At 64.4% G+C, this 113,256-nt stretch carries 106 protein-coding genes and 2 pseudogenes (2 of these 108 cut by a window edge); 65 read left to right on the forward strand and 43 right to left on the reverse strand.

Features of this window, described 5'->3' with window-relative positions:
* A protein-coding gene (gene desA, locus ACX1DW_RS17075; protein WP_161612317.1) for a delta-9 fatty acid desaturase DesA crosses the window boundary here: on the reverse strand, positions 1-969 show its 5' portion. It extends 222 nt beyond the left edge of the window; 969 of the gene's 1,191 nt are visible here — the first part of the coding sequence; its start codon is at positions 967-969; its stop codon lies beyond the left edge, outside the window.
* Between the two features lie 309 nt (positions 970-1,278).
* On the opposite strand from desA, the gene ACX1DW_RS17080 reads away from it, so the two are divergent.
* From ACX1DW_RS17080 to ACX1DW_RS17105, 6 genes and pseudogenes are all read left to right on the forward strand, one after another.
* Complete coding sequence (locus ACX1DW_RS17080; RefSeq protein ID WP_458991971.1) at positions 1,279-4,227, forward strand: PAS domain-containing sensor histidine kinase; 2,949 nt, start codon at positions 1,279-1,281, stop codon at positions 4,225-4,227.
* A gap of 44 nt (positions 4,228-4,271) precedes the next feature.
* Positions 4,272-4,658: a response regulator gene (locus tag ACX1DW_RS17085; protein ID WP_110778587.1), complete on the forward strand. Its 387-nt coding sequence runs from the start codon at positions 4,272-4,274 to the stop codon at positions 4,656-4,658.
* 74 nt (positions 4,659-4,732) lie between these two features.
* Positions 4,733-7,144, forward strand: coding sequence for a PAS domain S-box protein (locus ACX1DW_RS17090; RefSeq protein ID WP_458991972.1), 2,412 nt, complete (start codon positions 4,733-4,735; stop codon positions 7,142-7,144).
* Positions 7,144-7,530 (forward strand): response regulator, encoded by a 387-nt coding sequence (locus ACX1DW_RS17095; protein ID WP_152480596.1) that lies wholly within the window; start codon positions 7,144-7,146, stop codon positions 7,528-7,530. Before ACX1DW_RS17090 ends, ACX1DW_RS17095 begins: the two co-directional genes overlap by 1 nt.
* On the forward strand, positions 7,523-9,160 hold the full coding sequence (locus ACX1DW_RS17100) for a diguanylate cyclase (protein WP_208217140.1): 1,638 nt from the start codon (positions 7,523-7,525) through the stop codon (positions 9,158-9,160). Before ACX1DW_RS17095 ends, ACX1DW_RS17100 begins: the two co-directional genes overlap by 8 nt.
* Positions 9,161-9,269: 109 nt before the next feature.
* Positions 9,270-10,416, forward strand: a pseudogene (locus ACX1DW_RS17105) (glycosyltransferase family 2 protein); the annotation flags it as partial.
* 100 nt (positions 10,417-10,516) lie between these two features.
* On the opposite strand, the gene ACX1DW_RS17110 reads toward ACX1DW_RS17105, so the two are convergent.
* Positions 10,517-12,010, reverse strand: a complete 1,494-nt coding sequence (locus ACX1DW_RS17110) for an aldehyde dehydrogenase (RefSeq protein WP_458991973.1) — start codon at positions 12,008-12,010, stop codon at positions 10,517-10,519.
* Positions 12,011-12,201: 191 nt separating this feature from the next.
* Here ACX1DW_RS17110 and aptA point away from each other — a divergent pair, with 191 nt between their 5' ends.
* Positions 12,202-13,527, forward strand: coding sequence for an omega-aminotransferase AptA (aptA, locus tag ACX1DW_RS17115; protein WP_458991974.1), 1,326 nt, complete (start codon positions 12,202-12,204; stop codon positions 13,525-13,527).
* Positions 13,528-13,660: 133 nt separating this feature from the next.
* Here the strand turns inward: aptA and znuA are convergent, their stop codons facing one another.
* Positions 13,661-14,659: a zinc ABC transporter substrate-binding protein ZnuA gene (gene znuA, locus ACX1DW_RS17120; protein ID WP_458991975.1), complete on the reverse strand. Its 999-nt coding sequence runs from the start codon at positions 14,657-14,659 to the stop codon at positions 13,661-13,663.
* A gap of 64 nt (positions 14,660-14,723) precedes the next feature.
* Here znuA and zur point away from each other — a divergent pair, with 64 nt between their 5' ends.
* From zur to ACX1DW_RS17140, 4 genes are read left to right on the forward strand one after another with little or no spacing between them, the layout of a single operon-like run.
* Positions 14,724-15,209, forward strand: a complete 486-nt coding sequence (zur, locus tag ACX1DW_RS17125) for a zinc uptake transcriptional repressor Zur (protein WP_013981214.1) — start codon at positions 14,724-14,726, stop codon at positions 15,207-15,209.
* Positions 15,206-15,976 (forward strand): zinc ABC transporter ATP-binding protein ZnuC, encoded by a 771-nt coding sequence (gene znuC / locus ACX1DW_RS17130; protein WP_458991976.1) that lies wholly within the window; start codon positions 15,206-15,208, stop codon positions 15,974-15,976. The genes zur and znuC overlap by 4 nt, the downstream gene beginning before the upstream one ends.
* A gap of 12 nt (positions 15,977-15,988) precedes the next feature.
* A complete protein-coding gene (gene znuB / locus ACX1DW_RS17135; RefSeq protein ID WP_156245659.1) occupies positions 15,989-16,774 on the forward strand; it encodes a zinc ABC transporter permease subunit ZnuB in 786 nt (261 codons plus the stop codon).
* A complete protein-coding gene (locus tag ACX1DW_RS17140) occupies positions 16,771-17,268 on the forward strand; it encodes a YgjP-like metallopeptidase domain-containing protein (RefSeq protein WP_458991977.1) in 498 nt (165 codons plus the stop codon). The genes znuB and ACX1DW_RS17140 overlap by 4 nt, the downstream gene beginning before the upstream one ends.
* A 241-nt stretch (positions 17,269-17,509) precedes the next feature.
* Here ACX1DW_RS17140 and katE read toward each other — a convergent pair whose 3' ends face one another.
* Positions 17,510-19,645: a catalase HPII gene (katE, locus tag ACX1DW_RS17145; RefSeq protein ID WP_458991978.1), complete on the reverse strand. Its 2,136-nt coding sequence runs from the start codon at positions 19,643-19,645 to the stop codon at positions 17,510-17,512.
* 264 nt (positions 19,646-19,909) lie between these two features.
* On the opposite strand from katE, the gene ACX1DW_RS17150 reads away from it, so the two are divergent.
* From ACX1DW_RS17150 to ACX1DW_RS17160, 3 genes are read left to right on the forward strand one after another with little or no spacing between them, the layout of a single operon-like run.
* Entirely contained in the window at positions 19,910-20,917 is a 1,008-nt protein-coding gene (locus ACX1DW_RS17150; RefSeq protein WP_458991979.1) for a methionine ABC transporter ATP-binding protein, read from the forward strand.
* Entirely contained in the window at positions 20,917-21,582 is a 666-nt protein-coding gene (locus tag ACX1DW_RS17155; RefSeq protein ID WP_458991980.1) for a methionine ABC transporter permease, read from the forward strand. Before ACX1DW_RS17150 ends, ACX1DW_RS17155 begins: the two co-directional genes overlap by 1 nt.
* Positions 21,583-21,632: 50 nt before the next feature.
* Positions 21,633-22,406: a MetQ/NlpA family ABC transporter substrate-binding protein gene (locus tag ACX1DW_RS17160; protein WP_110778603.1), complete on the forward strand. Its 774-nt coding sequence runs from the start codon at positions 21,633-21,635 to the stop codon at positions 22,404-22,406.
* 110 nt (positions 22,407-22,516) lie between these two features.
* On the opposite strand, the gene ACX1DW_RS17165 is transcribed toward ACX1DW_RS17160, so the two are convergent.
* From ACX1DW_RS17165 to ACX1DW_RS17175, 3 genes and pseudogenes are all read right to left on the reverse strand, one after another.
* Complete coding sequence (locus ACX1DW_RS17165) at positions 22,517-23,122, reverse strand: eCIS core domain-containing protein (protein ID WP_458991981.1); 606 nt, start codon at positions 23,120-23,122, stop codon at positions 22,517-22,519.
* Between the two features lie 83 nt (positions 23,123-23,205).
* Positions 23,206-25,275 carry a maltose alpha-D-glucosyltransferase gene (gene treS, locus ACX1DW_RS17170; protein WP_063540285.1) on the reverse strand — a complete coding sequence of 690 codons (2,070 nt, stop codon included), beginning with the start codon at positions 25,273-25,275 and terminating at the stop codon, positions 23,206-23,208.
* Positions 25,276-25,332: 57 nt separating this feature from the next.
* Positions 25,333-25,494 (reverse strand): annotated as a pseudogene (locus ACX1DW_RS17175) (PepSY domain-containing protein); the annotation flags it as partial.
* Between ACX1DW_RS17175 and ACX1DW_RS17180 the strand changes: the two are divergent.
* Positions 25,469-25,618, forward strand: coding sequence for a hypothetical protein (locus ACX1DW_RS17180; RefSeq protein WP_458993442.1), 150 nt, complete (start codon positions 25,469-25,471; stop codon positions 25,616-25,618). The pseudogene ACX1DW_RS17175 and the gene ACX1DW_RS17180 overlap by 26 nt on opposite strands.
* Positions 25,619-25,680: 62 nt before the next feature.
* Here ACX1DW_RS17180 and pbpG read toward each other — a convergent pair whose 3' ends face one another.
* Positions 25,681-26,619, reverse strand: a complete 939-nt coding sequence (gene pbpG, locus ACX1DW_RS17185; RefSeq protein WP_110778605.1) for a D-alanyl-D-alanine endopeptidase — start codon at positions 26,617-26,619, stop codon at positions 25,681-25,683.
* A 261-nt stretch (positions 26,620-26,880) separates the two neighbouring features.
* Between pbpG and ACX1DW_RS17190 the strand changes: the two genes are divergently transcribed.
* Both ACX1DW_RS17190 and ACX1DW_RS17195 read left to right on the forward strand, forming a co-directional pair.
* The gene (locus tag ACX1DW_RS17190; protein ID WP_102839134.1) at positions 26,881-27,186 is read left to right on the forward strand and encodes an ElaB/YgaM/YqjD family protein; all 306 of its coding nucleotides are present in this window, start codon (positions 26,881-26,883) and stop codon (positions 27,184-27,186) included.
* Between the two features lie 13 nt (positions 27,187-27,199).
* Positions 27,200-27,811, forward strand: a complete 612-nt coding sequence (locus ACX1DW_RS17195) for an NAD(P)-dependent oxidoreductase (RefSeq protein ID WP_110778607.1) — start codon at positions 27,200-27,202, stop codon at positions 27,809-27,811.
* A gap of 78 nt (positions 27,812-27,889) precedes the next feature.
* Here the strand turns inward: ACX1DW_RS17195 and aroE are convergent, their stop codons facing one another.
* Both aroE and hemF read right to left on the reverse strand, forming a co-directional pair.
* The gene (gene aroE / locus ACX1DW_RS17200; protein WP_326429255.1) at positions 27,890-28,702 is read right to left on the reverse strand and encodes a shikimate dehydrogenase; all 813 of its coding nucleotides are present in this window, start codon (positions 28,700-28,702) and stop codon (positions 27,890-27,892) included.
* A gap of 42 nt (positions 28,703-28,744) precedes the next feature.
* Positions 28,745-29,662 carry an oxygen-dependent coproporphyrinogen oxidase gene (hemF, locus tag ACX1DW_RS17205; RefSeq protein ID WP_436784970.1) on the reverse strand — a complete coding sequence of 306 codons (918 nt, stop codon included), beginning with the start codon at positions 29,660-29,662 and terminating at the stop codon, positions 28,745-28,747.
* A 152-nt stretch (positions 29,663-29,814) separates the two neighbouring features.
* Here hemF and ACX1DW_RS17210 point away from each other — a divergent pair, with 152 nt between their 5' ends.
* Positions 29,815-30,792: an NADPH:quinone reductase gene (locus tag ACX1DW_RS17210; RefSeq protein ID WP_200596943.1), complete on the forward strand. Its 978-nt coding sequence runs from the start codon at positions 29,815-29,817 to the stop codon at positions 30,790-30,792.
* Between the two features lie 67 nt (positions 30,793-30,859).
* On the opposite strand, the gene ACX1DW_RS17215 is transcribed toward ACX1DW_RS17210, so the two are convergent.
* From ACX1DW_RS17215 to ACX1DW_RS17225, 3 genes are all read right to left on the reverse strand, one after another.
* The gene (locus ACX1DW_RS17215; protein WP_444815536.1) at positions 30,860-31,417 is read right to left on the reverse strand and encodes an L-threonylcarbamoyladenylate synthase; all 558 of its coding nucleotides are present in this window, start codon (positions 31,415-31,417) and stop codon (positions 30,860-30,862) included.
* A gap of 150 nt (positions 31,418-31,567) precedes the next feature.
* Positions 31,568-32,662, reverse strand: coding sequence for a DNA-processing protein DprA (gene dprA, locus ACX1DW_RS17220; protein WP_063540277.1), 1,095 nt, complete (start codon positions 32,660-32,662; stop codon positions 31,568-31,570).
* 85 nt (positions 32,663-32,747) lie between these two features.
* The gene (locus tag ACX1DW_RS17225) at positions 32,748-33,773 is read right to left on the reverse strand and encodes a LysM peptidoglycan-binding domain-containing protein (RefSeq protein ID WP_063540276.1); all 1,026 of its coding nucleotides are present in this window, start codon (positions 33,771-33,773) and stop codon (positions 32,748-32,750) included.
* A 148-nt stretch (positions 33,774-33,921) separates the two neighbouring features.
* Here ACX1DW_RS17225 and def point away from each other — a divergent pair, with 148 nt between their 5' ends.
* The 9 genes from def (at position 33,922) to ACX1DW_RS17270 (ending at position 42,122) form a co-directional block, all read left to right on the forward strand.
* Positions 33,922-34,428: a peptide deformylase gene (gene def / locus ACX1DW_RS17230; RefSeq protein ID WP_045632452.1), complete on the forward strand. Its 507-nt coding sequence runs from the start codon at positions 33,922-33,924 to the stop codon at positions 34,426-34,428.
* A 52-nt stretch (positions 34,429-34,480) separates the two neighbouring features.
* The gene (fmt, locus tag ACX1DW_RS17235; protein ID WP_458991982.1) at positions 34,481-35,425 is read left to right on the forward strand and encodes a methionyl-tRNA formyltransferase; all 945 of its coding nucleotides are present in this window, start codon (positions 34,481-34,483) and stop codon (positions 35,423-35,425) included.
* Positions 35,422-36,744 carry a 16S rRNA (cytosine(967)-C(5))-methyltransferase RsmB gene (gene rsmB / locus ACX1DW_RS17240; RefSeq protein WP_458991983.1) on the forward strand — a complete coding sequence of 441 codons (1,323 nt, stop codon included), beginning with the start codon at positions 35,422-35,424 and terminating at the stop codon, positions 36,742-36,744. Before fmt ends, rsmB begins: the two co-directional genes overlap by 4 nt.
* Positions 36,745-36,819: 75 nt before the next feature.
* Positions 36,820-38,193, forward strand: coding sequence for a Trk system potassium transporter TrkA (gene trkA, locus ACX1DW_RS17245; RefSeq protein ID WP_063540273.1), 1,374 nt, complete (start codon positions 36,820-36,822; stop codon positions 38,191-38,193).
* Between the two features lie 337 nt (positions 38,194-38,530).
* Positions 38,531-39,388: an ectoine/hydroxyectoine ABC transporter substrate-binding protein EhuB gene (gene ehuB / locus ACX1DW_RS17250; RefSeq protein WP_063540272.1), complete on the forward strand. Its 858-nt coding sequence runs from the start codon at positions 38,531-38,533 to the stop codon at positions 39,386-39,388.
* 121 nt (positions 39,389-39,509) lie between these two features.
* Positions 39,510-40,169: an ectoine/hydroxyectoine ABC transporter permease subunit EhuC gene (gene ehuC / locus ACX1DW_RS17255; protein WP_102839123.1), complete on the forward strand. Its 660-nt coding sequence runs from the start codon at positions 39,510-39,512 to the stop codon at positions 40,167-40,169.
* Positions 40,166-40,825, forward strand: coding sequence for an ectoine/hydroxyectoine ABC transporter permease subunit EhuD (gene ehuD, locus ACX1DW_RS17260; RefSeq protein ID WP_253751293.1), 660 nt, complete (start codon positions 40,166-40,168; stop codon positions 40,823-40,825). Before ehuC ends, ehuD begins: the two co-directional genes overlap by 4 nt.
* Complete coding sequence (gene ehuA / locus ACX1DW_RS17265) at positions 40,822-41,658, forward strand: ectoine/hydroxyectoine ABC transporter ATP-binding protein EhuA (protein WP_102929737.1); 837 nt, start codon at positions 40,822-40,824, stop codon at positions 41,656-41,658. The genes ehuD and ehuA overlap by 4 nt, the downstream gene beginning before the upstream one ends.
* A gap of 146 nt (positions 41,659-41,804) precedes the next feature.
* Positions 41,805-42,122 carry a tetratricopeptide repeat protein gene (locus tag ACX1DW_RS17270; protein WP_063540268.1) on the forward strand — a complete coding sequence of 106 codons (318 nt, stop codon included), beginning with the start codon at positions 41,805-41,807 and terminating at the stop codon, positions 42,120-42,122.
* 7 nt (positions 42,123-42,129) lie between these two features.
* Here the strand turns inward: ACX1DW_RS17270 and ACX1DW_RS17275 are convergent, their stop codons facing one another.
* From ACX1DW_RS17275 to ACX1DW_RS17285, 3 genes are all read right to left on the reverse strand, one after another.
* Positions 42,130-42,396, reverse strand: a complete 267-nt coding sequence (locus tag ACX1DW_RS17275; RefSeq protein ID WP_063540267.1) for a PilZ domain-containing protein — start codon at positions 42,394-42,396, stop codon at positions 42,130-42,132.
* 33 nt (positions 42,397-42,429) lie between these two features.
* On the reverse strand, positions 42,430-43,317 hold the full coding sequence (locus tag ACX1DW_RS17280; protein ID WP_285360463.1) for a lysophospholipid acyltransferase: 888 nt from the start codon (positions 43,315-43,317) through the stop codon (positions 42,430-42,432).
* Between the two features lie 108 nt (positions 43,318-43,425).
* The gene (locus tag ACX1DW_RS17285) at positions 43,426-43,983 is read right to left on the reverse strand and encodes a DNA-3-methyladenine glycosylase I (RefSeq protein WP_270054358.1); all 558 of its coding nucleotides are present in this window, start codon (positions 43,981-43,983) and stop codon (positions 43,426-43,428) included.
* A 108-nt stretch (positions 43,984-44,091) separates the two neighbouring features.
* Here ACX1DW_RS17285 and glyQ point away from each other — a divergent pair, with 108 nt between their 5' ends.
* Genes glyQ through ACX1DW_RS17310 form a run of 5 tightly spaced genes read left to right on the forward strand, consistent with a single transcriptional unit; the run spans position 44,092 to position 49,801 of the window.
* Complete coding sequence (gene glyQ / locus ACX1DW_RS17290; protein WP_003284253.1) at positions 44,092-45,039, forward strand: glycine--tRNA ligase subunit alpha; 948 nt, start codon at positions 44,092-44,094, stop codon at positions 45,037-45,039.
* Positions 45,036-47,090, forward strand: a complete 2,055-nt coding sequence (glyS, locus tag ACX1DW_RS17295) for a glycine--tRNA ligase subunit beta (RefSeq protein WP_458991984.1) — start codon at positions 45,036-45,038, stop codon at positions 47,088-47,090. Before glyQ ends, glyS begins: the two co-directional genes overlap by 4 nt.
* A gap of 4 nt (positions 47,091-47,094) precedes the next feature.
* A complete protein-coding gene (gmhB, locus tag ACX1DW_RS17300) occupies positions 47,095-47,637 on the forward strand; it encodes a D-glycero-beta-D-manno-heptose 1,7-bisphosphate 7-phosphatase (RefSeq protein ID WP_208218557.1) in 543 nt (180 codons plus the stop codon).
* Positions 47,634-48,383, forward strand: coding sequence for a lysophospholipid acyltransferase family protein (locus tag ACX1DW_RS17305; protein WP_208217117.1), 750 nt, complete (start codon positions 47,634-47,636; stop codon positions 48,381-48,383). Before gmhB ends, ACX1DW_RS17305 begins: the two co-directional genes overlap by 4 nt.
* A 47-nt stretch (positions 48,384-48,430) precedes the next feature.
* Positions 48,431-49,801 carry a diguanylate cyclase gene (locus ACX1DW_RS17310; protein ID WP_458991985.1) on the forward strand — a complete coding sequence of 457 codons (1,371 nt, stop codon included), beginning with the start codon at positions 48,431-48,433 and terminating at the stop codon, positions 49,799-49,801.
* 68 nt (positions 49,802-49,869) lie between these two features.
* Here ACX1DW_RS17310 and ahpF read toward each other — a convergent pair whose 3' ends face one another.
* The 5 genes from ahpF to dnaA all read right to left on the reverse strand — a co-directional run bounded on the left by ahpF (position 49,870) and on the right by dnaA (position 57,770).
* Complete coding sequence (gene ahpF / locus ACX1DW_RS17315; protein ID WP_458991986.1) at positions 49,870-51,432, reverse strand: alkyl hydroperoxide reductase subunit F; 1,563 nt, start codon at positions 51,430-51,432, stop codon at positions 49,870-49,872.
* 207 nt (positions 51,433-51,639) lie between these two features.
* The gene (gene gyrB, locus ACX1DW_RS17320) at positions 51,640-54,054 is read right to left on the reverse strand and encodes a DNA topoisomerase (ATP-hydrolyzing) subunit B (protein WP_208217114.1); all 2,415 of its coding nucleotides are present in this window, start codon (positions 54,052-54,054) and stop codon (positions 51,640-51,642) included.
* The gene (gene recF / locus ACX1DW_RS17325) at positions 54,051-55,163 is read right to left on the reverse strand and encodes a DNA replication/repair protein RecF (protein WP_458991987.1); all 1,113 of its coding nucleotides are present in this window, start codon (positions 55,161-55,163) and stop codon (positions 54,051-54,053) included. Before recF ends, gyrB begins: the two co-directional genes overlap by 4 nt.
* A gap of 9 nt (positions 55,164-55,172) precedes the next feature.
* Positions 55,173-56,276 (reverse strand): DNA polymerase III subunit beta, encoded by a 1,104-nt coding sequence (gene dnaN / locus ACX1DW_RS17330; protein WP_063540258.1) that lies wholly within the window; start codon positions 56,274-56,276, stop codon positions 55,173-55,175.
* A 33-nt stretch (positions 56,277-56,309) separates the two neighbouring features.
* Positions 56,310-57,770, reverse strand: a complete 1,461-nt coding sequence (dnaA, locus tag ACX1DW_RS17335; RefSeq protein WP_133455174.1) for a chromosomal replication initiator protein DnaA — start codon at positions 57,768-57,770, stop codon at positions 56,310-56,312.
* A 506-nt stretch (positions 57,771-58,276) separates the two neighbouring features.
* On the opposite strand from dnaA, the gene rpmH reads away from it, so the two are divergent.
* The 22 genes from rpmH to ACX1DW_RS17445 all read left to right on the forward strand — a co-directional run bounded on the left by rpmH (position 58,277) and on the right by ACX1DW_RS17445 (position 80,843).
* A complete protein-coding gene (gene rpmH / locus ACX1DW_RS17340) occupies positions 58,277-58,411 on the forward strand; it encodes a 50S ribosomal protein L34 (protein WP_003290924.1) in 135 nt (44 codons plus the stop codon).
* A 14-nt stretch (positions 58,412-58,425) separates the two neighbouring features.
* Positions 58,426-58,821: a ribonuclease P protein component gene (gene rnpA / locus ACX1DW_RS17345; protein WP_063540256.1), complete on the forward strand. Its 396-nt coding sequence runs from the start codon at positions 58,426-58,428 to the stop codon at positions 58,819-58,821.
* Positions 58,814-59,059: a membrane protein insertion efficiency factor YidD gene (gene yidD / locus ACX1DW_RS17350; protein WP_063540255.1), complete on the forward strand. Its 246-nt coding sequence runs from the start codon at positions 58,814-58,816 to the stop codon at positions 59,057-59,059. Before rnpA ends, yidD begins: the two co-directional genes overlap by 8 nt.
* A 2-nt stretch (positions 59,060-59,061) precedes the next feature.
* Complete coding sequence (gene yidC / locus ACX1DW_RS17355; protein ID WP_125867548.1) at positions 59,062-60,732, forward strand: membrane protein insertase YidC; 1,671 nt, start codon at positions 59,062-59,064, stop codon at positions 60,730-60,732.
* A gap of 72 nt (positions 60,733-60,804) precedes the next feature.
* Positions 60,805-62,172 (forward strand): tRNA uridine-5-carboxymethylaminomethyl(34) synthesis GTPase MnmE, encoded by a 1,368-nt coding sequence (mnmE, locus tag ACX1DW_RS17360; protein WP_458991988.1) that lies wholly within the window; start codon positions 60,805-60,807, stop codon positions 62,170-62,172.
* Between the two features lie 500 nt (positions 62,173-62,672).
* Positions 62,673-64,565 carry a tRNA uridine-5-carboxymethylaminomethyl(34) synthesis enzyme MnmG gene (mnmG, locus tag ACX1DW_RS17365; protein WP_458991989.1) on the forward strand — a complete coding sequence of 631 codons (1,893 nt, stop codon included), beginning with the start codon at positions 62,673-62,675 and terminating at the stop codon, positions 64,563-64,565.
* Positions 64,565-65,212 (forward strand): 16S rRNA (guanine(527)-N(7))-methyltransferase RsmG, encoded by a 648-nt coding sequence (gene rsmG, locus ACX1DW_RS17370; protein ID WP_208217110.1) that lies wholly within the window; start codon positions 64,565-64,567, stop codon positions 65,210-65,212. The genes mnmG and rsmG overlap by 1 nt, the downstream gene beginning before the upstream one ends.
* An 18-nt stretch (positions 65,213-65,230) precedes the next feature.
* A complete protein-coding gene (locus tag ACX1DW_RS17375) occupies positions 65,231-66,019 on the forward strand; it encodes a ParA family protein (protein ID WP_003303699.1) in 789 nt (262 codons plus the stop codon).
* A gap of 9 nt (positions 66,020-66,028) precedes the next feature.
* Positions 66,029-66,901 carry a ParB/RepB/Spo0J family partition protein gene (locus ACX1DW_RS17380; protein ID WP_458991990.1) on the forward strand — a complete coding sequence of 291 codons (873 nt, stop codon included), beginning with the start codon at positions 66,029-66,031 and terminating at the stop codon, positions 66,899-66,901.
* Positions 66,902-67,034: 133 nt separating this feature from the next.
* Positions 67,035-67,433, forward strand: coding sequence for a F0F1 ATP synthase subunit I (locus tag ACX1DW_RS17385; protein ID WP_073865897.1), 399 nt, complete (start codon positions 67,035-67,037; stop codon positions 67,431-67,433).
* A gap of 14 nt (positions 67,434-67,447) precedes the next feature.
* Positions 67,448-68,320: a F0F1 ATP synthase subunit A gene (gene atpB / locus ACX1DW_RS17390; protein ID WP_063540249.1), complete on the forward strand. Its 873-nt coding sequence runs from the start codon at positions 67,448-67,450 to the stop codon at positions 68,318-68,320.
* Between the two features lie 70 nt (positions 68,321-68,390).
* On the forward strand, positions 68,391-68,618 hold the full coding sequence (gene atpE, locus ACX1DW_RS17395) for a F0F1 ATP synthase subunit C (protein ID WP_003290909.1): 228 nt from the start codon (positions 68,391-68,393) through the stop codon (positions 68,616-68,618).
* A gap of 92 nt (positions 68,619-68,710) precedes the next feature.
* Positions 68,711-69,181, forward strand: coding sequence for a F0F1 ATP synthase subunit B (locus ACX1DW_RS17400; protein WP_102839105.1), 471 nt, complete (start codon positions 68,711-68,713; stop codon positions 69,179-69,181).
* A 12-nt stretch (positions 69,182-69,193) separates the two neighbouring features.
* A complete protein-coding gene (locus ACX1DW_RS17405; protein ID WP_011915194.1) occupies positions 69,194-69,730 on the forward strand; it encodes a F0F1 ATP synthase subunit delta in 537 nt (178 codons plus the stop codon).
* Positions 69,731-69,745: 15 nt separating this feature from the next.
* On the forward strand, positions 69,746-71,290 hold the full coding sequence (atpA, locus tag ACX1DW_RS17410; RefSeq protein ID WP_019405952.1) for a F0F1 ATP synthase subunit alpha: 1,545 nt from the start codon (positions 69,746-69,748) through the stop codon (positions 71,288-71,290).
* 50 nt (positions 71,291-71,340) lie between these two features.
* A complete protein-coding gene (gene atpG / locus ACX1DW_RS17415) occupies positions 71,341-72,207 on the forward strand; it encodes a F0F1 ATP synthase subunit gamma (RefSeq protein ID WP_253752427.1) in 867 nt (288 codons plus the stop codon).
* 30 nt (positions 72,208-72,237) lie between these two features.
* The gene (atpD, locus tag ACX1DW_RS17420; RefSeq protein WP_003284839.1) at positions 72,238-73,614 is read left to right on the forward strand and encodes a F0F1 ATP synthase subunit beta; all 1,377 of its coding nucleotides are present in this window, start codon (positions 72,238-72,240) and stop codon (positions 73,612-73,614) included.
* 74 nt (positions 73,615-73,688) lie between these two features.
* Positions 73,689-74,117 (forward strand): F0F1 ATP synthase subunit epsilon, encoded by a 429-nt coding sequence (locus tag ACX1DW_RS17425; protein ID WP_003303687.1) that lies wholly within the window; start codon positions 73,689-73,691, stop codon positions 74,115-74,117.
* 145 nt (positions 74,118-74,262) lie between these two features.
* A complete protein-coding gene (glmU, locus tag ACX1DW_RS17430) occupies positions 74,263-75,627 on the forward strand; it encodes a bifunctional UDP-N-acetylglucosamine diphosphorylase/glucosamine-1-phosphate N-acetyltransferase GlmU (RefSeq protein ID WP_125867540.1) in 1,365 nt (454 codons plus the stop codon).
* A gap of 117 nt (positions 75,628-75,744) precedes the next feature.
* Positions 75,745-76,527 carry a DeoR/GlpR family DNA-binding transcription regulator gene (locus tag ACX1DW_RS17435; protein ID WP_458991991.1) on the forward strand — a complete coding sequence of 261 codons (783 nt, stop codon included), beginning with the start codon at positions 75,745-75,747 and terminating at the stop codon, positions 76,525-76,527.
* Positions 76,528-76,529: 2 nt separating this feature from the next.
* A complete protein-coding gene (gene glmS / locus ACX1DW_RS17440; RefSeq protein WP_458991992.1) occupies positions 76,530-78,380 on the forward strand; it encodes a glutamine--fructose-6-phosphate transaminase (isomerizing) in 1,851 nt (616 codons plus the stop codon).
* A 501-nt stretch (positions 78,381-78,881) separates the two neighbouring features.
* A complete protein-coding gene (locus ACX1DW_RS17445) occupies positions 78,882-80,843 on the forward strand; it encodes a methyl-accepting chemotaxis protein (protein WP_208217107.1) in 1,962 nt (653 codons plus the stop codon).
* Between the two features lie 48 nt (positions 80,844-80,891).
* Here ACX1DW_RS17445 and ACX1DW_RS17450 read toward each other — a convergent pair whose 3' ends face one another.
* From ACX1DW_RS17450 to ACX1DW_RS17465, 4 genes are all read right to left on the reverse strand, one after another.
* The gene (locus ACX1DW_RS17450) at positions 80,892-81,446 is read right to left on the reverse strand and encodes a biliverdin-producing heme oxygenase (RefSeq protein ID WP_133455180.1); all 555 of its coding nucleotides are present in this window, start codon (positions 81,444-81,446) and stop codon (positions 80,892-80,894) included.
* Positions 81,439-83,844: a response regulator gene (locus tag ACX1DW_RS17455; protein WP_458991993.1), complete on the reverse strand. Its 2,406-nt coding sequence runs from the start codon at positions 83,842-83,844 to the stop codon at positions 81,439-81,441. The genes ACX1DW_RS17450 and ACX1DW_RS17455 overlap by 8 nt, the downstream gene beginning before the upstream one ends.
* Positions 83,845-83,910: 66 nt before the next feature.
* Positions 83,911-84,384 (reverse strand): response regulator, encoded by a 474-nt coding sequence (locus ACX1DW_RS17460; protein WP_023446463.1) that lies wholly within the window; start codon positions 84,382-84,384, stop codon positions 83,911-83,913.
* Complete coding sequence (locus ACX1DW_RS17465) at positions 84,384-86,654, reverse strand: ATP-binding protein (RefSeq protein WP_458991994.1); 2,271 nt, start codon at positions 86,652-86,654, stop codon at positions 84,384-84,386. The genes ACX1DW_RS17460 and ACX1DW_RS17465 overlap by 1 nt, the downstream gene beginning before the upstream one ends.
* A gap of 227 nt (positions 86,655-86,881) precedes the next feature.
* On the opposite strand from ACX1DW_RS17465, the gene ACX1DW_RS17470 reads away from it, so the two are divergent.
* Entirely contained in the window at positions 86,882-87,289 is a 408-nt protein-coding gene (locus ACX1DW_RS17470; RefSeq protein WP_200597015.1) for an SMI1/KNR4 family protein, read from the forward strand.
* 82 nt (positions 87,290-87,371) lie between these two features.
* Positions 87,372-87,746 carry a DUF3301 domain-containing protein gene (locus ACX1DW_RS17475; RefSeq protein WP_102839668.1) on the forward strand — a complete coding sequence of 125 codons (375 nt, stop codon included), beginning with the start codon at positions 87,372-87,374 and terminating at the stop codon, positions 87,744-87,746.
* 4 nt (positions 87,747-87,750) lie between these two features.
* Here the strand turns inward: ACX1DW_RS17475 and ACX1DW_RS17480 are convergent, their stop codons facing one another.
* Positions 87,751-88,737 carry a CobW family GTP-binding protein gene (locus ACX1DW_RS17480; RefSeq protein WP_458991995.1) on the reverse strand — a complete coding sequence of 329 codons (987 nt, stop codon included), beginning with the start codon at positions 88,735-88,737 and terminating at the stop codon, positions 87,751-87,753.
* 70 nt (positions 88,738-88,807) lie between these two features.
* Between ACX1DW_RS17480 and ACX1DW_RS17485 the strand changes: the two genes are divergently transcribed.
* Positions 88,808-89,170 (forward strand): NADH:ubiquinone oxidoreductase, encoded by a 363-nt coding sequence (locus ACX1DW_RS17485; RefSeq protein ID WP_313477921.1) that lies wholly within the window; start codon positions 88,808-88,810, stop codon positions 89,168-89,170.
* A gap of 60 nt (positions 89,171-89,230) precedes the next feature.
* Here the strand turns inward: ACX1DW_RS17485 and ACX1DW_RS17490 are convergent, their stop codons facing one another.
* Positions 89,231-89,758, reverse strand: a complete 528-nt coding sequence (locus tag ACX1DW_RS17490; RefSeq protein WP_208217103.1) for a DUF3617 domain-containing protein — start codon at positions 89,756-89,758, stop codon at positions 89,231-89,233.
* 166 nt (positions 89,759-89,924) lie between these two features.
* Here ACX1DW_RS17490 and ACX1DW_RS17495 point away from each other — a divergent pair, with 166 nt between their 5' ends.
* The 4 genes from ACX1DW_RS17495 to ACX1DW_RS17510 all read left to right on the forward strand — a co-directional run bounded on the left by ACX1DW_RS17495 (position 89,925) and on the right by ACX1DW_RS17510 (position 95,241).
* Complete coding sequence (locus tag ACX1DW_RS17495) at positions 89,925-90,440, forward strand: sigma-70 family RNA polymerase sigma factor (RefSeq protein WP_102839093.1); 516 nt, start codon at positions 89,925-89,927, stop codon at positions 90,438-90,440.
* The gene (locus tag ACX1DW_RS17500) at positions 90,440-91,402 is read left to right on the forward strand and encodes a FecR domain-containing protein (RefSeq protein ID WP_458991996.1); all 963 of its coding nucleotides are present in this window, start codon (positions 90,440-90,442) and stop codon (positions 91,400-91,402) included. Before ACX1DW_RS17495 ends, ACX1DW_RS17500 begins: the two co-directional genes overlap by 1 nt.
* Before the next feature lie 100 nt (positions 91,403-91,502).
* Positions 91,503-93,989, forward strand: coding sequence for a TonB-dependent siderophore receptor (locus ACX1DW_RS17505; RefSeq protein ID WP_458991997.1), 2,487 nt, complete (start codon positions 91,503-91,505; stop codon positions 93,987-93,989).
* 70 nt (positions 93,990-94,059) lie between these two features.
* Complete coding sequence (locus tag ACX1DW_RS17510) at positions 94,060-95,241, forward strand: PepSY-associated TM helix domain-containing protein (protein WP_458991998.1); 1,182 nt, start codon at positions 94,060-94,062, stop codon at positions 95,239-95,241.
* 98 nt (positions 95,242-95,339) lie between these two features.
* Here the strand turns inward: ACX1DW_RS17510 and ACX1DW_RS17515 are convergent, their stop codons facing one another.
* Genes ACX1DW_RS17515 through ACX1DW_RS17535 form a run of 5 tightly spaced genes read right to left on the reverse strand, consistent with a single transcriptional unit; the run spans position 95,340 to position 99,312 of the window.
* The gene (locus tag ACX1DW_RS17515; RefSeq protein ID WP_458991999.1) at positions 95,340-95,975 is read right to left on the reverse strand and encodes an SCO family protein; all 636 of its coding nucleotides are present in this window, start codon (positions 95,973-95,975) and stop codon (positions 95,340-95,342) included.
* Between the two features lie 21 nt (positions 95,976-95,996).
* Positions 95,997-96,896 (reverse strand): heme o synthase, encoded by a 900-nt coding sequence (gene cyoE / locus ACX1DW_RS17520; RefSeq protein WP_011915172.1) that lies wholly within the window; start codon positions 96,894-96,896, stop codon positions 95,997-95,999.
* Between the two features lie 16 nt (positions 96,897-96,912).
* Positions 96,913-97,968 (reverse strand): COX15/CtaA family protein, encoded by a 1,056-nt coding sequence (locus tag ACX1DW_RS17525; protein WP_407042503.1) that lies wholly within the window; start codon positions 97,966-97,968, stop codon positions 96,913-96,915.
* Positions 97,969-98,021: 53 nt separating this feature from the next.
* Positions 98,022-98,600 carry a hypothetical protein gene (locus ACX1DW_RS17530; RefSeq protein ID WP_020308372.1) on the reverse strand — a complete coding sequence of 193 codons (579 nt, stop codon included), beginning with the start codon at positions 98,598-98,600 and terminating at the stop codon, positions 98,022-98,024.
* Positions 98,575-99,312: an SURF1 family protein gene (locus tag ACX1DW_RS17535; RefSeq protein WP_133455191.1), complete on the reverse strand. Its 738-nt coding sequence runs from the start codon at positions 99,310-99,312 to the stop codon at positions 98,575-98,577. The genes ACX1DW_RS17530 and ACX1DW_RS17535 overlap by 26 nt, the downstream gene beginning before the upstream one ends.
* A 70-nt stretch (positions 99,313-99,382) precedes the next feature.
* Here ACX1DW_RS17535 and ACX1DW_RS17540 point away from each other — a divergent pair, with 70 nt between their 5' ends.
* Positions 99,383-99,586, forward strand: a complete 204-nt coding sequence (locus ACX1DW_RS17540; RefSeq protein ID WP_003303658.1) for a twin transmembrane helix small protein — start codon at positions 99,383-99,385, stop codon at positions 99,584-99,586.
* Between the two features lie 7 nt (positions 99,587-99,593).
* On the opposite strand, the gene ACX1DW_RS17545 is transcribed toward ACX1DW_RS17540, so the two are convergent.
* The 6 genes from ACX1DW_RS17545 to ACX1DW_RS17570 form a co-directional block, all read right to left on the reverse strand.
* Positions 99,594-100,490, reverse strand: a complete 897-nt coding sequence (locus ACX1DW_RS17545) for a cytochrome c oxidase subunit 3 (RefSeq protein ID WP_133455193.1) — start codon at positions 100,488-100,490, stop codon at positions 99,594-99,596.
* Positions 100,487-101,062, reverse strand: a complete 576-nt coding sequence (locus tag ACX1DW_RS17550) for a cytochrome c oxidase assembly protein (protein ID WP_125871061.1) — start codon at positions 101,060-101,062, stop codon at positions 100,487-100,489. Before ACX1DW_RS17550 ends, ACX1DW_RS17545 begins: the two co-directional genes overlap by 4 nt.
* A gap of 88 nt (positions 101,063-101,150) precedes the next feature.
* Positions 101,151-102,788: a cytochrome c oxidase subunit I gene (gene ctaD, locus ACX1DW_RS17555; protein ID WP_253752585.1), complete on the reverse strand. Its 1,638-nt coding sequence runs from the start codon at positions 102,786-102,788 to the stop codon at positions 101,151-101,153.
* A 12-nt stretch (positions 102,789-102,800) separates the two neighbouring features.
* Complete coding sequence (gene coxB, locus ACX1DW_RS17560; RefSeq protein ID WP_017244940.1) at positions 102,801-103,934, reverse strand: cytochrome c oxidase subunit II; 1,134 nt, start codon at positions 103,932-103,934, stop codon at positions 102,801-102,803.
* A gap of 232 nt (positions 103,935-104,166) precedes the next feature.
* Entirely contained in the window at positions 104,167-104,397 is a 231-nt protein-coding gene (locus ACX1DW_RS17565; protein ID WP_458993415.1) for a hypothetical protein, read from the reverse strand.
* A gap of 408 nt (positions 104,398-104,805) precedes the next feature.
* On the reverse strand, positions 104,806-105,870 hold the full coding sequence (locus tag ACX1DW_RS17570; RefSeq protein ID WP_151321053.1) for a PA0069 family radical SAM protein: 1,065 nt from the start codon (positions 105,868-105,870) through the stop codon (positions 104,806-104,808).
* A gap of 297 nt (positions 105,871-106,167) precedes the next feature.
* Here ACX1DW_RS17570 and ACX1DW_RS17575 point away from each other — a divergent pair, with 297 nt between their 5' ends.
* A complete protein-coding gene (locus ACX1DW_RS17575; RefSeq protein ID WP_063540218.1) occupies positions 106,168-107,238 on the forward strand; it encodes an acyltransferase family protein in 1,071 nt (356 codons plus the stop codon).
* Positions 107,239-107,374: 136 nt separating this feature from the next.
* Here ACX1DW_RS17575 and ACX1DW_RS17580 read toward each other — a convergent pair whose 3' ends face one another.
* From ACX1DW_RS17580 to prlC, 3 genes are read right to left on the reverse strand one after another with little or no spacing between them, the layout of a single operon-like run.
* The gene (locus ACX1DW_RS17580) at positions 107,375-108,142 is read right to left on the reverse strand and encodes a DUF1835 domain-containing protein (RefSeq protein WP_458992000.1); all 768 of its coding nucleotides are present in this window, start codon (positions 108,140-108,142) and stop codon (positions 107,375-107,377) included.
* Positions 108,143-108,145: 3 nt separating this feature from the next.
* Positions 108,146-108,424 (reverse strand): YheV family putative zinc ribbon protein, encoded by a 279-nt coding sequence (locus tag ACX1DW_RS17585; protein WP_458992001.1) that lies wholly within the window; start codon positions 108,422-108,424, stop codon positions 108,146-108,148.
* Positions 108,421-110,472, reverse strand: coding sequence for an oligopeptidase A (gene prlC, locus ACX1DW_RS17590; protein WP_458992002.1), 2,052 nt, complete (start codon positions 110,470-110,472; stop codon positions 108,421-108,423). The genes ACX1DW_RS17585 and prlC overlap by 4 nt, the downstream gene beginning before the upstream one ends.
* A gap of 225 nt (positions 110,473-110,697) precedes the next feature.
* On the opposite strand from prlC, the gene ACX1DW_RS17595 reads away from it, so the two are divergent.
* Complete coding sequence (locus ACX1DW_RS17595; protein ID WP_013984495.1) at positions 110,698-111,234, forward strand: gamma carbonic anhydrase family protein; 537 nt, start codon at positions 110,698-110,700, stop codon at positions 111,232-111,234.
* A gap of 6 nt (positions 111,235-111,240) precedes the next feature.
* Here the strand turns inward: ACX1DW_RS17595 and ACX1DW_RS17600 are convergent, their stop codons facing one another.
* Together ACX1DW_RS17600 and ACX1DW_RS17605 are read right to left on the reverse strand one after the other, a co-directional pair.
* The gene (locus tag ACX1DW_RS17600) at positions 111,241-111,666 is read right to left on the reverse strand and encodes a VOC family protein (protein ID WP_458992003.1); all 426 of its coding nucleotides are present in this window, start codon (positions 111,664-111,666) and stop codon (positions 111,241-111,243) included.
* Positions 111,667-111,774: 108 nt separating this feature from the next.
* Entirely contained in the window at positions 111,775-112,308 is a 534-nt protein-coding gene (locus tag ACX1DW_RS17605) for an REP-associated tyrosine transposase (RefSeq protein ID WP_458992004.1), read from the reverse strand.
* 283 nt (positions 112,309-112,591) lie between these two features.
* On the opposite strand from ACX1DW_RS17605, the gene ACX1DW_RS17610 reads away from it, so the two are divergent.
* Positions 112,592-113,256: the 5' portion of a zinc-dependent alcohol dehydrogenase family protein gene (locus ACX1DW_RS17610; RefSeq protein ID WP_458992005.1), read on the forward strand. 319 nt of this gene lie beyond the right edge of the window; only the first 665 of its 984 coding nucleotides appear in the window; its start codon is at positions 112,592-112,594; its stop codon lies beyond the right edge, outside the window.

A 113,256-nucleotide genomic window follows, 5' to 3' on the forward strand; every position in this document is an offset into this window, starting at 1 on the left:
ATGTGCCTGCTGCTCCTGCTGCAGCAGGCTCGGTTCGCGCGCCAGCAGGCGTTTGGCGCGGCGCAGCCGGTGGCGCAGCGAGGCGTCGGCGCGGGACAGCTCCTGACGAACCAGCGGCACGATCACCAGCCGGCGATACTGCGCCATGATCTGGAAGCGGTTGTTGAGGATCGCCATGGCGCTGTCCATGTCCAGATGCCGCTTGCCCTCGACGCGATGGGCGATGGGTGCGGTACGGTTGACCTTGGCCAGACCAAGCATGCTGAACAGACGGATCCAGGCCCAGCCCATGTCGAACTCCCACTTGCGCACCGAGAGCTTGGCCGAGTTCGGGTAGGTGTGGTGGTTGTTGTGCAGTTCTTCGCCACCGATGAGGATGCCCCAGGGCACGAGGTTGGTCGCCGCGTCACGGCATTCGAAGTTGCGATAACCGACCGCGTGACCGAGACCGTTGACCACGCCGGCGGCCCAGAACGGGATCCAGATCATCTGCACGGCCCACACGGTGAGGCCGAGCGCGCCGAACAGCGCCAGGTCGATCAGCAGCATCAGCACGATGCCGGTATTGGGAAAGCGCGAATAGAGGTTGCGCTCGATCCAGTCGTCCGGACAGTTCTTGCCGTAGATGCGCAGGGTCTCCTCGTTCTTCGCCTCGGCCATGTACAGCTCGGCGCCCTTGCGCACGACGGTCAGCAGCCCCTTGTGCACCGGGCTGTGGGGGTCGTCCGGGGTTTCGCATTTGGCGTGGTGCTTGCGGTGGATAGCGGTCCACTCGCGGGTGTTCATCGCCGTGGTCAGCCACAGCCAGAAACGGAAGAAGTGCTTGAGCGCCGGGTGCAACTCCAGCGAGCGGTGGGCCGAATAGCGATGCAGGTAGACCGTGACGCTGACGATGGTGACGTGAGTCAGCAGCAGCGTGGTCGCGATGAGTTGCCAGACCGAAAGGTCGAGTAAACCGGTGTGCCACATGGTAACGGGGTGCCTCATGGATAACGGTGCGCCGACGAGACCTTCGTCCGCGTACACCTTGTCAGCAGCCTAACACCCCGCCAATGCGAGTCCAGAGGCGACCTGACCGACCATCCGAAACCTGATGTCTTTTTGATCACATTCCATTTCAATCGCTACGCCTGTGCGTCGATCACGTCGGTGACCGGAAGGCCGAGCTATCGGCCCTGATGGCATAGAGCTATCATTGGTTTTTTTGCCTGGAAAGTTGCGGCTCATGCAAACGTCGTACGTCGCGCGCAGCACCACACGCGATCAGCTCGCTCAGCCATGACGAACACCGGTGTATCCCCCCGCTGGATCTTCGCGCTGGGCAGTCTGCTGCTGGTCCTGCTGTTCGGTGGCCTGGCGTTGAACGACTACCGTGCACGCGATGCCGCCTGGTTGCTCGAAGTCGACACGCATGGCGAACTGCAGAGCCTCGCACTGCAGAGCGCACAGCTGAACCAGCGACGCCAGGCCGACATGGTCGCCACCGCGCTGGCAGGCAATGCCGAGGTACTGCGCCAGGTGCGCCTGATCGACAGCGCCCTGCGCAACGGTCTGGCTCTCGATGACGCCCGTGTCGAACGGCTGCGTCAGCGGCTGCGATCGGCGCTGGCGCCGGCCTGGAGTTCGATGCAGCGGCATCAGGCCATGCAGCTGCAGGTGTTCTGGGGCGAGGCCGGGGTCACCCTGCTGCGCATGCAGCGGCCCGAGCACTTCGCCGATCCGCGCGCGGCGCAGCGGCCGATGCTGCAACGGGCCTTGCGCGACGGCATCGTCCAGACCGGGCTGGAGGTCGACGCACTCGGCGCCAGCACCCGCGCAATCATCCCCCTGCGCGCCCTGGATGGGCCGAACAGCTCGGTGATCGGCGCGCTGGAAGTCGGCTACAGCGTCTTGCCGGAACTGCCGGCGCTGAGCGACCAGCTGGCGGCGGGACTGGCGCTGGTGGTCAATCGACAGGTTCTGCAGAACGCCGGCGCGGATGTGCCCAGCGGGGTCCAGCTGGGCAAGGGCAGCGACTGGCTGCTGATCGAACACTCGGCCACGCAGATCCTGCCCTGGGCGCAACAGGGCCTGCTGCCCGAGCCGGAAAGCGGCATGGCCTTGCGCCTGCTCAAGGCCGACGGGCGCACCTTCATGCTCAACCAGATCCCGCTGCAGAGCGAGCCCCAGGGGCAGCCGCTGGCGGCGAGCCTGGTCTGGCGCGACATCAGCGCCATGCAGGAGGAGCACCTGCAGGCCGAGCAACGCCTGCTGATCAAATGGAGCCTCGCCTGGGCCATCGCCGAGGTGCTGCTGCTGATGCTGGCCGTGCTGTTGCAGCGGCGCTTCAGTGCGCAGCGGCAGCACCAGTTCGTGCAGCAGCAACAGGCGCGGCGGCGGCAGCGGCTGCTGGTGCGCGCGCAGAAGATCGCCAGTCTGCTACCGGGCCTGGTGTTTCAGCTCAAGCGCTTCGCCAGCGGTCGCTACGCCTTTCTCTATGTCAGCGAGGGCGCGCGCGAACTCTACGGCATCGACCCGCAGCGGCTGTTCGAGGACCCGTCACGAGCGCTGGCCCATGTTCATCCACAGGATCTGCCGCGTCTGAAGGCTGCCCTGCTGCGCCTGGCGATACGCTCGGGCACCGGCTCGGTCGAGTTCCGCATTCAGCATCCGCAGCGCGGCCTGATCTGGGCCGAAGGCCGCGCGACGGCCGAACGCCTGCCGGACGGCACCGTCCTGTGGCACGGCTTCGTCACCGAAATCACCGAGCTGATGGAGGCCACCCGCGCGCTGCAGAAGAGCGAAAGCCGCTTTCGCGCCATGGTCGGCAACCTGCCCGGGGTGGTCTACCGCTGCCGCAACGATGGCCGCCGCCGCATGAGCTACCTCAGCGAGGGCATCGAGCGCCTGACCGGTTATCCGGCCAGCGATTTCGTCGGCGATCGCGTGCGCAGCTACGCCAGCCTGATTCATCCGGACGATCTGCCGCTGGCGCAACAGCACGCCGAGCAGGACACCTTCGAGGGCGTCTACCGGCTGCTCAATGCCGAAGGCCGGACCGTCTACGTCCGCGAGAAGGCCCGCGTCCTGCGCGAGCGAGACGACCCGCTCGGGTGGTGCGACGGCTTCATCTGGGACGTGACCGATCAGGCCCTGGCCCGCGAAGAGATGCAGCAGCGCGAACGCTACCTGAGCATGCTGATCGACAACGTGATCGACGCCATCATCATCATCGATGCGCGCGGCATCATCGAGACCTTCAACCACGCCGCCGAGCAGATCTTCGGCTACAGCAGTGCCGAAGTGATCGGTCGCAACCTGTCGATGCTCATGCCCGAACCGGACCGCTCCGCTCATGACGGCTATCTGGAGCATTACGCCCGCCGCGGCACCTCGCGCGCACTGGAACAGAACCGCGAGCTCACCGCCCTGCGCCGCACCGGTGAGACCTTCACCATCGAGCTGCGCGTCTCGCAGATCAGCCACCACGGCGAATGCAAATTCATCGGCCTGGTCCGCGACATCACCGAACGCAAACGCATCGAGCGGATGAAGAGCGAGCTGGTGTCGATCGTCAGCCACGAACTGCGCACACCGCTGACCTCCATTTCCGGCGCGCTCGGCCTGATCGTCGGCGGCGCACTGGGTGAGACAGCGCCGAACATGCGCCAGATGCTCAGCATCGCCCATCAGAACAGCCTGCGCCTGGGCCGCCTGGTGGACGACCTGCTGGACATGGACAAACTGGTCGCCGGCAAAATGACCCTTGACCTGCGCGCCCTCGCAGTGCCCGCGCAGCTGCAGCAGGCGATCGCCGCCAACCAGGGCTACGCCGCCAAGCACGACGTCACGCTGGTTCTGCAGCAGGCGCCCGACGTACAACTGGTGGCAGACGACGACCGGTTGCAGCAGGTACTGGCCAACCTCATCTCCAATGCGGTCAAATTCTCGCCGCCGGGCGGCAGCGTCTCGCTCGGCAGCGAGTGCCGCGGCGCCTGGGTGCGAATCTGGGTGCGCGACCAGGGCCCGGGCATCGCCCCCGAATTCCACACGCGGATCTTCCAGAAATTCTCCCAGGCCGATTCCTCCGACAGCCGCCAGAAGGACGGTACCGGCCTTGGCCTGGCCATCAGCAAGGAGCTGATCGAACACATGCATGGCCGGATCGGCTTCGATTCCGAGCCGGGCGAAGGCGCCTGTTTCTGGTGCGAACTGCCGATCGCAACGGCGGTGCAAGATCAACCCTGATGCTTCCGTGAGCGCGGACGCGTACGCAATCTTCTGGAGGCACAATGGCCGAGCTCAGGCGCATCCTGCACATCGAAGACGATCCGTCGATCCAGGCGGTGACCAAACTGGCGCTGGAAGCCATCGGCGGCTACGAGGTGCTGTCCTGCTCCTCCGGTGCCCAGGCGCTGGAGGAAGTCGAAGCCTTCGCCCCCGACTTCATCCTGCTCGACGTGATGATGCCCGGCATGGACGGCCCGCAGACGCTGCTCAGGCTGCGCGAGCGAATCGATCTGGAGCGGATTCCGGTAACATTCATGACCGCCAAGGTGCAGCCGAGCGAGATCGAACACCTGCGCAAGCTCGGCGCCCGCGATGTGATCGTCAAGCCCTTCGACCCGATGCTGCTGGCCGAGCAGATTCGCAGCATCTGGCTTACTGGCCGATACTAGTCGGACTGCCCAAACCGGCGTCGTGACCTGTTGTCCGACCTGGTGTCACTCACCGAATCCGCAAGGCCCCGACGATGGAGTCACCGCAAGCAAGCCCGGCGCCGACGCCATCCACCACGCAGCCGCGGGAACTGTCGCGCCTGGCGGCGCTGCTGCGCTACGAGATCCTCGATACCCCCGAGGACAGCGCATTCGACGATTTCACCCAGCTGGCCGCGCAGCTGTGCGACGCGCCCATCGCGCTGATCTCGCTGGTCGACGACCGCCGCCAGTGGTTCAAGAGTCGCGTCGGCCTGGACGTCAGTGAAACCCCGCGAGAGATCTCGTTCTGCACCCACACCATCCTCGGCGAGGAGATCTTCGAGGTCGAGGATGCATTGCAGGATCCGCGCTTCCGCGACAATCCGCTGGTGGTCGACGGCCCGCAGATCCGCTTCTATGCCGGCACGCCGCTGACATCGCCGGACGGCTACAACCTCGGCACGCTGTGTGTCATCGATCGCCAGCCGCGGCGACTCAATCCCGAGCAGCGGGCCATTCTCGAGCGGCTCGGGCGCCAGGTGATCCGCCTCTTCGAGCAGCACCTGCTGGCCCACCGCCACGCCGAACAGGCAGCGCTGCAGCAGGCCATACTCGACAGTGCATCGAGCGCGGTGCTGGTCACTCGCAGCGACGGTGTGGTGACCAGCGTCAATCCGACTGCCGAGCGCCTGCTCGGTTACAGCGAGCAGGCGCTGCGTGGCCACCCGCTGACCGCGGCGCTGTTCCGCCCCGAGGACCTGCAACGCCGGGCGGCACTGCTGACCAGCGAGCTGCAGCTGCCGATCGAGCCTGGTTTCGGCGTGCTCACCGCGCCGCTGCACCGCGGTCGCCGCGAGATGTCGCAGTGGCGCCTGCGCCACCGCAATGGCAACACGGTGCCGGTGCTGCTGGGTGTCACCGCGATCCACGATGAGCAGGAGCAGCTGCGCGGCTATCTGGTCAACGCCTACGACCTCGCCTATCAGGAACAGCTGCAGCTACGTCTGCAGCAGATCGCCGCGCAGGTTCCGGGCATGCTCTTCCAGTTCCACTGGCGGGCCGACGGGCCATCCTGCTTCCCCTATGTCAGTGAAGGCGTCGAGCAGGTCTACGGGCTCAGCCCGGCGCAGCTGGCCAGCAGCTTCGCGCCGATCGTGGCACGGGTCCACGGCGGCGACCGCAGCGCCCTGCTCACCAGCATTCGCCGGGCGGCCAGCGAGCTGGCGGCCTGGCACAGCGAGCACCGTGTCGAGCACCCTCGCAAGGGGCTGCTCTGGGTCGAGGCGCGGGCCACCCCGCTGCGCCAGGTGGACGGCTCGGTGCTCTGGCACGGCTTCGTCAGTGACATCACCGCACGCAAGGCCGAGCAGCTGGAACTCGACAAGCAGCAGGAGATGAACCGGCGCCTGCTCGAGGCGCTGAGCGAGGCCGTGATCGCCTGCGACGCCGAGGGCAACCTCACCCTTTTCAACGAGAAGGCCAAGCAGTGGCACGGCGCCGATGCCGAGCCGGGCTCGCCGGACGAATGGGCGACACGCTACCAGTTGTACCGTGCCGACGGCGTCACGCGGCTGCAGCCCGACGAAATTCCGCTGCGCCGCGCGCTGGGTGGCGAGCACGTCGTCGACCACGAGATGGTGCTGCTGAGCGGCGACACACCGCGGCATGTGCTGTCCAACGCCGATCCGTTGTACACCTCCGATGGCCGGCCGCTGGGCGCGGTCGCCGTGCTGCACGACATCACCGAACGCAAACGCATCGAGCAGTTGCAGCGCGAATTCATTTCCACCGTCAGCCACGAGCTACGCACGCCGCTGACCTCGATCAGCGGTGCGCTGGCGTTGATCTGCTCGAATGTCATGGGCGAGGTGCCCGAGCAGATGCGCGAGCTGCTCCACATCGCCCAGCAGAACAGCTTGCGCCTAAGCGCGCTGATCGACGATCTGCTGGACATGGACAAGCTGCACGCCGGCAAGATGCGCTTCGAGCTGCTCGAACAGCCCTTGCGGCCGCAACTCGAAATGGCCCTGCAGAGCAACCGCAGCTATGCCGAACGCCATGGCGTGCAGTTGCAACTCGGCGAGTGCCCGCAGGTCCAGGTTCGGGTCGATGCCATGCGTCTGCAGCAGGTGCTGAGCAACCTGCTGTCCAACGCCGCCAAGTTCTCGCCGCCCGGCGAACACGTCGAGCTGTCGGCCCGGCTCCGTGACGGGCAGGTACGCGTCAGCGTCCGAGACCGGGGCCCGGGAATTTCCACCGATTTCCGCGAACGGGTATTTCAGAAATTCGCCCAGGCCGATTCCTCCGACAGCCGCCAGCAGGGTGGTACCGGGCTCGGGCTGGCCATCAGCAAGGAGCTGATGGAGCGCATGGGTGGCCGCATCGGTTTCGAATCCGAGTTCGGCCATGGCGCCTGCTTCTGGTTCGAACTGCCGATTGCTGACCAGGCCAAGGAGAGTCCGTGATGAAACAGCTCAAGCGCATCCTGCATGTCGAAGATGTCCCTTCGATTCAGGTGGTTACCCGCATCGCCCTGGAAAAGCTCGGCGGCTTCGAAGTGCTCAGTTGTCAGTCCGGCCAGGCCGCCCTCGAGCAGGTGCGGGACTTCGCACCGGACCTGATCCTGCTCGACGTGATGCTGCCCAACATGGACGGAATCGAGCTGGTGCGCCAGCTCGGCCAGCTGCTGGATCTGCAGCAGACGCCGGTGGTATTCCTCACCGGCCATCTGCAGCCCGAACGATCGCAGGAGTTGCGCCAGCTCGGCGTGCGCCAGGTCCTGAGCAAGCCGTTCGACCCGCTGCAACTGGCCGCTCAGTTGCAGCAGATCTGGGAGGCCGAGCATGGATGACCGGGCGCGCCAGGCGCTGCAGCAACAGCTCGCCCAGCTTGAGCAGCAGTTCGCCGAGCGACTGCAGGCCGACCTCGCCGATCTTGCCGCACAGGCGCAGGAGCTGCAGGCCAATCGCGCCACTGGCCAGCGGCGACAGGTGATGCTCGGCATCCGCGAGCGCCTGCACCGCCTGGCAGGCGCGGCGGGCACCTTTGGTTTCGCCAAGCTCGGCGAGCGCGCCAGACAGCTGGAGCAGCGCGCCGATCGCTGGCTGGAGTCAGCCAAGCCCGGCAGCCGCGCCGCGGACGCCTTCGCGCGCGCGCTGCTGCAGCTGAGCAACGAGACGCCCGGGCAGGAGCGCGAAGGCGCTGCAGAGCTGCCAGAGCACCACGAAGAGCCGGCCCCCGGCTGCCGCATCTACCTGCTCAAGCCCGACCCGGTCGCCGCCGACAACATGGCGCGGACGCTGCGCAACTTCGGCTATCTGGTCAGTCTGTCGGAGGATTTCGCAGCGTTGCAGGAGGCTGTGGCCAACGAACTGCCGGATGCGCTGATCGTCGCCGTGAAACACGACAGCGAACTCGAGGCGCTCGCAGCCCTGCAGCAGAGTCTGGAGAATCCGCTGCCGCTGCTGGTCATCCACGACCGCGCCGATTTCGCCAGTCAGCTGGCGGCGGTGCGCGCCGGGGCCCAGGGCTTCTTCACCCGCCCGCTGGACATCACCCAGTTGGAAAACAGCCTGGAGCGCTGCCTCGATCGGCAACAGGGCGAGCCCTTTCGGGTACTGATCGTCGACGACGACGCCGATCTGGCCGCGCGCTACAGCCTGGTGCTGCGCAACGCGCAGATGCAGGTCAAGACCCTCACCGAGCCGACCCGGGTGCTGGAGACCATGCACAGCTTCAATCCCGAGGTGCTGCTGCTGGACATCAACATGCCGGACTGCTCGGGGCCGGAGCTGGCGCAGATGATCCGCCTGCACGATGAATGGCTGCGGGTGACGATCATCTATCTGTCAGCCGAAACCGACTCCCACCGGCAAATGGCAGCGCTGCTCCAGGCCGGCGACGATTTCATCACCAAACCGGTCAGCGATACCGCGCTGGTGGCGGCGGTGTATTCACACGCCCAGCGCGCACGCTCGCTGAGCACCGCACTGGCACGCGACAGCCTGACCGGCCTGCTCAAGCACGCCGACATCAAAGAGCAGCTGGCGCTGGAGGTTCAACGGGCGACACGCAGCGGCAAGCCGGCCAGCGTGGTGATGCTCGATCTGGACCACTTCAAGCAGGTCAATGACAACTATGGCCACGCCGCCGGTGACAATGTGATTCGCGCTCTGGCCAACCTGCTGCGCCAGCGCCTGCGGCGCATCGACAGCCTGGGCCGCTACGGTGGCGAGGAGTTCGTCGCGGTATTGCCCGAATGTTCGGCACAGCAGGCGGGGCGAATCTTCGACGAGATACGCGAACGCTTCGCCGCCTTGAGCTTCAATGCCGGCGACAGCCATGAGTTCGGCGTCACCTTCAGCGCCGGTATCTGCGAAACCGACGGTCATGGCTCAGGCGCACTGCTCGAGCGTGCCGACCAGGCGCTCTACGCCGCCAAGCACAACGGCCGCAACCAGGTTCGGATCGCCGGCAACTGAACCGCGGCCACCGCACCGCGAACCGCTCGCAATAGCACGGGTCTCATGTCAGAGCGCTCATCCCTGCACCCGCGTCCAGGCAGGTGATGACCAGGCGCGTCTGTCGTTATTCGAGATCGTGGTGATCAACGACGGTTCGAAGGACCGCACCCTGGCCGTGCTCATCGAGGAATTCGACCTGGTGCCGCACCCCGAGCCGCTGCGCCAGGCCGTGGCCCACCAACCGGTGCAGGCCATCTATCGTTCGCGGCGCTACGCCAATCTGCGGGTGGTGGACAAGGCCAACGGCGGCAAGGCCGATGCGCTGAATGCCGGTATCAACGCGGCACGCCATGGACTGTTCTGCGGCGTCGACGCCGACTCCATCCTGCAGCGCGACAGCCTGCTGCGGGTGGTCCAGCCGTTCCTCGAAGACGAGCGCACCATTGCCGCCGGGGGCACGGTGCGCATCGCCAACGGTTCGCAGGTGCGCGGCGGTTTTCTCATCCGCGCCGGGCTGCCGCGCAACTGGCTGGCGCGCTTTCAGATCGTCGAGTACCTGCGCGCCTTTCTGTTCGGCCGTCTCGGCTGGTCGCCGCTCCGCCGTGCTGATCATCTCTGGCGCCTTTGGCCTGTTCGACCGCGAACGGGTGATGGCGGTCGGCGGCTATCGCACCGATACCGTTGGCGAGGACATGGAGCTGGTGGTGCGGCTGCACCGTTATCACCGCGAGAAGCGCATTCCCTACCGCATCCGCTACCTGCCGGACCCGATCTGCTGGACCGAATGCCCGGAAGACCTCGGCACCCTCGGCCGCCAGCGCAGCCGTTGGCAACGCGGCCTGGCGGAAAGCCTGAGCCGGCATGCACGGCTGGCCTTCAGCCTGCGTGGCGGCACGCCGGGCTGGCTGGCCTGGCCGTTCATGGCGCTGTTCGAATGGATCGGCCCGCTGATCGAACTGGTCGGCTACGGCTTCATGCTCGCCGGCTTCGCCTTCGGCGCAGTGTCCTACGCGGCGCTGGCGGCCTTCCTGCTGGTAGCGATCGGCATGGGCATCCTGCTGTCGGTCAACGGCCTGCTGCTGGAAACCATGTCCTTCCGCGTCTACAGCCGTCGGCGCGACATGCTGCAGCTGTTTCTGATGGCCGTGCTGGAGAACTTCGGCTACCGCCAGCTGAATACCGTCTGGCGCTGCCGCGGGCTCTGGCAATGGTTCTCGCGTCGCAAGCACCACTGGGGTGCAATGCGCCGCAGTGGGCAGTGGGGGCAAAGCTAGCTGAACGCTCACAAACCGTAGGGTGGATCACGCTTCATCGATCCACCCTGGCTGTGCGGCAAGGTGGATGTAAAAGGCGACATCCACCCTACGGATGCCGTCAGAGCTGAATCCAGGTCGCCTTCAGCTCGGTGTACTTGTCGAAGGCGTGCAGCGACTTGTCGCGGCCGTTGCCGGACTGCTTGAAGCCGCCGAACGGCGCGGTCATGTCGCCGCCATCGTACTGGTTGACCCACACGCTGCCGGCGCGCAGCGCCCGGGCGGTGCGGTGCGCCTTGGACAGGTCGGCGGTCCACACCGCCGCGGCCAGGCCATAGGGCGTGTCGTTGGCGATCACGATCGCTTCCTCGGCGCTGTCGAAGGTGATCACCGACAGCACCGGACCGAAAATTTCCTCCTGCGCGATCTTCATCGCATTGTCGACACCATCGAAGATGGTCGGCTCGACATACAGTCCGCCAGTCTCCTCAAGCGTGCGCTGGCCGCCGATCAGCACCTGCGCACCCGCCCCACGCCCGGCTTCGATATAGCCGAGTACGGTGTTCAGCTGCTGGGTATCCACCAGCGCGCCGACGTTGGTCGCCGGATCAAGCGGATTGCCCGGTTTCCAGCCCTTGAGGGCCTCGACCACCATGGGCAGGAAGCGCTCCCTGATCGAACGCTCCACCAGCAGCCGCGAGCCGGCGGTGCAGACCTCGCCCTGGTTGAAGGCGATGGCGCCGGCCGCGGCTTGCGCTGCTGCTTCGAGATCGGGCGCGTCGGCAAAGACGATGTTCGGGCTCTTGCCTCCGGCCTCCAGCCAGACGCGCTTCATGTTCGATTCGCCGGCATAGATCATCAGCTGCTTGGCGACCCGCGTGGAACCGGTGAACACCAGGGTATCAACGTCCATGTGCAGCGCCAGCGCCTTGCCGACGGTGTGGCCGTAGCCCGGCAGGACGTTGAGCACGCCGACCGGAATGCCGGCGTCGATCGCCAGCTGGGCAATGCGGATGGCGGTCAGCGGCGACTTCTCGGACGGCTTGAGCACCACCGAATTGCCGGTGGCCAGCGCCGGGCCGAGCTTCCAGCAGGCCATCATCAGCGGGAAATTCCACGGCACGATGGCCGCCACCACGCCGACCGGCTCGCGGGTGACCAGGCCGAGCTGGTCGTGGGGCGTGGCCGCCACTTCGTCGTAGATCTTGTCGATCGCCTCGCCGCTCCAGCGCAGCGCCCGCGCGGCGCCGGGGATGTCCACCGCCAGCGAGTCGCCGATAGGTTTGCCCATGTCGAGGGTCTCTAGCAGCGCCAGCTCCTCGCGGTGGGCTTCCAGCAGATCGGCAAAGCGGATCAGCACCGCCTTGCGCTTGGCCGGTGCCAGGCGCGACCAGCTGCCGGCATCGAATGCGGCACGGGCACTGGCCACCGCGCGCTCGGCGTCGGCCTGGTCGCAGCTGGCGACCTGCGCCAGCACCCGCCCGTCCACCGGACTGATGCAGTCGAACTGGCCGCCGTCCGCCGCGGCGCAATACTCACCCTGGATAAAGGCGCGACCTTCGATGTGCAGGTCGCGGGCACGCTGTTGCCAGTCGGCGAGGGTCAGGGTGGGCATGGTGCATCCTCTCTAGTCAGGTCTTCGGGCTGTGGAAAAGGCACCCTAAACCAGCGGCGCGGACCCTATCAATATTTTTTACGAACGGCCGGTCTATCGCCTTGTTTTGTTCGTTTTATTAAACATAGACTCGATGAAAACCCTGCGGCTCGCCGTCGCAGCATAGCCGCTCGCCACCCGGAGCCAGCCCCATGTCACAGGATTTCCATCCCAACGCCTCGCCCGATCACTTCTGGATGCCCTTCACCGCCAATCGCCAGTTCAAGGCCACGCCGCGCCTGCTGGAGAGTGCCGAAGGCATGTACTACACGGCGAGCGACGGCCGCCAGGTGCTCGACGGCACCGCCGGGCTCTGGTGCTGCAATGCCGGCCATGGGCGCCGCGAAATCAGCGAGGCGGTGAGCAAGCAGATCGCCAAGATGGATTTCGCCCCGACCTTCCAGATGGGCCATCCGCTACCTTTCGAGCTGGCCGAGAAGCTCGCCGCCATCAGCCCCGAAGGCCTGAACCGGGTGTTCTTCACCAACTCTGGATCCGAATCGGCGGATACCGCGCTGAAGATCGCCCTGGCCTATCAGCGCGCCATCGGTCAGGGCTCGCGCACGCGGCTGATTGGCCGCGAGCTGGCCTATCACGGCGTCGGCTTCGGTGGCATGTCGGTCGGCGGCATGGCCAACAACCGTCGCGCCTTCGGCCCGATGCTGCCGGGTGTCGATCACCTGCCGCACACCCTCGATCTGCAGCGCAATGCCTTCAGCCGCGGCCTGCCGGAGCACGGCGTGGAGCGCGCCGATGAACTGGAACGGCTGGTGACGCTGCATGGTGCGGAGAACATCGCCGCGGTGATCGTCGAGCCGATGTCCGGCTCGGCCGGGGTGATCCTGCCACCGGTGGGCTATCTGCAACGGCTGCGCGAGATCACCGCCAGGCACGGCATCCTGTTGATCTTCGATGAGGTCATCACCGGCTTCGGCCGCGTCGGCGAGGCCTTCGCCGCGCAGCGCTGGGGCGTCACGCCGGACATCCTGACCTGCGCCAAGGGTCTGACCAACGGCGCGATTCCCATGGGCGCGGTGCTGGTCGCCGACCATCTGTTCGATGCGTTCATGAAAGGGCCGGAAAGCGTCATCGAGTTCTTCCACGGCTACACCTACTCAGGGCATCCGGTGGCCTGCGCGGCGGCACTGGCGACCCAGCAGATCTATCAGCAGGAGAAGCTGTTTCAGAAGGCCATCGACCTGGAGCCCTACTGGCAGGAGGCACTGTTCAGCCTGCGCGACCTGCCCAACGTGATCGACATCCGCACCGTCGGACTGGTGGCCGGCATCCAGTTCGCCGCCTATGCCGATGGCGTCGGCAAGCGCGGTTACGAAGTGTTCCGCGAGTGTTTCGAGAAGGGCCTGCTGGTACGCGCCAGCGGCGACACCATTGCGCTGTCGCCGGCGTTGATCGTCGAGAAGGCCGAGATCGACCAGATGATGGAGTTGCTCGCCGACGGTATACGTAAGGCCGGCTGAGGCTTATCCGGCCTGACGAGCCATTCTCGCCGTATTTGCAGGGAAAACCGGTGGGCTGAAGCCCACCCTACAGGGGGCCGGTGGACGTTCGGTAGGGTGGGCTTCAGCCCACCAATGCCATTGCGGCGCGGTCTCAGAGCGATTCCAGGCAGTCGGCCAGGGTGTCACCGAGACCTTCCAGCAGCTTCTCGTAACCCTGCGCATCCGTCGCCAGGCCGACGCCCAGCACGTCCAGTTCCGCCATCTTCACCGGCAAGCCGGCGGTCAGCGTCTCGACCAGGCGCGGACGCGCCGGCGGTTCGCTGAACACGCAGCTCGGCCCGGCCTGCTGCAGCCGCTCGCGCATCGCCGCCACATGCCGCGCGCCGGGTTGCGACTCGCCACCGGCACTGAACACGCCGGCATGGCGCAGACCGTAGGCCGCTTCGAAGTAGTCATAGGCCTCGTGGAAAACGAAGAACGGCTTGTTCTGCACCTTGCTGAAGCGCTGCTTGAGACGGGCGTCGAGCGCCTCGATGCGCTGGGCGAAGGCCGCCGAGTTGGCCTGGTAGCGCTGTGCGTTGGCCGGGTCGGCGGCGGCCAGGTCAGCGGCCATGCGCTCTGCGATGATCAGGGCATTGGCCGGGAGCAGCCACAGGTGCGCATCGAGCGTGCCTGGGCGATGGTCGTGGTCGTGCTCGTCGGCATGGGCGGTCTCGCCATGTGCGGCCGCTTCATTCCCGTGAGCACCATGGTCATGGCCGTCGTGATCGTCGTGATCGTGATGTTCAGTCTCGTCGTGCGCGTGCGCATCACCAAACCGACGCAGGGTCAGCTTTGGCAGGTCCTGCACCGCCACGGTCGTGCCTTCGCGAGCGCTCAGTGCGCGCGGCAGGAAGCTCTCCAGATCTGGACCGATCCAGTAGAACAGCTGCGCATCGCGGATACGCCGTACATCGGACGGTCGCAGCGAGTAATGATGCGCCGAAGCGCTGGCCGGCAGCAGAACGTCAGGCTCACCGACGCCATCCTGAACCGCCGAGGCGATCAGCTGCAGCGGCTTGATACTGGTCAGCACACGAACTTCGGCGTGGGCGGACGCGGCGCCAGCAACCAGCGCCGCGAGCAAGGGAAGGGAAAAAAGACGATTCACGGGCGTCACTCGTACGGGAGGAATTGGTACATAATAACGTCTCTACCCCAACACGTCGCCGCTCATGTCCAAGACCCCGCTGGCCTGTACGCCCCACGACCATGACCATTGCGTCAGCCATGCGCTGGCCGAAGCCGACAGCCTCTGCGCACGCCAGGGCGTGCGCCTGACCGCGCTGCGCAAGCGCGTGCTGGAGCTGGTCTGGCAGAGCCACAAGCCGCTCGGCGCCTACGACATTCTTGCGGTGCTGAGCGAGCAGGACGGCCGACGCGCCGCGCCGCCCACCGTGTACCGCGCGCTGGATTTCCTCTTGGAGAACGGCCTGGTGCACCGCATCGCCTCACTCAACGCCTTCATCGGCTGCAACCACCCGGAGCATCCGCATCAGGGCCAGTTCCTCATCTGCCGTCTCTGCCACACCGCCATCGAGCTGGAGCGCCCGGCCATCGCCGAGGCCATCGACAGCGCCGCCGGCAGCGTTGGCTTCTCCGTTGAAGGCCAGACCGTGGAAGTCGTCGGGCTCTGCTCGAACTGCCGGAACGCCGCATGAGCGAGGTACTGCTGCGGCTGGATGACATCCATGTGCGCTTCGCCAACCAGAACGTGCTGGAAGGCGCGCAACTGCAGGTGCATCGCGGCGAGATCGTCACCCTGATCGGCCCCAACGGGGCCGGCAAGACCACCCTGGTGCGCGCCGTGCTCGGCCTGCTCAAGCCCGACCATGGCCAGGTCTGGCGCAAGCCGCGGCTGCGCGTCGGCTACATGCCGCAGAAGCTGCACGTCGACCCCACCCTGCCCTTGTCGGTGCTGCGCTTTCTGCGCCTGGTCCCCGGCGTCGACCGCGCCCGCGCCCTCGCAGCGCTGGGTGAAGTCGGTGCCGAGCATGTGATCGACAGCCCGCTGCAGAAGATTTCCGGCGGCGAGATGCAGCGCGTGCTGCTCGCCCGCGCGCTGCTGCGCGAGCCGGAGTTGCTGGTACTCGACGAGCCGGTGCAGGGCGTCGACGTCGCCGGCCAAGCCGAGCTGTACCGGTTGATCGGTGTGTTGCGCGACCGCTACGGCTGCGGTGTGCTGATGGTCTCCCACGACCTGCACCTGGTGATGAGCGCCACCGATCAGGTGGTCTGCCTCAACCGCCACGTCTGCTGCTCGGGGCACCCGGAGCAGGTCAGCAGCGACCCGGCCTTCGTCGAGCTGTTCGGTCAGGACGCGCGCAGCCTGGCGATCTACCACCACCAGCACGACCATAGCCACGACCTGCACGGCAGCGTGGTGACCGGCAAACCCCACGTCCACGGCCCGAACTGCAAGCACTAGACAGAGCATCAGATGCCCGATTTCCTTCTCAACGCCCTGCTCGCCGGCCTGGCCCTGGCGCTGGTCGCCGGCCCGCTCGGCTCGTTCGTCGTCTGGCGGCGCATGGCCTATTTCGGCGACACGCTGTCCCACGCCGCGCTGTTCGGCGTCGCCCTCGGGCTGATGCTGGACGTCAACCTGACGCTGGCGGTGGCCGTCGGCTGCGTGCTGCTCGCCCTGCTGCTGGTGACCCTGCAACAGCGCCAGCCGCTGGCCTCCGACACCCTGCTCGGCATCCTCGCGCACAGCACGCTGTCGCTCGGCCTGGTGTCGCTGAGCTTCATGGATGACGTGCGCATCGACCTGATGGGCTATCTGTTCGGCGATCTGCTCGCCGTCGGGCCGAGCGATCTGGCCTGGATCATCGGCGGCAGCGCCCTGGTGCTGCTGATGCTGATTCCGCTGTGGCGGCCGCTGCTGGCGATCACCGTGCACGAGGAGCTGGCCAAGGTCGAAGGCCTGCCCGTGGCCGGCATCCGCCTGGCGCTGATGCTGCTGATCGCCGTGGTGATCGCCGTGGCGATGAAGATCGTCGGCGTGCTGCTGATCACCTCGCTGCTTATCATTCCCGCCGCCGCGGCACAGCGCCATGCGCGCACGCCGGAGCAGATGGCGCTGGGCGCGAGCATCCTGGGAATCGTTGCCGTGTGCCTGGGACTGACGCTGTCCTGGTACGAAGACACCCCGGCTGGGCCGTCCATCGTGGTCAGCGCCGCCGCGCTTTTCCTGCTCAGCTTCGCCTGGCCGAAACGCGCATGACCGATCTGAAGTACCTGCGCGGCTACCCCGAGCCGCTGCTGGCTCAGGTGTGCCAGCTGATCGCCGAGGACCGTCTGGGCGACTATCTGCAGCGGCGCTATCCCGGCCGGCATCAGGTGCAGAGCGACAAGGCGCTGTACGGCTACGTGCAGACGCTCAAGCACGAGTACCTGAAAAGCACGCCGCCGATCGACAAGGTGCTCTATGACAATCGCCTCGACCTGACCCATCGCGCGCTGGGCCTGCATACCGCGGTGTCACGGGTGCAGGGCGGCAAGCTCAAGGCAAAGAAGGAAATCCGCGTCGCCGCACTGTTTCGCGAGGCGGCGCCGGAATTTCTGCAGATGATCGTGGTGCACGAGCTCGCTCACCTGCGCGAGAGCGAGCACAACCGTGCGTTCTACAAGCTCTGCGAACACATGCTGCCCGGCTACGGGCAGATCGAGTTCGACCTGCGGCTGTTCCTGCATTGGCGGGAGCTGCAGAGCGGCTGACGAGGCGCCCGGCGTGGATGCTGCGGCCAATCCACCCTGCGTATGACCCGGATTGGTCGTATGCGGAGCACAGACGGGCCGGCGATCTGACCGAAAACCGCGCCACGGTGGGCTGAAGCCCACCCTACAGGTGCAGCCCTCGACCGTAGGGTGGGCTTCAGCCCACCACCCCCGCTGCCACGCCAGGCAACGTACCCGGCACCGCGTGGATGGCTTCAGCCATCCACCCTACGCTGACCCGTTACGCCGGGATCGTTGCCGCTACGGCCTCGCGGGCCCAGACCCGATGCTGGCCGAGCGCCTGGGCGAAGTTGCCGAATACCGCATCGACGTCATCGCCTTCCAGCAACCCGGCATCCGGAGTGAGGTTCAGCGTCGCCAGCATCTGTCGCGCGTCGCCGAGCAGTACCATCGGCTTGAGGTGCTTGTAGGCCTCCAGCAGGTAATGCTTGGCCTCGCCGGACTTGGCCATGGCGGCCGCCGCATCGGCACCACCGGGGACGAACACCGCGTCGAACATCACCGAGGGCATGCCATCCATCGCGGCATCGACCGCCAGCATCTGGCCGTCCGCGGTTTTCACCGGGGCCGGCGACGGGCCGATGACCTTGGCTAGCGCGCCCTGCTCGGCCAGCTTGGCCTTGAATGTATCGATCGCCGCACCATCGACGCCGTTGGCCACCAGGATCGCCACCTTGCGCGACTTGATATTGCCCGGTACGTGATTCATCAGGCTCAGCGCCGGCGAACTCTGCGGGGTTGGCGTCTTCGGCGTCACGGTCGGCGCGCTCGGGACCGGCAGGCCGAGGTTCTCGGCAACGCGGCGGGCCAGCTCCAGGTCGATGTTGGCGAGGATCTCGTTGACCTGGCGCTCGCGGATGAACACCCGCTCCACCTTGCCCAGCTCGAAGGTGTAGGCGCCGATGATGTGCTCCTTCTCCGGCTCGCTCATGCTGTTCCAGAACAGCGTGGCCTGGGAGAAGTGGTCGCCGAAGGATTCGCTGCGGTTGCGGATCTTGTGCCCCTCGACCCGCTCGGGATAGCTCTCGAAGCCGCCGCCCTGGGCCGCCGGCGGGGTTTCCTTGGGCCAGCCGCTGTCGATCGAGTTGGGCTCGTAGTTGGCGCGGCCCTTGTTGATCGTCTGGCGATGGAAGGCGTCACGCTGGTTGTTGTGGAACGGGCACAGCGGGCGGTTGATCGGGATCTCGTGGAAGTTCGGCCCACCGAGACGCAGCAGCTGGGTGTCGGTGTAGGAGAACAGCCGGCCCTGCAGCAGCGGGTCGTTGGTGAAGTCGATGCCCGGTACGATGTGGCCGATATGGAAGGCGGCCTGCTCGGTCTCGGCGAAGAAGTTGTCCGGGTTGCGGTTGAGGGTCATCTTGCCGAGCTTCTGCACCGGCACCAGCTCCTCGGGGATGATCTTGGTCGGGTCGAGCAGGTCGAAGTCGAACTTGTGCTCGTCGGCCTCCTCGACCACCTGCACACCCAGCTCCCACTCGAAGTAGTCGCCCATCTCGATGGACTCCCACATGTCGCGGCGGTTGAAGTCCGGGTCCTTGCCAGCGATCTTCAGCGTCTCGTCCCAGACCAGCGAGAAGGCGCCGGCCACCGGCTTCCAGTGGAATTTGACGAAGCGGCTAACGCCCTCGGCATTGATCAGGCGGAAGGTGTGCACGCCGAAGCCTTCCATCGCCCGATAGCTGCGCGGCAGGGCGCGGTCGGACATGGTCCAGAGCACCATGTGTGCGGACTCAGGCGTCAGCGAGACGAAATCCCAGAAGGTATCGTGGGCCGATTGCGCCTGCGGTATCTCGTTGTGCGGCTCGGGTTTCACCGCGTGGACGAAGTCCGGAAACTTTATGGCGTCCTGGATGAAGAACACCGGCATGTTGTTGCCGACCAGGTCGAAGTTGCCCTCATCGGTGTAGAACTTGGTGGCGAAGCCGCGCACGTCGCGCACGGTGTCCGCCGAGCCGCGCGAGCCCTGCACGGTGGAGAAGCGCACAAACACCGGCGTCTCCTTGCCTTCGGCGGCGAGGAACGAGGCCTTGGTCAGCCAGCTGTGGTCGGCGTAGCTGACGAACACACCGTGCGCCGCGGCACCGCGGGCATGCACGATGCGCTCGGGAATGCGCTCATGGTCGAAGTGGGTGATCTTCTCGCGCATGATGAAATCTTCGAGCAGCGAGGGCCCGCGATCGCCGGCCTTGAGGGTGTTCTGGTTGTCGGCGATCTTCACGCCCTGATTGGTGCGCAGCGCCTCGCCAGTGGCGTCGCTGCGAAACGCTTCCAGCTGATCGAGCTTGGCGTTGTGATTGGCGCGGTCGACGGTGTCGGTACCGGCCAGCTCGCTCTGTTGCGGGGTCTTGTCGGTCATGGTGGGCCTCCGTTTGCGGTGAGCGGTACCGCGAACGATCGGCCCGGAACGCGGGGCAGACACATGATCGATTCACGGCGTACCGGTTAGTGACCCCATAGATCGCCGCAAGGTTGCCGCCTGCGACGATTTGCTTTGCCTATCAGCGCCATGGATTTGCTCAATCGCAGCGGCGCAGGCGAGCGACGTCGCCGGCAAACGGGTAGAATGCCGGGCTTTCGCCGATCATCCCGGCAACAAACGTCGCACCCACAAGGTTCGCCCGTGATCGAATTCCATCAAGTCCATAAAACCTATCGGACCGCCGGCCGCGATATTCCCGCGCTGCAACCGACGCAGCTGGAAATCGCCTCCGGTGAAGTGTTCGGTCTGATCGGCCATTCCGGCGCCGGCAAGAGCACGCTGCTGCGCCTGATCAATCGCCTCGAGGAGCCCTCCGGCGGACGCATCCTGGTCAACGGCGAGGACGTCACCGCGCTGGATGCCGACGGCCTGCGGCGCTTCCGCCAGCGCGTCGGGATGATCTTTCAGCACTTCAACCTGCTGATGTCCAAGACGGTGGCCGACAACGTCGCCATGCCGCTGCGCCTGGCCGGCATCCGCTCGCGCAGCGAGATCGACGCCCGCGTCGCCAGCCTGCTCGAACGCGTCGGGCTCAAGGACCATGCACGCAAGTACCCGGCACAGCTCTCCGGCGGCCAGAAGCAGCGCGTCGGCATCGCCCGCGCGCTGGCCACCGAGCCGAGCATCCTGCTCTGCGACGAGGCCACCAGCGCCCTCGATCCACAGACCACCGCCTCGGTGCTGCAACTGCTGGCCGAGATTAACCGCGAGCTGAAGCTGACCATCGTGCTGATCACCCACGAGATGGACGTGATCCGCCGCGTCTGCGACCGCGTCGCGGTGATGGATGCCGGTGCCATCGTCGAACAGGGGCCGGTCACTGAGGTGTTCCTGCACCCGAAGCATCCGACCACCCAGCGCTTCGTCCTGGAAGACGAGGCGATGGACGAAGGCGAGTTGCACGATGATTTCGCCCATGTGCCGGGCCGCATCCTGCGCCTGACCTTCCAGGGCGACGCCACCTACAAGCCGCTGCTAGGCACCGTCGCCCGTGAAACCGGGGTCGACTACAGCATCCTGTCCGGGCGCATCGACCGCATCAAGGACACCCCCTACGGCCAGCTCACCCTGGCGTTGATCGGCGGTGACATGAGCGCGGCGATGAGCCACCTGCAGGCCGCCGACGTGCACGTGGAGGTCTTGCGCTGATGGATGCTCTGTTCACCAACGTAGATTGGTACGAAATCTGGCTGGCCACGCTGGACACCCTGCTGATGCTCGGCGGCTCGCTGCTGTTTACCATTCTGCTCGGCCTGCCGCTGGGCGTGCTGCTGTTTCTCAGTGGTCCGCGCCAGCTGTTCGAGAACAGCCCGCTGTATGCCGCGCTGTCGTTCGTGGTCAACGTGCTGCGCTCGCTGCCGTTCATCATCCTGCTGATCGTGATGATTCCCTTCACTGTTCTGATCACCGGCACCTCGCTGGGCGTGGCCGGAGCCATCCCGCCGCTGGTGGTAGGTGCCGCGCCGTTCTTCGCCCGCCTGGTGGAAACCGCACTGCGCGAAGTGGACCGCGGCATCATCGAGGCGACCCAGGCCATGGGCGCGACGACGCGGCAGATCATCTTCAGTGCATTGCTGCCGGAAGCGCGTCCGGGCATCATCGCCGCCATTACCGTCACGGCCATCACCCTGGTGTCCTACACCGCAATGGCCGGTGTGGTGGGTGCCGGCGGCCTCGGCGACCTGGCCATCCGCTTCGGCTACCAGCGTTTCCAGACCGACGTGATGGTGGTCACCGTGATCCTGCTGCTGGTACTGGTGCAGGTGCTGCAAAGCGTCGGCGACAGACTGGTCACCCACTTTTCGCGTAAATGAACCCAGGGCGAGCGAAACCACGCACGCCGCTCCATCCAAGGAACCGAACGATGAAGAAACTGATTGCCGCCCTGGCCACCGTCGCCGCATTTTCCGCCCAGGCCGCCGAGACCCTGACCGTCGCCGCTACCGCCGTGCCGCACGCCGAGCTGCTGGAATTCGTCAAGCCGCAGCTGGCCGAGCAGGGCGTCGAACTGAACGTGAAGGTCTTCACCGACTACGTGCAGCCAAACATCCAGGTCGCCGAGAAGCGTCTGGACGCCAACTTCTTCCAGCACCAGCCGTATCTGGATGAGTTCAACAAGGGCAAGGGCACCAATCTGGTCAGCGTCGCTGGTGTGCACATCGAGCCCTTCGGCGCCTACTCGAGCAAGGTCAAGTCGCTGGACGAGCTGGCCAACGGCGCCACCGTGGTCATCCCCAACGACGCCACCAACGGCGGCCGCGCCCTGCTGCTGCTGGCCAAGGCCGGCGTGATCACGCTGAAGGACGGCGCGGGCATCACCGCCACGCCGAAGGACATCGCCGAGAACCCGAAGAACATCAAGATCCGCGAACTGGAAGCCGCGACCCTGCCGCGCGTGCTGACCCAGGTCGACCTGGCGCTGATCAACACCAACTACGCGCTGGAAGCCAAGCTGAACCCGACCCAGGACGCCCTGGTCATCGAAGGCAGCGATTCGCCCTACGTGAACATCCTGGTCGCCCGTCCGGACAACAAGGACAGCGACGCCATGCAGAAACTGGCTGCCGCGCTGCATAGCGAGCAAGTGCGCCAGTTCATCGAGGAAAAGTACAAGGGCGCCGTGGTCCCGGCGTTCTGAGCTGACCGCACAACCTGCGTCAGAAACCCCGCCTCGGCGGGGTTTTTCGTTTTCGCCGGCGTCATTGGTGGGCTTCAGCCGGCAGCAGGCAGCAGCACCGATCAGCTCGCTCAGCGCCGCGTCTGCGCCTCGCGCAAGGCCTCTTCCACCTCACGCTCCAGCGCATAGGCCGGGCGCTCCACGGCACGGAAATCCTGCGTATAGCGCCGGGCGAACTCGGCGACGCCCCAGTCCAGATATTGCTCGACGTGCTTGAGCTCATGGGCCCAGAGCGCGACGTTGTCCCGGGCATCTTCCTCGTGGCGGAAGACGATGACGTCGATCAGGGTCACGGCATTGACGTCCGGGTTGCGCAGCAGGGTGTTGCCGGCATTCAGCACTACCTCGTCGCCGACGCGAAAATGCGCACTCTCCAGCACGGCAAGATCGAAATACGGCTCGAGCTGCGAGCGGATGTGCAGCGGTATCGGCTCGACACCACCGGCCACCAGGCGGTCGCGCGACTGCTGAATCCAGCTCTGCAGACCCAGCGTGGCCATGCGCTGCACCCGGTCGTAGACGGCCTGAGGATCGCTGGCGGCGGCGGGCATGCAGAGGCAGGCGCCGCTCAGGCAGATCGGCTGCTGCCCGGGCGGGCAAGCGGTTTGGGCCCATACGGGCAGGGCAAGCAGCGCCAGCGGCAGCAGTGCAAGGCGCAAAAGCGAAGTGAACGACACGGGATGGTCTCGACGGCGAGGGCGATGCGCGCCCCAGGGGCTGCGCACTATAGCCGTGCGCCCGGAGCACGCGAAGAGGGCGCTCAGATCACCGGCGGCGCGGCGCTGACCACACGCAGGGCGAGGCCCTCGTACGGATCGAGATTGATCTGCAGCTCGCAATCGTCGCTGAGGTCGCCCTCCACGCTCTCATGGATGATGTCCACCACCGCGCCGGGCGCCACGCCGGGCAGGCAGATGGTCTCGCTGATCGGCTCGGCGCCGAAGTTCAGCGCGGTGAGCTGTACGCCCCTGCCGGCAGGCAGCTCGTGAACCATCACCAGGAGCCCTGGCGCCTGCACATCGGGAATCAGGATCTGCTTGCTGGCGGCGATGTCGTAGGCCTGGCGCACGCTGAGGATGCGCTTGAGCTGGCAGGCGAAGGACCCCGGGCGCTGCAGCTGCTCGGCCAGGCTGCCGTACAGCGAACGGGCCTTGGGCAGGCCTTCGGCGGAGACCGACGCCTCAGGCGCCAGATCGGCGAGGTCATAGCCGCCGCGATTGATCCAGCGGGTATCGCCGTCGCCCATCAGGTGCTCGACCTGCTCGGGCGCCAGCGGCAGGGCGCCGACCAGATCCCAGCCGGAAAGGGCGAACACGCCGGGCTGCATGGCATTGAACATCACCAGCAGAATGTGCAGACGCTGGATCTGCTCCACCTCGGCCGGGCCGATGGCATCCAGATCGCGAATGTTCAGCGCTGCGGCGATCACGCTGGCGGTGGTGCAGGAAACCCCGTTGGTGACGAACTTGAGGTTGTACGGCGCGTGCTCGCCGGTCAGCCGTTCATACATTTCCTCGCGGATATGTTCGCGCAGGTGGCCGCCGGGCAGGGTCTGGCCCTTGTAGTGGTAATGGTCGTAGGCGTGCAGCGTCCAGAAGTGGACCAGCTCCAGCGTCAGTTCGTCATGGTTCTGCAGCGCATGGATCAGCGACGCCGGGTCGATGCCGAAGGCGTGCACCTCGCGCAGCATCATGCGCAGGAATTCGGTATCGCCGGTGAGCAACGCATGGTGATAGGCCGGGCGGGTGATGAAGTCGTAGGACAGATCGGCCCCGCCGTGGGACATGGCGGCGATGTCGTCGATGGTCAGGTTCAGCTCCTGGAAGCTGAAGCCGCCGGCCTTGCGGATCGCCCCGGCGAGCAGCTGGTTGCCGGTGACGGACAGCGGATGGCCCTCCGACCAGGCAGTGCCCTCGGCGCGCCGTTCCACGCCGAGGAAACCATTGGCGTCCAGGCGCAGCACCCGCGCGCCGGCGACGTCGATCGCGTGCAGCGCATCGCCAATGATCAGCTGCTGCGCGGCAAAGGTCGGGTCGAGCCAGTTCAGCGACGGCTGGCCCTCCTTGAAATAGTGCAGGTAGACCCAGCGGCGCACCTTGCCGTCGACCCCGGTGACCTCGCCGGTGACGCTCCAGTCGGTGTCCTTGATGCCCGGTTCGAAGAAGATCACCCGCTGCAGCTGGCCGACGATGTAATGCTTTTCCTTGAGCCGGTCGACCACTGGCGGCAGCAGGTTGACCGAATCACGCCCGGCCGGCACCTCGGGCAGCAGCTCCCAGTCCTCCTCGCGGATCTCCACCATGTGGTACAGCCCGGGGTAGTCGCCATAGGCCATTTCTGCGAGGCGGAAGTCGGCACCCTTGCCGGTGTGCGCCGGCACGATGTCGTCGATGACGATGGCGTTGTGCGCCGCGGCCACCCGGCTGAGCTGCAGCATCTGCTCCTCGGTCCCCAGGCTCGGGTCGATATCGAAGCTGATGCGGTCGAAGTTGCCGTCGATGGTCGGGGTGAACTCGCGTCCGCGCAGGCCGCCAGAACGCTTCATCGGCCCGTTGTGGATGCCCTGCACGCCGAGTTCGGACAGCGCACTCCAGAGGCGATCGTCACCGAGGGCCTCGAGTACCGTGCCGCCTTCCGGCGTGATGATGGCCGCCGGATAGGCGGTGAACCACACCGAGGCGATGGCGCTGGCATCGCGCGGGCGGGCCTGGGCATAAGGCCGCTGCCAGAGACGCGCCTGACCGGCGTAATGGCGCGACCGCTCGCGCGCCGCATGCAGCATGGACTGGTCCACCAGCCACTGGATATAGCTATCGTCTGGGGTGCTCATTCGACGTCGGTTCCCACTCTGCTAAGGGAAATGTAGTCGTTTGAGTCAGCTGTACCGTCATCGTTGCATAGGATCATCTGTCGGGGTTGTTCGGGACGGCCGGGCATCCCGCGCGACCCGAGACCTAACGCGCCGTGGCCGAGCACGCAGGCGCCGCCAGCCCAGCAGCACGCCGCTGAAGGCAACTACCAGCATGCCGGCGCTGAACGCCAGCAGCAGGGCAGACCAGGCGGGGAACGACGGCGTCGTCATCGGCGACCTGATCAGGCGCGGGTGCGATGGCGTTCATGACAGGAACGACGCTCAGCAAAAAGAGTTGCGCAAACCCAAGAATGCTCGCTGATCGTCAGGTCTGACGGTCAGGTTCGCTGCGAGACGCCATTGCCAAGCAGCGAACGGCAGACCTCAGCGGGCGTCGAGCAGCGCCTGCGCCGCATCGGCGGGCTGGCCGGCCAGTTGGCGCTGCGCCTGCTTCTGCTGCTTGTAGGCCAGCGCCGCCGCAGGTACCGGCGTCACGGTGCCGGTTTCCAGCCACTTCTTCAGCCGGTTGGCGTCGGCCATGTGGGTGTACTTGCCGAACGCGTCGAGCACCACGAAGGCCACCGGGCGCTGCTTCATGGTCGTGCTCATCACCAGGCAATGGCCGGCAGCATTGGTGAAGCCGGTCTTGCTCAGCTGGATGTCCCAGTTGTTCTTGCGCACCAGGGCGTTGGTGTTGCGAAAGCCCAGGGTGTAATTGGGCTTACGGAAAGCCACGGTCTTCTCGCCGGTGGTGCTGAACTGCTGGATCAGCGGGTACTGGCGGCTGGCGCGAATCAGCTTGACCAGGTCGTTGGCACTGGAGACGTTGCGCTCGGAAAGGCCGGTGGGCTCGACATAGTGAGTGCGGCTCATGCCCAGCGCCCGCGCCTTGGCATTCATCGCCTGGATGAAGGCCGAGTAGCCGCCCGGGTAATGGTGGGCGAGGCTGGCGGCGGCGCGGTTCTCGGAAGACATCAGGGTCAGCAGCAGCATTTCGCGGCGGCTGATCTCGCTGCCGATGCGCACGCGAGAGAACACGCCCTGCATTTCCTTGGCCTCACGTATGGTCACCGGCAACGCCTGGTCCAGTGGCAGCTTGGCATCGAGCACGACCATGGCGGTCATCAGCTTGGTCACCGAGGCGATCGGCACAACCATGTCCGGATTGCTGGAATAGAGCACTTCGTTGGTCTTCAGATCGACCAGCAGGGCGCTGCCGGAGGCGAGTTCCTGCATGGCCGGCTTGGCGGCCTGGACATGGGCGAGCGGCAACGTGGCCAGGCAGGTGAACAACAGGCTGGCCAACGTACGACGAAATTTCACGATTGGTTTCCCCGCGATGAAGGGGCACGGGACGCGGAATGCGCCGCAGTAGACGACCCCTGTGGACAATGTGACGCAGTATAGGGAATCGCCTGGCGACTCGCCTGCAGCCGATGAACGGTTCGTCGGAAGCAGCACCGGCGTAACGGCCGAACCGAGACACCCTGCCGCGCCATTCGGGCTGCCGGGCCAAGGCCCCGGGCCGCACCTCTGCGGATTTTCGAGGTCAAACCCTCACACTTACCGAGGGGAGGTCCCGCCATGTTCAGCCACAAGCCCACCACCCGCGAAGAAGTCCAACGCGAGATCGACAGCCTGATGCGTGCGCTCGACGAGCTCAAGCACGATGCCAGCCGCGACTCCCGTCATCGCCTCAACACCCTGCGCTCGCGCGCCGAGTCGCTCTGGCACGACCAGCACTGGGACGAGCACTATGCCGACCTGTCCCGGCGCACCCGTGAAGCCAGCCGCGCCGCGCGCGACTGTGCCAAGGAGCATCCGCTGGGCACTCTGGCCCTGGCCGCTGGCGCCTTCGCCCTGATCGGCTACCTAGTCAGCCGCCGCTGACCGGCCACGCGCCATGCTCAACGCCGAAACGCCACGGCTCAAGTTCGCCGTCTACGGTGCGCATGACGATCTCGGCAGCGCGCTGCTGGTCGAGCTGCTCAGCCGCCAGCACGAGGCCGTGGCGCTATTGGACGATCTCAACTCCTTATCCGCCCGGCCGGGTCTGCGGACCAAGCCGGGCGACCTGTTCGATCCACTGAGCGTCAGCGAAAGCGTGGCAGGAATGGATGCGGTGATCTGCCTGTATCACACGCCGCGCCTGCCCAGCACCGATGCCGTCACCGGCGAGTCGCCGCGGCGCGATTTCTACCAGGCGGTGGAGGCATTGCTGCTCGGGCTGCAGCGGGTCGGCGTCGAGCGGCTGCTGCTGATCGCCGACTTTCCGGCCATCGAGCGGCAACCGGAAGTCGAGGCCGCCCTGCAGCGACTCGCCGCCCACCCCCTCGACTGGACCCTGGTGGATGCGCCACCGGCCGGCAACCAGCTGACCGTCGAGGCACTAGCCGAGGCCGCTGGCAAGGGCGAGGCCAATCCCTACCGCGACTTGCAACGCATCGCCGCCGGCATCGTCGACGAGCTGGAACGTCCGCAGCACCTGCACCAGCGCATCCATTTCCGCAGCTAGCAGCCGTTCTGTCAGTTGCTCATGGTTCAGGATTGAGCAGCGCAACGGTCAGCGAGACGTGACCGCGCCAAAAGTCCTTCAGCCCAACTGCCGCCGTAGTTCGGCCAGTACCGGCGCGGTATTCGGGCGCACGCCACGCCAGAGCTCGAAGGCTTCCGCCGCCTGCTCCACCAGCATGCCCAACCCGTCGCGGGTGGTCGCGCCCAGCGCCGCGGCCCAGCGGCAGAACGGCGTCGGCTCGGCGCTGTACATCATGTCGTAACAGAAGGTCTGGCCGGTATTGATCAGGCTGTCGGCCAGCGGCGGCAGCTCGCCGCCAAGGCTGGCCGACGTGCCGTTGACGATCAAATCGACCGGTTCGGCAAGCTCGGTAAAGCCGCGGGCGGACAACGGCCCGAGTTCGGCGAACTCCTGCACCAGCTGCTCGGCCTTGCTCGTCGTGCGATTGGCAATGATCAATTCAGCCGGCCGATGCGCCAGCAGCGGTGCCAGTACGCCGCGCACCGCGCCACCAGCGCCGAGCAGCAGGATGCGCTGCCCGCTCAGGACCAGGCCGGCATTGAGCAGGTCGGCGACCAGCCCGGCGCCATCGGTGTTGTCTCCGAGCAGGCGCCCATCCTCCAGCTTCTTCAGGGTGTTCACCGCACCGGCGCGGCGGGCGCGCTCGGTCAGCTCATCGGCCATGCGATAGGCCTGCTCCTTGAACGGTACGGTCACGTTAGCGCCCAAACCGTCGCGAAAGAACGCCCGAGCGTACGCCGGGAAGTCATCCAGCGGCGCTAGCAGCGGCTCATAGCTCAGCGCCTGGCCGGTCTGCGCGGCGAACAGCGTGTGAATCTGCGGTGACTTGCTGTGGCCGATGGGGTTGCCGAAGACGCCGTAGCGGTCCATGGGTGAATCCTTGCTGTGTGGGGTGCAGGTAGCAGTCGAAGGTCAGGGCTGCTCGGCCAGCCAGTCGCGGTCCTGGAGGAAATACTCGGTCAGCCGCGCTTCCGGCGAACCCGGCTCGGGGTGCTTGTCGTAGCCCCAGGCCACCTGCGGCGGCAATGACATCAGGATGGATTCGGTGCGCCCGCCGGACTGCAGGCCGAACAGCGTGCCGCGGTCGTAGACCAGGTTGTATTCGACGTAGCGGCCGCGGCGCAGCAGCTGGAACTGTCGCTCGCGCTCGCCGAACGGCGTGGCCTTGCGCCGCTGGACGATGGGCAGGTAGGCGTCGAGATAGGCATCACCGACCGCGCGCATGAAGGCGAAGCTGGTGTCGAAATCCCACTGGTTCAGGTCGTCGAAGAACAACCCGCCGACGCCGCGCGGCTCATGGCGGTGCTTGATGTGGAAATAGCGATCGCACCATTCCTTGTAGCGCGGATAGACATCCGCACCGAAGGGCGCGCAGGCGTCCCGCGCGACCCGGTGCCAGTGCACGCAGTCTTCCTCGGCGCCGTAGTAGGGCGTCAGGTCGAAGCCGCCGCCGAACCACCAGACAGGCTCCTCGCCTTCCTTCTCGGCGATGAAGAAGCGCACGTTGGCATGCGAGGTCGGCACGTAGGGGTTGTGCGGATGGATCACCAGCGACACGCCGAGCGCCTCGAAGCTGCGCCCGGCCAACTCCGGGCGATGGGCACTGGCCGAAGGCGGCAGGCTATCGCCGTGCACATGGGAGAAGTTCACTCCGCCTTTCTCGATCAGCGCGCCATTCTCGATCACCCGCGTCCGGCCACCACCGCCGCCAGGCCGCGTCCAGGCATCCTCGACGAAGCGCGCACCACCGTCTTCGGCCTCCAGTGCGGCACAGATTCGGTCCTGCAGATCGAGCAGATAGGCTTTGACGGCTTCGGTCCTGTCGTTCACTAAATCACCTTGCGAATGACCGCACGCAGCCAGCGGCGCATGGCTGAGCGGTGCTTGAAACGGGGTCGGCCGGCAAGCATAGCATCAGCCCGATTGACGAACGCAGCCCCGGCGGGTTGGATAGGCGCTCTTTCAACGTCCAGGAGCCAGACATGTCCCAGCGCATCCAATTCAGCCAGCACGGCGGTCCCGAAGTTCTGGAACAGGTCGATGTGCCTCTCGGCGCGCCGGCTGCGGGCGAGGTACGGGTGCGCAATCACGCCATCGGCCTGAACTTCATCGACACCTATTTCCGCAGCGGCCTGTACCAGCCGCCGAGCCTGCCGTCCGGCCTGGGCACCGAGGGTGCCGGCGTGGTCGACGCGGTGGGCGAGGGCGTGCAGCACCTGCAGCCCGGCGACCGGGTCGCCTATGCCACCGGCCCGCTGGGTGCCTATGGCGAGTACCACACACTGCCGGCTCGGCACTTGGTCAAACTGCCGGACGCAATCAGCTACGAGCAGGCGGCCGCGGTCATGCTCAAGGGCCTGACCTGCCAGTATCTGCTGCGCCAGATTCACCCGCTGCAGGCCGGCGAGACCGTGCTGTTCCATGCCGCCGCCGGCGGTGTCGGATCGATCGCCTGTCAGTGGGCTCGCGCACTGGGCGCACAGTTGATCGGCGTGGTCGGCTCGGCGGAAAAGGCCGAGCGGGCCAAGGCCCTGGGCGCCTGGGCCACCATCGACCGCAGCCGCGAGGACGTGGTGCAGCGCGTGCTGGAGCTGACCGAAGGCAGGAAGTGCCCGGTGGTCTACGACTCGGTGGGCAAGGACAGCTGGGAAATCTCGCTGGACTGCGTCGCCCCGCGCGGCCTGCTGGTCAGCTTCGGCAACGCCTCCGGGGCCGTCACCGGGGTGAACCTGGGTGTGCTGGCGCAGAAGGGCTCGCTGTTCGTCACCCGGCCGATCCTGGCCGGCTACGCCGACACCCCGGAACGCCTGCAGGCCATGGCCGATGAACTGTTCGAGATGATCGGCGGCGGCAAGATCCAAGTCGAGATCGGCCAGCGCTATCCGCTCAGCGAAGCGGCCGAAGCCCAGCGCAAACTGGCGGCGGGGGAAACCACCGGCTCGACCATTCTGCTGCCCTGACGCCGCGCCGGCTGCCCTTACCGGCTGCCCTTATAGGGGCAGCCGCTCAGCGGGTTTCAGCGCCGGTTCAGGCCGGACGAATCACCTCGCCCGTGCGCAGATCGCGAATGACGCTGGGGTTGCGCCGTCCACCCAGCGGGCCGGTGAACACGGCATCGAGCTGACGCGGGAAATATTGCTCCACCCGCAGCCGCGAACGCGCCGCGGGCCGACCGGCCGGATTGGCCGAGGTCGACACCAGCGGCCCGGTCAGCGCGCAGAGGCGCTTGACCAGCGGATGATCGGTAACGCGAAGGGCGACGCTGTCATGCCGCCCGGTGATCCACTCGGGCAAGCGGCCACGATGCGGTACCAACCAGGTATTCGGCCCCGGCCAGGTTCCGGCCAGGCGATCGAGCCAACGCTCGGGTAGATCGTCCAGCAAGAAATCGAACTGCTCGACGGTATCGGCGATCAGGATCAGGCCTTTCTCCACCGGCCGCTCCTTGAGCGCCAGCAAGCGCAGCACGGCGTCTTCGTCCCAGGGATCACAACCCACACCCCAGACCGCTTCGGTCGGGTAGGCGATCACCCCGCCGGCCCGCACCACCCGCGCCACCTGCTGCACACGCCAATCGCCAATCATGCCGACCTCTGCCTGGATGAAAAGCCGGCAGTGTACCCAACGCGCCTTGTACCGAGCAGGGGGCGCCTGAACTGTTTCGCAACAAGCTGCAACCGGCAGGCGGCACCTGAACCAGCAAACGGATCAGGCCGCACCCATCGCTACGAAGGGTTAGTGCACAAGCACTGACCAGAGGCCGTTGTCGCAAGCGACCCGGCCTTCCACCTCGAGTTCGGTCAGCTGCGCCAGCAACTGGCCCAGCGGCTGATCGAGCGCCATGGCCAGTGCTTCGCTGCTACGCGGCGCGGCCAGTAGCTCGCGTAACAGCGGGTTGTCCGGTGTCGGCGCTGGGTCTGCGCCGGCAGGCAACTCGACGCGCTGCCAGCCACGCAGGGCTTCGAGCACATCGTCGACCGACTCTACCAGCGCGGCACCCTGGCGGATCAGCTGATGGCAACCACGGGCGCCGGGATGATGGATCGAACCGGGAATCGCATAGACTTCACGGCCCTGCTCGGCAGCGAGTCGCGCGGTGATCAGCGAACCACTGGACGGACTCGCCTCGACCACCAGCACACCCAGCGAAAGGCCACTGATGATGCGATTGCGCCGCGGAAAGTTGCTTGCCTGCGGTGGGCAGTCCAGCGGCAACTCGGACACCAGCGCACCACCTCCGTCGAGGATCTGCTGGGCAAGGCCGACGTGACGCTGCGGATACAACCGTTCGAGGCCGGTACCGAGCACCGCGACGGTCTTGCCGCCCGCTTCCAGCGCGCCCTGGTGCGCGGCGCCGTCGATGCCCAGCGCCAGACCGCTGGTGATGACGAAGCCACCTGCAGCCAGACTGCGTGCGAACGCCCGCGCATTGTCCAGTCCGTGGCGCGAGGCGCGACGACTACCCACCATCGCCAGCTGTGGCCGATCGAGCAATGCCGCATCGCCGGCGATGAACAGCAGGGGTGGCGCATCCGGCAATTCAGCCAGCAGGGCAGGGTAGTTGGGATCGTCCCAACAGAGCAGATGCCGGTCCGGCTGCTCCAGCCAGGCGAGGGCGGCACTGGCGCGCTCGCGAATCTCACTGCTGCGGCGCGGTTCGGCGCAGCTGGCCGGCAGGCCCAGCGAGCGCCAGGCGCTGGCCGGTGCGCTGAGTGCCGAAGCGGCATCGGGAAAGGCGCTCAGCAACTTGCGCAAACGACGCGGTCCCAGCTCGGGCAGCAGATGCAGACGCAGCCGAGCTTCCAGCTCGGCAGGGGATATGGCAGGCATGGTGAACACTCCTTGTCTCGTTGCACCGCATCCGTGCGGTGTTGGCACAGCATGAAAAAGCCCCGCTTTCGCGGGGCTCTCTTGTTCAGGGGTTACGAACCTTGTCGCTCACCGCCAGCGAGCGCGTGGCCTGCAATATCAGGCCGTAGCTGAGCTTGTCGTAGGTGCGGAACACCATCAGCAGACCGGAACGCTCGTCCGGAATCTTCACGTTTTCGCCGGTCACGCGATCGCGCACGGTTTCGCCGGTCTTGTACACCGCCAGCACGTTGCCGTCCTGCAGACCGTCGCGAGCACCCTTGTTCAGCGTGACCACGTCGAACTGGCCGATCTGGGTGACGCCACGCGGCACGTCGAGAATCACACCTTCGACCTGGGTGGACGGGGCGCTCGGCATGAAGGTGGAGTTGACCGCACGCTCCTCGCCGGGGAACAGGCGATCACCGATGCGCGCTTCCTGGGTGGTACGGGTCAGCTGCATGGTGGCGATGTCGCCTTCGATCTCGAGGATCTCGACGGAGCCGACATCGTCGGCGTTGATGCCGAGGAACTCGCCGGTTTCCGGATCGAGGTAGGTCTTGCCCTGGCGGAAGATGCCGTAGGCCGGCATGTTCGCCTCGAATGCGCCGCGGCCGTAGATGCGATCACCGGCACCGCTGATCACCCGCTCGGCATTGCCGGCGACGATGTACGGCGCGCCCTGGAACTGCTCGGCAGTGTCGACGATGCGGTTGCTCAGCAGGAAGCTGTTGATCGCCTCCAGTGGGATGGTCGGGATGGCTTCGGCCATTGGCGTGGTGCGCACGGTGGGCGACAGTTTGATGGTGCCGCGCGAGGCGCCGCGGTCCAGAACCAGTCGCGGCTGGCCGTCAACGTAGACCAGGCTCAGGGTGTCGCCGGGATAGATCAGATGAGGGTTGGCGATCTGCGGGTTGGCATGCCACAGCTCCGGCCATTTCCACGGCTCGCGCAGGAAGCGGCCGGAGATGTCCCAGAGTGTGTCGCCCTTCACCACGGTATAGCGCTCCGGATGATTGTCCTTGAGCTGCACCGCGGCCTGCGCGAGCCCGCCGACGGCCACCAGGAGCAGGGCGAGTAGTGATTTCCTCATGTGGTGAATCCCTTTATTATGTGCCTTCACGTAAAGCGCCCTAGCGCCGCGGAACCCTTGTGGATCGCGGCATTAAGCCGTTTTCCATGCTGCTCGGCATCTTAGCAGCGGCTTTTGACTTTATTCCATAAGTGCATCACAAACGCATATGGCCATTCTGAACATCCTTGAATTTCCCGATCCGCGGCTGCGCACCATCGCCAAACCGGTGGATGTGGTCGATGACGAGATCCGTCAGCTGATCGATGACATGTTCGAGACCATGTACGAGGCTCCGGGCATCGGCCTGGCCGCGACGCAGGTCAATGTGCACAAGCGCGTGGTGGTGATGGACCTGTCCGAAGACCGGTCCGAGCCGCGGGTTTTCATCAATCCCGAATTCGAATCGCTGACCGACGAGATGGACCAGTATCAGGAAGGCTGTCTGTCGGTCCCGGGCTTCTACGAGAACGTCGATCGTCCGCAGAAGGTGCGCATCAAGGCACTGGATCGCGACGGCAAGCCCTACGAGCTGGTCGCCGAAGGCCTGCTTGCGGTGTGCATCCAGCACGAATGCGATCACCTCAACGGCAAACTGTTCGTCGACTACCTGTCCAGCCTCAAGCGCGACCGGATCAAGAAGAAGCTGGAAAAGATCCACCGCCAGCAGGCTTGATTCCCGAACCTCGAAGGCTTGCTACGGCAAGCCTTTTTCTTAGCGAGCCCCCATGACCCAGCCCTTGCGCATCGTTTTCGCCGGCACCCCGGAATTCGCCGCCCAGCACCTGCAGGCCCTGCTCGATGCGGGCAAGTCGATCGTTGCCGTCTACACCCAGCCGGATCGCCCCGCCGGTCGCGGCCAGAAGCTGATGCCCAGCCCGGTCAAGCAGCTCGCGGTGCAGCACGACATTCCTGTATTCCAGCCGCAGACCCTGCGTGACCCGGCTGCGCAGGCACAGCTGGCAACCCTGCAGGCGGACCTGATGGTGGTGGTCGCCTACGGCCTGATCCTGCCACAGGCGGTGCTCGACCTGCCGCGCCTGGGCTGCATCAACAGCCATGCCTCGCTGTTGCCGCGCTGGCGTGGTGCCGCGCCGATCCAGCGCGCCATCGAGGCCGGTGACAGCGAATCCGGCGTCACCGTGATGCAGATGGAAGCGGGCCTGGACACCGGTCCGATGCTGCTCAAGGTCAGCACGCCGATCGGTGACGACGACACCGGCGGCACGCTGCACGACCGTCTCGCCGCGATCGGTTCGCAGGCCGTGGTGCAGGCCGTCGACGCACTGGCTGCCGGCACGCTGCTGCCCGACGTACAGGACGACAGTCTGGCTACCTATGCGCACAAGCTGAGCAAGGACGAGGCGCGCATCGACTGGACGCGCCCGGCCGTCGAGCTGGAGCGGCTGATCCGCGCCTTTCATCCCTGGCCGATCTGCCACAGCACGCTGGCCGGCGAAACGCTGAAGTTTCACGCGGCGCAGCTCGGCGAAGGCCGCGGCGAGCCCGGCTGTATCCTCGAAGCGAGCAAGGAAGGACTGACGGTTGCCTGCGGCAGCGGCGCCCTGCGCCTGACCCGCCTGCAGCTGCCTGGCGGCAAACCGCTAGGCTTCGCCGACCTGTACAACAGTCGCCGCGAGCAGTTCGCCCCCGGCCTGGTGCTCGGTCAATGAACCCGCGTCTGGCCGCCGCCCGTGCGCTGAGCGTCGTGCTCTCGGGCAAGGCCTCGCTGGGCAGCAGCCTGCCGGAGGTCTTGGGCAAGGTCGACGCCCGCGATCGCGGCCTGACCCAAGAACTGGCCTTTGGTACCGCGCGCTGGCAGCCGCGCCTGGCGGGGCTGGCCAACAAACTGTTGCAGAAGCCGTTCAAGGCCGCCGACCGTGATGTCGAAGCATTGCTGCTGGTCGGCCTCTATCAGCTGCTGCATACCCGTATTCCGGCCCATGCCGCCATCGGCGAAACCGTCGGCTGCGTAGACAAGCTGAAGAAGCCCTGGGCCAAGGGCCTGCTCAATGCAGTGCTGCGCCGCGCCCAACGCGAAGGTGAAGCACTGCTGGCCGAACTGGAACACGATCCGGTGATTCGCGTCGCCCATCCGCGCTGGTTGCAGAAGGCGCTCAAGGCGCACTGGCCCGAGCACTGGGAAGCCATCTGCGCGGCCAATAACGCGCACCCGCCGATGATGCTGCGGGTCAATCGCCGGCAGGTCAGCCGGGACGCCTATCTGGCTGAATTGCAGGCCGCTGGAATCGAGGCCCATTCGTGCGAGTTCAGTGAGGACGGCATCCGTCTGGCCGCGCCGTGCGATGTACACCAACTGCCGGGCTTCGCCGAAGGACGGGTCAGCGTGCAGGACGAGGCCGCCCAGCTGGCCGCCGGGCTGCTCGATCTGGCGCCCGGCCAGCGCGTGCTGGACGCCTGCTGCGCGCCGGGCGGCAAGACCTGCCACCTGCTTGAGCGCGAGCCGCAGTTGGCCGGACTGATCGCTCTGGATCTCGAGCCCAAGCGTCTGGCACGGGTGCAGGAGAATCTCGCGCGCCTGCAGCTCGATGCCGAGCTGGTCGCCGCCGATGCCCGCGCTACCGCGCAGTGGTGGGATGGCAAGCCATTCCAGCGCATCCTGCTCGATGCGCCGTGCTCGGCCACCGGCGTGATCCGCCGACATCCGGATATCAAGCTGACCCGCCAGGCCGAGGACATCGCCCCGCTGGCCGCCCTGCAGGGCGAGATGCTCGATGCGCTGTGGCCGACGTTGGAGGTCGGCGGCGTGCTGCTCTACGCCACCTGCTCGGTGCTGCCGACCGAGAACCGCGAGGTGATCGGCGCCTTCCTCGAGCGCACACCGGGCGCGCGCGAGCTGGATCTGCCGGCCGGCTTTGGCCTGACGCAGCAGCACGGCCGCCAGTTGCTGCCGCAGCAGGACGGCCACGACGGCTTCTACTATGCCAAGCTGATCAAGATCGCGGCGCAGCCACGTGGTGTCAGTGGCTGAATCGAAACCCCAGCGCAATGCGCGCGGACCAAACATGGAAGCGGCGGCAAGCGTCCGCCTCTCAGGAGTGATCGCGTGAAGATCATCATTCTCGGCGCCGGCCAGGTCGGCGGTACCCTCGCCGAGCACCTCGCCAGCGAAGCCAACGACATCACCGTGGTGGACACCGACGGCGATCGCCTGCGCGATCTAGGCGACCGCCTGGACATCCGTACCATCCAGGGCCGCGGCTCTTTTCCCACGGTGCTGCGCCAGGCCGGTGCCGACGACGCCGACATGCTGGTGGCGGTGACCAACAGCGACGAAACCAACATGGTCGCCTGTCAGGTCGCCTACACCCTGTTCCATACGCCGACCAAGATCGCCCGGGTGCGCGAGGCGGCCTATCTGGTGCGCTCGGGCCTGTTCAACAACGAAGCGATCCCGGTCGACGTGCTGATCAGCCCCGAACAGGTGGTCACCAACTACATCAAGCGGCTGATCGAACACCCCGGCTCGCTGCAGGTGATCGACTTCGCTGAAGGCAAGGCGCAACTGGTTGCCGTGCGGGCGTACTACGGCGGACCACTGGTCGGCCAGGAGCTGCGCCAGCTGCGTCGCCACATGCCCAATGTCGATACCCGTGTGGCCGCGATCTTCCGTCGCAACCACGCGATCCTGCCGCAGGGCGACACGGTGATCGAGGCCGATGACGAGGTGTTCTTCATCGCCGCCCGCGGCCACATCCGCGCGGTCATGAGCGAGATGCGCCGGCTCGACGAGAACTACAAGCGCATCGTCATCGCTGGCGGCGGGCACATCGGCGAACGCCTGGCCGAGGCCATCGAGAGCCGCTACCAGGTCAAAATCATCGAGATGAACCCGGCGCGCTGCCGCTACCTCTCCGACACCCTGGACAGCACCATCATCCTGCAGGGCAGCGCCTCGGACCGCGACCTGCTGGTGGAAGAGAACATCAACGAAGCGGATGTGTTTCTCGCCCTGACCAACGACGACGAGGCCAACATCATGTCCTCGCTACTGGCCAAGCGCCTCGGCGCGCGCAAGGTCATGTGCATCATCAACAACCCGGCCTATGTCGACCTGGTGCAGGGCGGCGAGATCGACATCGCCATCAGCCCGCAGCTCGCCACCATCGGCACCCTGCTGACCCACGTGCGCCGTGGCGATATCGTCAGCGCCCACTCGCTGCGCCGCGGCGCGGCCGAAGCCATCGAGGTGATCGCCCATGGCGACTCGCGTTCGAGCAAGGTCGTCGGCCGTCCCATCAGCAAGATCGCCCTGCCACCAGGCGCCACCATTGGCGCGGTGATCCGTGATGAGCAGGTGCTGATCGCTCACGACAACACGGTGATCGAGTCGGGCGACCACGTCATCCTGTTCCTGGTCGACAAGAAGCACATCCGCGACGTCGAGCGCCTGTTCCAGGCTGGCCTGACGTTCTTCTGACCTCCCTTCCCCCGAACGAGCGGCCCGCCTCCTGGCGGGCCGTTTTGTTTTCTCAATCGACAACGCTTGCGGGCTAAACTCGGCTCGGCAACAGCTTTCCATTCAATCGAGCCAATTCGAACCAGATAGGCTCAGATTTCCATTTTATGTCCAGCTTTTGTACCCTCCGGACTGGTTGCCAGATGCTTCGCTCGATTGATGCAGACTATCGACGCGCAAATACCTGCGGCACCTTGGCGCTTCGCAGGCGTCCTTAACTACGGTCCATGCAGTTACCACTCCTAGACAGATAACGATCCGATTCCTCGGGTCTCTACAAGGAACAGGAGAAACTCCCATGAGGAACAGCACCATCACGACACACTCCCGCCGGCTGCTGATCAGCTGTGCCGCCCTGGCCAGCATCGGTCTCGCCGGCCTCACCCAGGCCGATACCCTGGAAAAGATCAAGGACAGCAGCAGCGTACGCATCGGCTACGCCAACGAGACGCCGTTCGCCTATACCGCGCTGGATGGCAGCGTCACCGGCGAATCGCCGGAAATCGTGCGCAAGGTCTTCGAGCGCATGGAGATCGACACCATCAAGCCGGTACTGACCGAGTGGGGCTCGCTGATTCCCGGTTTGCGTGCCGGTCGCTTCGACCTCATCGCCGCCGGCATGTACATCACCCCCGAACGCTGCAAGCAGGTGCTGTTCACCGACCCGCACTACCGCCTGCTCGACACCCTGCTGGTGGCCGAGGGCAACCCGAAGAATCTGCGCAGCTACGAGGACATCGCCGGCAATCCCGAGGTGAAGATCGCCATCATGTCCGGCACGGTGAACCTGGGCTACGCGCGCAAGGCCGGCATCAAGGATTCGCAGATCCTCCAGGTGCCCGATACCACCTCGCAGCTGCAGGCGGTGCGCAGCGGCCGCGCCGACGCCGCCATCGGCACCCAGCTGACCATGCGCGGGCTTGCGCAGAAGGCCGGTGACGATGTCGAAGCCATCGATGACTTCCAGGACGATCCGTCGCGGGCCGGCTATGGCGCACTGGCATTCCGTCCGCAGGACGAAGCGCTAAGGGATGCGGTCAACGCCGAGTTGAAGAAATGGCTGGGCAGCGACGAGCACCTCGAGACCATCGAGCCGTTCGGTTTCGATCGCTCCAATCTGACCGACAAGACCGCCGCCGAGCTCTGCGGCGCCTGAAGCCCGTCGGGGCGGCTGGTTGGCGCGGCTGACCCGCTGTCCCGCCTGTGAACGCTGACCAAGGCTTCGTAGCACGCTGCGCAGCCTCGGTCAGCGCTCCGGAAAACCGGATAGCGCCATCATGATCGAACTGCTTCCTCTGCTCTGGCAGGGTGCCTGGGTCACCGTGAAGGTGACGTTCTTTGGCTCCCTGCTGGCCATTGCCTGTGCGCTGATTGCCGCGCTGGCCCGACTCTCGCCACTGGCGCCATTGCGCTGGCTGGCCATCACCTACATCGAGGTCTTCCGCGGCTCTTCGCTGCTGGTGCAGCTGTTCTGGCTGTACTTCGTGCTGCCGATGCCACCGTTCAATGTCGAAATGAGCGCCTTCGCCGTGGCCGTGGTCGGCCTGGGCCTGAACATCGGCGCCTATGGCGCCGAGGTGCTGCGCGGTGCAATACGCTCGGTACACCAGGGCCAGCATGAGGCCTGTCAGGCGCTGAACATGACGCCGCTGACGCGCATGCGCCGAATCATCCTGCCGCAGGCACTGCTCGCGGCGATTCCGCCCGGCACCAACCTGCTGATCGAATTGCTGAAAAACACCTCGCTGGTATCGCTGATCACCCTGTCGGATCTGGCCTTCCGTGCCCGTCAGCTGGATCAGGCGACGCTGATGACGCTGGAGATATTCGGCCTGGCGCTGGTCATCTATTTCATCCTGGCACAGGCGATCAACTTCGGCATGCGCCAGCTGGAACGTCGGCTGGCCCGCGGACGGATGCGTGGAGGCCTGTCATGAACTTCTTCGACTGGCAGTTCGCCCGCGAGATCCTGCCGCGTCTGCTGGACGCCTCGCTGACCACCATCGGCATTGCCCTGGCCGGTTTCGCCATTGCCGTGGTGCTCGGCCTGTTTCTCGCCATCGCCCGCCGCAGCCGCCAACGCTGGCTGTCCTGGCCGATCACCGGGCTGATCGAGTTCATTCGCAGCACCCCGCTGCTGATCCAGGTGTATTTCCTGTTCTACGTCTTCCCCAACTATGGCCTCAATCTCAGCGCCATGCAGGCGGGGATCATCGGCATCGCGCTGCATTACGCCTGCTACACCGCCGAGGTCTACCGCGCCGGTCTGGATGCGGTGCCACGCGCGCAGTGGGAAGCCGTCACCGCGCTGAACATGAAGCCCTGGACCGCCTACCGCGATGTGATCCTGCCGCAGGCGCTGCGCCCGGTGCTGCCGGCGCTGGGCAACTACCTGATCTCGATCCTCAAGGACACGCCGGTGCTTTCGGCGATCACCGTGGTCGAAATCATGCAGCGGGCCAAGAACATCGGTTCCGAAAGTTTCCGCTACCTGGAGCCGATCACCATGGTCGGCGTGTTCTTCCTCATTCTCAGCCTCGGCCTCGCCTGGTGCGTGCGCCGCCTGGAAAACCGCATGGAGCTGGCCCGATGAATACGCCAATGCCTGCCACAGAACAACCGAACACCGCTCACGAACCAGCCGAGGCAGCGCAACCGATGGTGCGCTTCGCCGGCGTGAGCAAGCACTACGGCGAGCTGACCGTGCTCGACGGGCTCGATCTGGAGATTCGCGAGGGTGAGAAGGTCGCGATCATCGGCCCCAGCGGCTCGGGCAAGTCGACGCTGCTGCGGGTGCTGATGACCCTGGAAGGGATCGACGACGGGCTGATCGAGGTGGACGGCGAGCCCCTGACCCACATGCCCGATGGCCATGGTCGTCTGGTGCCGGCCAATGCCCGCCATCTGCGCCGGGTGCGCGGCAAGGTCGGCATGGTGTTCCAGAGCTTCAACCTGTTTCCGCACATGAACGCGCTGCAGAACGTCATGGAGGCACCGGTGCAGGTGCTCGGGCTGAGCAAGGCCGAAGCCCGCGAAAGGGCAGAGGAGTTGCTGGCGATGGTCGGCCTGGAGGACAAGCTGGAGCACTTCCCGGCGCAGCTCTCCGGCGGACAGCAACAGCGCGTGGCCATCGCCCGCGCACTGGCGATGCGGCCGAAAGTGATGCTCTTCGACGAGGTGACTTCGGCGCTCGACCCAGAGCTTTGCGGCGAGGTGCTGAATGTGATCCGCCGCCTCGGCGACGCGCATAACCTGACCATGCTCATGGTCACCCACCAGATGGGGTTCGCCCGTGAGTTCGCCGATCGGGTGTGCTTCTTCCACCAGGGCCGGATCCACGAGCAGGGCAGCCCGGACGAGCTGTTCAACAACCCGCGCGAGGAACGCACCCGGGAATTCCTCAGTGCGGTCAACGAAGCGCACTGAGGTGTCGCACTGCTGTCACGCTCGGCGTGCAATATCCGGCGCGACAACTAAGACCATTGGCCTATGCCGCTGCTCTTGCCCGGTCAACGCTTTGCACTACAGTGAGATGATTCCTTCCGGCGCCGCGCGCCAATCAAGGTCTGAACATGCTCGAATCGCTGGAAAAAATGCTCTCCCAAGGCATGGACAATCCGATGCTGCGCTTCGGTCTAGGCAAAGGCTATCTAGATGCCGGGCAACCAGGCAGGGCGGCCGAACATCTGCGCCGCTGCGTCGAACTCGATCCGAAGTACTCAGCCGCCTGGAAGCTATTGGGCAAGGCCCTGCAGGCCGACGGCGACAAGCCCGGCGCCCATCAGGCTTGGGAACGTGGCATCGCCGCGGCGAACGCCCAGGGTGACAAGCAGGCGGAAAAGGAAATGACCGTATTCCTGCGCCGTCTCGACCGGCTGACGCCCGACTGACGCGCGCTCAGTCTTCGCGCAGAAACCGCAGGCCGACTCCTTCGGCATCCACCCGCATCACCACCATCCGCAGCTCTGGCGCCGGAATCGGCAGGTCCTGCACCTGGCCGGTGACCTCGTCGCCGGGATGCAGCACCACCAGCTCCGGATGTCGGACATAGACACCGCCATCAGATAGATCACGGGTCTGCGCAAAGACCTCGCCAAAGGCTGGATGCGTGATGCGGATGCGGCACTTCATGTTGGTACGCGGATGCTGTCTCTGGTTTTGCATGCGCTCGTCCCTGTCGTTGTTGTTTGAGCCTGATCAGTACCAGCGCTTCTCGCCGGCGGGGCGTTTCTTGAAGCGCTTCATGGTCCACATGTACTGGCTGGGATAGGCGCGCACGTACTTCTCGATCATTGCGCTCATCGCCGCTACGCCAGTTTCCGCATCTTCGCTGTACATCCCTTCGGGCGCGGCCTCGAGGACGACCTTGTAGCCGGAACCATCCTCCAGACGCAACGCATGAAGGAACACCCCAACCGCCTTGCCGCCGGCGAGCATGCCGGGCACGAACTTGCTGGTCAGCGCCTGGGTGGCGAAGAAGGGCACGAAGATACCACTGCCTTCGCTCGGCTCGGGGTCGGCCGGAATGCCCACCGCACCTCCACGGCGGACTTCCTTGATGACGCTGAGAATGCCCTCGCGGGTCGACGGCGCGACCCGGTTGCCCAGCTGCACGCGCTGCTGTTGCAGCAACTCGTCCACTGCCTTCAGCTTCGGCGGGCGGTAGAAGATGATCGGTTTGCATTGCGCGCAATAGAAGTGGTTCAGCACTTCCCAGTTGCCCAGGTGGCTGGTAATGCCGACCACGCCCTTGCCCGAGGCCAGCGCCGCCTGCAGCACCTCGAGACCCTCGACCTCACGAACCAGTCTCAGGGTCTTCTCCGCCGGCCAGATCCAGGCGCAGGCGCTTTCGGTGAAGGTCATGCCGGTTTCACGCAGGGTGCGGCCGAGCAGGGCGTCGAGTTCCGCCGGGCCGAGCTCGGGGAAGCACTTGTGCAGGTTGATGCGCGCCACCTCGCGCGAGCGGTTCGGCAGCTTCCACATCAGCCAGCCGATCGCCGAGCCCAGGCCCTGGACCATGCGCCAGGGCAGTCGAGCGAAGAGTCGCAGGGAGCCGACGACCAAGGCACCTTTGAGCTTTTCCACACCGCACTCCGAAATTTTCAGGTCGCCTAGTCTACCTGCAACCGTCGCCGGCTTTCAGGCGCAGCGGCGGCAACGACGCACATCCTGGCAGCTCAGGCGTGCAGTGTTTCAAACGTCGCCGGCCAGCTCGGCATGGCGCTCGCAATCGGTCAGGTGGTCCATGACCATGCCGCAGGCCTGCATGTAGGCGTAGCAGATGGTCGGGCCGACGAAGCTGAAGCCGGCCTTCTTCAAGGCGCGGCTCATCGCCTCGGCCTCGGGCGAGACCGCCGGCACCTGATCGATGCGCTCGAAGCGATTGATCTTCGGCTCGCCGCCAACGAAGGACCAGACGAAACCCACCGGGTCCTCCAGCTGCAACCAGGCACGCGCGTTGCTGCGCGCCGCCTCGAGCTTGCGCCGGTTGCGGATGATGCCAGGGTCCAGCATGCGCTCATCGATCTCGGCATCGCTCATGCGCGCCAGCCGCTCGGCATCGAAACCGAACAGCACCTGCCGGTAGCGCTCGCGCTTGCGCAGCACGGTGATCCAGGACAGCCCGGCCTGGAAGGCTTCAAGCAGCAGAAATTCGAACAACACCTGCGGATCGCGGGCCGGTACGCCCCATTCGCGATCGTGGTAGTCGATGTACAGCGGGTCCGTGCCGCACCAGGCGCAACGTGGCATGTGGTCTCCTTGTGCAGACCACGTCTGGCTGGCCGAAACCATCGCAAGCGCAGCCATGCGGGGGGTATACTCCGAGGCTTTCTGTCGAAGCCCAGCACAGGTGAAATTTTGAGCCAGACTACGCCTGCCGTGCGCACCTTCCAAGACCTGATCCTCGCCCTGCAAAGCTACTGGGCCGAGCAGGGTTGCGTGGTCCTGCAGCCCTATGACATGGAAATGGGCGCCGGTACTTTCCACACCGCCACCTTCCTGCGCGCCATCGGTCCCGAGACCTGGAACGCCGCCTACGTCCAGCCTTCGCGGCGCCCGGCCGACGGCCGCTACGGCGAAAACCCCAACCGCCTGCAGCACTACTACCAGTTCCAGGTGGTGTTGAAGCCCAACCCGGACAACATCCAGGACCTGTACCTGGAGTCGCTGCGTCGCATCGGCGTCGACACCTCGGTGCACGACGTGCGTTTCGTCGAGGACAACTGGGAATCGCCGACCCTCGGCGCCTGGGGTCTGGGCTGGGAGGTGTGGCTCAACGGCATGGAAGTCACCCAGTTCACCTACTTCCAGCAGGTCGGCGGCGTCGAGTGCTACCCGGTTACCGGTGAGATCACCTACGGTCTCGAGCGCCTGGCCATGTACCTGCAGGGCGTCGACTCGGTCTACGACCTGATCTGGGCCGACGGCCCGTTCGGCACCGTGACCTATGGCGACGTGTTCCACCAGAACGAGGTGGAGCAGTCGACCTACAACTTCGAACACGCCAACGTGCCGAAGCTGTTCGAACTCTTCGATTTCTACGAGAGCGAAGCCAACCGGCTGATGGCCGCCGAGCTGCCGCTGCCGGCCTACGAGATGGTGGTCAAGGCCTCGCACACCTTCAACCTGCTCGATGCCCGTCGCGCCATTTCAGTCACCGCGCGCCAGCAGTACATCCTGCGCGTGCGCAGCCTGGCGCGTTCGATCGCCCAGAGCTACCTGCTGGCCCGGGCCAAACTCGGCTTCCCCATGGCCACCCCCGAACTGCGTGACGAAGTGCTGGCCAAGCTGGAGGCTGCAGAATGAGTGCACTGGATTTCCTCGTCGAACTGGGTACCGAAGAACTGCCACCGAAGGCACTAGCCAAGCTGGCCGAAGCCTTCTGCGCCGGTATCGAGAAGGGCCTGAAGGACGCCGGCCTGAACTTCGCCAAAGCGCAGGCCTACGCCGCGCCGCGCCGTCTGGCGGTGCTGGTCGAGCAGCTGGCGACCCAGCAGCCGGATCGCAGCATCAACCTCGACGGCCCACCGCTGCAGGCCGCCTTCGACGCCGAAGGTGAGCCGACCCAGGCTGCTCTGGGTTTCGCCCGCAAGTGTGGCGTGGATCTGGCCGAGATCGATCGCAGCGGGCCGAAGCTCAAGTTCAGCCGCACCATCGAGGGCCAGCCCGCCAGCCAGTTGCTGCCGGGCATCGTCGAGGCCTCGCTGAACGATCTGCCGATTCCCAAACGCATGCGCTGGGCTGCACGCAAGGAAGAGTTCGTTCGCCCGACCCAGTGGTTGGTGATGCTGTTCGGTGAGCAGGTGATCGATTGCGAGATCCTCGCCCAGCGCGCCGGTCGCGAATCCCGCGGCCACCGCTTCCATAGCCCAGGTCAGGTGCACATTTCCAAGCCGTCCAGCTATCTGGAAGACCTGCGTGGCGCCCATGTGATCGCCGACTTCGCCGAGCGTCGTGAACTGATTGCCAAGCGCGTCGAGCAGCTGGCTGCCGAGCAGAACGGCACGGCCATCGTGCCGCCGGCGCTGCTCGATGAAGTGACCGCGCTGGTCGAGTGGCCGGTGCCGCTGGTCTGCTCATTCGAGGAGCGCTTCCTCGAAGTGCCGCAGGAAGCGCTGATCACCACCATGCAGGACAATCAGAAGTACTTCTGCCTGCTGGATGCCAACGGCAAGCTGCTGCCGCGCTTCATCACCGTGGCCAACATCGAATCGAAGGATCCGGCGCAGATCGTCGCCGGCAACGAGAAGGTCGTGCGTCCGCGCCTGACAGACGCCGAGTTCTTCTTCAAGCAGGACAAGAAGCAGAAGCTCGACAGCTTCAACGATCGCCTGAAAAACGTGGTGTTCCAGGCCCAGCTCGGCACCGTCTATGACAAGGCCGAGCGCGTCTCGCGCCTGGCCGGGCTGATCGCCGAACGTACCGGTGGCGACAAGCAGCGTGCCGCGCGCGCCGGACTGCTCTGCAAGTGCGACCTGGCCACCGAAATGGTCGGCGAGTTCCCGGAGATGCAGGGCATCGCCGGTTACTACTACGCACTCAACGACGGCGAGCCGGAAGACGTGGCGCTGGCATTGAACGAGCAGTACATGCCGCGCGGCGCGGGTGGCGAACTGCCGAGCACACTCACTGGTGCGGCCGTGGCCGTGGCAGACAAGCTCGACACCCTGGTCGGGATCTTCGGTATCGGCATGCTACCGACCGGCTCCAAGGACCCCTACGCCCTGCGCCGTGCCGCCCTCGGCGTGCTGCGCATCCTCATCGAGAAGCAACTGGACCTGGATTTGGTCGAAGCGGTGAACTTCGCCATCGGCCAGTTCGGTACGCAGATCAAGTCCGCCGGGCTGGCCGATCAGGTGCTGGAGTTCATCTTCGACCGCCTGCGCGCGCGCTACGAGGACGAAGGTGTCGACGTTGCTGCCTACCTCTCGGTGCGTGCCGTGCAGCCCGGTTCGGCGCTGGACTTCGATCAGCGCGTGCAGGCGGTGCAGGCCTTCCGCACATTGCCGGAAGCCGAGGCGCTGGCCGCGGCGAACAAGCGCGTCTCCAACCTGCTTGCCAAGTTCGAGGCCAAGCTGCCGGAAGCGGTAGAGCCACGCTGGTTCGACAACGCCACCGAGTTCTCGCTGTACTCGGCAATCCAGCAGGCCGAACAGGCCGTGCAGCCGCTGGCGGCCGCACGCCAGTACCGTGAGGCTCTGGAGCGTCTGGCGCACCTGCGTGGTCCGGTGGATGCCTTCTTCGAGGCGGTGCTGGTGAACGCCGAAGACGCTTCGGTACGCGCCAACCGTTACGCCTTGCTGGCCCGGCTGAGAGGATTGTTCCTTGGCGTTGCCGATATTTCCGCACTTGGCTAAGCCCGTGAAGCTGATCGTGCTGGACCGCGACGGAGTGATCAACGAGGACTCCGACGAGTACGTCAAGTCGGTGGACGAGTGGATTCCCATCCCGGGCTCGCTGCAGGCGATCGCTCGGCTGTGCAAGGCCGGCTGGACGGTGGCGGTGGCCACCAACCAGTCCGGCGTCGCGCGCGGCAAGTTCGACCTGAGCACCCTCGGCGACATGCATTTCAAGATGCAGCAGCTGGTGATGGAGCAGGGCGGGCGCATCGACCTGATCGTGCATTGCCCGCACGGTCCGGATGACGCTTGCGATTGCCGCAAGCCCAAGCCTGGGATGTTCCGCACCATCGCCGAGCATTTCGGCCTGACGGACCTGAAGGGCGTGCCGGTAGTGGGCGACAGCCATCGCGACCTGCACGCTGGCATGCTGCTCGGCGGCGTGCCTTATCTGGTCAGGACCGGCAAAGGCCTGCGCACGCTGGAAGGCACCTTGCCGCCCGGTACACAGGTCTTCGATGACCTCGCCGCCGTAGTTGATCATCTACTCGAGAGTTCTCGATGAGCCTCCTGTTCCCCCTTCGCATTGCGCTGTTCTATTTCCTGCTGGCCTTCACCGCGTTCGCCTGGTGCCTGGTCAGCCTGGTGTTCGCGCCCTTCATGGCGTTTCGTGCCCGCTATCGCTTCGTGGTGCAGAACTGGTGCCGCTGCGCCGTCTGGCTCGGCAAGACCCTGGTCGGCCTGCGCTACGAGGTGCATGGTGCGGAGAACGTGCCGACTCGCCCCTGCGTGATCCTGGCCAAGCATCAGAGCACCTGGGAGACCTTCTTTCTCTCGGCGTACTTCGAGCCGCTGACCCAGGTACTCAAGCGCGAGTTGCTGCGCGTGCCGTTCTTCGGCTGGGCGATCATGCTGCTCAAGCCCATCGCCATCGACCGTGACAACCCGAAAGCGGCGCTGCGCCAGGTCGCCAAGCAGGGCCACGAACGTCTGGAGCAGGGCGCCTGGGTGCTGATCTTCCCGGAGGGCACCCGCACGCCGGTCGGCCAACCAGCGAAGTTTTCCCGTAGCGGTGCAGCACTGGCGGTCAACGCCGGGCTACCGGTGCTGCCGATCGCCCACAATGCCGGCATGTTCTGGCCCAAGGCTGGTTGGGGTAAGCGCCCCGGCACCATCCAGGTGGTCATCGGCCCACCGATGCTGGCCGAAAGCGAAGGCCCGCGCGCGGTGGCCGAACTCAACCAGCGCGCCGAAGACTGGGTCAACGCGCAGGTCAGTCAGCTCGAAGCACAGGGTCGCCCGACCCCCTGATCAACACCGGGGCCGGCAGGGACGCCCGCCCATCCTAGCGAGTCCCTATGCAGCAAATACCCAACCATCAGCTGGTCGCCGAATGGCTGCGCCTGCTGGACAGCTATCCCGCCGAAGCTGCCGCCGCGTTGCAGGCGGTGTCGGCCGAGAAGAGTCAGGAACTGGCCGAGCACTTCTATTCGCAGATGCTCGCCGATCCCCATTCGGCCAGTTTTCTCAGCCATGAACAGGTCAAGACCCGTCTCGGCCAGTCCATGCAGAAATGGATCGTCACGGTCTGTTCTTCGACGGCCCACAGCGACCTCGACGCGGTAGTCGACCTGCAGCGCAAGGTCGGCGATATCCACGCGCGCATCGAGATACCGGTCAGCCTGGTGCTGCGCGGTTCCAGGCTGCTCAAGGGGCGCCTGCGCCAGCTGCTGGAACAGCGTGAACTCGACGAGCCGGTCAGGCGCAAGGCCGCGCGCATGGGCGCCGATCTGATCGATCTGGCGGTTGAGATCATCTGCTTCGCCTATTCACAGTCCCACGACCGCAATTCGCGGGCGGAAGAGGCCTATCGGCTGTTTTCGGTTTCGCAGAACATTGGCGTCGAGAAGGAGCGGCAGCGCGCCGCACTGCTGGATTGGGAGAACCAGCTGATGTTCGACCTGGCCATCGGCAACCTGACCGGCACGCTGCCGCAGCTGGCCGGCTCCGAGTTCGGCCTGTGGTTCCGCCACAAGGCTTCACATGCCTTCCAGGGCTCGCCGGAGAGCGCGAGCATCCTCGAGTACATCACGCAGATCGATGAAGAGCTCAAGGTCATCGCCACGCTGGACGATGCCGCCGGACGCTTGGGCAAGCTGCATCAGATCCGCGAGCAGACGCGCTCGATCAAGTTCCTGCTCGACAGCCTGTTCGAGCAGGCCAACGACCTGGAGGCCGGCCGTGACGTGCTGACGCGGCTGCTCAACCGCAAGTTCCTGCCGGTGGTGATGGCCAAGGAAGTGCTCTACGCGCGCCAGTCGAACAACACCTTCGGTGTGCTGGCGATCGACGTCGATCACTTCAAGCGCATCAACGACACGCACGGCCACGATGCCGGCGACCAGATCCTGCAGCAGGTTGGCGCGCTGCTGGCGAGCAACACCCGCGGCGGCGACTATGCGTTCCGCCTGGGCGGCGAGGAATTCCTGCTGGTGCTGGTGGACATCGATGCCAACAAGGCACTGGCGGTGGCGGAGAAGCTGCGCGAGCGAATCGCCCGTGAGCACTTCCGTCTGTCCAGCGGCGACGTGCTGCACGTGACGGTCAGCATCGGCATGGCCGTCCATGATGGTCATCCGGACTATGAACGCCTGCTGCAACAGGCCGATCAGGCGCTTTATCAGGCCAAGCATGGCGGGCGCGATCGCTGCGTGCTGCACGCCGGCTGAAAGCAGACCCCCGTAAAAACAAAAGGGGAACAACCTCGCGGTTGCTCCCCTTCTTTTTCGCGCTTCGATCAAGCCGGCGCGGAGGCACGGATCAGGTGGTCAAAGGCGCTCAGCGAAGCCTTGGCGCCTTCACCGACGGCGATCACGATCTGCTTGTACGGCACCGTAGTCACGTCACCGGCAGCGAACACGCCGGGGATGCTGGTCTGGCCCTTGGCATCGACGATGATTTCGCCGAAGCGCGACAGCTCCAGGGTGCCTTTGAGCCACTCGCTGTTGGGCAGCAGGCCGATCTGCACGAAGATGCCTTCCAGCTCGACCTCGTGCACCTCGTCATTGTTGCGGTCCTTGTAGACCAGGCCGGTGACCTTCTGGCCGTCGCCCTTGACCTCGGTGGTCTGCGCCATCTTCAGCACGCGGACGTTGGGCAGGCTGTTGAGCTTGCGCTGCAGCACGGCGTCGGCACGCAGGTCTTCGCCGAATTCCAGCAGGGTCACGTGGGCGACGATGCCGGCCAGGTCGATGGCCGCTTCCACACCGGAGTTGCCGCCGCCGATCACCGCCACGCGCTTGCCCTTGAACAGCGGGCCATCGCAGTGCGGGCAGTAGGCGACGCCACGGCCGCGGTATTCCTGCTCGCCCGGCACGTTCATTTCGCGCCAGCGCGCGCCAGTGGCGAGGATCAGGGTCTTGGCCTTGAGCTCGCCGCCATTCTCGAACTGCACACGATGCAGGCCGTCGTCGCCGGCCGGGATCAGCTGGCTGGCGCGCTGCAGGTTCATGATGTCGACCTCGTACTCGCGCACGTGCTCTTCCAGCGCGCGGGCCAGTTTCGGGCCTTCGGTTTCCTTCACCGAGATGAAGTTCTCGATGGCCATGGTGTCGAGCACCTGACCGCCGAAGCGCTCGGCTGCGACACCGGTACGGATGCCCTTGCGCGCGGCGTAGATGGCCGCTGCGGCGCCAGCCGGACCGCCGCCGACCACCAGCACGTCGAAGGCGTCCTTGGCCTTGAGCTTCTCGGCATCACGGGCACTGGAGCCGGTGTCGAGCTTGGCGAGGATCTCTTCCTCGCTCATGCGTCCTTGGGTGAACAGCTCGCCATTGAGGTAGATGCTCGGCACCGACATGATCTGGCGCGCTTCGACCTCGTCCTGGAACAGTGCGCCGTCGATGGCCACGTGCTTGACGTTCGGGTTGACCACGGCCATCAGGTTCAACGCCTGGACCACGTCCGGGCAGTTCTGGCAGGACAGCGAAAAGTAGGTTTCGAAGCGGTAGTCGCCGTCGAGCGCCTTGATCTGTTCGATCACCTCCGGTGCTGTCTTCGATGGGTGACCGCCGACCTGCAGCAGGGCCAGCACCAGCGAGGTGAACTCGTGGCCCATGGGGATGCCGGCGAAACGCAGGCTGATGTTGCCGCCGATGCGGTTGAGCGAGAACGACGGCTTGCGCGCATCGTCGCCGTCGGTCTTCAAGGTGATCTTGTCGCTGAGGCCGGCGATGTCCTGCAGCAGGCTCAGCAGCTCCCGGGATTTCTCGCCGTCATCGAGGGACGCGACGATCTCGAAGGGCTGGGTGACCTTCTCCAGGTAGGCTTTCAACTGGGTCTTGAGATTGGAATCCAACATTGGCGACATACCCCGTCAAAGTGTATTAGCCCTTAGGGCTCTTAAGATGAATGACTCGAATGAGGCAAACTCTACTCCGCAGTAGGGGTATTCCGAAATTGATTAAAACAGTCGCGTCGATTTGATCTGTCTATGCTGAAACGAAAACCCCGGTCGGGGCCGGGGTTTTCTTTGCATCACTTTGAATCTACAAGTGCCGCCGCCGCATCAGAAGTCCAGATTCGAGACCGCCAGTGCGTTGGTTTCGATGAACTCCCGGCGGGGTTCCACTGCATCGCCCATCAGCGTGTTGAAGATCTGGTCCGCCGCGATGGCGTCCTCGATCGTCACCTTGAGCATGCGCCGCACGTTCGGGTCCATGGTGGTTTCCCACAGTTGGTCCGGGTTCATCTCGCCGAGACCCTTGTAGCGCTGAACGCTGTGTCGACGGGTACCCTCGTTCATCAGCCAGTCCAGCGCTTCCTTGAAGCTGGCGACCGGCTTCTTGCGCTCGCCACGCTGCACGTAGGCACCTTCTTCCAGCAGACTGTTGAGCTTCTCCCCCAGCGCGGTCACCGTGCGGTAATCGTTGCTGCCGAAGAAATCACGGTTGAAGGTGATGTAGCTGGCCAGGCCGTGGGAGCTGATCTCCACCTCCGGGAGCCACAGGTGGCGTTCCTTGTCCTCGCGCAGGCTGAGGTTGTAGACCAGCCCCGAGCGCTCGCCACCCTTGAGCCGCGCGCTGTACTGCTCGAGCCAGGCCTGCATCGCGGAGTGGTCAGCCAGCTGCTCGAGCGTAACCCGAGGCAGATAGATGAAGTGCTCGGTCAGCTCCAGCGGGTACAGCCGCGACAGGCGCTGCAGGGTCTTCATTACCGTACGGTAGTCGTTGACCAGCCTTTCCAGCGCTTCGCCGGCCAGGCCTGGCGCATCATCGTTGACGTGCAGGCTGGCATCTTCCAGGGCCGATTGAGTGAGGTACTCCTCCATCGCCTCGTCGTCCTTGATGTACTGCTCCTGCTTGCCGCGCTTGACCTTGTACAGAGGCGGCTGCGCGATATACACGTAGCCACGCTCGATCAGCTCGGGCAACTGGCGGAAGAAGAAGGTCAAGAGCAGGGTGCGGATGTGCGAACCGTCAACGTCAGCATCGGTCATGATGATGATGTTGTGGTAGCGCAGCTTGTCGATGTTGTATTCCTCGCGGCCGATGCCGCAACCCAGCGCGGTGATCAGCGTGCCGACTTCCTGGGACGAGAGCATCTTGTCGAAGCGCGCTTTCTCGACGTTGAGGATCTTGCCCTTGAGCGGGAGGATCGCCTGGGTCTTGCGGTTGCGGCCCTGCTTGGCCGAGCCACCCGCGGAGTCACCCTCCACGATGTACAGTTCGGACAGCGCAGGATCCTTCTCCTGACAGTCGGCAAGCTTGCCCGGCAGGCCGGCAATATCCAGCGCACCCTTGCGGCGGGTCATTTCCCGCGCCTTGCGCGCCGCCTCACGGGCACGCGCGGCGTCGATCATCTTGCCAACCACAGCCTTGGCTTCGTTGGGATGTTCCAGCAGGAAGTCGGCGAAGTACTTGCCCATTTCCTGTTCCACCGCCGTCTTCACCTCAGAAGAAACCAGCTTGTCCTTGGTTTGCGAGCTGAACTTCGGATCCGGCACCTTGACCGAAATGATTGCGGTCAGGCCTTCACGCGCATCGTCACCGGTGGTGGAGATCTTGTGCTTCTTCGCCAGACCTTCCTGCTCGATGTAGTTGTTCAGGTTGCGCGTCAGCGCGGAACGGAAGCCGGCCAGGTGGGTACCGCCGTCACGCTGGGGAATGTTGTTGGTAAAGCAGAGGATGTTCTCGTTGAAGCTGTCGTTCCACTGCAGCGCGACTTCGACGCCGACGCCATCGTCACGCTGAACGTTGAAGTGGAAGACCTGGTTCACCGCGGTCTTGTTGGTGTTCAGGTAGGCGACGAAGGCGCTGAGGCCGCCCTCGTACTTGAACAGTTCTTCCTTGGCCGTGCGCTCGTCACGCAGGACGATACCCACGCCGGAGTTGAGGAAAGACAGCTCGCGCAGACGCTTGGCCAGAATGTCCCAGCTGAAATGGATGTTCTGGAAGGTCTCGGCGGAGGGCTTGAAATGGATCTGCGTGCCCGACGTATCGGTTTCGCCCACCGCCGCGAGCGGAGCTTGCGGGACGCCATGGCGATAGAGCTGTTCCCACACCTTGCCTTCGCGGCGGATGGTCAGCAGTAGCTCCTCGGACAATGCGTTCACCACCGAGACACCCACGCCGTGCAGACCACCGGATACCTTGTAGGAGTTGTCATCGAACTTACCGCCAGCGTGCAGCACGGTCATGATGACCTCGGCTGCCGATACACCTTCTTCGTGAATATCCACCGGAATGCCGCGCCCGTTGTCGCGCACGGTAATGGATTCGTCGGTATGGATGGTGATGGAAATATCGCTGCAGTAGCCGGCCAGCGCTTCATCGATCGAGTTATCGACGACCTCGAAGACCATGTGGTGCAGGCCGGTGCCGTCATCGGTGTCGCCGATATACATGCCAGGGCGCTTACGCACGGCATCAAGACCTTTCAGTACCTTGATGCTCGAAGAGTCGTACGTGTGGTTCTCACTCATGCCTTCACTCCCGAGGGGCCGTGGAGCTGGGTTATTTGCCCATGTTCCACGTGAAACATTGAGACTGGTGTTTGTTCACCCCAGCCTTCTTGCAAAACGGTTGAATCGACGCAGGTAATAAACACCTGACAGTTCAGCTGTTCGAGCAACCTGCACAACGCCAATCGGTGCTGCGCATCCAGCTCAGAGGGCAGGTCGTCGACCAGATAAATGCATTGCCCGCGCTTGGCCTCGCTGACGAGATGACCTTGGGCAATGCGCAACGCACACACCACCAGCTTCTGTTGCCCACGCGACAGCACTTCAGCCGCGTTATGAGCACCAACCTTGAGTCGCAGATCCGCACGCTGTGGACCGGACTGCGTATGGCCCATCGCGCGATCGCGCTCCAGTGACGATGCAAGCACATCGACCAATGGCCGATCCTTGTCCCAACCGCGGTAATAGCTCAGCGTCAGGCCATCCAGGTCCAGCAACGCCTTGAGCGTCGTCTCGAAGACCGGTTTAAGCGTTTGGATGTAAGCGCGGCGGTAACCGTCGATCTCGTCGCTGGCCAAGCTCAGTTCCCGGCTCCACGCGGCGTCCGAAGCGCCGTCCAGTGTACCATGCCGGAGCCATGAGTTCCGTTGCCGCAGGGCCTGCTGCAGCCGCTGCCAGGCACTCATGAAACGATGTTCCACGTGGAACACACCCCAGTCTAGGAACTGCCTGCGCAGCTTGGGGGCCCCCTCCAGCAAGCGGAAACTGTCCGGGTTGATCAGCTGCAGCGGCAGGGTGTCAGCCAGCTCGGCGGCAGAGCGAACGCTCTGCCCATCGATACGAATCCTGACTTCGCCGCTGCGATCTCTGGAAACCCCCAGGGCTCGACTGTGCTGGTCCGGAAGCTCGACCTGGCCGAACACCGTGCAGGCCGGTTGCTCATAGGTGATCACCGGATTCAGTCGAATACTGCGAAAGGAACGTGCGAGCCCGAGCAGGTGGATGGCTTCCAGCAGGCTCGTCTTGCCGCTGCCGTTGTCGCCGAAGAGGATGTTGATGCGCGGGGAAGGGGTCAGCGTCACCGGGTGCAGATTGCGAACCCCGGTGACGGAGAGACGGCTGAGGGACATTAAGCGGGGTTACAGACGCATCGGCATCACGACGTAAGCGGAATCGTCGTTGTCGAACTCCTGCACCAGAGCGCTGCTGTTGGCGTCGGAGAGAATCAGACGCACCTGCTCGGTGGTCATCACGCCCAGGACATCGAGCAGGTAGCTGACGTTGAAACCGATCTCCAGCGATCCTCCGTTGTAATCGACTGCAACTTCCTCTTCGGCTTCCTCCTGCTCCGGGTTGTTGGCCTGGATCTTCAACAGGCCGCTTTCTAGCTGCAGGCGAATGCCGCGGTACTTCTCGTTGGAGAGGATCGCCGTGCGGCTGAACGCCTCGCGCAGCAGCTGGCGATCACCGACCACCAGCTTGTCACCGCCCCGCGGCAGCACACGCTCGTAGTCCGGGAATTTTCCGTCCACCAGCTTGGAGGTGAAGGTGAACTCGCCAGTAGTCGCGCGAATGTGATGCTGACCCAGTACGATGCTGACTTCGGCATCCTGATCGTTGAGCAGGCGCGCCAGTTCCAAGATGCCCTTGCGCGGGACGATCACCTGATGGCGATCCGGCTGTTCGATGCCGGCCTGCATCGAGCACATGGCCAGGCGATGGCCATCGGTGGCCACGGCACGCAGCATGCCGCTGGACACTTCGATCAGCATGCCGTTGAGGTAATAGCGCACATCCTGCTGGGCCATGGCGAACGCGCTGCGCTCGATGAGCTTGCGCAGCTTGCCCTGCTCGACGGTAAACGACAGTGAGCCAGGACCTTCTTCCACGGTGGGGAAATCGTTGGCCGGCAGGGTCGACAGCGTGAAGCGGCTGCGCCCCGACTTGATGACGACCTTCTGGTCATCCAGGCGAATACTGATCAGCGCATCGCTCGGCAGGCTCTTGCAGATATCCATCAGCTTGCGTGCCGGCACGGTGATCTCGCCAGGCTCGGCGGCATCTTCGAGCGCGACGCGCCCCACCAGTTCAACCTCGAGATCGGTACCGGTCAGCGACAACTGCTGCCCCTGTACGACGAGAAGAACGTTGGACAGCACCGGCAAGGTCTGACGGCGTTCGACGACGCCAGCAACCAGCTGCAGGGGTTTCAACAGGGCTTCGCGCTGAATGGAAAAATGCATGGTCTGGTCCCTTGCCTATAGATTAGGTCGCACTCAGGTTGTCAAAGTTCGCAGCAGATTTTTGTAATCTTCACGTATATCCGCGTCTGTTTCCCGCAATTCGGCGATCTTACGACAGGCATGCAGAACCGTGGTGTGATCTCGACCGCCGAACGCATCGCCGATCTCCGGCAGGCTGTGATTGGTCAATTCCTTGGACAAAGCCATGGCCACTTGCCGCGGACGCGCGACCGAACGGGAACGCCGCTTGGACAGCAGATCGGAAATCTTGATCTTGTAGTACTCGGCCACGGTGCGCTGGATATTGTCGACGCTGACCAGTTTATCCTGCAACGCCAGCAGGTCTTTCAGCGATTCGCGTATCAGCTCGATGGTGATGTCGCGCCCCATGAAGTGGGCATGGGCGATCACCCGCTTCAGCGCTCCCTCAAGTTCGCGGACGTTGGAGCGAATGCGCTGGGCAATGAAAAACGCCGCATCGTGGGGCAGATCCACCTTGGCCTGATCCGCCTTCTTCATCAGGATCGCCACACGGGTCTCCAGTTCGGGCGGCTCGACCGCTACGGTCAAACCCCAACCGAAACGCGACTTCAGACGCTCTTCGAGCCCATCGATCTCCTTCGGATAGCGGTCGCTGGTGAGAATGACCTGCTGGCCGCCTTCAAGCAGCGCATTGAAGGTATGGAAGAATTCTTCCTGGGAGCGCTCTTTCTTGGCGAAGAACTGAATGTCATCGATCAGCAGCGCATCCACTGAACGGTAGAAGCGCTTGAACTCGTTGATCGCGTTGAGCTGTAGGGCCTTGACCATGTCGGCGACGAAACGCTCCGAATGCAGGTACACCACCTTGGCGTTCGGATTCTTCTTCAGCAGATGGTTGCCCACCGCATGCATCAGGTGGGTCTTGCCCAAACCCACGCCACCATAAAGGAAGAGCGGGTTGTAACCATGCTTCGGATTGTCCGCCACCTGCCAGGCGGCAGCCCGTGCCAGCTGGTTGGACTTGCCTTCGACGAAATTCTCGAAGGTAAAGGTGCGGTTCAGATAACTGGTGTGCTTGAGGCCACCTTCGACCTGCACGGTCCGCTCGGTACGCGGCGGCTCCGGCTCTGGGGGCTCGGCAACCACCGGTTCGAACCGGGCCGCTTGCGGTTGCGCCACCGCTGCGGGCGTGACCGGCGTGGTTGCTGCTGGTTGCGGCTGGGCGCGCGCTGCTGCGGCCGCGGAGGGCAGGGCGGCGGACGAGGTGCGCTTGCTACCTATAAGAAGGGAGAGTGCCGGCGCCAGCCCGGTCGACCGTTCGGAAAGCAGCTCCAGCAGTCGCGACAGGTACTTTTCATTGACCCAGTCGAGCACGAAGCGATTTGGGGCATAGACGCGTAGTTCATCGCCGTCGCCCTCCACCTGCAGGGGACGAATCCATGTGTTGAATTGCTGAGCAGGCAGTTCATCGCGCAAAAGCTCAACACACTGCTGCCAAAGTTCCACCGACACGGAAGCTCCTATCGACTCTGTCGAGGTAAGACGGCGGCCATTGTAGCTGTGCACCGGTTGGTTATCCACAAGAACCCGCCCCGTGCCACTGCGATTCCGGCTTACCAGGCAGAATGAAAAGCCATCCTGCAAGCCTGTTGATAACCCCGCATAAGGGCGGTGTTAAACCCTGTGGGAAAGCGATTAGTTCTGTCCGCTGTGGATATATCTGGGTTTCATCCCCAGGCTGCACAGAGGCTTCCCACCCCCGCCGCACCGCTTTTCCACCTGCTTTTCAATCGCTTCAGCCCTTGCTGCGTATAGCCTGCAGAAAGGTATCCACAGATCGTAGTGGGTACATACATAAGCATTACATCTTAAGAGCTTATATTTCTTTTCTTTCTTATCTATTTTCTGGCTCGGCGGAACTGGTTGGAAATTGACCTGGCTGGACAGCTTCTCTACAATCGCCGGTCTCTTAAAAGGGGGCCATTCCGGCCCGCAATGGATCACCAGGTAACCGCACCATGAAACGCACTTTCCAACCCAGCACCATCAAGCGCGCTCGTACCCATGGCTTCCGTGCCCGCATGGCCACCAAGAATGGTCGTCAAGTTCTGTCCCGCCGTCGCGCCAAAGGCCGTAAGCGTCTGACCGTCTGATATCGGAACAGGTAGTGAGTCGGGGCTTCGGCCGGGAAAAGCGTCTGCTGACTCCCCGCCAATTCAAGGCAGTCTTCGACTCCCCTTCCGGTAAGGTGCCTGGCAGGAACGTCCTGCTGCTGGCACGCGAGAACGATCTGCAATACCCCCGCCTCGGGTTGGTGATCGGCAAGAAAAGCGTCAAGCTTTCGGTGGAACGTAACCGCATCAAGCGGCAGATACGGGAAACCTTTCGTCACCACCAACTGGAATTGGCGGGCTGGGACATCGTGATCATCGCCCGCAAGGGATTGGCTGATCTGGACAATCCCGAACTGGCGAAGCAGTTCGCCAAGCTCTGGAAGCGACTGTCACGCAACCCAGCCAAGGCCGCCGTCGAACCTGGAGCCGCCAACAGCACCCATGCGTAAATTGGCCATTGCTTCGATCAAGGTCTACCAGTACGCCATCAGTCCGATGATGGCCAGTCACTGTCGTTTCTATCCAAGCTGCTCCTGCTATGCACTAGAGGCCATCGAAACCCATGGTCTGTTGCGTGGCGGCTGGCTGAGCCTGCGCAGGTTGGGGCGTTGCCACCCGTGGAACCCTGGTGGCTACGATCCTGTGCCTCCTCACAACACTTCCAATTCATCTCCGATGGCCGAGTAACCATGGATATCAAACGCTCGATACTGCTCGTAGCTCTGGCAGTCGTTGCCTACCTGATGGTTCTTCAGTGGAACCAGGATTACGGTCAGGCAGCTTTGCCGACCGAAACCGCGCAAAGCCAGCCAGCCGCTCCGGCACTGCCGGACAGCCCGAGTGCGACGACCGAAGGCAATGCTGATGACGTCCCGGCCGTGGCCGGTCAGCAGCAAGCCAGTGCCCTGCCAGCCAGCGCACCGAGTAGTCAACTGATCCGGGTGCGCACCGACGTATTGGATCTGGCCATCGATCCGCGTGGCGGGGACATCGTCGAGCTGCATCTGCCGCAGTATCCTCGCCGTCAGGATCGGCCCGATGTGCCGTTCCAGCTGTTCGAGCGCAGCGGCGAGCGTACCTATGAAGCGCAGAGCGGCCTGATTGGCGATGGTCCGGACAAGGCCAGCGGCCGTCCGCAGTACAGCAGCGAGAAAACCGAGTATCGACTGGCCGAAGGGCAGGATGAGCTGGTTGTCGACCTGAACTACAGCGCCGATGGGGTCAACTACACCAAGCGCTTTACTCTGGAGCGAGGCAACTACGCGCTGAAGGTCAACTATCTGATCGACAACCAGAGTGAAAAGCCCTGGACCGGCTATCTGTTCGGCCAGCTCAAGCGCGACAACAGCGGCGACCCATCCTCGAGCACCGCCACCGGCACCGCCACTTATCTGGGTGCCGCGCTGTGGACCAAGGACGAGCCCTATCGCAAGGTCTCCATGGGCGACATGGATGAAAGCAACCTGCGTGAAAGCGTGCAGGGCGGCTGGATCGCCTGGCTGCAGCACTACTTCGTCACCGCCTGGATCCCGCAGGCGGACGACACCAACCAGGTGCAGACCCGCAAGGACAGCCAGGGCAACTACATCATCGGTTTCACCGGCCCGGCGGTCACCGTGCCGGCCGGTGCTCAGGGTGAGACCGGCGCCACGCTGTATGCCGGCCCGAAGAGCCAGGACAAACTGGAAGAGCTCTCTCCGGGTCTGCGTCTGACGGTCGACTACGGCATTCTCTGGTTCATCGCCCAGCCGATCTTCTGGCTGCTGGAGAACATCCACGCGCTGCTCGGCAACTGGGGCTGGTCGATCATCGTGCTGACCATCGTCATCAAGCTCGCCTTCTTCCCGCTCTCTGCCGCTAGTTACCGGTCGATGGCCCGCATGCGCGCTGTCTCGCCGAAGATGCAGGCGCTGAAGGAACAGCATGGCGACGATCGCCAGAAGATGTCCCAAGCGATGATGGAGCTGTACAAGAAAGAGAAGATCAATCCGCTGGGTGGCTGCCTGCCGATCCTGGTGCAAATGCCGGTGTTCCTGGCGCTGTACTGGGTCCTGCTGGAAAGCGTCGAGATGCGCCAAGCGCCCTGGATGTTCTGGATCACCGACCTGTCGATCAAGGATCCGTTCTTCATCCTGCCGATCATCATGGGCGTGACCATGTTCATTCAGCAGCAGCTCAACCCGACTCCGCCGGACCCCATGCAGGCTCGGGTGATGAAGCTGTTGCCGATCATCTTCACCTTCTTCTTCCTCTGGTTCCCTGCCGGTCTCGTGCTGTACTGGGTCGTCAACAACGTCCTGTCCATCGCTCAGCAGTGGTACATTACCCGCAAGATCGAGGCCGCGGCGAAGCCCGCCTGACACCTCAGATGCCCATGCACAACGCCCCTTGATTGGGGCGTTCTGCTATCTGCGATCCAGAAAGGAGGCCGCATGAATCCAGTTCGCGACACCATAGCTGCCGTCGCTACCGCTCCAGGGCGCGGAGGGGTCGGTATCGTCCGGGTCTCAGGGCCACGGGCCAAGGCCATCGCCATTACCCTGACCGGTCGTGAGCCAACACCACGGCATGCGCACTACGGTGCATTTCACGCAGACGATGGCGAGGTGATCGACGAGGGCTTATTGCTGTTCTTTCCAGGCCCGCATTCGTTCACCGGAGAAGACGTACTCGAACTACAGGGGCATGGTGGCCCGGTTGTCCTGGACATGCTCCTGCAGCGCTGCGTCGAACTCGGCGTGCGTCTGGCTCGACCAGGCGAGTTCAGTGAGCGCGCCTTTCTCAACGACAAGCTGGATCTGGCCCAGGCCGAGGCAATCGCCGATCTCATCGAAGCTAGCTCGGCACAGGCAGCGCGCAACGCGGTGCGTTCGCTGCAGGGCGAATTCTCTCGCCGCGTGCACCAACTGACCGAGAAGTTGATTCAGCTACGTATCTATGTAGAAGCGGCGATCGATTTTCCTGAGGAAGAGATTGACTTCCTCGCCGATGGGCATGTCCTGGCGCAGCTGAATGCCGTGAAAGCAGAGTTATCCACAGTGCTGCGGGAGGCCGGCCAGGGTGCATTGCTGCGGGACGGGATGACGGTAGTGATCGCGGGACGCCCGAACGCCGGTAAATCCAGCCTGCTCAATGCACTGGCGGGCCGCGAGGCTGCGATTGTGACCGATATTGCCGGCACCACCCGCGACGTGCTGCGCGAACACATCCTCATCGATGGCATGCCGTTGCATGTCGTCGACACGGCCGGTCTGCGCGACACCGACGATCAGGTCGAGCGCATTGGCGTGCAACGGGCGCTCAACGCCATCGGCGAAGCGGACAGAGTGCTGCTGATGGTCGATGCCAGTGCACCTGAAGCGCTGGATCCTATGGCCCTCTGGCCGGAGTTTCTCGAGTTCAGCCCGGCACCGAACCGGGTGACGCTGATCCGAAACAAAGCCGATCTGAGCGGTGAGCCGATCGCGATTCGCTTTGACGACAGCGGACAGGCAACACTGAGCCTGTCCGCCCGGTCAGGTGAAGGTATCGAGCTGCTCCGCGAACACCTCAAGCAGTGCATGGGCTACGAGCAGACTTCTGAAAGCAGCTTCAGCGCTCGACGCCGCCATCTCGACGCACTGCGTCTGGCCGACCAGTATCTGCAGCATGGACATGCCCAGCTGACACTGGCCGGCGCGGGCGAGTTGCTGGCCGAGGATCTGCGCCTGGCACAACAGGCGCTCGGCGAGATCACCGGAGCGTTCAGCTCGGACGACCTGCTCGGGCGAATCTTCTCCAGCTTCTGCATCGGCAAATGACTCAGAACGGGCGTTGATCGCGCCCGCTTCACTTCCTCTCCCTTCACCCACAACGCGCAACGTCGCGCTGAAGAAACCCAGCGCAGGCATTCGGCTGCCCGTTGTGCCGTCAATGAGCCCTGTGGAAAAGGCCGCCTGAACGCAGTAGAAAAGTCATCTTAAAAACGGGTGAAAAATCCATATGTGCATAACTAGGCCTTTAATCCACAGGATGCGCGCCGCGTTCACACGGCTAACACCCAGCCGAAGCACAGGCTTATCCTTTCCTAGAGAGCTAGAGCGACGGGGTCTTCAGAGGGTTATCCACAGAACGGTAGTTCACCATACATAAACATAGAAATAAGCTTCTTATCTATTTCTTCTCTATTTCTATGTTTACCCACTGACGTACCCCGTCGAATGGTTGGTCATTTTTTGCTCAGAGCCCTTCTTTAGCTCCGGCTAAATCCCTATACTTCGCGGTTTCCCAAACTCCCATCTAGACAGGCACGAGGTGCGTGGTGGACTTCCCTTCCCGTTTTGACGTGATCGTTATCGGCGGCGGCCATGCCGGCACCGAAGCTGCGCTGGCAGCGGCACGCATGGGCGTGAAGACCCTGCTGCTCAGCCACAACGTGGAAACCCTCGGCCAGATGAGCTGCAACCCTGCCATCGGTGGCATCGGCAAGAGTCATCTGGTCAAGGAAATCGACGCTCTGGGCGGCGCCATGGCAACCGCCACCGACAAGGGCGGCATCCAGTTCCGTGTGCTCAACAGCCGCAAGGGACCTGCCGTGCGTGCCACCCGTGCACAAGCCGACCGGGTGCTTTACAAGGCTGCAGTTCGCGAAGCCTTGGAAAACCAGCCCAACCTGTGGATATTTCAGCAAGCGGCCGATGACCTGATCGTCGAGCAGAACGAGGTCCGTGGCGTCGTCACGCAGATGGGGCTGCGTTTCCTCGCCACGTCAGTGGTGCTGACCACCGGAACCTTTCTTGGCGGACTTATCCACATAGGTCTGCAGAATTATTCAGGCGGACGTGCAGGCGATCCGCCTTCGATCGCCTTGGCCAAGCGCCTGCGCGAACTGCCGCTGCGCGTCGGTCGGCTGAAGACCGGCACGCCGCCACGCATCGACGGCCGTTCGGTGGACTTTTCGCAGATGACCGAGCAACCTGGCGACACGCCGCTGCCGGTGATGTCCTTTCTCGGCAGCCGGGAGCAGCATCCGCCGCAGGTCAGCTGCTGGATCACCCACACCAACGCGCGTACTCACGAGATCATCGCCGCCAACCTCGATCGCTCGCCGATGTATTCCGGTGTGATCGAAGGCGTGGGACCGCGCTACTGCCCTTCGATCGAAGACAAGATTCATCGTTTTGCCGACAAGGACAGTCATCAGGTCTTCCTCGAGCCGGAAGGCCTGACGACTCACGAGCTTTATCCCAACGGCATCTCCACCTCGCTGCCGTTCGACGTGCAGTTGCAGATCGTGCAGAGCATCCGCGGCATGGAGAATGCGCACATCGTGCGGCCGGGCTACGCCATCGAATACGACTATTTCGATCCGCGTGATCTCAAGTACAGCTTGGAGACCAAGGTCATTGGCGGGCTGTTCTTTGCCGGTCAGATCAATGGCACCACCGGTTACGAAGAAGCCGGCGCCCAGGGGCTGCTCGCCGGAGCCAACGCCGCCTTGCGCGCGCAGGGCAAGGACAGCTGGTGCCCGCGACGCGATGAGGCCTACCTCGGCGTGCTGGTCGATGACCTGATCACCCTCGGCACGCAGGAGCCGTATCGCATGTTCACCTCGCGCGCCGAGTACCGGCTGATTCTGCGCGAGGACAATGCCGACCTGCGCCTGACCGAGAAGGGCCGCGAGCTCGGGCTGGTGGACGACGCCCGCTGGGCGGCGTTCTGCGCCAAGCGCGAAGGTATCGAGCGCGAGGAACAGCGCCTGAAGAACAGCTGGGTGCGCCCCGGCACGCCGCAGGGCGATGCCATCGCCGAACGCTTCGGCAGCCCGCTGGCCCGCGAGTACAACCTGCTCAATCTGCTTGCGCGTCCCGAAATCGATTATCAGAGCCTGATCGAACTGACCGGTGACGGTGCGCAGGATCCTCAGGTCGCCGAGCAGGTCGAGATCAAGACCAAATACGCCGGCTACATCGAACGCCAGCAGGACGAGATCGAACGGCTGCGTGCCAGCGAGAACATCGCCCTGCCGGCTGATCTCGACTACACCACGATTCCGGGCTTGTCGAAGGAGATCCAGCACAAGCTCGGGCAGGCTCGGCCCGAAACGCTTGGCCAGGCATCGCGCATCCCGGGCGTCACCCCGGCGGCCGTCTCGCTGTTGATGATCCATCTGAAGAAACGCAACGCCGGCCAGCAGCTGGAGCAGAGCGCTTGATGAATCTGGTCAGTGAGTCGCATGCCACCGAGCTTGTTCGTGGTGCCGAGGAACTTGGGATCGAACTCAGCGAGTGGCAACAGCAGCAGCTGCTTGCCTATCTGGCGCTGCTGATCAAGTGGAACAAGGCCTACAACCTGACCGCCGTACGCGACCCGGACGAGATGGTGTCGCGGCACCTGCTCGACAGCCTGAGCGTGGTGCCCTTCGTCGCCGAAGGTGGGCGCAACTGGCTGGATGTCGGCAGCGGTGGCGGCATGCCTGGCGTGCCGCTGGCGATCATGTTCCCCGAGCTGGCCTTCACCCTGCTGGACTCGAACGGCAAGAAGACGCGCTTTCTCACCCAGGTGAGGCTGGAGCTGAAACTGGCCAATCTCGAGGTGGTGCACAGCCGTGTCGAGCAGTTCCAGCCAGCCATCGCTTTCGACGGCATCACCTCGCGTGCCTTCAGCTCGCTGGAGGACTTTGCCAGCTGGACACGCCATCTGGGCGATACCGAGACGCGCTGGCTGGCGATGAAAGGCGTGCAGCCGGACGACGAGCTGCAGCGGCTGCCAGCGGACTTCCGCCTCGATGCCTGTCACGTACTCAAGGTTCCCGGTTGCCAAGGCCAGCGCCATCTGCTGATACTGCGCCGCACTTCATGACCCGGACAGACACTGACCATGGCTAAAGTCTTCGCCATTGCCAACCAGAAAGGCGGTGTCGCCAAGACCACCACCTGTATCAACCTGGCCGCTTCGCTGGTTGCGACGCGCCGGCGCGTGCTGCTGATCGATCTCGATCCGCAGGGCAACGCCACCACCGGCAGCGGTGTGGACAAGCTCGGCCTGGAATACTCGATCTACGATGTGCTGATCGGCGAATGCAGCCTGGTTGATGCCATGCAGTTCTCCGAGCACGGTGGCTACCAGTTGCTGCCGGCCAACCGCGACCTGACCGCGGCCGAGGTGGCCCTGTTGAATCTGCCGGCCAAGGAAAAGCGCCTGCGCGAAGCCCTGGCGCCGGTCCGCGAAAATTATGACTACATCCTCATCGACTGCCCCCCGTCGCTGTCGATGCTGACTATCAATGCTCTGGCTGCATCGGACGGAGTGATCATCCCAATGCAGTGCGAGTACTACGCGCTCGAAGGGCTCACCGACCTGGTCAACTCGATCCAGCGCATCGGTCAGGCACTCAATCCGAGTCTGAAGATCGAAGGTCTGCTGCGCACCATGTACGACCCGCGCAGCAGCCTGACCAACGATGTCTCCGAGCAGCTCAAGGCGCATTTTGGCGACAAGCTCTACGACACCGTCATCCCGCGCAACGTCAGGCTTGCCGAGGCACCCAGCCACGGTATGCCGGCGCTGGTCTACGACAAGCAATCCAAGGGCGCACTGGCCTACCTGGCCCTGGCCGGAGAACTGTCGCGACGCCAGCGCCAGTCGGCGCGTGGCGCCCTCGCATAAGGACTACTCATGGCGACCAAGAAAAGAGGCCTAGGCCGCGGACTCGATGCCCTGCTCGGCGGCGCCAGTGTTTCGGCCATGCAGGAAGAGGCTGCCAAGGTCGATACCCGCGAACTCCAGCACCTGCCGCTGGAGCTGATCCAGCGCGGCAAGTACCAGCCGCGACGTGACATGGACCCTCAGGCACTGGAAGAGCTGGCCCAGTCGATCAAGAACCACGGCGTGATGCAGCCGATCGTGGTGCGACCGCTGAGTGGTGGTCGCTACGAAATCATTGCCGGCGAGCGGCGCTGGCGGGCCAGCCAGCAGGCCGGGTTGGAGAAGGTGCCAGCGCTGGTTCGTGAGGTCCCGGACGAAGCGGCGATCGCCATGGCGCTGATCGAGAACATTCAGCGCGAGGATCTCAATCCGATCGAAGAGGCGGTGGCGCTGCAGCGTTTGCAGCAGGAGTTCCAGCTGACCCAGCAACAGGTCGCCGATGCGGTCGGCAAGTCGCGTGTCTCCGTCAGTAATCTGCTGCGACTGATCGCCCTGCCGGACGAGATCAAGACGCTACTTGCCCATGGTGATCTGGAGATGGGCCATGCGCGCGCCTTGCTGGGTTTGCCGGGTGACCAACAGGTCGAGGGCGCGCGGCATGTTGTCGCACGTGGTCTGACGGTCCGCCAGACCGAGGCCCTGGTACGTCAGTGGCTGAGCGATAAGGAAAAGCCGAAGCCCGAGGTCAAGAGCGATCCGGATATCAGCCGCCTGGAACAGCGCCTTGCCGAACGGCTGGGCTCGCCGGTGCAGATCAAGCATGGGCAGAAGGGCAGGGGCCAACTGGTGATCCGCTACAGTTCGCTGGACGAATTGCAGGGCGTTCTGGCGCACATTCGTTGATACAAAATCCATGTAGTGCCGGTCGGAAAATACTACCGGAGAGTTGAACCCCGGCTGGCCTGCTCCTATACTCGCCGCGCTTTTTTGACTGCGGACAATTATTTACGCGGCCCGCTGCAGCGATGGAAATCCGGTGAACATACGCAACAGAACACCCTTCCATCGCCTCCCGGCTTTTCGCGTATTGCTGATGCAGGCGATGGTCGTGGTTGCGACCGCTGTGTCATGTGGCCTGGTATTTGGTATGGTCGCCGGCTACTCCGCACTGTGTGGCGGTCTGATTGCGCTGTCGGCGAACGTGTATTTCGCGTACAAGGCCTTTCGGTACTTTGGCGCACGTTCGACTCGGGCAATCATCCAGTCCTTCTGGTCTGGCGAGATGGGTAAACAGATTCTGGCAGCAGCGCTGTTTGCGTTGGTGTTCGTGGGAGTGAAGCCGCTGGACCCGATTGCCTTGTTTGCCGGCTATCTGCTGGTTCTGGGTGTCGGAGCAAGCGCGCTCCTGCTGATGAAAAACAATCCGAAGCATTGAGCATTGAGGCGTTTATGGCGAGTACCCCCGCTGAATATATCCAGCACCACCTGCAAAACCTCACCTACGGCAAGCTGCCGGCAGGTTACGAGCGTGCTGATGGCTCCGTTCTCGATCAGGCCACCTGGACCATCGCTCAGACGGGTCTGGAAGCTCGTGACATGGGCTTCATGGCCTTTCACCTGGATACCCTTGGCTGGTCGCTGCTGATGGGCGCCATCTTCATCCTGCTGTTCCGCAGCGCCGCCAAGTCTGCCACGGCCGGCGTACCGGGCAAGCTGCAAAACTTCGTCGAGATGTGCGTCGAGTTCGTCGAAGGCGTGGTCAAGGACACCTTCCATGGCCGCAACCCACTCATTGCTCCGCTGGCGCTGACCATCTTCGTCTGGGTGTTCCTGATGAACAGCCTGAAGTGGATCCCGGTCGACTACATTCCGGGCATCGCTGGGCTGCTCGGTCTGCCGGCCTTCAAGATCGTGCCGACCGCCGATCCCAACGGCACCTTCGGTCTGTCGCTCGGCGTGTTCATCCTCATCCTGTTCTACAGCGTCAAGGTCAAGGGTATCGGTGGTTTCAGCAAGGAACTGGCTTTCACCCCGTTCAACCACTGGTCGCTGATTCCGTTCAACCTGTTCCTGGAAATCCTCGGTTTGCTGACCAAGCCGCTCAGCCTCGCGCTGCGTCTGTTCGGCAACATGTATGCCGGTGAGGTGGTGTTCATCCTTATCGCGCTGCTGCCGTTCTACGTGCAGTGGACCCTGAATGTACCCTGGGCGATCTTCCACATCCTGGTGATCCCGCTTCAGGCGTTCATCTTCATGGTTCTGACCGTGGTGTACCTGAGTTCTGCTCATGAAGATCATGGGCACGCCGAGCTCACGCCGTAACAGCTGAACCGTTACAACCGTTTTGCTTTACCCAAGAAAACCTTAACCCCCTTAGCTTCAGGAGCTTTACATGGAACTCGTCTACATCGCCGCCTCCATCATGATCGGTCTGGGTGCCCTGGGCACCGGTATTGGCTTCGCCCTGCTGGGTGGCAAGCTGCTGGAATCCACTGCTCGTCAGCCGGAGCTGGCTCCGCAGCTGCAAACCAAGACCTTCCTGATGGCCGGCCTGCTCGACGCCGTACCGATGATCGGCGTTGGTATCGCGATGTACCTCATCTTCGTTGTCGCCGGTTAATCACTTTCCGGTTTGAGATGGGGTTCGCCGGGCGGACCCCGTCGCCGTGGAATGACTCCCGCGTTGAACGAGATAGCACGAGGTAAATCGCTGTGAACATTAACTTGACGCTGTTCGGTCAAACGCTCGCCTTCGCTATCTTCGTCTGGTTCTGCATGAAGCTCGTATGGCCGCCAATCACGGCAGCCATGGCAGCGCGCCAGAAGAAGATCGCCGAAGGACTGGATGCGGCAGGCCGTGCGCAGCAGGACCTGAAACTGGCTCAGGACAAGGTGTCCAACACCCTCCGCGAGACCAAGGAGCAGGCTGCCCAGATCATCGAGCAGGCGAACAAGCACGCCAATGCGATCATCGAGGAAGCCAAGCAGCAGGCACGTGCCGAAGGCGAGCGACTGGTCGCTGGCGCCCGCGCCGAGATCGAACAGGAAGTGAACCGTGCCAGGGACCAACTGCGCAGCCAGGTAGCGGCTCTTGCCGTCGCCGGTGCAGAGAAGATCCTGGAGTCCCAGGTGGACGCCAAGGTACACAACGAGCTGGTCGAAAAACTGGCCTCCCAACTCTAAGCGAGGCAAGCGATGATCAATACCCAGACGCTTGCTCGGCCTTACGCGAAAGCCGCTTTCGAGTTTGCCAGCGCCGCAGGACAGACCGATTCCTGGTCGAAAATGCTCAACCTGGCTGCCGTCGCTGTTGAAGTCCCAGAAGTCGCAGCGTTGCTGAACGACCCTCGTCTGACCAGCGAAAGCAAGGTCCAGGCGCTGGTACGTGTACTTGGTGACGATGCCGACGAGGCGTTCCGCAACTACGTTCAGACCCTTGGCGAAAACGATCGCCTGTCGGTCCTGCCGACCGTGTGGGAGCTGTACGAGGACATCAAGGCGCAAGCCGAGAAAACGCTCGAGGCAGAAGTTGAAACCGCCTTTGAGCTCAGCAACGCGCAACTCCAAACTTTGGCTGCCGCCCTGTCGAAGCGGCTAGATCGCACCGTCAACCTCCAGCAGGTCGTGAATCCTGCGCTGATCGGCGGCGTGTTGATTCGCGCCGGTGATGTGGTTGTCGACGGTTCGGTCCGCGGCAAACTGAGCCAGTTGGCCGAATCGTTGAAATCCTGATTTGAGGGTCATGGCATGCAGCAACTGAATCCTTCCGAGATTAGTGAAATCATCAAGCAGCGCATCGAGAAATCGAATGTCGCTGCTCAAGCCCGTAACGAGGGCACCGTCGTCAGCGTTTCTGACGGTATCGTACGCATCTACGGTCTGGCCGACGTCATGTACGGCGAGATGATCGAGTTCCCTGGCGGCATCTTTGGTATGGCACTGAACCTGGAGCAGGACTCCGTAGGTGCCGTGGTTCTGGGTAACTACCTGGGCCTGACCGAAGGCATGAGCGCCAAGTGCACCGGCCGCATCCTCGAAGTTCCGGTTGGTCCGGAACTGCTGGGTCGCGTGGTCGACGCGCTGGGCAACCCGATCGACGGCAAAGGTCCGATCAACGCTCAGGCGACTGATGCGGTCGAGAAAGTCGCACCGGGCGTGATCTGGCGTAAGTCGGTCGACCAGCCGGTACAGACCGGTTACAAGTCGGTCGACGCCATGATCCCGGTAGGCCGTGGCCAGCGTGAGCTGATCATCGGTGACCGTCAGATCGGCAAGACCGCCCTGGCCATCGACGCCATCATCAACCAGAAGAACAGCGGCATCCGCTGCGTCTACGTGGCTATCGGTCAGAAGCAGTCGACCATCGCCAACGTGGTGCGCAAGCTGGAAGAGCACGGCGCCCTGCAGAACACCATCGTGGTGGCTGCTTCGGCTTCCGAGTCCGCTGCGCTGCAGTACCTGGCTCCGTATGCCGGCTGCACCATGGGCGAGTACTTCCGCGACCGCGGTGAAGACGCGCTGATCGTCTATGACGATCTGTCCAAGCAGGCTGTGGCTTACCGCCAGATTTCCCTGCTGCTGCGTCGTCCGCCGGGACGTGAAGCCTACCCGGGCGACGTGTTCTATCTCCACAGCCGCCTGCTGGAGCGTGCGTCGCGCGTTTCCGAAGAGTATGTCGAGAAGTTCACCAACGGCGCCGTGACTGGCAAGACCGGTTCCCTGACCGCTCTGCCGATCATCGAAACCCAGGCGGGTGACGTTTCCGCGTTCGTTCCGACCAACGTGATCTCCATCACCGACGGTCAGATCTTCCTGGAATCGGCCATGTTCAACGCAGGCATCCGTCCGGCCGTCAACGCCGGTATCTCGGTATCTCGCGTCGGTGGTGCCGCGCAGACCAAGATCGTCAAGAAGCTGTCCGGTGGTATCCGTACCGCACTGGCTCAGTACCGTGAACTGGCCGCATTCGCACAGTTCGCTTCCGACCTCGACGAAGCGACCCGCAAGCAGCTGGAGCATGGTCAGCGCGTTACCGAGCTGATGAAGCAGAAGCAGTACGCGCCGATGTCCATCGCCGACATGTCCCTGTCCCTGTATGCCGCCGAGCGTGGCTATCTGGCGGACGTGGAAGTGGCCAAGGTTGGCGCCTTCGAGCAGGCCCTGATCGCCTTCTTCAACCGCGAGTTCGCCGACCTGATGGCGAAGATCAACGTGAAGGGCGACTTCAATGACGAAATCGACGCTGGCCTGAAGGCTGGTATCGAGAAGTTCAAGGCCACGCAAAGCTGGTAAGCCGCAGCGGGAGCCGTGAGGCTCCCGCCTGCTAACCCGATAGGTGTCAAATGGCAGGCGCAAAAGAGATTCGCAGCAAGATTGCGAGCATCAAAAGCACGCAGAAGATCACCAGCGCCATGGAAAAGGTGGCGGTCAGCAAGATGCGCAAGGCACAGATGCGCATGGCTGCCAGCCGCCCTTATGCGGAGCGGATCCGGCAGGTAATCGGCCATCTGGCCTACGCCAACCCGGAATACCGTCACCCGTTCATGGTGGAGCGTCCGGTCAAGCGTGTCGGCTATATCGTCGTGTCTACTGATCGTGGTCTGTGCGGTGGCCTGAACATCAACCTGTTCAAGGTCCTGATCAAGAACATGAAGGAGTGGCACGATCAGAAGGTCGAAGTCGACCTCTGCGTGATCGGCAACAAGGGCGCGAGCTTCTTCCGCAGCTTCGGCGGCAACGTCGTCGCGGCGATCGGCAACCTCGGCGAAGAGCCATCGATCAACGATCTGATCGGCAGCGTCAAGGTCATGCTGGACGGCTTCTACGAAGGCCGTATCGATCGCTTGTACCTGGTATCCAACAAGTTCATCAACACCATGACCCAGAAGCCCACGGTCGATCAGCTGCTGCCCCTGGCCGCAGACGAGAACGCCGAGCCGGTCAAGAAAGGTCAGTGGGACTACCTCTACGAGCCGGACGCCCAGCAGTTGCTGGATGCCCTGCTGGTTCGTTTCATCGAGTCCCAGGCCTATCAGGCGGTGGTTGAGAACGGCGCTGCCGAACAGGCCGCGCGGATGATTGCCATGAAGAACGCAACCGACAACGCCGGTGAGCTGATCAGCGACCTGCAACTGGTCTACAACAAGGCCCGTCAGGCTGCGATCACTCAGGAAATTTCGGAAATCGTCGGCGGCGCTGCCGCGGTTTAAGAACGGTTCAAATATTCAGAGGAACCAAACATGAGTAGCGGACGTATCGTTCAAATCATCGGCGCCGTTATCGACGTGGAATTTCCGCGCGATCTGGTACCGAACGTCTATGACGCACTGAAAGTTCAGGGCGCCGAGACCACCCTGGAAGTCCAGCAGCAGCTGGGTGACGGCATTGTCCGTACCATCGCCATGGGTTCGACCGAAGGCCTCAAGCGCGGCCTGGACGTCGTCAACACCGGCACCGGTATCTCCGTACCGGTCGGCAAGCAGACCCTCGGTCGCATCATGGACGTCCTGGGTAACCCCATCGACGAAGCCGGCCCGATCGGCGAAGAAGAGCGCTGGACCATCCACCGCGCTGCGCCGTCCTATTCCGAGCAGGCTGGTGGCAACGAGCTGCTGGAAACCGGCATCAAGGTTATCGACCTGGTCTGCCCGTTCGCCAAGGGCGGTAAGGTCGGTCTGTTCGGTGGTGCCGGTGTCGGCAAGACCGTAAACATGATGGAGCTGATCCGTAACATCGCCATGGAGCACAGCGGTTACTCCGTGTTCGCCGGTGTGGGTGAGCGTACTCGTGAAGGTAACGACTTCTATCACGAGATGAAGGACTCCAACGTTCTGGACAAGGTAGCCCTGGTGTACGGCCAGATGAACGAGCCGCCGGGAAACCGTCTGCGCGTTGCTCTGACCGGTCTGACCATGGCCGAGAAGTTCCGTGACGAAGGCCGTGACGTACTGTTGTTCGTCGACAACATCTACCGTTACACCCTTGCCGGTACCGAAGTATCCGCCCTGCTGGGTCGTATGCCTTCGGCGGTAGGTTATCAGCCGACTCTGGCCGAAGAGATGGGCGTTCTGCAGGAGCGCATCACCTCCACTAAGAACGGTTCGATCACCTCGGTACAGGCCGTATATGTACCTGCGGACGACCTGACCGACCCGAGCCCGGCGACCACCTTCGCCCACCTCGACGCCACCGTCGTACTGTCGCGTGACATCGCCTCCCTGGGTATCTACCCGGCGGTCGATCCGCTCGACTCGACTTCGCGTCAGCTGGATCCGCTGGTCATCGGCCAGGAGCACTACGACACCGCTCGCGGCGTTCAGTACGTGCTGCAGCGCTACAAGGAGCTGAAGGACATCATCGCGATCCTCGGTATGGACGAACTGTCCGAGACCGACAAGCAGCTGGTATCCCGCGCTCGTAAGATCCAGCGCTTCCTGTCCCAGCCGTTCTTCGTGGCCGAAGTCTTCACTGGCTCGCCAGGCAAGTACGTGCCGCTGAAGGAAACCATCCGTGGTTTCTCCGGCATCCTCAATGGCGACTACGACCATCTGCCGGAACAGGCGTTCTACATGGTCGGCAGCATCGACGAAGCCATCGAGAAAGCCAAGAAACTGTAACTGGCGCGCCCGTTCGCGGGCGCCAACCAGCCTGACCCGCAACTGCTGGTCAGGCTGATTACCGAGGCATGAACATGGCTATGACAGTGCATTGCGACATCGTCAGTGCGGAAGAAGAGCTGTTCTCGGGGCTGGTGGAAATGGTCGTCGCCCACGGCAACCTGGGTGACATCGGCGTTCTGCCGGGTCACGCGCCGCTGCTGACCGATCTCAAGCCGGGTCCGGTTCGAGTGATCAAGCAGGGTGGGGACGAGGAAATCTTCTACATCTCTGGCGGCTTCATCGAAGTCCAGCCGAACATGGTGAAGGTTCTCGCCGATACCGCTACCCGCGCGAAGGACATCGACGAAGCTGCCGCGCAGGCCGCCGTCAAGGCTGCCGAGAAGGCCCTGCACGAGAAGGGCGCGGAGTTCGATTACGGCTCCGCGGCCGCTCGCCTGGCCGAGGCTGCAGCTCAGCTGCGGACCATCGAGGCAATGCGCAAGAAGTACGGTCGTCACTGATCGACTCGCAACTTCATCGCGCACGAGTAAAAGGGTAGCCTTGGCTACCCTTTTTCTTTGTCTGCCATTTGTCGGCGCTGATACCAGCTGCACCCTGACTACCTACAGGTGAGCTGTCGGGCCGAACCCGTTCAGGAATCGCTTCATGTCCCTCGATATCGTCATTCTCGCCGCCGGTCAGGGCACCCGCATGCGTTCGGCACTGCCCAAGGTGCTGCATCCAGTCGCCGGCCAATCCATGCTCGGTCACGTCATAAGCACGGCGCGTGCGCTGCAGCCGCGCAGTATTCAGGTGGTGATCGGCCACGGTGCCGAGCAGGTTCGCCAGCGGCTGGTCGGGGACGACCTTAACTACGTGGTTCAAGCCGAGCAGCTGGGTACCGGGCATGCGGTGGCCCAGGCGTTACCGAATCTGTCGGCCGAGCGCGTGCTGATCCTCTACGGTGACGTGCCGCTGATCGAGGCCGAGACCCTTCAGCGTTTGCTGCAGAAGGTCGGACCCGAGCAGCTGGCATTGCTGACGGTGACCCTGGACGACCCGACTGGCTACGGCCGGATCGTCCGTGACGCACACGGCGAAGTGCAGGCCATTGTCGAGCACAAGGATGCCAGCGCCGAGCAGAAGGCGATCCGCGAGGGCAACACCGGGATTCTCGCCGTACCGGGCAGCCGCATCGGCGAATGGCTTGGCCGCCTGTCCAACAGCAACGCTCAGGGCGAGTACTACCTCACCGACGTGATCGCCATGGCCGTGGCCGATGGGCTGCGGGTGGCCACCGAACAGCCACAGGACGCCATGGAGGTGCAGGGCGCCAATGACCGCATCCAGCTCGCCGAACTGGAGCGCCACTATCAGCTGCGTGCTGCGCGCCGGCTGATGACCCAGGGCGTCACCCTGCGCGACCCGTCGCGTTTCGATCTGCGCGGCGAAGTGAGTGTCGGTCGGGACGTGCTCATCGACGTCAACGTGGTGCTCGAGGGCGAGGTCGTCATCGAGGATGATGTACAGATCGGCCCGAACTGCGTGATCAAGGACAGCACCCTGCGCCGCGGCGCTATCGTCAAGGCCAATTCTCATCTGGACGGCGCAGTGGTGGGCGAGGGCGCCGACTGCGGACCGTTCGCCCGGCTGCGTCCCGGCAGCACACTCGGTGCCAAGGCGCATGTGGGCAACTTCGTCGAGATGAAGAATGCGAGCCTCGGCGACGGCGCCAAGGCCGGTCATCTGAGCTACCTGGGCGACGCCGAGATCGGCGCGCGGACCAATATCGGCGCCGGGACAATCACCTGCAACTACGACGGCGCCAACAAGTTCAAGACGGTGATGGGCGAGGACGTGTTCATCGGCTCCAACAGTTCGCTGGTGGCGCCGCTGAATCTGGGCGACGGCGCCACTACCGGCGCCGGGTCGACCATCACCGCGGACGTACCGGCGCATACCTTGGCGCTCGGTCGCGGACGTCAGCGCAATATCGATGGCTGGCAGCGACCGGTGAAAAACAAATCCTGAGGAAAAAGGGCCTTGGCCGGATGGTTTGTGCCGACTTCCGGCTGCCGGGCAGGACTTGCGGTCGCCTCGGGCATATGTTTTGATTCGCTCCGTTAACTTTCGAATCGAAACATATAAATGTCGAAGCGCAATACGCCACAACGCCGTCACGTCATCCTTGCGCTGCTCAACGAGCGCGGCGAGGTCAGCGTCGATGAGCTGTCGCGGCGCTTCGAGACGTCTGAAGTCACCATCCGCAAGGATCTCGCCGCCCTGGAAAAGAATGGCTTGCTGCTGCGCCGCTACGGCGGTGCGGTGTCGCTGCCGCAGGAGCTGATCGGCGACACTGCACAGCCCGTCTCGCCCTACAAGCAGGCGATCGCCCGCGCGGCTGTCGGCTGCATTCGCGAGCACGCGCGGATCATCATCGACAGTGGTACCACCACCGCGGCGATGATCCCTCAGCTCGGCTACAAGCACGGGCTGGTGGTGATGACCAATTCGCTAAACGTGGTCAATGCCCTGCGCGAGCTGGAGCACGAGCCGGTGCTGCTGATGACCGGCGGCACTTGGGACCCGCACTCGGAGTCTTTCCAGGGCCAGGTGGCCGAACAGGTGCTGCGATCCTATGACTTCGACCAGCTGTTCATCGGCGCCGACGGCATCGACCTGAAGCGCGGTACCACCACCTTCAACGAGCTGCTTGGGCTGTCGCGGGTGATGGCCGATGTCGCGCGCGAGGTCATCGTGCTTGCCGAGGCCGACAAGATCGGTCGGCGCATCCCCAATCTGGAGCTGCCCTGGAGCAGCGTGCACACCCTGATCACCGATGAGCGCCTCAGCGACGAGGCGCGCACCAGCATCCTGGCCCGCGGCGTGAAGCTGATCTGCGTGGCCATCGAACCCCATTTGGAGACCTGAGTATGTGTGGCATCGTTGGCGCCGTCGCCGAACGCAACATCACCGCGATCCTTCTCGAAGGCCTCAAGCGCCTGGAATACCGTGGCTATGACAGTGCCGGCGTCGCCGTGCTGGACGAGAACGGCGCACTCGAGCGCCTGCGCCGCAACGGCAAGGTTGCCGAGCTGGAGCAGGCTCAGCAACAGACTCAGCTGGCCGGCCGCCTGGGCATCGCTCACACCCGCTGGGCCACCCATGGCGCGCCATGCGAACGCAATGCCCATCCGCATTTTTCCGGTGATGACCTGGCGGTGGTGCATAACGGCATCATCGAGAACCACGAGGCGTTGCGCGCTCGGCTCAAGGAGATGGGTTACGTATTCGTCTCGGATACCGACACCGAAGTCATCGTCCATCTGCTACACCACAAGCTCGATTCGCTCGGCGACCTCACCGCTGCACTGAAGGCAGCGGTCAAGGAACTGCATGGCGCCTATGGTCTGGCAGTGATCAGCGCCAAACAGCCGGATCGCCTGCTCGCCGCACGCAGCGGCAGCCCGCTGGTGATTGGTCTGGGCCTGGGCGAAAACTTCCTCGCCTCCGACCAGCTGGCACTGCGGCAGGTCACAGACCGCTTCATGTATCTGGAAGAGGGCGATATCGCCGAGATTCGCCGTGACGCCGTGCAGGTCTGGGATGTCGATGGCCAGCCGGTGAAGCGCGAGGCCGTGCAGTACCATGAAGGCGCCGAGGCGGCGGACAAGGGCGAATACCGCCACTTCATGCTCAAGGAAATTCACGAGCAGCCCAAGGTCGTGCAGCGCACCCTGGAAGGCCGTCTGGGCGATCGTCAGGTGCTGGTCGAGGCCTTCGGTCCGCAGGCCGGCGAGCTGTTCGCCAAGGTCCGCAACGTGCAGATCGTCGCCTGCGGCACCAGCTATCACGCCGGCATGGTGGCGCGTTACTGGCTGGAAGAACTGGCCGGCATTCCCTGCCAGGTCGAAGTCGCCAGCGAGTTCCGTTACCGCAAGGTGGTGGTACAGCCCGACACCCTGTTCGTCACCATCTCCCAGTCCGGCGAGACGGCCGACACCCTGGCGGCGCTGCGCAATGCCAAGCAGCTTACCAGCGGCGAGGGCGGCTACCTTGCCAGTCTGGCCATCTGCAATGTCGGCATCAGCTCGCTGGTACGCGAGTCGGACCTGACCCTGCTGACCCAGGCCGGGCCGGAAATCGGCGTCGCCTCGACCAAGGCGTTCACCACCCAGCTGGTCGGGCTGATGCTGCTGACACTCGCCCTGGGCCACGTCCGCGGCACGTTGAGCGCGGCCCGCGAAGCGGAGCTGGTCGACGAACTGCGGCGGCTGCCGACCCGCCTGGGCGAGGCGCTGGCCATGGATGCCACGGTGGAGAAGATCGCCGAGCATTTCGCCGAGAAGCACCACACGCTGTTCCTCGGTCGCGGCGCGCAGTACCCGGTGGCGATGGAAGGCGCGCTCAAGCTCAAGGAGATCTCCTACATCCACGCCGAGGCCTATCCGGCTGGTGAACTCAAGCACGGCCCGCTGGCGCTGGTGGATGCCGACATGCCGGTGGTCACCGTGGCGCCGAACAACGAGTTGCTGGAGAAGCTCAAGTCGAACCTGCAGGAAGTGCGCGCCCGTGGCGGCGAGCTGATCGTCTTTGCCGATCGCGAGGCGGGTTTCGACAATGGCGAGGGCATCTTCCTGGTGAACATGCCGCACATCCACGATGCGCTGGCGCCGATCCTCTACACCCTGCCGTTGCAGCTGCTGTCGTACTACGTCGCCGTGCTGCGCGGCACCGACGTCGACCAGCCGCGCAATCTGGCCAAGTCGGTAACGGTGGAGTAATACCGACCTCGCAGGGTTCTCGGCGTCGTCGTCGGTATTGATGATGACGCCGTGGTCGCCGCCGCCATTGGCCGGCCTGGCTCCTGGCAGCAGGTCTCCCCAGCGATTTCTCGGCGAGCGCGCCAGCCGTTCGCGGATGATCGCGAACATCCCTTCCTGCTGTCACAGTCCACGTCCGGGTGAGCATTGCCGGGCGCAACTCCATGGATGTGTGAACGCATGGCTGCGCTGCGTCGCTCAGCCGGCAGATCGCAATAGCGCGTTGCCAGGTGATTTCCGCCTTCGGCAAGCCTGTGCAAGCAGGGGCTGAGCGTCGTCGTAGCCCGTTCGTCGGCTAGCCGCTCGCCGCCCTCACGAGACCCTTTCAGCACCCGATACAGAGGCCAAATTCATAACCTCTGTGACTACCCGATTCGTTCGCTACTGGCCTTCGAATTCGAGCAGAAGATGCCTTGCACTACCCAAGCCCCAGTCAGGTCAGCTGGGGCCCCGAGGTGCCACATGCTGAAAAACATCTCCTTGAGCCGGAAACTGATTCTGATCGTACTCGCGCCCCTGTTGGGGTTTCTCTGGCTCGGAACGCTGTACGTCAATGAAAGCTACAAGACGTTGCGGCAGATGGAGTACACCGTCGAGGCCAGCTCTGCGGCGCAGCAGGTGAGTCAGCTGATCACCACCCTGCAGCGTGAGCGTGGCGCAAGCGGTGTGTTCCTCGGCAGCCAGGGACGGCTCATGAGCCGGCGGCTGCCGGGCCTGCGTCAGGCGACGGACGAAGCCTCCAACGCCGTTGCAACACTGGCGCTGAAAGACGACGCCCAGCTGGCCAGCGCCTTGCTCGCGCTGAACGAACTGCGCGGCACCCGAGCGCAGATCGACAGTTTCGCGATCAGCAACGTGGAGTCCGGCGCCCGCTTCACCGGCATCATCAAATCACTGATCGGTTTCACCCACGCGCTTGAAGCGCGCGTCGAGGATGCCGAGCTGGCGCGGGCGCTGAGCGGGCTCAACCAGTTCATCGAGATGAAAGAACGCGCCGGCCGTGAGCGCGCCATGCTCGGTGTGGTGTTCGGCCAGGACCGGTTCGATGCCACGTTGCTGGCCTCATTCAGCCGCAACCTCGGCGAGTTCACCGCCTACCTGGACGGCTTTCGGCGTACGGCAGCTGAGCGTCTCGTCGGCCTGCTCGACCAGCAGATGCAGCAGGGCAGTGCACAGGAAGTCGCCCGACTGCAGCGTCTGGCCTTCGACGTACCGATCGGCCAGAGCCTCGGTGTGGACAGCGAAACCTGGTTCGAGACGGCCACCAGCCGGATCGATCTGATGGGCGAGGTGGAACGCCAGCTGGCCGAGCATGTGGGCGAGCTCGCAGCCGCCTCGCGCGATGAAGCACGCAGTGCCCTGTGGATGACTCTGACAGCGGTGATCGTTGCCCTTGTTGCCGTCACGGTGTTGTCGTTGCTGATCATCCGCAACATCAAGACTGCGGTACATGAGGTCAACCACACCCTGCTGGCGCTTTCCGCACGAGACCTTACTGCCAAGGCCGACTACCAGGGGCGCGACGAATTTGGCGAGATTGCCAATAACCTCAATGTCATGGCCGGTGAGCTGCAGCAGATCGTCAGGGAGATCGGCAGCGCCACGGCACAAGTCGCGACGGCCGCGGAAGAGTCGTCGGCGGTGACGGTGCAGACCAGCGCCAGCATCGATCGCCAGCGCCAGGGAACCGAGCTGGTGGTGACCGCGATCAACGAGATGAGCGCGACTGTGCGCGATGTGGCGCGCAGCACCAGCGATGCTGCCGAACTGTCCCAGCGGCTGAACACGAACGCTGCACAGGGCCGCGCCGAAGTGCAGGACACCATCGACCTGATCCGTCAGCTGTCTGATCAGGCCGATCAGACCGCGCAGATCATCGAAAACCTGAAGCAGGAAAGCGATTCGATCTCCTCGGTACTGGACGTGATCCGTGGCATCGCCGACCAGACCAACCTGCTGGCGCTCAATGCCGCCATCGAAGCGGCACGAGCCGGTGATCACGGGCGCGGCTTCGCCGTGGTGGCGACGGAAGTACGCATGCTGGCGCAGAAGACCCAGGAGTCGACCGGCAGCATCCAGACGATGATCGGCAACCTGCAGACGGGCGCTGACCGCGCGGCGCGCTCCATGCAGGACACCCTGAGCAAGGCTCAGGCAGGCTCCAGCAACATCGGCCGCACCGGCGAGCTGCTCGAGGAGATCGCCGCAGGGGTCGCCGCGATCAGTGACCGCAATATCCAGATCGCCACCGCGGCGGAGGAACAGAGCGCGGTTGCCGAGGACATCAACCGCAATGTCGTGGAGATCAACGACGTCGCCATCCAGGTCAGCGCCGGTGCCGAACAGACCGCCATGACCAGCCTGGAGCTGGCGCGCCTGGCCGAGCAACAGCAGCAGCTGGTCGGTCGCTTCAGGGTCGCCTGACCGGATTTCAGCCGAACAAGGAAAGGCCCCCACGTGGGCCTTTCTCTCTCAGCCGTAGGCGCCCTCGGCTTCCAGCGCGGCGGCACTGGCGAATAGCCCGAAGGTGGCTTCGGCTGCAGCCAGCATCGGCGCCCATGAAGACGCCGAGGCCTGCTGCTCGAGGCGGCTGAGAAATGTCGGCCAGAGCCGGGCGACGTCGCCGTGTTCGAGGTAGCGAACGGGTGCGGTCGGATCGGCCTGACGAACCCGCCGTGCAAGCACCTGCCCGCCCAGACGGGAGCCTTCCAGAACATAAGCGGCGCCCCAGCAGCTGGCGATCTCGCTCAGCTCGGGAGCGGGCAGCGCGACGGGCGCCTGGCAGTCCAGATCGGCCAAGTCATCGAGCAGGGCATGCCGTCTTGCCCGCGCGGGCCAGTCCATTAGCAGCGTGGCGATGCCGGCCTGCTCCAGGGCTGTCTCCACCGCGCGCAGCGCCCGCGCATGGGCACGCAGGAAGCAACGGTAGTCCTCAGGCCGCCCGAGATCGAACTCGGAGTAGGCGGCATCGACCCGCTCGTGCAGCGGTGCCGTTGCCTCACGCAGGCGCAAACGCAGTTCAGCCATCCGCCAGACTGCCCTCACTAAGTGCCAAATGAAGCTTGTTCGCCAGCTGTTCCTCGCGAAACGGCTTCTGGATGATCGAGTAGCCTTCCAGGCCCAGTTCGCACAGCTCGGCATAACCGGTGACAAACACCACCGGCAGCTCCGGGTGACGTACTCGCACCGCACGCGCCAGCTCGCCGCCGTTCATACCCGGCATGGCGAAGTCGGCCAGCAGCAGGTCGACCTCCGCGCCCTGGGTGAGCAACTGCAGCGCGTCATCGCCGCTATCCGCGGCGATCACCGTAAAGCCCAGATTCTCGAGCATCTGGGCGGTCACTTCGCGCACGCTGTGGTCGTCGTCCACCAGCAGGATGCAATGCTGATTGTTGCTCTCGGCGGAGCCACTGCTCGCCGCGCTGGCCGGCTCCGGTTGGCGTGGCGCCGAAGTACGCGGGAGGAACACCTTCACGGTCGTGCCGACGCCTTCGCGGCTTTCGATGCGCGCACCACCACCGGACTGTTTGGCGAAGCCGAACACCTGGGCCAGGCCGAGCCCCGAGCCCTTGCCGACTTCCTTGGTGGTGAAAAACGGCTCGAACGCCTTGCTCAGCACGGCTTCGCTCATGCCGGACCCGGTGTCGGCGACCGACAGCATCACATACTCACCGGGGCTCGGGTCTTCGGCGCGCTGCGCCGGCTGGTCGATCACCACGTTGCGTGTACCCAGCGTCAGCCGGCCGCTATCAGCCATTGCGTCGCGGGCGTTGATTGCCAGGTTGAGGATGATCATCTCGATCTGGGTCGGGTCCACCAGGGCGTGCCAGATGTCCGCCTGGGTGTCCGTCTCGATGCTGACGCTGCCACCCAGGGTGCTCTTGAGCAGGCTGAGCAGGTTGACCAGGGTGTCGTTGAGGTCGATGGCGGTGGGTGCCAGCTGCTGGCGCCGGGCGAAGGCCAGCAACTGGCTGGTCAGGGTGGCGCCGCGCTCGCCCGACTCGCGGATGTACTGCAGTCGACGCAGGCTGCGCTCCAGCGGCGCGCCGTTCTGCAGGTCGTTCTGCAGGAAGCTGGCGCTGGTGAGGATCACGGTCAACAGGTTGTTGAAGTCGTGGGCGACGCCGGCGGTCAGCTGGCCGACGGCTTCCAGGCGCTGCATCTGCTGCAGTGTGGCCTCGACACGCTCGCGCTCCTGGATCTGCGCGCGCAGCTCGCGGTTGGCATCGGCCAGTTTGTCGACCGCGGCGATTTCGCTGGTGATGTCGCGTGCTGCCGAGTAGATACGGCCGCCATCGGCCACGGCCGACCAGGACAGCCAGCGGTAGCTGCCGTCGCGGTGGCGCATGCGATTGACGAAGCGGGTGGTGACCTTGCCACGGCCCACTCGCGCGGTCTCTTCCAGCGTCGCCTGCAGGTCGTCCGGGTGTACCAGGCGGGTCAGCGGATGCTCCATCAGCTGCTCCAGCGGCCAGTCGAAGGCCTGTTCCCACATCGGATTCAGCGCGACCGGCATCATGTCCGTATGGGTCACGGCGAGCAGATCGCGCGACAGCTCCCAGGTGCGATCGCGCTCTCGGGTGCGTTCCTGAACGCGCTCACCGAGGGTTTCGTTCATCTGCCGCAGCGTCTGGGTCGCCAGCTGCTGCTCGGTGATGTCCATCAGCACGCCAACGAAGCGCGTACAGCGCTCGCCGTCGAAAAACGCCTGGCCGCGGGTTTCCATCCAGCGCATGCGGCCGTCCTCGAACAGCACGCGATAGGTGGTGCTGAATTGGCCGGCGTCGCTACCGGAAATGGCGCGGGCAACCTGCTCGCGCATGCGTTCGCGGTCGTCCGGATGGCAGAGCCGCTCGAACAGGGGCATGTCGACCGGCGTCTCGGCAGCGATTCCCATCATCGCGCGGCAGCGCTCGTCCCAGATCAGCGTGCCGCTCTGCGGTTCGTAGTCCCACATGCCCAGGCGTGCCGCATCGATAGCCAGGCGCGCGCGTACCTCGACCTCGCGCAACGCCTGCTCGGCCTGCAGCCGGCGCCGGCGCTCGTTGACTTCGCCCATCGCGCGTTCCACGGCCTTGGGCAGGAAGCCGAGGTTCTGCTTGAGCACGTAGTCGACCGCGCCGGAGCGCATCATGTTGACCGCATGCTCTTCGCCGAACACACCGGACAGAAAGATGAAGGGGGTCTGCGGCGCGAGCCGACGCGCCTCCTGCAGCGCCTGGCTACCGGAGAAGCCGGGCAGGATGAAGTCAGCCAGGATCAGGTCGAATTCGCGTCGTTGCAGGGCTTCGACCACACCGGCCCGGTCATATACCAGCTCGGTGTGCAGGGTGTAGCCACTGCGCTCCAGCGCCAACTGGGCAAGTTCGGCGTCGTGCGGGCTGTCCTCGATGAACAGGACGCTGATGTTCTTTGACGCTGGCATATCCAACCTGTCGAGGAAGCAGGAATCATCGAAACGGCCCGCCAGGCACGGGCCGGCAATGCTCGTTCAGTTCTTTTCGTCTTTGTTGCGCGCGCGCTTGAGACGCAGCGAACCGGGTGGCGGCTCGTTGAGCACGGCCCAGAAGATGCCGAGGTCGGAGATTGCGGCGACAAAATCCTTGAATTCGACCGGTTTGACGACGTAAGCGTTCACCCCGAGCTCGTAGGCTTTCATCAGGTCGGGTTCTTCCCGCGAAGAGGTCAGCATGACCACTGGAATGCTGCGCAGCTCGGCGGTCTCGCGTACGGTCTTGAGCACTTCCAGGCCGTCGACCTTGGGCAGCTTCAGGTCCAGCAGCAGCACTGCCGGATTGCCATCGGCGCGATCGGCGTAAGCGCCGGTGCGCTGCAGGTAGTTCAGCGCCTCGGCGCCGTCACGCATGATCACCACCTCATTGGCCAGCTGACTGCGCTCCAGCGCGATCAGGGTGAGTTCCAAGTCGTGGGGGTTGTCTTCGACCAGCAGTATCGGTTTCAGCATCAGATGTCTCGGTCCAGGAGGGACGATGTATAGGACAGTTTTGGGAGTGAGAAGTAGAACGTGGCGCCCTTGTCCAGCTGGCCTTCGGCCCAGACCTGGCCGTCGTGGCGCTCGATGATGCGGCGCACGCTCGCCAGGCCGATGCCGATACCTTCGAACTCCTCCATGCGGTGCAGGCGCTGGAACACGCCGAACAGCTTGCTCGAATACTGCATGTCGAAGCCGACGCCGTTGTCGCGCACATAGACGACCACTTCGCCGGCGCGCTGTTCGGCACCCACCTCGATGACGGCCACCTCCCGGGTGCGGCTGTACTTGACCGCGTTGTCGATCAGGTTGCGCAGCACCATGTGAATGAAGGCGGCATCGGCGACTACGATCGGCATCGGCAGCAGGTGCCATTCGATCTGGCGACCTTCGCAGTCAGGCGCCAGCTCCTCGCGAATCGAGGCGACCAATGCACCGAGGTCGACATCCGACAGGCGCAACGCCGAACGGCCCATCTGCGAGAAGCTCAGCAGGTTGTCCACCAGCGTGCCGGCGAAGCGCGCGGCGTCGGCGATGTTGTCGAGAAAGCGCATCCCACGTTCGCTCAGTTGCTTGCTCTCCATCTCGCTGAGCAGCTCGGTGTAGCCGGCGATGTGCCGCAGCGGAGCGCGCAGATCGTGGGAAACGCTGTAGGAGAAGGCCTCCAGCTCCTTGTTGCTGGCGCGCAACTCGCCGGCCAGCTGGGCCATCTCCTCGGCTTTGCGCAAGACGATACCGAGCACCGCATTGCGCAGTTCCAGCGCGCCCTCGATCACCACCTGATCCCAGGGCTGCGCATAGCCGCGCAGGGTTTCCTGCCATTGTTCGAAGCTGTGCCGCGGAGTGAGCGCACCGCTCTGACGGTCGATCTGTTTTTCCGGCTGACCGGCCCAGTTGACGGTCTTGATCTGCTCGTGGCGAAACCAGATCAGATAGTGCGCGTGCAGGCGCGAGATGGAGATGGCCATGACCCCGGCACAGTGCTCGGCGAGTGCCGGCATGTCGGGAATGTCGCGGCTGATGCAGTCACTGTGGAAGACCAGTTCGTCGCGTCGTTCGCCCAGCCACCGCGCCAGCTGCAGGATCTGTTCATGCTCCGGTGTGTCGCCGACGGTTTCGCACTTGTCGGCGGAAATGATCGCCGCGCCATCGGCACCGGCGAACCCCAGCACCACCTCGGGGAGGTGGCGGAAACCCTCGACCACGCTGTCGCGATCGGCCATCGCCGCGAGCAGGTGGACGATCTGGTGGCGCAGTTCCAGCTTGCGCTGAGCGACGATCTCGCTTTCCCGCGCCTCGATTTGCAGCGAAAGGATGCGTCCGAGCAGCTCGCAGGCGGTGCGGGTCTGGTAGCTGACCGCACGCGGTTCGGCATCATGGCAGGAGATCAGCCCCCAGAGGCGGTCGCGAATGACGATGGAGATCGACATCGACGCCAGCGTGCCCATGTTGCGCATGTACTGCAGATGCACCGGGGAGACGCTGCGCAGTGCGGCGAAGCTCAGATCGAGCGGTGCCCCGGAGATCGGGTTGAGGGCCGGTATCAGCGGCGAGGGTTGATAGTTGGCGTCCTGAATCACCCGGATCAGGTTTTCGCGATACAGCCGGCGCGCCTGCTGCGGGATGTCGGCAGCCGGGAAGCACAGCCCGAGATAGCTTGGATAGCCGGGGTCGGCGACCTCTGCCAGCACTACGCCATTGTCTTCGGCATCGAAGCGATAGGCCTTGACGCGGCCGAAGCCGGTGATGCGCTTGACCTCCCGAACCGCCAGTTGGCAGAGCGCTTCCAGCTCGCGGCTGTCCTGCAGTTGGGCGACGAAGGTGCGCATCAGCGGGTAGAGGGTGTCATAGGCCTGGCCGGAGGTTTCCGCGCGTTCGAATTCGAGGATCAGCTGGCCGCGATGGCGATGGCCGAGCAGGGCGAACGCCTGGCCGGCGACACCGGTGAGACCGATGCTTACATCGCTCAGGTGGAAGGGGTTGTGGTCGTCTTCGCTCAGTGCCGTGAGACCGGCTTCGATGCGTGCGGTGGGTAGCAGGTTCGACAGAGGCTGGCCGACCAGCGAGCGGGCGTCTATCCCGAGCCAGAGCTGAACGTTTTCACTGGCCTGCTGCACACGCAGCTCGGGCTCGCTGACCACCAGCAGGAAACCATGGGGCTGGATGCTACCGGGGATATGGATTGGTTCGTCGGCGCATCGATCGATGGCCTGGAGCAACTCCTGGGCTTCGGTAGTAGTCATTGCGTGTCCTTGTTCAGGTCCGAGCGGACCAGATGTGTTTGGCAGGCACCAATGCAAATTGCTACCTAATTTCTGCAATTGTGCGTATTGAATCGGGCAAGTCGCCGTGAATGTATTAACCGAGCGTTTCGCTAAGCCATGCACTTTAACGCGACAGAACTGGCTCGCCAATCCGGCGGGCTGTATAAACGGGGCCTTGCCTGGGGGGCATACGACAGGAGGTGGATGTGGAAGAAGTCATCGAACAGCTGCGCGAGCTCAACGAGTCGGTGCCGGTACCGCTGGAACTGCCCGACGACGATCTCTTGGTGGAGATCGAGGAACAGCTGTTGATCAACCTCCCGTTCGGCCTGCGCGAGTTCCTGCTTCAGGTCAGCGATGTGATCTACGGGCGCCTGGAGCCGGTCACCGCCACCGATCCGCAATCGCACACCTACCTGCCGGAAGTCGCCGCCAATGCCTGGGATGCCGGCGTGCCGCGCGATCTGATTCCGATCTGCCAGGACGGGCGTGACTACTATGTGGTCGACCTGGAAGGTGAAGTCACCCTGTGGGACGGCGACGACTGTGAGCTCACCGAAGAAACCTGGGAGACGGTCTGGCACTGGGCGCGCGACGTCTGGCTGGAGAGCTGAAACGGATGTACGGCGCTGTCCACACGGCCCCGCCGCGGCGGCCTGTTAAGCTGTGCACCCGCCGGTCACGTTGGCTTACTTCATGCTGACTCTGAGCAATCTCTTCCTGTTCATGTTGCTGGCAGCCGCGGCCGCCTGGCTCTGGCATTCCCATGGCATTCGCGAGCGTGCCTTGCAGGCAGTGCGGCGACATTGTCAGAAGCTCGATGTGGAACTGCTCGACGGCAATGTGGCGTTTCGCAAGCTGACCCTGTTGCCGGATGCACGCGGCCAGCGCCGGCTTGCCCGCATCTACGGGTTCGAGTTCACGGTCACCGGTGAGCAGCGGCACCCCGGTACCATCGTCATGTTCGGTGCCCAGGTCGGCCGTATCGAGCTGGCGGCACACCCGTTCCAGCCCGCCGACGAGCCGGGGCGGGTGATCCAGCTGGACGACTGGCGCCGCCCCCGCGATTGACGGGTCAGTCGTCGATACGACACGCCGTCATGCCCTGTTGCAATTCCGCCTGCGACTGCGGTTCGCTGAAGATCAGCTCTATCCTCGAATCCCGCCGCCACTCGCTGCTCCTGAAGACCAGCACCTGACCATCCAGTGCATTGGCTGACTGCCAGCCGCTGCGGCCGTGGACCACCAGTTTGGCGCGACGCCAGGGCCAGCGCGCCAGCCATTGCGAGAGCTGGTCGAGATCGAAACGCTGGCTCGGGTGCCAGCGCCAGCCGATGCTCCAGTACTCCGCTGTCACCTGAACCTGGCAGATCGGCTGGCGCGGATCGAGCCAAACCTGCGCCAGCGTCGCCGACCCGCAGGGCAGGGTGGTCGCGCGTGCTGATTCACTGGCGCGAGCGTCGATACCGGGAAGCCGTTCTAGGGGCAACTGGCCTTGCGTGGTCCAGTAAAGCGTTTGCTTGGGCAGTTGCTCAGTCAGTCGTGTTCGACCGGATGCGTCCAGTGATTCGCTCTTGTTCATCAACAGCAGTCCGGCTTGCGTCAGGGCCTGCCGCTGGCTGTCGGGCAGGGCTTCGCCGCGGCTGAGGGCGGCGGCATCCAGCACGAGCACGCTCGGCTGGATGCTCAGCACGCTCTGCCATGGCGACTGGCCGAGCTGACGCAGCAGTTCCGCCGGGTGACCCAGGCCGGAGGGCTCGATCAGCAAGCGGTCTGGTTTCGCCTGGCGCAGCAGGCGCGCCAGGCCAACCTGGAACGGCACGCCGTTGACGCAGCACAGGCAGCCGCCGGGGATCTCCGCCAGACTGATACCGTCTGCTTCGGTCTTAAGCAACGCGGCGTCCAGGCCGATCTGGCCGAACTCGTTGATCAATACGGCCCAGCGTTCGTCGGCGGGCTTCTGATCGAGCAGGTGGCGGATCAGGCTGGTTTTGCCGGCGCCAAGCGGGCCGCCGATGACATGGGTCGGGATATGTTCGAGCATGGCGGCCATGTTGCGCATTTTGCGCTGGGTCTGAAAGGGGCCGGTGGCTCATGCTAAAGTCACCGGCGGTTCTCGGAGAGGTGAAATCGTGCGGCTACCGTTCTTGCTGACAGCCCTGTGCGGCCTGCTCGTCGCTGCCGACGTGATGGCTGAAGCGTGCGTCATTAACAGCCACGACGACCGCGTGGCAGTGAAGCTGTGCCAGGCGAACATCAATATCCCCGCAGAGCTGTTCCGCACCGGCTTCTGTCAGCCGCAGTTGAAGGATCACGAGGTCGAAGTCGAGTTCGTCGATCAGTGCCCGGACGGTGCCTTCGGTGTCTGCCGCAACGCGCAGGTGTCGAACATGCCGTACCGGCAGGACATCCACTATTACGGCATCGCCAGTGATGCGCGCTTTCTCCAGCCCGCTTGCGAACAGAACAACCAGGGCCGCTGGGAGAAGAACTGACGCCAGCCCAGCAGCCATAGGGGTTTCACGTGGAACCTCTGCTGATTTCCCTTTTGCCTCTTACCTAGCCGGTTTCAATGCGCCGCAATCGTCCGCTATCCAGCGCGCGTGGGATTCGATTCGTGACGTTCCAGTCTCGGTGCCCTGGCGGTATTGGCTTTCCACGGTGCTGACGAATTCCTTGTTGCTGATGAAGCGCGTCTCGCCCTGACCTTGGGCATCCGGGCACTCGAACCTGAATTTCCACAGCTTATCGCCACGCTCGGTGATCTCCTGCTTGCACGCCGGATCGTCCTGAAACGGCAAGTCTCCCGACGCCACCTGCGCCTCGCTCAGGCAGATGCGTACCCCGTTGGCGCCCAGCTGCACACCATGCGCGGCAAACATTCCTTCCATCATCCGGCGCTGGTCGGCAGGCAGGTTGCGCATCTGCTCCATCATCTGCTGCATGGCCGGCAGTTGCTGGCCGTCCACCTGGATGTCGCCACTGCTGAATTCCCACAGGCCCGGCAGGATCTGCTGCGCATGGGCCGGCAGCAGGGCCAGCGAGAGGCTGAACGACACGGCTAGTGATAGAGGGCGGATCATGCTTGAGCTCCTGAGGCTATGTCCCTCTCAGCCTAGCCGAACGGTCGCCGCAGTACCGGCCAAATGCTGACGGTCATCCGATCAATGAGCAAATGCGGCGATTGCCATGGATTTATGTTGTTGAGAAGCGTTAGCATTAACGCCTGCTGCGCTCATGGGAGGCCGCATGGCAACTGAAGGCATGCTTCGGCAACAGATGCTGCACCGTCTCTACGCCGATCATCACGGCTGGCTCAATGGCTGGCTGCGTCGGCAGCTGGGCTGCAATCAGCGTGCGGCTGACCTGGCGCAGGATACCTTCGTGCGCGTGCTCAGCAAGGATCAGGACATGGCTGCCATTCGCGAGCCCAGAGCCTACCTGCACACCATCGCCAAGGGGCTGCTGATCAACCATTGGCGGCGTCGGCAGATCGAGCAGGCCTATCTGGATGCGCTTGCCCTGCAGCCGGAACCGGTCGTGCCATCGCCCGAATCCCAGGCGTTGATCGTCGAAACCCTGTTGCAGATCGATGCCATGCTGATGCGTCTGCCGACCCGGGTCCGCAGTGCCTTCCTGATGTCGCAGCTGCACGGCATGACCTACGCGGCGATCGCCAGCGAACTCGGCGTCTCCGAGCGTATGGTGAAGAAATACATGAGCCAGGCCATGCTGCACTGCCTGATGCTGGTCGAGGACGATTGATGGGCATCGATTACCGCGTGCTGCAGGAGGCGGCGAAATGGTTCGCCGTGTTGCAGTCCGGCTCGGCCAGTCGCGCAGAGCATCAGGCATGGTCCGCATGGCTGGAACAGCCGGAACATGCCCGCGCGTGGGCTCGGGTCGAGCGCATCAGCGGGCAGTTCCAGCCCCTGGCGGCCGACCCGGTCGGCCGAAGCGCGGGTGGGCTTCTGCACAGCCGCCGATCGAATCGGCGCCAGGCGCTGAAGATGCTGTCGGTGCTGTGCGGTGGCACTGCGCTGAGCCTGGCCAGCGGACATATGCCGTGGCGACAGTGGGCCGCCGACGAGCGCACCGCGGTGGGCGAGGTGCGCGACATGAAACTGGCCGATGGCTCACGCCTGTGGTTAAACACCGATACGGCGCTGGATATCGCCTTCGATACCAAGACACGGCAGCTGGCGCTGTATCGTGGCGAGTTGCTGATCGAGGCCCCCGCCAGCCGGCGGGCGCGCCCGTTGCTGGTCACCAGCCGCGAAGGGCGGTTGTACAGCGAGCAGGCCGCGCGCTTTTCGGTGCGCCAGGACGATGGGTGGACCCGGGTCAGTGTCTTCGCCGGAATAGTGGATATTCAGCTGGACGGCTTCGGCATCACCAGCATCCCGGCCGGGCAGCAGACGGCGTTCGGCAGTCGCGGCGTCGAACCGCTCGAGGCGGCCAGCGCCGAGCACCAGGCCTGGACCACCGGCGTGTTGCTGGCCGATAACCAGCGCCTGGAGGACTTCCTCGCCGAACTGTCGCGATATCGGCATGGCTACCTCGGCTGCGATCCCCGTATCGCCGATCTGCGTGTGGTCGGGGCATTTCCCCTTGCCGATACCGAGCGGGTGCTGGACGCGCTGGCCGCCACGCTGCCGGTGCGTATCGAGCGACGTATGGCCTGGTGGGTCAGTCTCGAGCCGGCGACCGAGCGCGCTGGCGTTTGAGCCAATACGGACACGAATAAAAAATATTCGCATCTGCAGTTCCCTTTCTTCGAACTGGCCGGGCATAGGACGAAACCCGTCACGTCGAACAGGATCATTCATGCGCTCTTCCGCCTTGCCTTTCACCCCCAATCGCTCCCGTACCCTGGCGCTGGGTATCCGCGCCGCGCTGCTGTGCCTGCCGCTGGCTGCTGTCGTACCCGCTGCCGCGCAGGCGCAGGCGGCAACCCAGCAGGCCGTGCGCAGCTACGATATCCCCGCAGGCGCGCTGTCCAGCGCGCTGAGCCGCTTTGCCGGCGAAGCGGGCGTGTTGCTGTCGGTCGACGGCAGCCTCGTGCAGGGTCTGGAAAGCAACGGGCTCAAGGGTCAGTACGGCATCGATGAAGGTTTCGCCGCACTGCTGCAGGGCAGCGGTCTGCAGGCCGTGCGTGATGGCCAGGGCAACTATTCGCTGACTCGCCGCAGCGCGCAGTCCGATGCCGTCGAGCTGCAACCGATGACCGTCGAAGGCTTCGCTCTGGGCAATGCGCTGGGTTCGATGGAAGGCTACAACGCCACCCACAGCAGCGTGGCGACCAAGACGAGCATGCCATTGGCAGAGACTTCGCAGACCGTCTCGGTAGTCACCCGCCAGCAGATCGAGGATCAGGGCTCACGCTCCATCGCTCAGGCGGTGCGCTACACACCGGGCCTGATGAGCACGCCCTATGGCGCCACCACCCGCTACGACTACGTGGCCATGCGTGGCATCACCGATGGCTCGGTGGACAACCTCTACCTCGATGGGCAGAAGCTGTTGGGCGACAGCGGCACCTATAGCAGCCTGCAGGTCGATCCGTATTTCATCGAGCGCATCGACATCCTCAAGGGCCCATCCTCGGTGCTCTACGGCCGTAGCCTGCCTGGCGGCCTGGTGGCGATGACCAGCAAGAAACCGCAGAAGGAAGCCAGCCGCCAGCTGCAGTTCTCCTACGGCAGCAACGACTACAAGCAGGCGGCGTTCGACTTCACCGGCCCGCTTGCCGACGAGCGCATCGCCTACCGTCTGGTCGGCGTCGCCAAGGACGCCGACAACCAGGTCGATGGCATCGAGGAGCAGCGCTATGCGGTGATGCCCTCGGTGAGCATCGACTTCACCGACGACACCCGCCTGACCCTGCTGGCGATGCTGCAGCGCGATCCGGAAAGTGGCTACCACGGCGGGTTGCCGGCCGATGGCACGGTCACGTCGCACAACGGGCAGCGCATTTCACGCAGCTTCTTCGAAGGCGACGAGGATTACGAGAAGTTCGAGCGCGACCAGCAGATGATCGGCTATCAGCTCGAGCATCGCTTCAACGACGTGGTTTCGGCGCGGCAGAACTTCCAGTACCTGGACTCGACCGTGGACTCCGGGCAGGTCTACCAGTACGGCTATGCGACGGCCGACGAGCTGGTGCGCTACTACACTGGGGCCGACGAAGCGCTGCACGCCTGGACCATCGACAACCAGCTGCAGTTTCTCTTCGATACCGGCGCACTCAGCCACACCCTGGTGACCGGCCTCGATTACCAGCGGCGCAAGGCGAAGGTGAGTTATGACGCAGGCTACGGGCTGCCCACGATCAATCCCTACACCGGTGCTGTCGGCGCCGGCGCTCCGGTGTTCTATCACCAGTACGATGAAACCCGCGAGCTAGAGCAGACCGGCCTCTACGTGCAGGATCTGATCAGTCTGGGCAACTGGCGCTTCTCCCTCGGCATGCGTCAGGACTGGGTTGACGTGTCCTTCGACCATACCGACGACGCCAGCTACGGCGATCAGGACGATCGCGCCAAGCTGGAGCAGTTCACCGGCCGCGTCGGCGTCCTTTATGCCTTCGACAACGGCCTGTCGCCCTATGCCAGCTACTCCGAGTCGTTCAACCCCAACGCCACCGCGGCCTATAACGAGGTATCGCCGGGTATCTACGACATCGCCCTGCTGGACGCCACCGAAGGCGAGCAGTACGAGGTGGGCCTGAAGTACCAGCCGCTGGGCACCGATGATCTGTACACCATCTCCTACTTCGACCTGAAGCAATCCAACCTGGCGAACAAGGATTCCAACGAGAACTTCTACCGCGCAGTGGGTGAACTCACCTCGAAAGGCGTGGAAGTCGAAGCGCGCCTGCGGCCCATCGAGCAGGTCAACCTGATCGCCAGCTACACCTACATGGATGTCGAGTATTCCAAGGACTTCACCGGTGCCGCTGGCGTCAACAACCGCGGCAACACGCCGAACGCGGTGGCGCGCAACATGGCTTCGCTGTGGACCGATTACACCTTCGATCAGGGCCCGTTGGCCGGTCTGCAGGTAGGCGGTGGCGCGCGCTACTTCGGCAAGAGCTGGGCGGACGCGGAGAATACCCTGCGCATCCCGTCTTACACCTTGTACGACGCCATGCTCGGTTATGACCTGTCCCGCGTCGGGCTGCAGGGTGTCGGCGTGCGCCTGAACCTGAACAACCTCACCGACGAGAAGTACGTCGCCGCGTGCAACAGCCTGAGCCAGTGCTACTACGGCGAGGAGCGCAATGTCATGGCTACCGTGACCTACGACTTCTGATCAACGCTGAACCGCCGCCGGTCCCCAAAGGCCGGCGGCTTTGTGCTTTCTGAAAGACGGACAACCGACGATGCGTTCCATTCTCGTGCTCCTGCACCGATACATCGGCCTGGCCACGGCGATCTTTCTGTTTCTCGCCGGCATCACCGGCAGCATCCTGGCCTTCCATCATGAGCTGGACGAATGGCTCAACCCGGAGTTCTACCACACTACCAGTGAGGGGCCGGTGCTCGCGCCGGGAACGCTGGTGGAACGTGTCGAGCAGGCCAACCCGCGCATGCAGGTCTGGTACATGGAGTTTCCCAGCGAACCCGGCCACGCCGCGCTGGTGGCGCTAGTGCCGCGCAACGATCCGGCGACTGGCAAGCCATATAGCGAGCGCCCGGTGGTGCAGTACATCGATGCGGTGACCGGCGACTCGGTGGGTACGCGCTATTGGGGCGAGTGCTGCTTCTCGCGCAAGAACTTCGTGCCCTTCATCCTCGAGTTTCACTACAACCTGTCGCTGCCGGGCAACTGGGGGCTGTGGTTGATGGGTATCGTCGCCATCGCCTGGGTGATCGATTGCTTCGTCTCGCTGGTGCTGACCTTCCCTCGCGGCCGGCCGTTCCTTTCCAAATGGTGGACGTCCTGGAAGATCAAGCGCCAGCGCATGAACCACGACGTGCACCGCGCCGGCGGCCTGTGGCTGTGGCTGCTGCTCACGCCAGTGGCGGTCAGCAGCGTGGCGATGAACCTGCCGGAGCAGGTGTTCAAGCCGGTGGTATCGCTGTTCTCGCCCGTTGAGCCGAGCGTCTACGAGGCCCGCGGGCGGATGCCGGCCGAGCAGTTGGGCACCACCGCCTATGACTTCCACCAGGCGTACGACTACGCCGTGCAGCACGCCGCCGAGCTTGGCCTGACCGAAGCGATCACCGAGCTGTACTACAGCTTCGAGTACAACTTCTATGGCGCCGGTTTCGGCGAGCACGACAGCAATCAGGGCAATGCCTGGCTGTTCTTCCACGGCACCGACGGGCGCCTGCTCGGCCAGGAGATTCCTGGCCAGGGCACGCTGGGGCAGCAGTTCCACCTGCTGCAACCGGCGATCCACGGCGGGCGCATTCTCGGCCTGCCGGGTCGCATCCTGATCGCCTTGCTGGGCGTGGCGATCGCGGTGCTGTCGGTGACCGGCGTGGTGATCTGGTGGCGCAAGCTGTCGGCAAGGCGGCAGGCCGCGGCAAGGCGTGGGGCGATGGCGGAGGCGGGCTGATGCGGCGAAGCGACGTTCGCTTCGCCGCCTGGGCGAAGCGGGTCGTACTCATCTGCCGGGCTGGCGGGAACCTCGCCTCGCGGCGCTGCGCCTGAGCGTCACTCCGCCTGGTTGATCAACTCGGGCAACTGCTCGGACAGCTTCTGCACCCGCAGCGGCGCGCGAATAAAACCCTGCTGGCGGCCGTCCGGGCCGATCAGGACCAGGTTGCCGCTGTGGTCGACGGTGTAGTTCTCCTTGCTGGTATCCCCCGGAATGAAGGGAATGCCGACGCCGTTGGCCAGGGCCTGGATATCGTCCAGCGGGCCGGTCAGGCCCTGGAAGCCGGCGTTGAAATAGCCGAGGTATTCCTTGAGCTGCGCGGGTGTGTCGCGATTCGGATCGACGCTGACGAGGATGATGCGCAGCTGGTCGCGCGCGGCGTCGGGCAGCATGCCGTCGAGCTGGCGCAGCTCCGCGAGTGTGGTGGGACAGATGTCCGGGCAGAAGGTGTAGCCGAAGAACAGCAGCGTCCATTGTCCGTCCAGCTCGTCCACCTTCACCGCTTCGCCGTTCTGATCCGTCAGGCTCAGTGACGGCACCGTGCGGCTCTGCGGCAGCAGGACGATGCCGGCATCCAGCAGCTGGGTGGGATCGAGCTGGCGCTGGCTGTTGAGCACCTTGGAAACCGTCAGTCCGACGACCAGCGCCACCAGCGCCACGAGAATGAAGACGGTTTTCTGGATGCGGGTCATGGATGTCCTTAGTGCAGCTGCTTAGAAATCGAGCAGCAGATAATGATCAACCAGCAGCGCGATGAACAGCGCGAACAGGTACCAGATGCTGAATTTGAACGTCTTGATTGCCGCATGTGGCCGGCTGTCGCGGTACAGCGCGATGGTCCAGTAGAGGAAGCGCGCGCCCAGCAGCACCGCGGCGGCCAGGTATAGCGGGCCGCTCATGTGAATGGCGAAGGGCATGAAGCTGACCGCCAGCAGCATGGCGGTGTAGAGCAGGATGTGCACCTTGGTGTAGTGCACGCCATGGGTCACCGGCAGCATCGGCACGTTGACCTTGGCGTACTCGTCCTTGCGGTGGATCGCCAGGGCCCAGAAGTGCGGCGGCGTCCAGGCGAAGATGATCAGCACCAAGAGCAGCGGCTCGGCGGTGACCTGGCCGGTTACCGCGACCCAGCCGAGCAGGGGCGGCGCGGCGCCGGCCAGGCCGCCGATGACGATGTTCTGCGGTGTGGCGCGCTTGAGAAAGCCGGTATAGATCACCGCGTAACCGATCAGCGAGGCCAGCGTCAGCCAGGCGGCGAGGGCGTTGGTGAAGGTCAGCAGCAGGGCCAGCCCGCTGACGCCGAGGACGAAGGCGAAGGTCAGTGCCGCCGCCGGCGAGACCCGGCCTTCGGCCAGTGGCCGCTTGTGAGTGCGGGCCATCACCGAATCGATCTGCCGGTCCACCACATGGTTCACCGCCGCCGCGCCGCCGGCGCACAGGGCGATGCCGAGGTTGCCGAACAGCAGCACCGTCCAGGGCACACCGGCGCGGGTGGCGAGGAACATGCCCACCAGCGAGGTGATGAGCATCAGCAGCACCACCTTCGGCTTGGTCAGCTCCAGGTAGTCGCGCCAGCTGGCCTGGGCGCCGCGTTCGCTGAGTAGAGTCGCCATGGGGTTCTCCTTGTGGTCATGCGCGGGGCAGATCGAGCTGCCCCGTCGTGTTCGAAATCGATGCAGGCTCGGTTTGCCGGGTGGCATGTGCAGACTGGCGCAGCCGGTAATTGACCAGTACCAGCACCAGCAGCAGCGCGGCACCGCCGCCGTTGTGCGCGACGGCCACCGCCAGCGGCAGGTTGAACACCACGTTGCTGATACCCAGGCCGACCTGTAGCGCCAGCGCGGCGATGAGCAGCCCGGCCAGGCGGCCGAGGCCGCGGCGCATGAGCATGGCGGCGAGCAGCAGCATCACCAGCGTCACCAGCAGCGCACCGATGCGGTGGCTGACATGGATCGCCGTGCGCGCCTCGCCGTAGAGCAGGCCGCCGAGGTAGTTGGGGCCGATGTCGTGGTGGGTCAGGTTGAAGGCGTTGGCGAAGTCCATCCGCGGCCACCATTCGCCGTGGCAGGTAGGGAAATCGGTGCAGGCCACCGCCGCGTAGTTGCTGCTGACCCAACCGCCCAGGGTGATCTGCGCCACCACCGCGAGCAGGGCGATGCCGGCGAATCTGCACAGACGACCGTCCACGGCCGGCAAGGGAGCAAGCGCGCCGGACAGCCGCAGGCACAGCAGAAACAGCAGGCTGAGCGTAGTGAACCCCCCGAGCAAGTGCGCGGTGACTACCTGCGGCCAGAGCTGCAGGGTCACCGTCCACATGCCGAAGATTGCCTGGGCGATGACCACCGCGAGCAGCAGCAGCGGCAACTTCACCGGCTGCCCGGGTTGGCCGCGACGGCGTATCGCCTGTACGGCAAGGGCGAGGATCACCAGCCCGAGGGCGCCGGCGAAATAGCGATGGACCATCTCGTTCCAGCCCTTGCGCACCTCCAGCGGTGCATCGGGAAAGCGCAGCGCGGCAAGGTTCTGCTTGTGTTCGCTCATGGGCACGGCAAGGAAACCGTAGCAGCCGGGCCAGTCCGGGCAGCCGAGGCCGGCGTGGGTCAGCCGCGTGTAGGCACCGAGCAGCACGACTACCACGGCCAGCGCGGTGGCGATCAGGGCGAGGCGGTATCCGGGTCTGGCCATCGGGTTCTCCTTGGGGCGGCCTGTTTGGGACCGCAGCGCAGCGGCGCAGTGCCTCAGCCGATCTGCGAGATCTTCAGCAGGTATTTCAGGTCGTCGAGAATCGCCTTGCCGTCGGCGCCGACGTCGTAGCGCAGCACCAGATTGCCGTGGGGGTCGACGATCCACAGTTGGGGGGTGGCGGGTGCCTCGGGGTTGCGGGCATAGACGGCGGCGTCCAGCGTATGGCGTTGCAGCTGCGGGTATTCGCGACGCAGGCGCTGTTCGTAGGCTTCGTCCAGCGCCGTCGCGCTGGCCAGTGCATGGCCGGCGCGGGCCGCTTCGCGGGCCAGGCCGATATTGATCTGGCGGGCCAGGTAGACCAGTTGCTGGCATTGGGCCTCGCAACCCTGCGGCGCGGTGACCAGCAGCTCCCAGCGCCGCTCGGGCGCTGTAGCGCTGACGCCGATGGCCGCACGGTCCTGGCCGTTGGCGATCAGCACGCCGTCATAGCTGCGGCTTTCCGGCACCCAGAAGCCGAAACGGTACATGGCCGAAGCCAGCAGCATCGGGCCGAGCACCACGCCGATGATCAGCAGCAGTTGCAGCCGACCGCGGCCGCGTTTCCCTTCACCGCTGGAGAGGGTTGGATTCATCGTGCTCACTGCGCTTCCCCCGTGCCTGATGCACACCGAAATAGATGAACAGCGCCAGCAGTGCCGCTGCGAGGGCGAACCACTGCACGGCGTAACCCAGGTGCTGCGACGGGCTCATGCTGGTGATCGCCCAGTCGGCACGATAGGCGCTCGGACCCGGCTCCAGGCGCAGCTCGTGGATCACCCCCTCGCGCCCCGCCTGCTGCCACATCGCCTCGATGTCGACATGGTTGATCAGGCGCGGCCAGCCCTCGGCCGTGCGGTGGCTAAAGACGAACGGCTTGCCCGGCGGCACGTAGACCCAGGCAGCGAGCTTCAACGGCTGCGCCGGCGTGTCGAAGGCCGGTGGCACACGGCGATCCGGCCAGGGAATCCAGCCGCGGTTGACCATCACCCAGCGATCGCTGAGTTCGTCATGGAAGGGCTGCAGCAGTTCGACGCCGACCTGGCCGTCGCGGGTGCGGCTGTCGAGCAGGAAGCTGTGTTCGGCATCGAAGCGACCCTGCAGGAACACCCGGGCGAAGGCCGGGTCGTTCAGCCGTTCGATCTCGTGGGGCGCCAGCGGCGCGGCCTGCTGACGGGCTTCCTGGCGCTCCAGCAGCTCGCGCTTCTGCTCGCCACGCTCCAGTTGCCAGAAGCCCAGCCAGACCAGCACCGGCAGCATGGCCAGCACCAGCAGGGTCGGCAGCAGCCCGGGCCTGAAGCCGCTCATGGCCGGCAGCCTGATGTGTCGATACGGCTGGCTATACTCCACCCCCAATACCCCTGTCGTGGAATCGCTCATGCTCAAGGCGGCGATCGTTCTGTTGTTAGTGGCCACGCTGGTCAGTCTGTTCAGTGGGTTGTTCTTTCTGGTCAGGGACGAGGGCCGTACCTCGCGCGTGATCACGGCCCTGTTCATCCGCGTCAGCCTCAGCGCACTGACCGTTGCGCTGATCGGCTGGGGTTTCTATACGGGGCAGCTGCGCCCCGCCTTCGGTTTCTGAGAGCTCCCTAGATCACGTAGACGAACACGAACAGCGCGATCCACACCACGTCGACGAAGTGCCAGTACCAGGCCGCCGCCTCGAAACCGAAATGCTGCTCGGGGCTGAAGTGCCCTCGCAGGATGCGCACCAGCATCACCGTGAGGATGATCGCGCCCATGGTCACGTGGGCGCCGTGAAAGCCGGTGAGCATGAAGAAGGTCGCGCCGTAGATGCCCGAGCCCAGGGTCAGCCCGAGCTCGGTGTAGGCATGCACGTATTCTTCGATCTGCAGGACCAGGAACGCCGCACCGAGTAGCACGGTCAGGCCCAGGCCGAGCTTCAGGTGCTGGCGGTTGTTCTTGCGCAGCGCATGGTGCGCCCAGGTCAGGGTGAAGCTGGAGCTGACCAGCAGGATGGTGTTGATCAGCGGCAGGCCCCAGGCACTGATGGTGCCTTCCGGTGCCGGGTAGAGCTTCGGGTCGGGATTGTTCAGCAGCGGCCAGCTGTACTCGAAGTTGGGCCAGAGCATGTTGCTGATGCCCTTGTCGCCCTCGCCGGCGAGCCAGGGGCCGGTCCAGTAGCGGATGTAGAACAGCGCGCCGAAGAAGGCGAGGAAGAACATCACTTCGGAAAAGATGAACCAGCTCATGCCCCAGCGGAACGAGCGGTCCATCTGTGCGCTGTACAGTCCGGCGCGGCTTTCCCTGACCACCGAACCGAACCAGCCGAACATCATGTAGGCGATCAGCAGCGCGCCGACGAAGAAGATCAGCGGCCCGTTGGACGAATCACGGGCGGCCTTGAGGTCGTTGAACCAGCTGCCCAGGCCGTAGAAGGTGACCAGCAGGGCGATGGTGGCGATGATCGGCCATTTGCTCTGATCAGGAACGTAGTACTGCTCGTGGGTGGTCTGTTGGCTCATTGCAGACTCTCCTTGGCCGGGGCCGATGTGGCGTTGACGGCCACCGGCGGCTGGCGGGACGTGATGTCGAACAGCGTGTAGGCGAGGGTCAGGTGATGCACATCGGCGGGCAGGTCGCGATCAACGATGAAGCGCACCGGCATTTCGATGCGCTCGCCCGGTTGCAGCACCTGCTGGGTGAAGCAGAAGCATTCGGTCTTGTGGAAGTACGCGGCCGCCCGCGACGGCGAGACGCTGGGGATCGCCTGCGCGGTCATCGGCTTGTCGGTGGGGTTGTAGGCGACGAAACGGATTTCCTGGCTGGCGCCCGGGTGCACGCTGAGCTGGTCGGCCAGCGGGCCGAACTCCCAGCGCATGCCGGCAGCGTTGGTGGCGAGAAACTGCACCCGCACCGCCCGCGCCGCGTCGGCGCTCTGCGAACCGGTGTAGGCGCCGGCGGTCTTGCCGTTGATGCCGAACGCCTGGCACATGACGTCGTAGATCGGCACCAGCAGGAAGCCGAAACCGAACATGCCGACCACGACGAACAGCAGGCGGCGGACCAGGCGCCGGGTGGGCAGGGACTCGTTCATGAGAGCATCCCCGTTTGGTGGGAGCGGGCCATTTCGCGGTCGACCTGGCAGACCCGGCCGGGCCTGCCAGCGACGCCCAGTTGCCTGCTCACGGCGTCAGCTCCCCGCCGGTGCCCTTGCGGTGTTCGTGCACATCGCTCATGTCCGGCGGTGTCTGGAAGGTGTGGTAGGGCGCCGGCGAGGGCACGCTCCATTCCAGTCCCTCTGCGCCGTCCCAGGGCTTGGCCGGTGCGGGTGCGCCGCCGCGGATGCACTTGATGACGATGAACAGGAACAGCAGCTGGGTGGCGCCGAACATGAAGGCGCCGACGCTGGAGACCATGTTGAAGTTGGCAAACATCATGTTGTAGTCGGGGATGCGTCGTGGCATGCCGGCCAGGCCGACGAAGTGCATCGGGAAGAACGCCAGGTTCATGCCGATGAAGCTCATCCAGAAATGCAGCTTGGCCAGGGTCTCGTCATACATGTGCCCGGTCCACTTCGGCAGCCAGTAGTAGGCCGAGGCGAAGATGCCGAATATCGCCCCCGGCACCAGCACGTAGTGGAAGTGCGCCACCACGAAGTAGGTGTCGTGGTACTGGAAGTCCGCCGGGGCGATGGCCAGCATCAGCCCGGAGAAGCCGCCGATGGTGAAGAGGATGACGAAGGCCACGGCGAACAGCATCGGCGCCTCGAAGGTCAGCGAGCCGCGCCACATCGTCGACACCCAGTTGAACACCTTCACCCCGGTGGGTACGGCGATCAGCATGGTGGCGTACATGAAGAACAGCTCGCCGGTCAGCGGGATGCCGACGGTGAACATGTGGTGCGCCCAGACGATGAAGGAGAGGAAGGCGATCGCGCCGGTGGCGTAAACCATCGAGGTGTAGCCGAACAGCGGCTTGCGGCTGAACGCCGGGATGATCGAGCTGACCGCGCCGAAGGCCGGCAGGATCATGATGTACACCTCGGGATGGCCGAAGAACCAGAACACGTGCTGGAACAGCACCGGGTCGCCACCCCCGGCGGCGCTGAAGAAGCTGGTGCCGAAGTGGATGTCCATCAGCATCATGGTCACCACGCCCGCTAGCACCGGCATCACCGCGATCAAGAGGAAGGCGGTGATCAGCCAGGTCCAGACGAACAGCGGCATCTTCATCAGCGTCATGCCCGGTGCGCGCAGGTTGAGGATGGTGGCGATCACGTTGATCGCACCCATGATCGAGCTGATGCCCATCAGGTGGATGGCGAAGATGAAGAAGGTCACCGATTCCGGCGCGTAGGTCGTCGACAGCGGCGCATAGAAGGTCCAGCCGAAGTTCGGCCCGCCGCCTTCCATGAATAGGGTCGAGACCAGCAGGCCGAAGGCCGCCGGCAGCAGCCAGAAACTGAAGTTGTTCATCCGCGGCAGCGCCATGTCCGGTGCGCCGATCATCAGCGGGATCATCCAGTTGGCCAGGCCGACGAAGGCCGGCATCACCGCGCCGAACACCATGATCAGGCCGTGCATGGTGGTCATCTGGTTGAAGAATTCCGGCTGCACGATCTGCAGACCCGGCTGGAACAGCTCGGCGCGGATCACCATGGCCATCGAGCCGCCGAGCAGGAAGGCGCAGAAGCTGAACCACAGGTACATCGAGCCGATGTCCTTGTGATTGGTGGTCAGCAGCCAGCGCGAGAGCCCCTTCGCCGGGCCGTGGTGGTGGTCATGCCCGACATGACCATGGTCGTCGATCACTGCACTCATCACCTGATCCTCTTACTGGGTGGCTTCTTCGGCCTGTTTGAAGTCGAGCACGTCTTTCGGCGTGACCATGTCGCCCGTGTTGTTGCCCCAGGCGTTGCGCTCGTAGGTGATGACGGCAGCCAGATCGACCTCTGACAGCTGCTTGCCGAACGCCGCCATGGCGGTGCCCGGCTTGCCGTTGACGACGATGTCGATGTGCGCCTCGACGTCGCCGGTGGCGATGGCCGAGCCCTTGAGGGCCGGGAACATCGGCGGGATGCCTTCGCCCCCAGCCTGGTGGCACGAGGCGCAGGCGGTCTGGTAGACCTTCTGGCCGCGCTCGGAGAGCTCTTCCAGCGTCCATTCCTTGCTGGTCAGTTCAGCCAGCTTGGCGGCCTCGGCCTTCTTCTCGCCGAGCCAGCTGGCGTAATCCTCCTGCGACTTGACCTCCACCACCACCGGCATGAAGCCGTGGTCCTTGCCGCAGAGTTCGGTGCACTGGCCGCGGTAGATCCCCGGCTGCTCGACGCGGGTCCAGGATTCATTGATGAAACCGGGAATGGCGTCCTTCTTCACCGCCAGATCCGGTACCCACCAGGAGTGGATCACGTCCGCCGCGGTGATCAGGAAGCGGACCTTGGCACCGGCCGGGATCACCAGCGGCTCGTCGACTTCCAGCAGGTAATGCTCGCCCTTGGGCGACTGGTTGTTGATCTGCTCGCGCGGCGTGGTGAGGTTGCTGAAGAACTCCACGTCCTCGCCCAGATACTTGTAGTGCCACTTCCACTGGTAGCCGGTGATCTGCACATCCACGTCCGATTCGCTGGAGTCGTAGATGTGGATCAGCGTGCGCGTCGCCGGGATCGCCATGCCCACCAGGATCAGCAGCGGGATGACCGTCCAGAGCACCTCGACGCGGGTGTTTTCGTGGAAGTTGGCCGATTGCTGACGCTTGGAGCGGCGGTGCGCGATCATCGAATAGATCATCACGCCGAACACCAGCACGCCGATGACCACGCAGATCCAGAAGATGGTCATGTGCAGATCGAACACCGACCGACTGACGTCGGTGGCGCCGGAGCGCATGTTCACGTCCCAGGCCGCCTGGGCCTGGCCAAATACTGCCGAAAGCCCAAGCCCCATCCAGATGCATGGATGTCGAGACATTGCGGGTTCCCCTTATGATTCTTGTTATCCCGCCGACCGCCATCGCACCGCCGAGAATCGGCTGGCCGGGGAAACCATTCCCGTCATGCCAGCTACGTTCTCGATCAGTCCGATTCTGCCCAGCATGGCCTCCGAAAAACTCGGTGGCCGACTGGACGCTTGCACGCGCAGTCGGAACTCAATCAGGTACGCCTACGATTCGGAGTATAGACAGCGATCCCACTCTGGCAATTTAAGCGTGGGGCGTGTCTGGCTCGGGCTGTGCGGGGTCGTCGTTCTTCTTCACGCCGCGAATGTTCATCGCCGCCAGGCAGACCTGCAGGACGATCAGCGCCCAGGCCTCGGCGTGCCAGCCCCAGATCACCCAGAGCAGGTTGCTCAGCAGAAAACAGCAGAAGCCGACGAAGCGCCGGCCGGGTCGCAGCGAGCCGATCAGCCAGGCGGCGATCACCGTGACCGCCATGGCCGGCCATTGCAGCAGATCGATCCAGTCCACGATGCCTCCGGTGCGGGAATACAGGGATTGGTGCCGTGGCGGGTTGGGATAGTTCCTTGCCGGCGCGCCTGGCAGACGGGCGCAACGGCCGATGATGATGGGCTGCGTCATCGATCCCGTACCGCACTGCATGCCTGCGTTGCGGTGGATGGGTGAAGCGCCAGCTACCCTACGTCTGCTCCCCTGTGGATAAGCGGAGCGTTATCCACATCCACTGATCCGCCGCGTAGGGTGGAAAACTGCGAAGCATTTTCCACGCGTCTGATGGCACCCGCGCGCAGCCCAGGCCGGGCCGCAGCCCGCTGCGTGGCAGTGTGCCTCACGATGGATGAATGACGCGTCATCCACCCTAGGCCCCTACCGTCAGGCAACCACTCAGATCAGGCTCAGCTGCTGCCCGGGCGGCGCAAAAATGCTGCAATCCAGCCCGTAGTTCTGATCGCGGCGGTTGAAACCCAGGCGCTTGCAGGCCAGCTGGAAACGCTGGGCGAGCAGTTGGGCGAACTGGCCTTCGCCGCGCATGCGGCTGCCGAAACGGCTGTCGTAATCCTTGCCGCCGCGCGACTGGCGCACCAGGCTCATGACATGGGCGGCGCGCTGCGCAAAGTGTTCCTCGAGCCAGCCCTCGAACAGCCCGGCCACCTCATGAGGCAGGCGCAGCAGCACGTAGCCGGCCGAACGCGCACCGGCTTCGCGGGCGGCTTCCAGCAGGCGCTCCAGCTCCATGTCGTTGATCATCGGGATCATCGGCGCGCACATCACGCTGACCGGCACGCCGGCCTCGTGCAGCGTGCGCAATACTCGCAGGCGCGCTGAAGGCGAGGCTGCGCGCGGCTCCATGATGCGTTTGAGTTCGTCGTCCAGGGTCGTGAGGCTGACCGACACGCTCACCAGCCGCTGCTCGGCCAGCGGCACCAGCAGGTCCAGGTCGCGCAGCACCAGCGAACCCTTGGTGATGATGTGCACCGGGTGCCTGAAGCGCAGCAGAATCTCCAGTGCCTGGCGCGTCAACCGCTGCTCGCGCTCCAGCGGCTGATAGGCATCGGTGTTCACCCCCAGGGCGATGGGCTGCGGCACGTAGCCCGGCTTGCTCAGCTCGGCCTCCAGCCGTTCGGCAAGGTTGGTCTTGGCGATCAGCCGGGTCTCGAAATCGATGCCCGGCGAAAGATCCCAGTACGCGTGCGATGGCCGCGCAAAGCAGTAGATGCAGCCATGTTCGCAGCCGCGATAAGGGTTGACCGAGCGATCGAAACCGACGTCCGGCGACTGGTTGCGCGTCAGTACCGACTTGGCGATCTCGCGGCGCACCTCGGTGGCGCGGGTCGGCGGGACGTCCTGTTCCCAGCCATCGTCGTAGGCCTCGCTGCGCGTGGGCGCGAAGCGGTTGTCCGGGTTCACCGCCGTACCGCGGCCGCGTGGTGTGGAAATGGGCAGGGTCATGGTCGTGGCCAAATGCTGTTTATATATACAGTAAACAGCTCGTCGACCGCGCGCCAGCCCAACTGATCGATGGCAACCGCTACCGCCCGTCGGTTGCCTCGGGAACATTTGCTTACAGGTCCGGACAAAGGAGGCTGATCGGGTGAACGCTGTGGTTTCCGCGCTTCCCGAATTGGAGCCGGCCGGCAAACAAACAAAAGGATGATCAGGGCGCCTCCGGCGACCGATCCGGCAGTACCGGCATTGCACTCCCGTGCACTCCAGCTTCCAGCCACTGCCGACAGTCAGGAGCAGACCATGCATCCCACCGGTTCCTTCCACACCCGGGAAAACAACTTCGATTTCCTGCGCTTCTTCGCCGCTGCGCTGGTGCTGTTCGCCCACAGCTACCCGCTGGTTGGCCGTCGCGGTGATGAACCCCTGACGTTGCTGACCGGCTACGAAAAGGGCGGCTCGATCGCCGTCGGCATCTTCTTCGTCATGAGCGGCTATCTGATCGCGTCGTCCTGGCTGGCCAGCAGCAGCCCGAAGAGCTTTCTCATCAAGCGCGCGCTGCGCATCTTTCCCGCGCTGATCGTTGCGGTACTGCTGTCGGCCTTCGTCATCGGTCCGTTGGTCACGCAATTCGACCTCGCGCGCTACCTGGCCGCCGACGGTACCTGGACCTATCTGCAGAACATCCTGCTGGTGACGCGCTACGAACTGCCCGGGGTGTTCACCGGCAACGCCTACCCCGACGTGGTCAACGGCTCGCTGTGGACACTGCCGCTGGAAGTGCTGATGTACATCGGCGTGATGATTCTCGGCCTGACCGGTTTCCTAAAGCGCCGGCTGATCTTCCTGCCGATCGCCGTGCTGGCGGTCGGGCATTTCTGGCTGCTGGGCAAGCTGGGTATCGAGTCCTACTTCATCAAGAACATCTTCAAGCTCGGCCTGCTCTACTACAGCGGCTCGGCGCTGTTCCTCTATCGTGACGACATCCCCTGGCGTGGCTGGATCGCGGCGTTGTTGTTCGCCGCGCTGGTGGCGACCTTCCGCACCGACATCGGCCCGCTGGTGTACTTCGTCGCGCTGCCGTATCTGGTGCTCTACCTGGCCTACGCACCGCTGCCGCTGATCTCGCGCTTCGGCAAGTACGGCGATTTTTCCTACGGCCTGTACATCTACGCCTTCCCGTTCCAGCAGCTGACCATTTACCTGTTCGGCCCGCAGGTCGGCGTGCTCGGCCTGACGCTGATCGCCTTCGTGCCGACGCTGATCCTCGCCGCGCTGTCCTGGCACCTGATCGAAGCGCCGGCGATGAAGCTCAAGCGCCTGTTTGCCTCGCCACCGCAGCCGGGACGGGCGACGCCGAAGGTTGAGGGCTGAGCGAGCCTGGCACCGAAAAAGAACCCGCCACTCGGCGGGTTCTTTTTTTATCAGCGGTGCGGCTGCGTAAGCGCTGGCGTGGCGGTGACCGCTGTCTGTCGTGAGGCCGCGAAGCAGAATCGTTCGGCGTGCGCCTTCACCTCCGGCGCACCTGCAGATCACGATAACCGGCGGCGGGGTCGCCCCGTACTTCCAGATGCCCCGCGGTAGTCAGCTCGCGGGCGCGCCAGTAGAGGAAGAGATCGGTGGCGAAGAAACCGTCGCAATGGCCCATGACCTCGGCCATCGCGCGCGCCAGCGGCGCGAATTCATCCGGGCTGGCGGCGATCAGCGCCGCGTCGATCAATTGATAGTCTTCGCCGCTAAAGGTCCCATTGTCCCAGCGCCGAATGCCGTAGGTGCCGGCGCATTGCTGATGCCAGACCGCGGCAAGTTCGGTCTGGCGGGACACCGAAACGGCCTGCGGCCGGTAGAGCGCCGCCAGCGCCTCGGGCGAATGTATGGACACCGCTTTGCGCCGACCGGCGCGGCTGTCGCCTGTACCGCAGGCCACTTCTTGCAACCGGCAGCCCTGCAACACCGCGCAGACCCGTGCCAGCAGCAGCTGTTCGGACGCGCTGTCGCCATGCCAGACGATCACGTCGTTGGCTTGCCCGGCGAGCTCTGCCAGCCAGCGCGCATCGGCGGCCAGGTCGTGGGCGAACAGCGGGCGCGGCGTCAGCTCGTCAGGCCATAGCTGCTCCCAGAAGGCGACACGGGCGGCGCACGGCGGGCTGTCCACATCGCTCAGCGGGCCGACTGCCAGGTCATCGCGCAGCACCCGGACCTCCGCACCCGGTTCGCGGTCGGCCAGCAGGTTGCGAACACCATCGCCGGCCAGGTCACCGCAGGTCAGGTGCAGCACCCCTTACTCCGGCTTCTTCAACTTCGGATTAGGAAAAAACTGCACCGGCTGCACCTGCGGGTTGGCCGGCTTGGACTGGACCTTGTTCACTCGCGTGCCCAGCTCCATGGGTACCGACTGGCCCTGGGCGTTGAGGGTGTCGGCGTAGCCGCAGTCGATGCATTCGCGGTGCGGCACACCGTCGACATCCCACATCTTGATGCAGTCCGTGCCGCTGCATGCCGGGCATACGGCCCCGGCGATGAAGCGCTTGGTGGTGACTCGGGATACTTCGTTGCTCATGCCGCGGCCTCCGCTACCAGCCCGAGGTGGCGCAGCAGGGCGTCGATGGACGGCTCGCGGCCTCGGAAATCGACGAACAGTACCATCGGCTCCTGGGAGCCGCCACGCGCCAGGATGGCCTCGCGGAAGGCGCGGCCGGTCTCGGCGTTGAACACCCCTTCTTCCTCGAAGCGCGAGAAGGCGTCGGACGACAACACCTCGGCCCACTTGTAGCTGTAGTAGCCGGCCGCGTAACCGCCGGAGAAGATGTGCGCGAAGCTGTTGGGGAAGCGGTTGTACGCTGGTGGGCGCATCACCGAGACCTCGTCGCGGATATGTTCGAGCACCTCGAGCACACTGCGGCCGTCGCCGTGGGTGGCGTGCAGTTCGAAGTCGAACAGGGAGAACTCCAGCTGGCGCGCCATCATCATGCCGGACTGGAAGTTCTTCGCCGCCAGCATCATGTCCAGCTTGTCCTGTGGCAGGGCTTCGCCGGTCTGGTAGTGGCCGGAAATGTGCGCCAGGCCTTCGGGGTCCCAGCACCAGTTCTCCATGAACTGGCTGGGCAGCTCCACCGCATCCCAGGCCACGCCGTTGATGCCCGACGCGCCGGCGTGCTCGACCTGGGTCAGCAGGTGGTGCAGGCCGTGGCCGAACTCGTGGAACAGGGTGGTGACCTCGTCGTGGGTCAAGAGCGCCGGGCGCTCGCCTACCGGCGGGGTGAAGTTGCAGACCAGGTTGGCCACCGGCGTCTGCAGCGTGCCGTCTGCGGTGCGGCGCTTGTCGCGGGCGCCGTCCATCCAGGCGCCGCCGCGCTTGTTCGGCCGCGCGTAGAGGTCGAAGAAGAAGCGCCCGACGTGCTCGCCGTTCTCGGTGATCTCGAACAGCCGCACTTCCGGGTGCCAGCCGTCGAACTGCTCCAGTTCGTGGATCTGGATGCCGTACAGGCGCTGGACGATGCCGAACAGCCCGGACAGCACCTTGTCGATCGGGAAGTAGGCGCGCAGCTCTTCCTGGTTCAGGCTGTAGCGCTGCTGGCGCAGCTTCTCGGCGTAGTAGCCCAGGTCCCAGCTCTGCAGGTCGTCCAGACCCTGCTCGGCGGCGAAGGCGCGCAGTTCGGCCAGGTCGCGTTCGGCGAACGGCTTGCTGCGCACCGCCAGGTCGCGCAGAAAGCTCAGTACCTGCTCGGTGGATTCGGCCATCTTGGTCGCCAGCGACAGCTCGGCGAAGTTGCGATAGCCCAGCAGGCCGGCCAGCTCGTGACGCAGCTCGAGGATCTCGGCCATCACCGGGCCGTTGTCGAACTGCCCGGCATTCGGGCCCTGGTCCGAGGCGCGGGTGCAGTAGGCGGTGTAGACCTCCTCGCGCAGGTCGCGATTGTCGGCGTAGGTCATCACCGCGTAGTAGCTGGGGAATTCCAGGGTGATCAGCCAGCCGTCGAGGCCCTTGGCCTTGGCCGCCTCGGCCATCTGCGCCTTGGCCGAGTCGGTGATACCGGCCAGCAGGCCCTCGTCGGTGATGTGCCGGGTCCAGGCCTGCGTGGCGTCCAGCAGCTGGTTGGAGAACTTGCTGCCCAGCTCGGCAAGCTTCATCTGGATGGCGCCGAAGCGCTGCTGCTCGACCGGCGGCAGGTCGATACCGGACAGGCGGAAGTCGCGCAGCGAATGCTCGAGGATGGTCTTCTGCGCCACCTCGAAACCGGCCGCCGCGGGGCTGGTGGCGAGGGCCTGGTAGGCCTCGAACAGCGCGCGGTTCTGCCCGAGTTCGGTGTAGTAGGCCGACAGCTTGGGCAGGCAGGCCTCGTAGGCGGTGCGCAATTCCGGGCTGTTGCACACGGAATTGAGGTGACCGACCGGCCCCCAGGCACGGGCGAGGCGGTCGTTCAGCTCGTCCAGCCCGACCACCAGGGTCTGCCAGTCCAGGCTTTCGGCCGGGCGGCTGAGCAGCTCCTGGATCGCCACGCGGTTGTCGCCGAGGATGGTGTCGACGGCCGGCTCGACGTGCTCCGGACGGATTTCGGAATAGGGCGGCAGGTCGAATTGTTGCAGCAGGGGATTGTTCGCGCTCACGGGGACACCTTGTGACGAAGAGGGTTGCAGGCCGCTCGCTGGAGCGAGGCCGGACGTGGCAGGCAGATGTCCTAGATGGACGCGCTGTCGTGCTTTTTCAACGCCGGTCGGCCGGTTGTTACTCTGACCACGGCGGGCGGCATGCTGCTCAGCCCGGGTCCGCAGCGGCAATGCCGGCCATCTTAATTACAATCGACCCTTCCCGCAGCCAAAGAGGTTTCTATCGTGGCGATACGCAGCTACCAAAACAGCACTCCGACACTGGGCGAGCGCGTGTTCGTCGACGACTCCGCCGTGGTCATCGGCGATGTGGAAATCGGCGCCGACAGCTCGGTGTGGCCGCTCACGGTGATCCGCGGCGACATGCACCGCATCCGCATCGGTGCGCGCTCGAGCATCCAGGACGGCAGCGTGCTGCACATCACCCATGCCGGCCCGTACAACCCGGACGGCTTCCCGCTGACCATCGGCGACGAGGTCACGGTCGGGCACAAGGTCACGCTGCACGGCTGCACCCTGGGCAACCGCATTCTGGTGGGCATGGGCTCGATCGTGATGGACGGCGTGGTGGTCGAGGACGAGGTGATCATCGGCGCCGGCAGCCTGGTGCCACCGGGCAAGACGCTCGAGTCGGGCTACCTCTATGTCGGCAGCCCGGTGAAGCAGGCGCGCCCGCTGACCGACAAGGAGCGCAGCTTCTTCAGCTATACCGCTGGCAACTACGTCAAGCTCAAGGACCAGCACCTCGCCGAGCGCGGCTGATCCAGCTCACTTGGCGAACAGCTGGCCGATGTCCTTGAACGCCTTGAACTCCAGGGCGTTGCCGCAGGGGTCGAGCAGGAACATCGTCGCCTGTTCGCCGACCTGGCCTTGGAAGCGCACGTAGGGCTCGATCACGAAGCGCGTGCCGCGCGCCTTCAGCCGCTCGGCCAGCGCCTCCCATTGCTCCCAGCCGAGTACCACGCCGAAGTGCGGCACTGGCACGTCATGGCCGTCCACCGGGTTGCTGTGCGCCGCCTCCTGATGCGGCATCTTCGGCGCCTCGTGGATCACCAGCTGGTGGCCGAAGAAATCGAAATCCACCCAATGCTCGCTGCTGCGGCCCTCGGCACAGCTGAACGCCTCGCCGTAGAAGGCACGGGCGGCGGCCAGATCGTAGACGGGAATGGCGAGATGGAAGGGCGAAAGCGTCATCGGGTCGTACTCCGGAAATGGCAAGACGTGTCGAGTGTAGAGACTTTCTGCCGTACCGAGCACCGCTGGTGGGCTGAAGCCCACCCTACAAAGCCCAGCTATCACCGGTCAGTTCCGTTCGCCGGCGAGCAGGTCCAGCCGAACCGCGTCGCCGCCCCAGTCCGCCGGCAACAGACCCTGCTGAACGAAGCGGTGAAAGCTGGAGTACGGCCAGTCCGCGGCGCGAGCGCACCAGCCATGCTTGACCGGGTTGTAATGCAGGTAATCGACATGCCGCTGCAGATCCGTCCCATCGCGGATCTGATGCTCCCAGTAGCGCCTTTGCCAGATGCCTTTCTCGCGCTTGCGCAGTTGGCTGGAGCAGCGCGCGCCGCCTGGTAGCCGACGGGAGAACTGGCTCTTGATCAGGCTCCAGCGGAGGGCGTAGTCGCTGTCGCCGTGGGGTAGCGTCCAGACGGCGTGCAGGTGATCCGGGAGGACGCAAATGGCGGTGGTATGAAATGGCAATCGAATCTGCGCCGCTCGATAGGCGGCGCGCAGCTGATCGATCTGCTCGACGAGCAGGGTGGAACGGCGATCGGCGAGCGTTACGGTAAAGAACCAGGTTCCGCCCGCGACTGTGCTTCTGCGGTAGTTGGGCATCGAGGCCTCCATGCCTCTGGTGAATCGGATACCACGCCAACCATGCTCCAGGGAGGCCGCATGAGTTTTTGCCCTGCGTCACATGACTGAGTACGAATGCGCCGGGGAACGCTCGGGTTACCGGTGGGAGCGCGGAGCGCCACTGCCGCAACCTACAGAACCACGCCGAACCGTAGGGTGGGCTTCAGCCCACCAGAAGCGCCTTGAATCGCCGCTGAATCTAGAGCCTTTTTCCGCCGATCGGCCTACGATCAGCAGAACGCAGACGAAAGGAGAGACGTCGATGCGCGCCATGGTGCTGGAACAGATTGGCCAACCCTTGCAGCTGCGCGAGCTGCCCGTGCCGCAACCGGGGTCTGGCGAGGTTCGCGTGCGGGTGCTGGCCTGTGGCGTCTGCCGTACCGATCTGCACGTGGTCGACGGCGAACTGCCGGAGGCGCCGCTGCCGATCATTCCCGGCCACGAGATCGTCGGTCTGGTCGATGCCTTGGGCGAGGGCGTGACCGGCTTCGAGACGGGCCAGCGGGTCGGCATTCCCTGGCTGGGGCACACCTGCGGCACCTGCAGCTACTGCCAGCACGCCGAAGAAAACCTCTGCGACGCGCCGCAGTTCACCGGTTACACGCGGCCCGGCGGCTACGCCGAATACGTGGTGGCCGATGCCCGCTTCGCCTTTGCCCTCGGCGAGGAGGGCGACCCCGTGGCGCTGGCACCGCTGCTCTGCGCCGGGTTGATCGGCTGGCGTTCGCTGGTCAAGGCCGGCGCCGGCAAGCGTCTCGGGCTGTATGGCTTCGGTGCCGCGGCGCATATCGTCATGCAGGTGGCGCGCTGGCAGGGGCGCGATGTCTATGCCTTCAGCCGCCCGGGCGATGTGGCGGCGCAGGAGTTCGCCCGTTCGCTGGGCGCGGTCTGGGCCGGCGATTCGGGCGAGCTGCCGCCGGTGCCGCT

The organism is Stutzerimonas sp. KH-1, assembly GCF_054483855.1.

Bases quoted from the DNA above. Each gene is read 5' to 3' on its own strand.
- glyS (WP_458991984.1), top strand. From the start codon at position 45,036: ATGAGTGCACTGGATTTCCTCGTCGAACTGGGTACCGAAGAACTGCCA.
- rsmG (WP_208217110.1), top strand. From the start codon at position 64,565: ATGAATCTGGTCAGTGAGTCGCATGCCACCGAGCTTGTTCGTGGTGCC.
- dnaN (WP_063540258.1), bottom strand. From the start codon at position 56,276: ATGCATTTTTCCATTCAGCGCGAAGCCCTGTTGAAACCCCTGCAGCTG.
- ACX1DW_RS17380 (WP_458991990.1), top strand. From the start codon at position 66,029: ATGGCGACCAAGAAAAGAGGCCTAGGCCGCGGACTCGATGCCCTGCTC.
- ACX1DW_RS17210 (WP_200596943.1), top strand. From the start codon at position 29,815: ATGTCCCAGCGCATCCAATTCAGCCAGCACGGCGGTCCCGAAGTTCTG.
- ACX1DW_RS17540 (WP_003303658.1), top strand. From the start codon at position 99,383: ATGCTCAAGGCGGCGATCGTTCTGTTGTTAGTGGCCACGCTGGTCAGT.
- ehuC (WP_102839123.1), top strand. From the start codon at position 39,510: ATGATCGAACTGCTTCCTCTGCTCTGGCAGGGTGCCTGGGTCACCGTG.
- ACX1DW_RS17510 (WP_458991998.1), top strand. From the start codon at position 94,060: ATGCGTTCCATTCTCGTGCTCCTGCACCGATACATCGGCCTGGCCACG.
- znuC (WP_458991976.1), top strand. From the start codon at position 15,206: ATGAGCGAGGTACTGCTGCGGCTGGATGACATCCATGTGCGCTTCGCC.
- ACX1DW_RS17495 (WP_102839093.1), top strand. From the start codon at position 89,925: ATGGCAACTGAAGGCATGCTTCGGCAACAGATGCTGCACCGTCTCTAC.
- coxB (WP_017244940.1), bottom strand. From the start codon at position 103,934: ATGTCTCGACATCCATGCATCTGGATGGGGCTTGGGCTTTCGGCAGTA.
- ACX1DW_RS17505 (WP_458991997.1), top strand. From the start codon at position 91,503: ATGCGCTCTTCCGCCTTGCCTTTCACCCCCAATCGCTCCCGTACCCTG.
- ACX1DW_RS17095 (WP_152480596.1), top strand. From the start codon at position 7,144: ATGAAACAGCTCAAGCGCATCCTGCATGTCGAAGATGTCCCTTCGATT.
- ACX1DW_RS17565 (WP_458993415.1), bottom strand. From the start codon at position 104,397: ATGGCGGTCACGGTGATCGCCGCCTGGCTGATCGGCTCGCTGCGACCC.
- atpD (WP_003284839.1), top strand. From the start codon at position 72,238: ATGAGTAGCGGACGTATCGTTCAAATCATCGGCGCCGTTATCGACGTG.
- def (WP_045632452.1), top strand. From the start codon at position 33,922: ATGGCCATTCTGAACATCCTTGAATTTCCCGATCCGCGGCTGCGCACC.
- ACX1DW_RS17465 (WP_458991994.1), bottom strand. From the start codon at position 86,654: ATGACTACTACCGAAGCCCAGGAGTTGCTCCAGGCCATCGATCGATGC.
- ACX1DW_RS17530 (WP_020308372.1), bottom strand. From the start codon at position 98,600: ATGAATCCAACCCTCTCCAGCGGTGAAGGGAAACGCGGCCGCGGTCGG.
- katE (WP_458991978.1), bottom strand. From the start codon at position 19,645: ATGACCGACAAGACCCCGCAACAGAGCGAGCTGGCCGGTACCGACACC.
- treS (WP_063540285.1), bottom strand. From the start codon at position 25,275: ATGAGCACCCCAGACGATAGCTATATCCAGTGGCTGGTGGACCAGTCC.
- znuB (WP_156245659.1), top strand. From the start codon at position 15,989: ATGCCCGATTTCCTTCTCAACGCCCTGCTCGCCGGCCTGGCCCTGGCG.
- atpA (WP_019405952.1), top strand. From the start codon at position 69,746: ATGCAGCAACTGAATCCTTCCGAGATTAGTGAAATCATCAAGCAGCGC.
- ehuB (WP_063540272.1), top strand. From the start codon at position 38,531: ATGAGGAACAGCACCATCACGACACACTCCCGCCGGCTGCTGATCAGC.
- ACX1DW_RS17215 (WP_444815536.1), bottom strand. From the start codon at position 31,417: ATGATTGGCGATTGGCGTGTGCAGCAGGTGGCGCGGGTGGTGCGGGCC.
- yidC (WP_125867548.1), top strand. From the start codon at position 59,062: ATGGATATCAAACGCTCGATACTGCTCGTAGCTCTGGCAGTCGTTGCC.
- ACX1DW_RS17600 (WP_458992003.1), bottom strand. From the start codon at position 111,666: ATGACGCTTTCGCCCTTCCATCTCGCCATTCCCGTCTACGATCTGGCC.
- ACX1DW_RS17490 (WP_208217103.1), bottom strand. From the start codon at position 89,758: ATGATCCGCCCTCTATCACTAGCCGTGTCGTTCAGCCTCTCGCTGGCC.
- atpB (WP_063540249.1), top strand. From the start codon at position 67,448: ATGGCGAGTACCCCCGCTGAATATATCCAGCACCACCTGCAAAACCTC.
- aptA (WP_458991974.1), top strand. From the start codon at position 12,202: ATGTCACAGGATTTCCATCCCAACGCCTCGCCCGATCACTTCTGGATG.
- ACX1DW_RS17570 (WP_151321053.1), bottom strand. From the start codon at position 105,870: ATGACCCTGCCCATTTCCACACCACGCGGCCGCGGTACGGCGGTGAAC.
- ACX1DW_RS17525 (WP_407042503.1), bottom strand. From the start codon at position 97,968: ATGGCCAGACCCGGATACCGCCTCGCCCTGATCGCCACCGCGCTGGCC.
- ACX1DW_RS17480 (WP_458991995.1), bottom strand. From the start codon at position 88,737: ATGCGCAACATGGCCGCCATGCTCGAACATATCCCGACCCATGTCATC.
- ACX1DW_RS17545 (WP_133455193.1), bottom strand. From the start codon at position 100,490: ATGAGCCAACAGACCACCCACGAGCAGTACTACGTTCCTGATCAGAGC.
- ACX1DW_RS17190 (WP_102839134.1), top strand. From the start codon at position 26,881: ATGTTCAGCCACAAGCCCACCACCCGCGAAGAAGTCCAACGCGAGATC.
- ACX1DW_RS17455 (WP_458991993.1), bottom strand. From the start codon at position 83,844: ATGCCAGCGTCAAAGAACATCAGCGTCCTGTTCATCGAGGACAGCCCG.
- yidD (WP_063540255.1), top strand. From the start codon at position 58,814: ATGCGTAAATTGGCCATTGCTTCGATCAAGGTCTACCAGTACGCCATC.
- ACX1DW_RS17605 (WP_458992004.1), bottom strand. From the start codon at position 112,308: ATGCCCAACTACCGCAGAAGCACAGTCGCGGGCGGAACCTGGTTCTTT.
- ACX1DW_RS17405 (WP_011915194.1), top strand. From the start codon at position 69,194: ATGATCAATACCCAGACGCTTGCTCGGCCTTACGCGAAAGCCGCTTTC.
- atpE (WP_003290909.1), top strand. From the start codon at position 68,391: ATGGAACTCGTCTACATCGCCGCCTCCATCATGATCGGTCTGGGTGCC.
- ACX1DW_RS17375 (WP_003303699.1), top strand. From the start codon at position 65,231: ATGGCTAAAGTCTTCGCCATTGCCAACCAGAAAGGCGGTGTCGCCAAG.
- fmt (WP_458991982.1), top strand. From the start codon at position 34,481: ATGACCCAGCCCTTGCGCATCGTTTTCGCCGGCACCCCGGAATTCGCC.
- ACX1DW_RS17110 (WP_458991973.1), bottom strand. From the start codon at position 12,010: ATGCCCACCCTGACCCTCGCCGACTGGCAACAGCGTGCCCGCGACCTG.
- ACX1DW_RS17085 (WP_110778587.1), top strand. From the start codon at position 4,272: ATGGCCGAGCTCAGGCGCATCCTGCACATCGAAGACGATCCGTCGATC.
- ACX1DW_RS17310 (WP_458991985.1), top strand. From the start codon at position 48,431: ATGCAGCAAATACCCAACCATCAGCTGGTCGCCGAATGGCTGCGCCTG.
- ACX1DW_RS17160 (WP_110778603.1), top strand. From the start codon at position 21,633: ATGAAGAAACTGATTGCCGCCCTGGCCACCGTCGCCGCATTTTCCGCC.
- ACX1DW_RS17140 (WP_458991977.1), top strand. From the start codon at position 16,771: ATGACCGATCTGAAGTACCTGCGCGGCTACCCCGAGCCGCTGCTGGCT.
- ACX1DW_RS17450 (WP_133455180.1), bottom strand. From the start codon at position 81,446: ATGGCTGAACTGCGTTTGCGCCTGCGTGAGGCAACGGCACCGCTGCAC.
- ACX1DW_RS17080 (WP_458991971.1), top strand. From the start codon at position 1,279: ATGACGAACACCGGTGTATCCCCCCGCTGGATCTTCGCGCTGGGCAGT.
- recF (WP_458991987.1), bottom strand. From the start codon at position 55,163: ATGTCCCTCAGCCGTCTCTCCGTCACCGGGGTTCGCAATCTGCACCCG.
- ACX1DW_RS17575 (WP_063540218.1), top strand. From the start codon at position 106,168: ATGCATCCCACCGGTTCCTTCCACACCCGGGAAAACAACTTCGATTTC.
- ACX1DW_RS17155 (WP_458991980.1), top strand. From the start codon at position 20,917: ATGGATGCTCTGTTCACCAACGTAGATTGGTACGAAATCTGGCTGGCC.
- ACX1DW_RS17270 (WP_063540268.1), top strand. From the start codon at position 41,805: ATGCTCGAATCGCTGGAAAAAATGCTCTCCCAAGGCATGGACAATCCG.
- ahpF (WP_458991986.1), bottom strand. From the start codon at position 51,432: ATGTTGGATTCCAATCTCAAGACCCAGTTGAAAGCCTACCTGGAGAAG.
- ACX1DW_RS17435 (WP_458991991.1), top strand. From the start codon at position 75,745: ATGTCGAAGCGCAATACGCCACAACGCCGTCACGTCATCCTTGCGCTG.
- ACX1DW_RS17305 (WP_208217117.1), top strand. From the start codon at position 47,634: ATGAGCCTCCTGTTCCCCCTTCGCATTGCGCTGTTCTATTTCCTGCTG.
- glmS (WP_458991992.1), top strand. From the start codon at position 76,530: ATGTGTGGCATCGTTGGCGCCGTCGCCGAACGCAACATCACCGCGATC.
- cyoE (WP_011915172.1), bottom strand. From the start codon at position 96,896: ATGGCGACTCTACTCAGCGAACGCGGCGCCCAGGCCAGCTGGCGCGAC.
- ACX1DW_RS17285 (WP_270054358.1), bottom strand. From the start codon at position 43,983: ATGCCACGTTGCGCCTGGTGCGGCACGGACCCGCTGTACATCGACTAC.
- aroE (WP_326429255.1), bottom strand. From the start codon at position 28,702: ATGGACCGCTACGGCGTCTTCGGCAACCCCATCGGCCACAGCAAGTCA.
- gyrB (WP_208217114.1), bottom strand. From the start codon at position 54,054: ATGAGTGAGAACCACACGTACGACTCTTCGAGCATCAAGGTACTGAAA.
- zur (WP_013981214.1), top strand. From the start codon at position 14,724: ATGTCCAAGACCCCGCTGGCCTGTACGCCCCACGACCATGACCATTGC.
- ACX1DW_RS17475 (WP_102839668.1), top strand. From the start codon at position 87,372: ATGCTGACTCTGAGCAATCTCTTCCTGTTCATGTTGCTGGCAGCCGCG.
- ACX1DW_RS17195 (WP_110778607.1), top strand. From the start codon at position 27,200: ATGCTCAACGCCGAAACGCCACGGCTCAAGTTCGCCGTCTACGGTGCG.
- glmU (WP_125867540.1), top strand. From the start codon at position 74,263: ATGTCCCTCGATATCGTCATTCTCGCCGCCGGTCAGGGCACCCGCATG.
- ACX1DW_RS17535 (WP_133455191.1), bottom strand. From the start codon at position 99,312: ATGAGCGGCTTCAGGCCCGGGCTGCTGCCGACCCTGCTGGTGCTGGCC.
- ACX1DW_RS17445 (WP_208217107.1), top strand. From the start codon at position 78,882: ATGCTGAAAAACATCTCCTTGAGCCGGAAACTGATTCTGATCGTACTC.
- ACX1DW_RS17225 (WP_063540276.1), bottom strand. From the start codon at position 33,773: ATGAGGAAATCACTACTCGCCCTGCTCCTGGTGGCCGTCGGCGGGCTC.
- ACX1DW_RS17550 (WP_125871061.1), bottom strand. From the start codon at position 101,062: ATGAACGAGTCCCTGCCCACCCGGCGCCTGGTCCGCCGCCTGCTGTTC.
- ACX1DW_RS17500 (WP_458991996.1), top strand. From the start codon at position 90,440: ATGGGCATCGATTACCGCGTGCTGCAGGAGGCGGCGAAATGGTTCGCC.
- ACX1DW_RS17275 (WP_063540267.1), bottom strand. From the start codon at position 42,396: ATGCAAAACCAGAGACAGCATCCGCGTACCAACATGAAGTGCCGCATC.
- ehuD (WP_253751293.1), top strand. From the start codon at position 40,166: ATGAACTTCTTCGACTGGCAGTTCGCCCGCGAGATCCTGCCGCGTCTG.
- ACX1DW_RS17585 (WP_458992001.1), bottom strand. From the start codon at position 108,424: ATGAGCAACGAAGTATCCCGAGTCACCACCAAGCGCTTCATCGCCGGG.
- ACX1DW_RS17425 (WP_003303687.1), top strand. From the start codon at position 73,689: ATGGCTATGACAGTGCATTGCGACATCGTCAGTGCGGAAGAAGAGCTG.
- ACX1DW_RS17460 (WP_023446463.1), bottom strand. From the start codon at position 84,384: ATGCTGAAACCGATACTGCTGGTCGAAGACAACCCCCACGACTTGGAA.
- ACX1DW_RS17100 (WP_208217140.1), top strand. From the start codon at position 7,523: ATGGATGACCGGGCGCGCCAGGCGCTGCAGCAACAGCTCGCCCAGCTT.
- rpmH (WP_003290924.1), top strand. From the start codon at position 58,277: ATGAAACGCACTTTCCAACCCAGCACCATCAAGCGCGCTCGTACCCAT.
- rsmB (WP_458991983.1), top strand. From the start codon at position 35,422: ATGAACCCGCGTCTGGCCGCCGCCCGTGCGCTGAGCGTCGTGCTCTCG.
- ACX1DW_RS17090 (WP_458991972.1), top strand. From the start codon at position 4,733: ATGGAGTCACCGCAAGCAAGCCCGGCGCCGACGCCATCCACCACGCAG.
- ACX1DW_RS17515 (WP_458991999.1), bottom strand. From the start codon at position 95,975: ATGACCCGCATCCAGAAAACCGTCTTCATTCTCGTGGCGCTGGTGGCG.
- ctaD (WP_253752585.1), bottom strand. From the start codon at position 102,788: ATGAGTGCAGTGATCGACGACCATGGTCATGTCGGGCATGACCACCAC.
- atpG (WP_253752427.1), top strand. From the start codon at position 71,341: ATGGCAGGCGCAAAAGAGATTCGCAGCAAGATTGCGAGCATCAAAAGC.
- mnmE (WP_458991988.1), top strand. From the start codon at position 60,805: ATGAATCCAGTTCGCGACACCATAGCTGCCGTCGCTACCGCTCCAGGG.
- ACX1DW_RS17180 (WP_458993442.1), top strand. From the start codon at position 25,469: ATGCCGGCGCTGAACGCCAGCAGCAGGGCAGACCAGGCGGGGAACGAC.
- ehuA (WP_102929737.1), top strand. From the start codon at position 40,822: ATGAATACGCCAATGCCTGCCACAGAACAACCGAACACCGCTCACGAA.
- dprA (WP_063540277.1), bottom strand. From the start codon at position 32,662: ATGCCTGCCATATCCCCTGCCGAGCTGGAAGCTCGGCTGCGTCTGCAT.